General features: G+C 62.4%; 103 protein-coding genes, 8 tRNA genes and 1 other RNA gene (2 of these 112 cut by a window edge). 47 read left to right on the top strand and 65 right to left on the bottom strand.

Going from position 1 to position 115343, the window contains the following annotated elements:
• The 6 genes from E2583_RS08425 to E2583_RS08400 form a co-directional block, all read right to left on the bottom strand.
• On the bottom strand, positions 1-274 hold the 5' portion of the coding sequence (locus tag E2583_RS08425; RefSeq protein ID WP_291594823.1) for a hypothetical protein. Its footprint begins 209 nt before the window's first position; the window shows 274 of its 483 coding nt (coding positions 1-274); the start codon lies at positions 272-274; its stop codon lies beyond the left edge, outside the window.
• An 11-nt stretch (positions 275-285) separates the two neighbouring features.
• Entirely contained in the window at positions 286-552 is a 267-nt protein-coding gene (locus E2583_RS08420) for a helix-turn-helix domain-containing protein (protein ID WP_279872952.1), read from the bottom strand.
• A gap of 95 nt (positions 553-647) precedes the next feature.
• A complete protein-coding gene (locus tag E2583_RS08415) occupies positions 648-1565 on the bottom strand; it encodes a hypothetical protein (protein ID WP_291594819.1) in 918 nt (305 codons plus the stop codon).
• 7 nt (positions 1566-1572) lie between these two features.
• Positions 1573-2967 carry a hypothetical protein gene (locus tag E2583_RS08410; RefSeq protein ID WP_279872956.1) on the bottom strand — a complete coding sequence of 465 codons (1395 nt, stop codon included), beginning with the start codon at positions 2965-2967 and terminating at the stop codon, positions 1573-1575.
• Positions 2968-3070: 103 nt separating this feature from the next.
• Complete coding sequence (locus tag E2583_RS08405; protein ID WP_291594817.1) at positions 3071-3883, bottom strand: hypothetical protein; 813 nt, start codon at positions 3881-3883, stop codon at positions 3071-3073.
• Positions 3884-4162: a helix-turn-helix transcriptional regulator gene (locus E2583_RS08400; RefSeq protein ID WP_279872959.1), complete on the bottom strand. Its 279-nt coding sequence runs from the start codon at positions 4160-4162 to the stop codon at positions 3884-3886.
• Positions 4163-4333: 171 nt separating this feature from the next.
• On the opposite strand from E2583_RS08400, the gene E2583_RS08395 reads away from it, so the two are divergent.
• Genes E2583_RS08395 through E2583_RS08375 form a run of 5 tightly spaced genes read left to right on the top strand, consistent with a single transcriptional unit; the run spans position 4334 to position 7197 of the window.
• The gene (locus E2583_RS08395; protein WP_146463126.1) at positions 4334-4525 is read left to right on the top strand and encodes a hypothetical protein; all 192 of its coding nucleotides are present in this window, start codon (positions 4334-4336) and stop codon (positions 4523-4525) included.
• Positions 4525-4974: a DUF2924 domain-containing protein gene (locus E2583_RS08390; RefSeq protein WP_291594811.1), complete on the top strand. Its 450-nt coding sequence runs from the start codon at positions 4525-4527 to the stop codon at positions 4972-4974. The genes E2583_RS08395 and E2583_RS08390 overlap by 1 nt, the downstream gene beginning before the upstream one ends.
• A complete protein-coding gene (locus E2583_RS08385; RefSeq protein WP_291594809.1) occupies positions 4971-6350 on the top strand; it encodes a recombinase family protein in 1380 nt (459 codons plus the stop codon). The genes E2583_RS08390 and E2583_RS08385 overlap by 4 nt, the downstream gene beginning before the upstream one ends.
• Positions 6350-6721: a hypothetical protein gene (locus E2583_RS08380; protein ID WP_045785217.1), complete on the top strand. Its 372-nt coding sequence runs from the start codon at positions 6350-6352 to the stop codon at positions 6719-6721. Before E2583_RS08385 ends, E2583_RS08380 begins: the two co-directional genes overlap by 1 nt.
• A complete protein-coding gene (locus tag E2583_RS08375; protein ID WP_291594803.1) occupies positions 6718-7197 on the top strand; it encodes a hypothetical protein in 480 nt (159 codons plus the stop codon). The genes E2583_RS08380 and E2583_RS08375 overlap by 4 nt, the downstream gene beginning before the upstream one ends.
• A 60-nt stretch (positions 7198-7257) precedes the next feature.
• Here the strand turns inward: E2583_RS08375 and E2583_RS08370 are convergent, their stop codons facing one another.
• From E2583_RS08370 to ompA, 5 genes are all read right to left on the bottom strand, one after another.
• Positions 7258-8337 carry a calcium/sodium antiporter gene (locus tag E2583_RS08370; RefSeq protein ID WP_003074489.1) on the bottom strand — a complete coding sequence of 360 codons (1080 nt, stop codon included), beginning with the start codon at positions 8335-8337 and terminating at the stop codon, positions 7258-7260.
• A gap of 404 nt (positions 8338-8741) precedes the next feature.
• Positions 8742-9118: a transfer-messenger RNA gene (gene ssrA, locus E2583_RS08365) on the bottom strand.
• A 19-nt stretch (positions 9119-9137) separates the two neighbouring features.
• A complete protein-coding gene (gene gph / locus E2583_RS08360) occupies positions 9138-9797 on the bottom strand; it encodes a phosphoglycolate phosphatase (RefSeq protein ID WP_291595038.1) in 660 nt (219 codons plus the stop codon).
• 5 nt (positions 9798-9802) lie between these two features.
• The gene (gene ubiG, locus E2583_RS08355; RefSeq protein ID WP_291594798.1) at positions 9803-10516 is read right to left on the bottom strand and encodes a bifunctional 2-polyprenyl-6-hydroxyphenol methylase/3-demethylubiquinol 3-O-methyltransferase UbiG; all 714 of its coding nucleotides are present in this window, start codon (positions 10514-10516) and stop codon (positions 9803-9805) included.
• A gap of 84 nt (positions 10517-10600) precedes the next feature.
• A complete protein-coding gene (gene ompA, locus E2583_RS08350) occupies positions 10601-11248 on the bottom strand; it encodes an outer membrane protein OmpA (RefSeq protein ID WP_197577631.1) in 648 nt (215 codons plus the stop codon).
• A gap of 229 nt (positions 11249-11477) precedes the next feature.
• On the opposite strand from ompA, the gene gyrA reads away from it, so the two are divergent.
• The 9 genes from gyrA to lapB all read left to right on the top strand — a co-directional run bounded on the left by gyrA (position 11478) and on the right by lapB (position 23605).
• Positions 11478-14174, top strand: coding sequence for a DNA gyrase subunit A (gene gyrA, locus E2583_RS08345; protein ID WP_291594794.1), 2697 nt, complete (start codon positions 11478-11480; stop codon positions 14172-14174).
• 131 nt (positions 14175-14305) lie between these two features.
• Complete coding sequence (gene serC, locus E2583_RS08340) at positions 14306-15415, top strand: 3-phosphoserine/phosphohydroxythreonine transaminase (RefSeq protein ID WP_291594792.1); 1110 nt, start codon at positions 14306-14308, stop codon at positions 15413-15415.
• A gap of 122 nt (positions 15416-15537) precedes the next feature.
• Entirely contained in the window at positions 15538-16638 is a 1101-nt protein-coding gene (pheA, locus tag E2583_RS08335; RefSeq protein WP_291594790.1) for a prephenate dehydratase, read from the top strand.
• Positions 16638-17534 (top strand): prephenate dehydrogenase/arogenate dehydrogenase family protein, encoded by an 897-nt coding sequence (locus E2583_RS08330; RefSeq protein ID WP_291594788.1) that lies wholly within the window; start codon positions 16638-16640, stop codon positions 17532-17534. The genes pheA and E2583_RS08330 overlap by 1 nt, the downstream gene beginning before the upstream one ends.
• Positions 17535-17640: 106 nt before the next feature.
• Positions 17641-19701, top strand: a complete 2061-nt coding sequence (locus tag E2583_RS08325) for a bifunctional 3-phosphoshikimate 1-carboxyvinyltransferase/cytidylate kinase (RefSeq protein WP_291594786.1) — start codon at positions 17641-17643, stop codon at positions 19699-19701.
• Between the two features lie 198 nt (positions 19702-19899).
• On the top strand, positions 19900-21582 hold the full coding sequence (gene rpsA, locus E2583_RS08320) for a 30S ribosomal protein S1 (protein WP_003057144.1): 1683 nt from the start codon (positions 19900-19902) through the stop codon (positions 21580-21582).
• A gap of 109 nt (positions 21583-21691) precedes the next feature.
• The gene (locus E2583_RS08315; RefSeq protein WP_291594783.1) at positions 21692-22012 is read left to right on the top strand and encodes an integration host factor subunit beta; all 321 of its coding nucleotides are present in this window, start codon (positions 21692-21694) and stop codon (positions 22010-22012) included.
• A 110-nt stretch (positions 22013-22122) separates the two neighbouring features.
• Complete coding sequence (locus tag E2583_RS08310) at positions 22123-22458, top strand: lipopolysaccharide assembly LapA domain-containing protein (protein ID WP_003057146.1); 336 nt, start codon at positions 22123-22125, stop codon at positions 22456-22458.
• Positions 22448-23605 carry a lipopolysaccharide assembly protein LapB gene (gene lapB, locus E2583_RS08305; protein ID WP_291594780.1) on the top strand — a complete coding sequence of 386 codons (1158 nt, stop codon included), beginning with the start codon at positions 22448-22450 and terminating at the stop codon, positions 23603-23605. The genes E2583_RS08310 and lapB overlap by 11 nt, the downstream gene beginning before the upstream one ends.
• 63 nt (positions 23606-23668) lie before the next feature.
• Here lapB and E2583_RS08300 read toward each other — a convergent pair whose 3' ends face one another.
• From E2583_RS08300 to E2583_RS08270, 7 genes are all read right to left on the bottom strand, one after another.
• A complete protein-coding gene (locus tag E2583_RS08300; RefSeq protein ID WP_291594779.1) occupies positions 23669-24862 on the bottom strand; it encodes an MFS transporter in 1194 nt (397 codons plus the stop codon).
• The gene (gene rmuC / locus E2583_RS08295; RefSeq protein WP_291595036.1) at positions 24859-26469 is read right to left on the bottom strand and encodes a DNA recombination protein RmuC; all 1611 of its coding nucleotides are present in this window, start codon (positions 26467-26469) and stop codon (positions 24859-24861) included. Before rmuC ends, E2583_RS08300 begins: the two co-directional genes overlap by 4 nt.
• Positions 26470-26745: 276 nt before the next feature.
• The gene (locus E2583_RS08290) at positions 26746-27153 is read right to left on the bottom strand and encodes a tautomerase family protein (RefSeq protein WP_291594777.1); all 408 of its coding nucleotides are present in this window, start codon (positions 27151-27153) and stop codon (positions 26746-26748) included.
• 137 nt (positions 27154-27290) lie between these two features.
• Positions 27291-28268 (bottom strand): D-glycerate dehydrogenase, encoded by a 978-nt coding sequence (locus tag E2583_RS08285; protein WP_291594775.1) that lies wholly within the window; start codon positions 28266-28268, stop codon positions 27291-27293.
• A 44-nt stretch (positions 28269-28312) separates the two neighbouring features.
• On the bottom strand, positions 28313-29731 hold the full coding sequence (locus tag E2583_RS08280) for a sodium:proton antiporter (RefSeq protein ID WP_291595034.1): 1419 nt from the start codon (positions 29729-29731) through the stop codon (positions 28313-28315).
• A gap of 81 nt (positions 29732-29812) precedes the next feature.
• Positions 29813-31048 (bottom strand): nicotinate phosphoribosyltransferase, encoded by a 1236-nt coding sequence (gene pncB / locus E2583_RS08275; RefSeq protein WP_291594774.1) that lies wholly within the window; start codon positions 31046-31048, stop codon positions 29813-29815.
• Positions 31049-31276: 228 nt separating this feature from the next.
• Entirely contained in the window at positions 31277-31756 is a 480-nt protein-coding gene (locus E2583_RS08270; protein WP_291594772.1) for a thioesterase family protein, read from the bottom strand.
• Positions 31757-32109: 353 nt separating this feature from the next.
• On the opposite strand from E2583_RS08270, the gene E2583_RS08265 reads away from it, so the two are divergent.
• Positions 32110-32652 (top strand): phasin family protein, encoded by a 543-nt coding sequence (locus E2583_RS08265; RefSeq protein ID WP_291594771.1) that lies wholly within the window; start codon positions 32110-32112, stop codon positions 32650-32652.
• A gap of 273 nt (positions 32653-32925) precedes the next feature.
• The gene (locus tag E2583_RS08260) at positions 32926-33684 is read left to right on the top strand and encodes a 3-hydroxyacyl-CoA dehydrogenase (protein ID WP_291594770.1); all 759 of its coding nucleotides are present in this window, start codon (positions 32926-32928) and stop codon (positions 33682-33684) included.
• Positions 33685-33779: 95 nt separating this feature from the next.
• Here E2583_RS08260 and E2583_RS08255 read toward each other — a convergent pair.
• The 17 genes from E2583_RS08255 to folC all read right to left on the bottom strand — a co-directional run bounded on the left by E2583_RS08255 (position 33780) and on the right by folC (position 49266).
• A tRNA-Asp gene (locus E2583_RS08255) sits at positions 33780-33856 on the bottom strand.
• 48 nt (positions 33857-33904) lie between these two features.
• Positions 33905-33980, bottom strand: a tRNA-Glu gene (locus E2583_RS08250).
• 44 nt (positions 33981-34024) lie between these two features.
• Positions 34025-34100 (bottom strand) — tRNA-Ala (locus tag E2583_RS08245).
• Between the two features lie 147 nt (positions 34101-34247).
• The gene (locus tag E2583_RS08240; RefSeq protein WP_291594769.1) at positions 34248-34583 is read right to left on the bottom strand and encodes a P-II family nitrogen regulator; all 336 of its coding nucleotides are present in this window, start codon (positions 34581-34583) and stop codon (positions 34248-34250) included.
• Between the two features lie 20 nt (positions 34584-34603).
• Complete coding sequence (locus E2583_RS08235) at positions 34604-37693, bottom strand: CusA/CzcA family heavy metal efflux RND transporter (RefSeq protein WP_291594768.1); 3090 nt, start codon at positions 37691-37693, stop codon at positions 34604-34606.
• A 4-nt stretch (positions 37694-37697) separates the two neighbouring features.
• Positions 37698-38906, bottom strand: a complete 1209-nt coding sequence (locus E2583_RS08230; RefSeq protein WP_291594767.1) for an efflux RND transporter periplasmic adaptor subunit — start codon at positions 38904-38906, stop codon at positions 37698-37700.
• Between the two features lie 46 nt (positions 38907-38952).
• Positions 38953-40188, bottom strand: coding sequence for a TolC family protein (locus E2583_RS08225; protein WP_291595032.1), 1236 nt, complete (start codon positions 40186-40188; stop codon positions 38953-38955).
• A 368-nt stretch (positions 40189-40556) separates the two neighbouring features.
• Positions 40557-40934 (bottom strand): hypothetical protein, encoded by a 378-nt coding sequence (locus E2583_RS08220; RefSeq protein ID WP_291594766.1) that lies wholly within the window; start codon positions 40932-40934, stop codon positions 40557-40559.
• Between the two features lie 311 nt (positions 40935-41245).
• A tRNA-Asp gene (locus tag E2583_RS08215) sits at positions 41246-41322 on the bottom strand.
• A gap of 48 nt (positions 41323-41370) precedes the next feature.
• Positions 41371-41446, bottom strand: a tRNA-Glu gene (locus tag E2583_RS08210).
• A 46-nt stretch (positions 41447-41492) separates the two neighbouring features.
• Positions 41493-41568: transfer RNA gene (locus E2583_RS08205), tRNA-Ala, on the bottom strand.
• A gap of 66 nt (positions 41569-41634) precedes the next feature.
• Entirely contained in the window at positions 41635-43041 is a 1407-nt protein-coding gene (gltX, locus tag E2583_RS08200; protein ID WP_291594764.1) for a glutamate--tRNA ligase, read from the bottom strand.
• A gap of 146 nt (positions 43042-43187) precedes the next feature.
• Complete coding sequence (locus tag E2583_RS08195; RefSeq protein ID WP_291595031.1) at positions 43188-44399, bottom strand: O-succinylhomoserine sulfhydrylase; 1212 nt, start codon at positions 44397-44399, stop codon at positions 43188-43190.
• 304 nt (positions 44400-44703) lie between these two features.
• Positions 44704-46212 carry an amidophosphoribosyltransferase gene (gene purF / locus E2583_RS08190; RefSeq protein ID WP_291594763.1) on the bottom strand — a complete coding sequence of 503 codons (1509 nt, stop codon included), beginning with the start codon at positions 46210-46212 and terminating at the stop codon, positions 44704-44706.
• Between the two features lie 197 nt (positions 46213-46409).
• On the bottom strand, positions 46410-46907 hold the full coding sequence (locus E2583_RS08185; RefSeq protein ID WP_291594762.1) for a CvpA family protein: 498 nt from the start codon (positions 46905-46907) through the stop codon (positions 46410-46412).
• Between the two features lie 28 nt (positions 46908-46935).
• Positions 46936-47883 (bottom strand): SPOR domain-containing protein, encoded by a 948-nt coding sequence (locus E2583_RS08180; RefSeq protein WP_291594761.1) that lies wholly within the window; start codon positions 47881-47883, stop codon positions 46936-46938.
• A 57-nt stretch (positions 47884-47940) separates the two neighbouring features.
• Positions 47941-49266 carry a bifunctional tetrahydrofolate synthase/dihydrofolate synthase gene (gene folC, locus E2583_RS08175; protein ID WP_291594759.1) on the bottom strand — a complete coding sequence of 442 codons (1326 nt, stop codon included), beginning with the start codon at positions 49264-49266 and terminating at the stop codon, positions 47941-47943.
• A 100-nt stretch (positions 49267-49366) separates the two neighbouring features.
• Between folC and E2583_RS08170 the strand changes: the two genes are divergently transcribed.
• From E2583_RS08170 to argG, 4 genes are all read left to right on the top strand, one after another.
• Positions 49367-49729 carry an ArsC family reductase gene (locus E2583_RS08170; RefSeq protein WP_291594757.1) on the top strand — a complete coding sequence of 121 codons (363 nt, stop codon included), beginning with the start codon at positions 49367-49369 and terminating at the stop codon, positions 49727-49729.
• A gap of 125 nt (positions 49730-49854) precedes the next feature.
• Positions 49855-50607 carry a glycine zipper 2TM domain-containing protein gene (locus tag E2583_RS08165; protein ID WP_291594756.1) on the top strand — a complete coding sequence of 251 codons (753 nt, stop codon included), beginning with the start codon at positions 49855-49857 and terminating at the stop codon, positions 50605-50607.
• 148 nt (positions 50608-50755) lie between these two features.
• The gene (locus tag E2583_RS08160; RefSeq protein WP_291594755.1) at positions 50756-51073 is read left to right on the top strand and encodes a pyrimidine/purine nucleoside phosphorylase; all 318 of its coding nucleotides are present in this window, start codon (positions 50756-50758) and stop codon (positions 51071-51073) included.
• A 106-nt stretch (positions 51074-51179) separates the two neighbouring features.
• Positions 51180-52517, top strand: a complete 1338-nt coding sequence (gene argG / locus E2583_RS08155; RefSeq protein ID WP_003057205.1) for an argininosuccinate synthase — start codon at positions 51180-51182, stop codon at positions 52515-52517.
• Between the two features lie 108 nt (positions 52518-52625).
• On the opposite strand, the gene E2583_RS08150 is transcribed toward argG, so the two are convergent.
• Positions 52626-53081, bottom strand: coding sequence for a LapA family protein (locus E2583_RS08150; protein ID WP_291594754.1), 456 nt, complete (start codon positions 53079-53081; stop codon positions 52626-52628).
• A gap of 207 nt (positions 53082-53288) precedes the next feature.
• Complete coding sequence (gene acs / locus E2583_RS08145; RefSeq protein WP_291594752.1) at positions 53289-55283, bottom strand: acetate--CoA ligase; 1995 nt, start codon at positions 55281-55283, stop codon at positions 53289-53291.
• Between the two features lie 359 nt (positions 55284-55642).
• Between acs and E2583_RS08140 the strand changes: the two genes are divergently transcribed.
• The 6 genes from E2583_RS08140 to proX (E2583_RS08115) all read left to right on the top strand — a co-directional run bounded on the left by E2583_RS08140 (position 55643) and on the right by proX (E2583_RS08115) (position 63032).
• The gene (locus tag E2583_RS08140) at positions 55643-56281 is read left to right on the top strand and encodes a YqhA family protein (RefSeq protein ID WP_291594750.1); all 639 of its coding nucleotides are present in this window, start codon (positions 55643-55645) and stop codon (positions 56279-56281) included.
• A 717-nt stretch (positions 56282-56998) separates the two neighbouring features.
• Positions 56999-58294 carry a glycine betaine/L-proline ABC transporter ATP-binding protein ProV gene (gene proV, locus E2583_RS08135; protein WP_291594748.1) on the top strand — a complete coding sequence of 432 codons (1296 nt, stop codon included), beginning with the start codon at positions 56999-57001 and terminating at the stop codon, positions 58292-58294.
• A 15-nt stretch (positions 58295-58309) separates the two neighbouring features.
• Entirely contained in the window at positions 58310-59554 is a 1245-nt protein-coding gene (proW, locus tag E2583_RS08130) for a glycine betaine/L-proline ABC transporter permease ProW (protein WP_291594747.1), read from the top strand.
• Positions 59555-59574: 20 nt separating this feature from the next.
• Positions 59575-60630, top strand: a complete 1056-nt coding sequence (gene proX, locus E2583_RS08125; protein WP_291594745.1) for a glycine betaine/L-proline ABC transporter substrate-binding protein ProX — start codon at positions 59575-59577, stop codon at positions 60628-60630.
• 178 nt (positions 60631-60808) lie between these two features.
• A complete protein-coding gene (gene proX, locus E2583_RS08120) occupies positions 60809-61879 on the top strand; it encodes a glycine betaine/L-proline ABC transporter substrate-binding protein ProX (protein ID WP_291594743.1) in 1071 nt (356 codons plus the stop codon).
• 106 nt (positions 61880-61985) lie between these two features.
• A complete protein-coding gene (gene proX / locus E2583_RS08115) occupies positions 61986-63032 on the top strand; it encodes a glycine betaine/L-proline ABC transporter substrate-binding protein ProX (RefSeq protein WP_291594742.1) in 1047 nt (348 codons plus the stop codon).
• A gap of 75 nt (positions 63033-63107) precedes the next feature.
• On the opposite strand, the gene E2583_RS08110 is transcribed toward proX (E2583_RS08115), so the two are convergent.
• Positions 63108-63620 carry a hypothetical protein gene (locus tag E2583_RS08110; RefSeq protein WP_291594741.1) on the bottom strand — a complete coding sequence of 171 codons (513 nt, stop codon included), beginning with the start codon at positions 63618-63620 and terminating at the stop codon, positions 63108-63110.
• A 124-nt stretch (positions 63621-63744) separates the two neighbouring features.
• Here E2583_RS08110 and E2583_RS08105 point away from each other — a divergent pair, with 124 nt between their 5' ends.
• From E2583_RS08105 to E2583_RS08095, 3 genes are all read left to right on the top strand, one after another.
• Positions 63745-64443, top strand: coding sequence for a DUF3334 family protein (locus E2583_RS08105; protein WP_291594740.1), 699 nt, complete (start codon positions 63745-63747; stop codon positions 64441-64443).
• Positions 64444-65042: 599 nt separating this feature from the next.
• On the top strand, positions 65043-65525 hold the full coding sequence (locus E2583_RS08100; RefSeq protein ID WP_291594739.1) for a MarR family transcriptional regulator: 483 nt from the start codon (positions 65043-65045) through the stop codon (positions 65523-65525).
• A 52-nt stretch (positions 65526-65577) separates the two neighbouring features.
• On the top strand, positions 65578-66774 hold the full coding sequence (locus tag E2583_RS08095) for a multidrug effflux MFS transporter (RefSeq protein WP_291594737.1): 1197 nt from the start codon (positions 65578-65580) through the stop codon (positions 66772-66774).
• A gap of 35 nt (positions 66775-66809) precedes the next feature.
• On the opposite strand, the gene E2583_RS08090 is transcribed toward E2583_RS08095, so the two are convergent.
• From E2583_RS08090 to fumC, 3 genes are all read right to left on the bottom strand, one after another.
• The gene (locus tag E2583_RS08090) at positions 66810-68480 is read right to left on the bottom strand and encodes a SulP family inorganic anion transporter (protein WP_291594735.1); all 1671 of its coding nucleotides are present in this window, start codon (positions 68478-68480) and stop codon (positions 66810-66812) included.
• A gap of 1 nt (position 68481) precedes the next feature.
• Entirely contained in the window at positions 68482-69120 is a 639-nt protein-coding gene (locus tag E2583_RS08085; protein ID WP_291594734.1) for a ParB-like protein, read from the bottom strand.
• 99 nt (positions 69121-69219) lie between these two features.
• On the bottom strand, positions 69220-70611 hold the full coding sequence (gene fumC, locus E2583_RS08080) for a class II fumarate hydratase (RefSeq protein ID WP_291594733.1): 1392 nt from the start codon (positions 70609-70611) through the stop codon (positions 69220-69222).
• A 282-nt stretch (positions 70612-70893) separates the two neighbouring features.
• On the opposite strand from fumC, the gene E2583_RS08075 reads away from it, so the two are divergent.
• From E2583_RS08075 to E2583_RS08050, 6 genes are all read left to right on the top strand, one after another.
• The gene (locus tag E2583_RS08075) at positions 70894-73041 is read left to right on the top strand and encodes a bifunctional diguanylate cyclase/phosphodiesterase (protein WP_291595028.1); all 2148 of its coding nucleotides are present in this window, start codon (positions 70894-70896) and stop codon (positions 73039-73041) included.
• A 135-nt stretch (positions 73042-73176) separates the two neighbouring features.
• On the top strand, positions 73177-74730 hold the full coding sequence (locus tag E2583_RS08070) for a fumarate hydratase (RefSeq protein ID WP_291594731.1): 1554 nt from the start codon (positions 73177-73179) through the stop codon (positions 74728-74730).
• Positions 74731-74888: 158 nt separating this feature from the next.
• Positions 74889-75389, top strand: coding sequence for a GNAT family N-acetyltransferase (locus E2583_RS08065; protein ID WP_291595025.1), 501 nt, complete (start codon positions 74889-74891; stop codon positions 75387-75389).
• Between the two features lie 316 nt (positions 75390-75705).
• Entirely contained in the window at positions 75706-76425 is a 720-nt protein-coding gene (locus E2583_RS08060) for a hypothetical protein (RefSeq protein WP_291594729.1), read from the top strand.
• A gap of 208 nt (positions 76426-76633) precedes the next feature.
• Positions 76634-77218 carry a hypothetical protein gene (locus E2583_RS08055; protein ID WP_291594727.1) on the top strand — a complete coding sequence of 195 codons (585 nt, stop codon included), beginning with the start codon at positions 76634-76636 and terminating at the stop codon, positions 77216-77218.
• A gap of 78 nt (positions 77219-77296) precedes the next feature.
• On the top strand, positions 77297-77944 hold the full coding sequence (locus E2583_RS08050; RefSeq protein ID WP_291594726.1) for a DUF938 domain-containing protein: 648 nt from the start codon (positions 77297-77299) through the stop codon (positions 77942-77944).
• Between the two features lie 104 nt (positions 77945-78048).
• Here E2583_RS08050 and E2583_RS08045 read toward each other — a convergent pair whose 3' ends face one another.
• The 8 genes from E2583_RS08045 to E2583_RS08010 all read right to left on the bottom strand — a co-directional run bounded on the left by E2583_RS08045 (position 78049) and on the right by E2583_RS08010 (position 85936).
• Positions 78049-78921, bottom strand: a complete 873-nt coding sequence (locus E2583_RS08045; RefSeq protein ID WP_291594724.1) for a TIGR00730 family Rossman fold protein — start codon at positions 78919-78921, stop codon at positions 78049-78051.
• A 217-nt stretch (positions 78922-79138) separates the two neighbouring features.
• Positions 79139-79516: a fluoride efflux transporter CrcB gene (crcB, locus tag E2583_RS08040; RefSeq protein ID WP_291594722.1), complete on the bottom strand. Its 378-nt coding sequence runs from the start codon at positions 79514-79516 to the stop codon at positions 79139-79141.
• Positions 79517-79569: 53 nt separating this feature from the next.
• A complete protein-coding gene (gene mnhG / locus E2583_RS08035) occupies positions 79570-79998 on the bottom strand; it encodes a monovalent cation/H(+) antiporter subunit G (protein ID WP_291594720.1) in 429 nt (142 codons plus the stop codon).
• The gene (locus E2583_RS08030) at positions 79995-80273 is read right to left on the bottom strand and encodes a K+/H+ antiporter subunit F (protein ID WP_003057255.1); all 279 of its coding nucleotides are present in this window, start codon (positions 80271-80273) and stop codon (positions 79995-79997) included. Before E2583_RS08030 ends, mnhG begins: the two co-directional genes overlap by 4 nt.
• Positions 80270-80770 carry a Na+/H+ antiporter subunit E gene (locus E2583_RS08025; protein ID WP_291594713.1) on the bottom strand — a complete coding sequence of 167 codons (501 nt, stop codon included), beginning with the start codon at positions 80768-80770 and terminating at the stop codon, positions 80270-80272. The genes E2583_RS08030 and E2583_RS08025 overlap by 4 nt, the downstream gene beginning before the upstream one ends.
• On the bottom strand, positions 80767-82599 hold the full coding sequence (locus E2583_RS08020; protein ID WP_291594711.1) for a monovalent cation/H+ antiporter subunit D: 1833 nt from the start codon (positions 82597-82599) through the stop codon (positions 80767-80769). The genes E2583_RS08025 and E2583_RS08020 overlap by 4 nt, the downstream gene beginning before the upstream one ends.
• Positions 82596-82961, bottom strand: coding sequence for a Na+/H+ antiporter subunit C (locus E2583_RS08015; protein ID WP_003057261.1), 366 nt, complete (start codon positions 82959-82961; stop codon positions 82596-82598). Before E2583_RS08015 ends, E2583_RS08020 begins: the two co-directional genes overlap by 4 nt.
• Positions 82961-85936, bottom strand: a complete 2976-nt coding sequence (locus tag E2583_RS08010; protein WP_291594700.1) for a monovalent cation/H+ antiporter subunit A — start codon at positions 85934-85936, stop codon at positions 82961-82963. The genes E2583_RS08015 and E2583_RS08010 overlap by 1 nt, the downstream gene beginning before the upstream one ends.
• 227 nt (positions 85937-86163) lie before the next feature.
• Between E2583_RS08010 and E2583_RS08005 the strand changes: the two genes are divergently transcribed.
• From E2583_RS08005 to murI, 4 genes are all read left to right on the top strand, one after another.
• The gene (locus tag E2583_RS08005) at positions 86164-86628 is read left to right on the top strand and encodes a GNAT family N-acetyltransferase (RefSeq protein ID WP_291594698.1); all 465 of its coding nucleotides are present in this window, start codon (positions 86164-86166) and stop codon (positions 86626-86628) included.
• 26 nt (positions 86629-86654) lie between these two features.
• The gene (locus E2583_RS08000) at positions 86655-87245 is read left to right on the top strand and encodes a hypothetical protein (RefSeq protein ID WP_291594696.1); all 591 of its coding nucleotides are present in this window, start codon (positions 86655-86657) and stop codon (positions 87243-87245) included.
• Positions 87235-87876 (top strand): hypothetical protein, encoded by a 642-nt coding sequence (locus E2583_RS07995; protein WP_291594694.1) that lies wholly within the window; start codon positions 87235-87237, stop codon positions 87874-87876. The genes E2583_RS08000 and E2583_RS07995 overlap by 11 nt, the downstream gene beginning before the upstream one ends.
• 88 nt (positions 87877-87964) lie before the next feature.
• Positions 87965-88861: a glutamate racemase gene (gene murI / locus E2583_RS07990; RefSeq protein ID WP_291594693.1), complete on the top strand. Its 897-nt coding sequence runs from the start codon at positions 87965-87967 to the stop codon at positions 88859-88861.
• Positions 88862-88868: 7 nt separating this feature from the next.
• On the opposite strand, the gene E2583_RS07985 is transcribed toward murI, so the two are convergent.
• The 9 genes from E2583_RS07985 to E2583_RS07945 form a co-directional block, all read right to left on the bottom strand.
• Positions 88869-89474, bottom strand: a complete 606-nt coding sequence (locus E2583_RS07985; protein WP_291594691.1) for a YgjP-like metallopeptidase domain-containing protein — start codon at positions 89472-89474, stop codon at positions 88869-88871.
• A gap of 73 nt (positions 89475-89547) precedes the next feature.
• A complete protein-coding gene (locus E2583_RS07980; protein WP_003078226.1) occupies positions 89548-90177 on the bottom strand; it encodes a DUF6806 family protein in 630 nt (209 codons plus the stop codon).
• 225 nt (positions 90178-90402) lie between these two features.
• A tRNA-Leu gene (locus E2583_RS07975) sits at positions 90403-90491 on the bottom strand.
• 100 nt (positions 90492-90591) lie between these two features.
• Positions 90592-90667, bottom strand: a tRNA-Gly gene (locus E2583_RS07970).
• A 99-nt stretch (positions 90668-90766) separates the two neighbouring features.
• Positions 90767-92389, bottom strand: a complete 1623-nt coding sequence (locus tag E2583_RS07965; protein WP_291594686.1) for a FadD3 family acyl-CoA ligase — start codon at positions 92387-92389, stop codon at positions 90767-90769.
• Positions 92390-92392: 3 nt separating this feature from the next.
• Positions 92393-93460, bottom strand: a complete 1068-nt coding sequence (locus E2583_RS07960; RefSeq protein WP_291594684.1) for a ferredoxin--NADP reductase — start codon at positions 93458-93460, stop codon at positions 92393-92395.
• Between the two features lie 75 nt (positions 93461-93535).
• Positions 93536-95272 carry an FAD-binding protein gene (locus E2583_RS07955; RefSeq protein WP_291594682.1) on the bottom strand — a complete coding sequence of 579 codons (1737 nt, stop codon included), beginning with the start codon at positions 95270-95272 and terminating at the stop codon, positions 93536-93538.
• Positions 95273-95287: 15 nt separating this feature from the next.
• Positions 95288-97018 (bottom strand): FAD-dependent oxidoreductase, encoded by a 1731-nt coding sequence (locus tag E2583_RS07950; RefSeq protein WP_291594681.1) that lies wholly within the window; start codon positions 97016-97018, stop codon positions 95288-95290.
• Positions 97019-97123: 105 nt separating this feature from the next.
• The gene (locus tag E2583_RS07945) at positions 97124-98311 is read right to left on the bottom strand and encodes an acyl-CoA dehydrogenase family protein (protein ID WP_291595023.1); all 1188 of its coding nucleotides are present in this window, start codon (positions 98309-98311) and stop codon (positions 97124-97126) included.
• A 287-nt stretch (positions 98312-98598) separates the two neighbouring features.
• Here E2583_RS07945 and E2583_RS07940 point away from each other — a divergent pair, with 287 nt between their 5' ends.
• The 5 genes from E2583_RS07940 (at position 98599) to tesG (ending at position 103301) form a co-directional block, all read left to right on the top strand.
• Positions 98599-99576: a flavin reductase gene (locus E2583_RS07940; protein WP_291594679.1), complete on the top strand. Its 978-nt coding sequence runs from the start codon at positions 98599-98601 to the stop codon at positions 99574-99576.
• A 77-nt stretch (positions 99577-99653) separates the two neighbouring features.
• Positions 99654-100493: an alpha/beta hydrolase gene (locus tag E2583_RS07935; RefSeq protein WP_291594677.1), complete on the top strand. Its 840-nt coding sequence runs from the start codon at positions 99654-99656 to the stop codon at positions 100491-100493.
• Positions 100494-100499: 6 nt separating this feature from the next.
• The gene (locus E2583_RS07930) at positions 100500-101294 is read left to right on the top strand and encodes a fumarylacetoacetate hydrolase family protein (RefSeq protein WP_291594675.1); all 795 of its coding nucleotides are present in this window, start codon (positions 100500-100502) and stop codon (positions 101292-101294) included.
• A 6-nt stretch (positions 101295-101300) separates the two neighbouring features.
• Positions 101301-102224, top strand: coding sequence for an acetaldehyde dehydrogenase TesF (tesF, locus tag E2583_RS07925; protein ID WP_291594673.1), 924 nt, complete (start codon positions 101301-101303; stop codon positions 102222-102224).
• A 15-nt stretch (positions 102225-102239) separates the two neighbouring features.
• Complete coding sequence (tesG, locus tag E2583_RS07920; RefSeq protein WP_291594671.1) at positions 102240-103301, top strand: 4-hydroxy-2-oxovalerate aldolase TesG; 1062 nt, start codon at positions 102240-102242, stop codon at positions 103299-103301.
• A gap of 215 nt (positions 103302-103516) precedes the next feature.
• Here the strand turns inward: tesG and E2583_RS07915 are convergent, their stop codons facing one another.
• From E2583_RS07915 to E2583_RS07905, 3 genes are all read right to left on the bottom strand, one after another.
• Positions 103517-103720, bottom strand: a complete 204-nt coding sequence (locus E2583_RS07915; RefSeq protein ID WP_291594670.1) for a hypothetical protein — start codon at positions 103718-103720, stop codon at positions 103517-103519.
• Between the two features lie 337 nt (positions 103721-104057).
• Positions 104058-104996 (bottom strand): OB-fold domain-containing protein, encoded by a 939-nt coding sequence (locus tag E2583_RS07910; protein WP_291594668.1) that lies wholly within the window; start codon positions 104994-104996, stop codon positions 104058-104060.
• Between the two features lie 4 nt (positions 104997-105000).
• On the bottom strand, positions 105001-106215 hold the full coding sequence (locus E2583_RS07905; RefSeq protein ID WP_291594666.1) for a thiolase family protein: 1215 nt from the start codon (positions 106213-106215) through the stop codon (positions 105001-105003).
• Positions 106216-106425: 210 nt separating this feature from the next.
• On the opposite strand from E2583_RS07905, the gene E2583_RS07900 reads away from it, so the two are divergent.
• The 3 genes from E2583_RS07900 to E2583_RS07890 are packed head-to-tail and all read left to right on the top strand — an operon-like array spanning position 106426 to position 110368.
• Positions 106426-107433, top strand: a complete 1008-nt coding sequence (locus E2583_RS07900; RefSeq protein ID WP_291594665.1) for a YCF48-related protein — start codon at positions 106426-106428, stop codon at positions 107431-107433.
• A complete protein-coding gene (locus E2583_RS07895; RefSeq protein ID WP_291594664.1) occupies positions 107430-109910 on the top strand; it encodes an MMPL family transporter in 2481 nt (826 codons plus the stop codon). The genes E2583_RS07900 and E2583_RS07895 overlap by 4 nt, the downstream gene beginning before the upstream one ends.
• Positions 109910-110368 carry a nuclear transport factor 2 family protein gene (locus E2583_RS07890; protein WP_291594663.1) on the top strand — a complete coding sequence of 153 codons (459 nt, stop codon included), beginning with the start codon at positions 109910-109912 and terminating at the stop codon, positions 110366-110368. The genes E2583_RS07895 and E2583_RS07890 overlap by 1 nt, the downstream gene beginning before the upstream one ends.
• Positions 110369-110523: 155 nt before the next feature.
• Here the strand turns inward: E2583_RS07890 and E2583_RS07885 are convergent, their stop codons facing one another.
• The 4 genes from E2583_RS07885 to E2583_RS07870 all read right to left on the bottom strand — a co-directional run.
• Positions 110524-111627 (bottom strand): dienelactone hydrolase family protein, encoded by a 1104-nt coding sequence (locus tag E2583_RS07885; RefSeq protein ID WP_291594662.1) that lies wholly within the window; start codon positions 111625-111627, stop codon positions 110524-110526.
• Positions 111628-111698: 71 nt separating this feature from the next.
• Positions 111699-113210: a DUF1302 family protein gene (locus E2583_RS07880; RefSeq protein ID WP_291594660.1), complete on the bottom strand. Its 1512-nt coding sequence runs from the start codon at positions 113208-113210 to the stop codon at positions 111699-111701.
• A 35-nt stretch (positions 113211-113245) separates the two neighbouring features.
• Entirely contained in the window at positions 113246-114625 is a 1380-nt protein-coding gene (locus E2583_RS07875; RefSeq protein WP_291594658.1) for a DUF1329 domain-containing protein, read from the bottom strand.
• Between the two features lie 279 nt (positions 114626-114904).
• Positions 114905-115343, bottom strand: the 3' end of a protein-coding gene (locus tag E2583_RS07870) for a class I adenylate-forming enzyme family protein (protein WP_291594656.1). It continues 1268 nt past the right edge of the window; 439 of the gene's 1707 nt are visible here — the last part of the coding sequence; its start codon lies off the right edge, out of view — the gene reads right to left on this strand; it ends in the stop codon at positions 114905-114907.

Below are 115343 nucleotides of genomic sequence, written 5' to 3'. Positions count from 1 at the left end.
TCACCTTCTTGGGCAGCTCGTACTTGACGTGCAGCGCACCGTCGCTGACGTGGGCGGTTCCGAAGTCGCGGCCGGAGTCACGCAGTGCATTTCGGGCCTGCTCGCCATAGCGCTGGAGCTTGGCTGCATCCAGCTTGGCACGCAGTTGCTTGAGGTAAGCAGTGGCCTCGTCGACATTGCGCTCGGCAGCGACGAAATCGGTGATCGGCAGCGCCACCAACTGGGCGGTGCTCATGGCAGCGAGGTCGGCGGGAAAGATGGTCAGATCGCTCATGGCCGCTCTCCTCACTGGTATGCACGAGTGAAGGTCGAGTGCCGCGAAACGCGACGCTCGAAGGCTTCGACCTCGGAGATCAGGTAGGTGACGCGGGCACCGAGCTTGCAGAAGATCGGGCCGAGCTGTTCCTGTCGCCAGCGGCGCAGGGTTTTGACGGAAAGCCCCCAGCGCGTGGCCAGTTCGTTTTCAGTCAGTGCGATGCACGGGTGTGCGGTGGGAGTCGACGACACACGGGATGCGTGCCCATATCGACTTGCTGGGTGAGTATTTGCCATTTGCAGTGCTCCTTTGAACTAAACGGGCACTGCTCATTTTTCGAATATGAATCCGGATGGTGTCCGGATGTTTTTCCGGAAAAATCACCGGAAAACTACTGCCGCGTTCGCAGCCGGTAATGACCACGCTGGCCTTCGATACGCTCAAGCCATCTTGACCATTCACTGCCGAAAACGCTGTCTGGATCTTTTTGGCAACTGGTTCGAGTCACGACTTCAGCCCATTTGAGGCTGTGCTGCTGGCGCGCCTTCCAGAACATCGCAATAACGTCCTTCTGCTTGCCCTTGAAGGTCTTTGGCTCTGCAACGCAGGCCAGCTTCAGCTCCCCGATATCCGCATCGAAATACTCGTCAGGGTCATCTGCGTCGGCACCCGTGCCTTTCAGCAAGCGATGAAGGAGATCCGCGTCATAGGTGATGCCATCGCCGGAATCCACCAGCAGACGACCAATGCCACATGTCTGGTGACTGTTCGGGAGTTCGATATCAACATCGTGTGCGGTCAGAACGATGCCTTGGCTTGGCCGCTTGGCACTGAGTAGCGCGTGCTGCCAATCCGCTGCGGACGACGGCAGACGACGGGCAAGGTAAATGGGTGCAAAACGGTGCGTCTGCCCGACCCGAACGTCGCCTAAATGCCAGAGGCGCTCTGCGATGACTTCACGGCTGCGTGCGCGACGTGACAGTTCGATTTCGAGCAGGTCGCAGACGTCGTCCATCCACGCATCAAGGTTGATCGCATACAGCGTGATGTCCGACAGGGGACGGGTTACAACCCGCCCCCGACAGCTCGGGCTTCGGTAGAAGTAGGTTTGCCGGTCATCGTTGATCTCGACCTCGACCTCCTGATCACTGTCGAGTACCGGCACCAGGATGGATGTGAGGTGGCCATCGGCAACCATCCATCGCCGCGAGAGGAAAGCTGCCGCTTGTCCACGCAACTCGTCCGCCAGCAACCTTTTCTCCAGGCTGCGGGCACGCTCCAGCACCAGCAGGTATTCCGAATGCAGCATGGCAGCCTCAGTATTGGCGTGCGCAGTCGAGTTTCATGAGCTGTGCAAACACCAGTTCACTGTCGGCCTTGGTCAGCTTGGCATCATTGAAACCGTTGGGCGTAGTAATCTGCACCGTCACGTCGTGCGCTTTGCGATGGGCTGTCCTTGCGATCCGGAAGGTCAGCTTGACTTGCTTGATGACGTAATTCGTCAGATCGACGAGCGGATAAGCTTGGCCCGCCACTTCGTAAATGTTGCGATCCTCAAATCGGTCACGCTTGATCAGCAGCGGGTTTTCCACGCGACGGGCAATCAGCCGGTTTTTCAGGGTGGTCTGACGCACTTCGGGGTTGGCAATCAGAATCTGCTTGATGTCGATGGATTCAATGCCGTCAATGCGATCCTTCTTGAACCGCGCCAGGATGGCGGGCGTGCAAAACCCCATGAGATCGAACTCGCGCATCGGCATGGCGTGAATGTTGCCGTCTCCACCCAGCAACACGTCACGGAAGGCCTTGGCCAGCTCGGGGCGCACGGTTTCATCATCACTGAATACCGCCAACTCGCCTTTGCTGGAGTGCCAGGAATAGCGCACACAGACCGTCGACGAGTCATCCACGTCGGTGTCCTCGCCATCGATGATCTTCGGGTAGTGAATGTGCTTGCCGTTGAATTTGGCCGACAGCGTGAACAGCAGTACTGGCGCATCTTGGGCATCACTTTCCCTGTGGGCAAACGGCTCGACCAGGATGTCCTCTGGCTTGACCTGCGGAAACAGTTCTGCCAAGCGCTGCTTCAGGCTTTCCACTGCAGCATCGCCCAGTGAAGGCTGCGCGCCTTTGGGGCCAAGGTAATGGCTGGAGTATTTTTCGCTCTGAAAATGCCGCAGCATCTGCTGGCGGCGCTCGGCGTGATCGAAGCGGTCTTCCGTCGCCCCTGACGGAGAAAACTCTTGTTCCAGGTACAGGTACAGGGCCCGGCTATATTTGTCGGACGGGGCCGCCAGAACGGCAGCATCGTCAGGATTGCCCGCATCCATCAGTTCCGTTACCGCCATTGCACCGTACTCGTCGGCCAGCAGCGCGATGCGCTCGGCGGCGCGCTCAAGGCGTGCCTGAACTTCCATCTCCATCTCGGCCACCAGTGCAAACAGCACGTTGCGCGATGGAATGGGCAGCGAACCCTTGGCGGCATCAGTCAGCGCCTGTGCAGCAGGGAGCGCCTGGCCATGCGCCGATTCCAGAAGCACCCGGAGCAGCATCGGCCGCTGCACTTTGCGGGTGATGTGAACGAGATGCTCCAGATGCGGCAAGGTGGTGGGGCCGTTGTCCTTGCCGCGCGTCCGGGGCTTGCCATCTTCCTTCTCGGCAACCGCAGACACGTCGCCGGATTGGATGGTGTTCAGTTCGATGGTTGTCATACACGCCACTCCTTAAAAAACAATGTGCGCGATTGCGCGAAGGGTTAATAGAGGGGTTCAAAAAATGCCGACCGAGGTCGGCGCGGGATGGTTGGGGCAATGTTCAGCGCAAGGCAGCCCCCGGTCGAGTGATACCGTAGCGCTGCAAGCGCACCTGCACAAAGCGCGGATTGACGCCAAAGCGCATGGCCAGCGCCCGCTCCAGTAATCCCATGTCGACAGCGTCACTGGCAGCAAGGTGCAGGCTGGTGCCAGGGAACTCCGGATCAAGTGATGGGCCTCGATGGACGCGGACGTTGTATTCCGGGGCCAACTCCTCTGCGGCCGCACTCAACAGACGACGTGGCACCAGCAGCGAGCCCATGAACTCGTTGGCGCGAAGCTCGGCAAACTGCACGTCTGTAGCTGGTGCTGCCGTTGCAGCTGTGGGCGTTTTCGCCAAATGGTCGCTGTCCGGCGTGGTGGTACGGTAGGCGCGCTGCGCACTGGGCTCAAAGGCGTCAAACAGTCCCGGTCCCTTGCTGCCATCCATGATCCAGCCAGGGGCGTCGAACACCGCATGACCCAATTCGTGGGCCAGGGTGCTGAGTGCCAGCAGCTCGCTGAGTTTTTCGCCGACGGGAGAAACACACACCATCGCGGTGTCCGGGACACCAGGGTCATACTCGCAGATGCCGAAGACGTGGTTGCCGTCCTCGTCATGCACCTCGCACTCGGTACTGACCTCGAGCGCAAAGTCGATGCCGTTGATCTTCAGGCGCTCGATCTGGCGCAGCCTGTCGAAGGCAATTGCCTCCACACCGCTCTCCACCAGCTGCTGGCGGGCAGACGCTGCGATGGCTTCGATTTCAACATGCTTGATGAATTTGGGGCGCTTGCGGTCGCAATGCCGGTAGTCAAGGGTCAGAACCGGCATTCACTTTTTCTCCGAGACTTCACGGCGGTACATCCGCACAACGTTGCCCACATCCTTGCGCATGTCGGGCGGCAGACGACTGGCCTCCACGAAAGCGTCGTCCGGGTCGATGCCCAGAATCTCTGCTGCTTTGCGGATCAGCTCGTCCTTGGGGGGCTTTTCCATGTTGCGCTCGATGCGTGACCAGTAGGCAGGCGAAATCTCCAGCTGACGCGCGAAGTCGTTCATCTGGATCTGCTTCTCTTCGCGCATTTTGCGAATGAAGTCTCCGAAAGGCATGGCCGTTTCCTAATTGCGTGATTTGTTAATTTGTCGATCATAGAGCGATCAGGTGCTCTGTTCAACTGTTTCGTAAACGCGCAATCATTTTTCGCCGATTACCCTGCGTTGCCATCCTCTCCGAAGGATCAAGTTCACTATCCATGACGGTTGCAATTCCTCGGAGCCGTCATGAAGAACCTCGAACTCGCATCTCCCCCAGAGATGAGCGCCAGCGCCCGTGCTGGTGAAATCGCCGCCATCCTTGCGGCTGCCATCGTCCGCACCCTTGCTGCGGACGAGCCGAAACAGAGAGAAGTTGGCCTTGGCTTCCTGCCCGACCAGCGCGTTCATACAACCCCCTATCAACAGGAGAAGTTGTGATGAACGAGAAACAAGCATCCGTCGCCGCACGGATCACGGAGCTGGCCTGTCTGCCGATGTCCGAGCTCTGGACGGTCTGGGATCGGTATTTCCCGCGCCGCCCGGACTACCCCAACCGCACCCACGTCGAGTCCCGGATCGCCTACAAGCTACAGGAGGAGGCCTTCGGTGGCCTCGCGCCCGAGACCAAGCAGCGTCTGGAAGCCATCGGCGCGAAACACTCCAAGATCAAGTTGCGGGCCAAGCCGCGCGAGTTCGATTTCGCGCCGGGCACGATCCTGCTGCGCGAATGGGGCGAACGCGAGCACCGGGTGACAGTCACCGCCGAGGGGCTGTTCGAGTACCAGGGGCGCAATTTCAAGAGCTTGACGGCGGTGGCCCGCCACATCACGGGCGCGCACTGGTCTGGGCCGCTGTTCTTTGGCCTGAGCAAGGGAGGTGCGCGATGAGCGAGATTGCCGCTACCCGCGCCCGCAAGCGCTGCGCCGTCTACTGCCGGGTGTCATCGGATGAACGGCTTGACCAGGAGTTCAACTCCATCGACGCGCAGAAGGAGGCGGGCCACGCTTTTGTGGCCAGCCAGCGATCCGAGGGGTGGATTCCGGTGGCCGACGACTACGACGACCCCGGCTTCTCTGGCGGCAACACGGATCGGCCGGGGCTGAAACGCCTGATGGCGGATATCGAGCGCGGCCAGATCGACATCGTGGTGGTCTACAAGATCGACCGCCTGACGCGCAGCTTGGCCGATTTCTCCAAGATGGTCGAAGTGTTCGAACGCCACGGGGTGTCCTTTGTGTCGGTCACCCAGCAGTTCAACACCACCACTTCGATGGGTCGGTTGATGCTCAACGTCCTGCTGTCCTTCGCCCAGTTTGAGCGCGAGGTCACCGGCGAGCGCATCCGCGACAAGATCGCCGCCGCCAAGCGCAAGGGGATGTGGATGGGTGGCGTCCCGCCCCTGGGTTACGACGTCGACAACCGCCTGTTGGTCATCAACGAGGCCGAGGCGGCAGTGGTGCGTCGCATCTTCGAGGAGATGCTGACCATTGGTTCTCCAACCCAGATCGCCGTCAATCTGACTGCCGACGGCACCACGACCAAGGCCTGGACGACGCAGGAGGGCCAGACCCGCAGCGGTACGCGCATCGACAAGAAGTACCTGCACAAGCTGCTGCGCAACCGCATCTACCTGGGGGAGTTGTCGCACAAAGGGAACTGGTACCCCGGCGCTCACCCGCCGATCATCGACCAGGAGCTTTGGGACAAGGTCCACACGGTGCTGGCCAGGGATGGGCACACCCGGTCGGTGGAAACCAAGATCCGGTCGCGCACCGACGCTTTGCTGCGCGGCCTGCTGTACGCCCCCTCGGGCGAACGGATGTACCCGACCTACTCGCGCAAGAACGGGCGCAAGTACCACTACTACGTGTCCAAGTCGGAAAGCCGGTTCGGAGCACCGGGCAAGAGCTACGAGCGTCTTCCTGCGGCTGAGATCGAGGCAGCGGTGGTGGCCCAGATCCGCACGGTGCTGACTAGCCCGGAATCAATCGCATCAGTCGTGCGCCACATCCAGCGCAACGGCAGACAGGTTGACGAGGCCACCACGGTGATGGCGATGGGACGGCTCAACGACGTGTGGGATCAGTTGTTCCCGGTCGAGCGCCACCGCATCGCCAACCTGATGATCGAGCGCATCGACCTCGTCCACGTCGGCGAGGTGCAGGGCATCAAGGTGAAGTGGCGGGAACTGGGCTGGGACGCCCTGATCGGTGAGTTCGCCCCAAGGGGCATCGGCGCGGAACTGGTGGAGGTCGAAGCCTGATGGACGACACACTGGAAACCTTCGTGCCCCTGACGTTTCGCCGCCGGGGCGCGCGGCGCGTGGCCGCCGACGACCGCCATGTTCACGATGTGACGCTGCTGGAGGGGGTGGCACGCGGTTTCTACTGGCAGCACCTCGTGGACACCGGTGTGATGAAGAGTGGATCAGACATTGCCCGGGCCGAAGGACTGCACCCCTCGGTGCCCAACGAGCTGATGCGCCTGACCCTGCTCGCACCTGACATCCTCGAACTGCTGATGGCCGGGCGGCAGCCTCGGCGGATGAACTTGATCTGGTTCCAGCGCAACCCGCTGCCGGTGGATTGGGAGGCGCAACGCCAGATCGTGAAGCGCTTTGAGGAGGACGCATGAGCAAGAAGCACCGGGGCCGGTTCAAGGGTGATCCGGTCACCTATCAACTGCCGAACCCGGCAGGCGGCGTGCAACTGGAAACCTTCGTGCCCTGGACGCTGGTGAAGCGGGGGCTGAAGAAGCAGGTCATCACGCCCTTGGACGCGCCACAGGAATTTCTGTCCGAGGCCACCCTGGAGCGAGAAGCCCGGTCGGCCGCGCAGGACACTGCGTTGATGCGGGCACTCGGGCTGGCGCACCACTGGCAACGCCTGCTGGATGAGCAGCGGGCGGCATCGGTGGCCGAGATCGCCAAGGCCGAAGGCATGGACGTGACGCAGGTGCGCCGGGTCATGCGGCTGACGCTCCTGGCCCCGGAGGTCGTGGAACGGCTGGTGGGCTCGCCCGATGCCGTGCTGGAGAAGGTGATGCGCCGCCCCTTGCCCAACGGCTGGGCTGCCCAGAAACTAGTACTGCACGATACTGTCCAAAGTTGAACTAACGCTTTCGACCCATAGCAGTCATTAGCTAGTGATAGAGGGCAAAGTTTTAGTGCTCTATCCTTTCTTTACTGGGCGGCGGATCAACACAACAACCAGCGTCACGACCGTCAGCGGTACGACGAAGCTGAGCATGACGCCCGAGAATGCTGGCAGCGCATCGTGCTGCTGCGCGGCCATGATCAAGTAAGCCACGTATGCGACGTAGTAGCCCAGAAAGACCCCGCCTTCCCAGCGAGCGATCTCGCGACCAGTCATGAACACGGGGAGGCAGGCAAACGACACTGCCACCATGACCCAGATGTCAAAGGCCAGCAGCGATGGAGCCATGTCCAACCCCAGGTCACCCGACACTAGGCCCGAGACACCCAGGCAGCCCAGAATGTTGAAGGTATTGCTTCCCACCACATTGCCTACTGCGATGTCCCGTTCGCCCTTGATGACTGCGGCGATGCTGGTGGCAACCTCGGGCATGCTGGTACCAGCGGCAACGATGGTCAGCCCAATGATCAGGTCGCTCACACCCATGGCCTTTGCGAAACTCACCGATGCTTGCACTAGGTACTCGGAGCCGAACACTAACGCAGCTAGGCCAGCGGCAATCAGCAGCAACTGAACCAGCAACCGATCGTCCCAGGCGCCGGGGGCAGAGGGTTTGATCTCACCCGCGTATTCGTCCTTGGCGAGCTGGGTTTCGCGCCGTGACTGCACGATCAGGAACACTGTGTAAGACACCAGCAGCACGAAGAGAAAACCGCCATCGAAAAACGAAAGTTGACCGTCCAACCCCAAGGCGAGCAAGAGAAAACATGCACCGATCATGATCGGTACCTCCTGGCGTATCAGCTGAATGTTGACCACCAGCGGTGCAATCAACGCGCTGATGCCAAGGATGAACAGAACGTTGAATATGTTGCTGCCCACCACGTTGCCAATGGCAATGTCGGTTTTCCCATCGAGCACGGCCCCCACGCTGACTGCAACCTCGGGTGCGCTTGTGCCGAGCGCAACGATCGTCAGTCCCACGACCAGCGGACTGATGCCAAACGACAGGGCCAGCTTGGAAGAGCCTCGCACCAACAAGCTGGCACCCATGACCAGCAAGAAAAGCCCGCCGAGAAATAGAAGGATGTTCATGACTGAGCACTGTAGCTAAGAATCAAGTGGCACAGCTTACCAGGCGCGTACCTTTATCGAGCCTCCATGCATGCCATAGCTCGCCATAAGTCCTCCTTATAGAGCGTCGGCTTCTGGCCGGGAGTAGCCTACCGCGTAGCGGTGCATATCGTCACCCTCAGTCGCCACCCCTACAGGAGTTGCCGACTACAACCGACCGCATCTAAACCCGCGCCAGCAAAGGAAATGACCTCGAGAACGCTCGCGTGGCCACCAGAGAAAACGGAGAACAGAGATGCGTCGGCGGGGGCGGAAAGGCCGCCTTTGCAGAGATGGCGCTCGTGAGACCAGGCCTGGAAACCACGCCAACACTGGGGGGAACAGACGAAAAAAAACCAACCGAGAACGGTTGGTTTTTCAAATAGTGGTGGAGCTGGCGGGAATTGAACCCGCGTCCGTAAGCCTTCGCCGGACAGATCTACATGTTTAGTGCTCTGTTTTGAATCTCGCCACCCAGACCCCGCAGGCACACGCTATCTGGGTAGCCAGCTTCCTTGAATCTCGCCTGATACCAAGAAGCCCGGTATCCAGCCAGCTAATGTAAATTCCCTTGCAGCCGGGAGGTATTGCTACCCCCTTGCCCAGCCCACTAGCGTGCTGTTGCAAGGCTCACCGGATTAAGCGGCGAGTGCGAAACGTTCGTCGTTTGCAGTTAGTTTTTTGAATGGAGATTTACGAGCATCACTCAAGCTCGACATGCACCGCACCGGTCCCGAACCCACGTCGAAACCAGGACAGCCCCTCAAGGATCTATTGTAGCCTCATCCCAACAACTTCAACAGCTCAAGCGGTGAATTGATATGGGCATCGGCCCCCCAATGGGCCGTATCTGCCGTTGCGCCCAGGTAGCCATAGCGAGCAGCTACCGTTTTCATACCCGCCGCCGCCCCTGCCTGGATATCGCGCTCATCGTCACCGACATAGATGCAATGCTCGGGAGCAATCTGCATGCGCCGCGCGGCTTCCAACAGAGGCTCGGGGTGCGGCTTGGAATGCGGTGTCGTATCCCCGCTAACCACCGCTGCAGCCTGCGCAAACAAGGACATTTGACGTGTCAACGGCTCGGTGAAGCGCATGGACTTGTTGGTCACCACTCCCCAGCGCAACGGACCTGCTTCCAAGGCCCGGATCAGCTCCGGCACCCCGTCAAAAGCATAGGTGCGCTCGGTCATGCACTGCTCGTAATTGCGAAAGAACTCCTCCCGCATTTCTGCAAAGCCTGCAGACTCTGGCGTCATGCCGAATGCAATTCCCAGCATTCCGCGGGCACCAGCTCCGGCCATATGGCGGTACGCATGAAGAGGCAGCGAGGGCATGCCGCGATCGACGCGCATTTTGTCCGCGGCAGCACCCAGATCGGGGGCACTGTCGATCAATGTGCCGTCCAGATCAAAAAGAACGGCTTTCACATGTCTCCACATGACTGTCACTCCTGCGGGCGGCGGGTTGCCAGCATGTAATTGACAGAGGTGTCATTGCTGAGCCAGTAGCGCCCCGACACCGGATTGTGCTCCAGTCCCTTGGTGCCCTGGGCATCCAGACCTGCGTCGCGCGCAAAGCGGGCCAGCTCGCTAGGGCGTAGCAGCTTGGCATATTCGTGCGTGCCTTGGGGAATCATCTTGAGCAGGTATTCGGCAGCCACAATCGCCAGGGCAAATGCCTTGGCATTGCGGTTGATGGTGGAAAAGAACACCCAGCCACCAGGCTTGACCAGCTGGGCACAGGCCCGGACGATGGATGCGGGATCGGGCACATGCTCCAGCATTTCCATGCAGGTCACCACATCGAAGCTGGCAGGCTGCTCCTGCGCCAGCTGCTCGACACTGACCTCATGGTATTGGATATTGGGCGTCCCCGTTTCCAGAGCATGCAGCTGTGCGACGCGCAAAGCCTTGGTTGCCAGGTCGATGCCCACAACATTGGCCCCTTTACGTGCCATGGAGTCCGCCAAAATGCCTCCGCCACACCCCACATCCAGAACACGCTGGTTCGCCAGCGGCACCTGGGCGTTGATCCAGTCCAGTCTCAAGGGATTGATCTGATGCAGTGGCTTGAATTCACTCTCGGGATCCCACCAGCGATGGGCCAGGCTGGAGAATTTTTCCAGTTCTGCCGGGTCGGCATTGATAGTGTTGCTCATGCAGCCATTGTCCGCGATTACTGCCGTGAATCAGGCATAAAAAAAGCCCCGTCACCGGGGCTTTCTTGTGTAGCAATCGAAAGATTACTGGGCAGCCTTGGTGCCCACGACTTCGATTTCCACGCGACGGTTCTGAGCGCGACCAGCAGCAGTCTTGTTGTCTGCCACGGGTTGCTTCTTGCCCTTGCCTTCGGTGTACACGCGGCTCTTTTCGATGCCCTTGGACACCAGATAAGCCTTCACTGCTTCAGCACGACGCACCGACAGCTTCTGGTTGTAGGCATCGGAACCGATGGAGTCGGTGTGACCCACGGCGATGATGACTTCCAGATTGATGTCCTTGATCTTGCCGGTCAGGTCATCCAGCTTGGCCTTGCCTGCGGGCTTCAGCACGGACTTGTCGAAGTCGAAGAAAGCGTCAGCAGAGTAGGTAACCTTGGATGCCACTGCAGGCTGGGGAGCCACAGGAGCGGGAGGCACAACGGCAGGAGCAGGAGCTGCGGTAACCTGGGCCTTCAGAGCACCGTCGCAATCAACAGCGGCAGTGGCAGGAGTCCAGTTGGCATCGCGCCAGCACAGTTCGTTCGTGCCGTTCTTCCACACCAGTTCGCTGGTGCCGTTTTGCCAGTTGTCGATAGTCTTGCCACCGTCAGCAGCCTTCACTTGTGCGCCAGCGGCTGTCACGAGGGCAGCAGAGGCAAACAACATCGCCACTTTGTTCAGTTTCTTCATGGTTCTCCTCTTGGGGAAAAAGCCGCAGCAGGGCTGCGAATCTGTGGACGTCATCAGTGACCATCACCAAAAACGTTGAAATGATTGTGCCATACGTAACATGCAAGAGTGTTGTCAACTAGGCACCAACAAGTAGGACAGCTATGTAATTCCTCAGTTATGTTGCTCTGCTGCCACACGCCATTCGACCTAAAATGGCTGTTTTCCAGCCGTCAAAGTATCACTAGACATGACCCAGTTTGCTAAAGAAACTCTGCCCATCAGCCTTGAAGAGGAGATGCGTCGCAGTTATCTCGATTACGCCATGAGCGTGATCGTGGGCCGGGCGCTTCCTGATGCGCGTGATGGCCTCAAGCCCGTGCATCGCCGCGTTCTATACGCCATGCACGAACTCAATAACGACTGGAATCGCCCCTACAAGAAGTCGGCGCGTATCGTCGGCGACGTCATCGGTAAGTACCACCCCCACGGTGACAGCGCGGTCTACGACACCATCGTGCGCATGGCGCAGGACTTTTCGCTGCGCCACATGCTGGTCGATGGCCAGGGCAACTTCGGCTCGGTGGACGGCGACAGTGCTGCGGCCATGCGTTACACGGAAATCCGCCTGTCCAAGATCGCCCATGAAACACTGGCCGACATCGACAAGGAGACCGTGGATTTCGGCCCCAACTACGATGGCTCCGAGCAGGAGCCGCTGGTACTGCCCACGCGCCTGCCGAATCTGCTGGTCAACGGCTCCTCCGGCATTGCCGTGGGCATGGCCACGAACATTCCTCCGCACAACCTCAATGAGGTTGTGGACGGCTGCCTGCATTTGCTGCAGAACCCGGAAGCCTCGATCGACGAGCTGATGGAGATCATTCCCGCGCCAGATTTTCCCACGGCCGGCATCATCTACGGCATCAACGGCGTCAAGGAAGGCTACCGCACGGGCCGCGGCCGCGTGGTGATGCGCGCCAAGTGCCATTTCGAGGACATCGACCGCGGCCAGCGCCAGTCCATCATCGTCGATGAGCTGCCCTATCAGGTCAACAAGAAGACGCTGCAGGAGCGCATGGCCGAGCTGGTGCATGAAAAGAAGATCGAGGGCATCAGCCACATCCAGGACGAATCGGACAAGTCCGGCATGCGCCTGGTGATCGAGCTCAAGCGGGGCGAGGTGCCCGAGGTGGTGCTCAACAACCTCTACAAGCTCACCCAGCTGCAGGACACCTTCGGCATGAACATGGTGGCACTGGTCAACGGCCAGCCCAAGCTGTGCAATCTGAAGGAGCTGATCCAGGTGTTCCTGGAGCACCGCCGCGAGGTGGTGACCCGCCGCACCGTGTTCGAGCTGCGCAAGGCACGCGACCGCGGCCATGTGCTGGAAGGTCTGGCCGTTGCATTGGCCAATATCGACGATTTCATCGCCATCATCCGCAACGCCCCCACGCCCCCCGTCGCCAAGGCCGCGCTGATGGAGAAGTCCTGGGACAGCAAGCTGGTGCGCGAGATGCTGACCCGCACCCGTGCCGACGGCGGCGTGGTCAATGCAGACGACTACCGCCCCGAAGGCCTGGAGGTCGAGTTCGGCATGCAGGCCAACGGCCTGTACCGGTTGTCCGAAACCCAGGCCCAGGAAATCCTGCAGATGCGTCTGCAGCGCCTGACCGGCCTGGAGCAGGACAAGATCGTGGCCGAGTACAAGGACATCATGGCGGTCATCGAGGACCTGCTGGACATTCTGGCCAAGCCCGCCCGCGTGTCGGTCATCATCGGCGAAGAGCTGAACGCGCTGAAGGCCGAGTTCGGCCAGAGCAAGAAGGGCGAACGCCGCTCCACCGTGGAGTACAGCGCGCAGGACCTGTCCACCGAAGACCTGATCACACCCACCGACATGGTGGTGACGCTCTCGCACACCGGCTACATCAAGAGCCAGCCCCTTTCCGAATACCGCTCGCAAAAGCGCGGCGGCCGCGGCAAGCTGGCCACGGCCACCAAGGAAGACGACTGGATCGACCAGCTCTTCATTGCCAACACGCACGACTATCTGCTGTGCTTCTCCAACCGCGGCCGCATGTACTGGCTCAAGGTCTGGGAAGTGCCATCGGGCTCGCGCGGCTCGCGCGGTCGCCCCATCGTCAACATGTTCCCGCTGCAGGACGGCGAGAAGATCAATGTGGTGCTGCCGCTGACCGGCGACAACCGCAGCTTCCCCGAAGATCACTTCGTCTTCATGGCCACCAGCATGGGCACCGTCAAGAAGACGGCTCTGACCGAGTTCAGCAACCCGCGCAAGGCCGGCATCATTGCCGTGGGCCTGGACGATGGCGACTACCTGATCGGCGCCGCCCTGACCGACGGCAAGCATGACGTGATGCTGTTCAGCGACGGCGGCAAGGCGGTGCGCTTCGACGAGAACGATGTGCGCCCCATGGGCCGCAATGCGCGCGGCGTGCGCGGCATGAACATCGAGGAGCACCAGAATGTGATCGCCATGCTGGTCGCAGAGGCCGACGACGGCACAGGTAACGTGGTGGCCGGCTCCCAGAGCGTGCTGACCGCCACCGAAAACGGCTACGGCAAGCGCACGGCCATCAGCGAATACACCCGCCACGGCCGCGGCACCAAGGGCATGATTGCCATCCAGCAGTCCGAGCGCAACGGCAAGGTCGTGGCCGCCACCCTGGTGGCGCCCGAGGACGAGATCATGCTGATCACCGACACCGGCGTGCTGGTGCGCACCCGGGTGGCGGAGATTCGTGAGCTGGGCCGCGCCACGCAGGGCGTGACGCTGATCAACCTGGACGAAGGAGCCAAGCTCATCGGCCTGCAACGCATCGTCGAAAATGATGCCAACGACAGTGCTGGCGACAGCGGCGAAGCCGATGGCGCCGCCAGCGCCAGCGATGAAGGCGCGGCCGAGTCCGGCGACGCCGCCTGATCAACCAGCCCCGGGCTGGGCCGATCCGGGCCCGATGCCACGCGACCTGCACGCATGTCCGTGGCTCAATGTTTTGATAGCTGAGAGCGCAAGCTGGACAAGCGCTTTCACATGTTATGAGCGTAAATCTGATGAACCGCCCTTTTAACTTTTCCGCAGGCCCCGCCGCCATCCCTGAAGAAGTGCTGCAGACTGCAGCCGCCGAAATGCTGGACTGGCGCGGCTCCGGCATGGGGGTGATGGAAATGAGCCACCGCGGCAAGGAATTCATCAGCATTTACGAAGCCGCGGAAGCCGATCTGCGCGAGCTGCTAGCCGTGCCAGCGCATTTCAAGATCCTGTTCATGCAGGGCGGCGGCATTGCCGAAAATGCCATCGTGCCCATGAATCTCTCGCGCGCCGGCGTGGTGGACTTCGTGGTGACCGGCAGCTGGAGCCAGAAGTCGGCCAAGGAAGCGGCCAAATACGCCAGCGAGGCCCATGTGGCCGCCAGCGCCAAGGACAGCGACTACACCACGATTCCCGCCGCCAGCAGCTGGAATTTGAGCCGCGGCGCCAGCTATGTCCATATCTGCAGCAACGAGACCATTCACGGCGTGGAGTTCCACGAGCTGCCCGACCTCCGCGCACTGGGTTCGGATGCGCCTCTGGTCATCGACTTTTCCTCGCACGTAGCCTCGCGCTCCATCGACTGGAGCCGCGTGGGCCTGGCCTTTGGCGGCGCTCAAAAGAACATCGGCCCCGCAGGGCTGACCATTGTCATCGTGCGCGAAGACCTGCTGGGCCATGCCCTGCCCGTCTGCCCCAGCGCCTTTGACTACCGCATCGTGGCCGACAACGGCAGCATGTACAACACGCCTCCCACCTGGGGCATCTACATGGCCGGCCTGACCTTCCAGTGGCTCAAACGCCAGACCGAAGGCGGCCTCAGCGGCGTGGCCGCCCTGGAGGCGCGCAACATTGCCAAGGCCAAGCTGTTCTATGACTATGTGGACCAGTCCTCGTTCTATGTGAACAAGGTGGCCGCGAACTGCCGCTCGCGCATGAACATCCCGTTCTTCCTGAACGACGAATCGCGCAACGACGCTTTCCTGGCCGGTGCCAAGCAGGCCGGTCTGCTGCAACTCAAGGGCCACAAGTCCGTGGGCGGCATGCGTGCCAGCATCTACAACGCCATGCCCATCGAAGGCGTGCAGGCGCTGGTCGACTACATGCGGGACTTCGAGCAACGCCAGGCCTGAGCCCCGCCCTTAGCCACATAAGAAGATGAGCTGCCAACGCTTTATCTGCAAGTACTTCACCAAGGTATTGGTCTGAAGTCATTGTCCGACTTGCGGAAGCAGCTACGAAATTTGAGAAATTCATGAGCCAAGAACCTCAAGCCAGCCCCGAGCTGTTGTCGCTGCGCAACCAGATCGACTCCCTGGACCGCCAGTTGCTGGAGCTGGTCAACCAGCGCGCCCATGTGGCCGAGCAGGTGGGCGAGCTCAAGAAGAAGGAAGGCTCGGCCTTCTTCCGCCCCGACCGCGTGGCCCAGGTGATCGAGAAGATCAAGTCCAACAACCCCGGCCCGCTCAAGGGCGCGCATGTGGCCGCCATCTGGCGCGAGATCATGTCGGCCTGCCTGGCGCTGGAATCCCCCCAGCGCGTGGCCGTGCTCGGCCCGGCCGGCACTTTCTGTGAAGAAGCGGCAATCCAGTACTTTGGCGGTGCGGCCGACCTGATGTACTGCAACAGCTTCGAGGAAGTCTTCCATGCCACGGCCGCCGGCAGCGCCCAGTACGGCGTAGTGGGTGTGGAGAACTCCAACGAAGGCGTGGTCACGCGCTCGCTGGACATGTTCCTGCACACGCCCTGCCACGTGGTGGGCGAGGTCAGCATGCTGATCCGCCACAATCTGATGCGCACCAGCAATACGCTGGACGGCATCGACGTTGTGGCAGCGCACCCCCAGGCTCTGGCCCAGTGCCAGGGCTGGCTGTCCAAGCATCTGCCCCACGCCGAGCGCCGCCCCGTGGAGAGCAATGCCGAAGGCGCGCGCCTGGCCGCCCTGCACCCCAACTGGGCCGGCATTGCCGGTGAGCGCGCCGCGCAGCAGTTCGGCCTGCACATCGTCAGCCATGCAATCCAGGACGATGCCTACAACCGCACCCGTTTTGCCGTCATCTGTCTGCCGCACACGCTGGCCACGGCCGCACCCAGCGGCAGCGACTGCACCAGCCTGGTGGTCTCGGTGCCCAATATCGCAGGTGCCGTGCATGACCTGCTGGTGCCGCTGAAGAAGCATGGCGTCTCGATGACGCGCTTCGAGTCGCGCCCGGCACGCACCGGTCAATGGGAGTACTACTTCTACATCGACGTCGAAGGCCACCCGGCCCAGGCCAATGTGGCCGCCGCCCTGCAGGAGTTGCAGGGCCTGTGCGCGTTCTACAAGGTGCTGGGCACCTACCCGGTGAGCAAGTGATGGCAGCTCAGGAATTGCAGCCGTTCGAGCAGCTCGGCCTGATCGGCTGCGGATTGATGGGCGGCTCCTTCGCCCTGGCGCTCAAGAAAGCCGGCCTGGTCAAGCGCGTGGTGGGCTATAGCAAATCACCCTCGACCACCGAGCGTGCCCGGCAGATGGGCGTGATCGACGTGGAAGCGCCTTCCGCCCTGCTGGCTGCGGCCGGCGCCGACCTGGTGCTGCTGGCCGTGCCCGTGGCGGCCACCGAAGCCACGCTCAAGTCCATCAAGCATCTGGTCACGCCTCAGATGATGATCATGGACGTGGGCTCCACCAAGGTCGATGTGGTGCAGGCCGCGCGCTCGGCGCTGCGCGACCAGATCGGCAGCTTTGTGCCCGCCCACCCCATCACCGGCAAGGAAGTGGCTGGGGTGGAACACGCCGATGTCAAGCTCTACCAGGGCGCCCAGGTCGTGCTGACCCCGACGGAGCGCACGCTGACCGCGCATCTGGCCAAGGCCCAGGCGCTGTGGCAGGCCCTGGGCTGCAAGGTCACAGCCATGTCGCCCGAGGCCCATGACAGCGCACTCGCCACCGTCAGCCACCTGCCCCATCTGCTGGCGTTTGCCATGATGCAAAGCGTGCTGAACCAGCCCGGTGCCGACGATATGCTGGCGCTGGCCGGACCCGGCTTTCGCGATTTCACCCGCATCGGTGCAGGCGACCCCAAGCTCTGGCGCGATGTGCTGCTGGCCAACCGCGATCAGGTCCTGGCCCAGTCGCGCCAGTTCCGCCAGGCACTGGAGCAGCTCGAAGGGCTGATGCAGGCCAACGACGGCCAGGGCCTGCAGGACCGTCTGACCCTGGCCAGCGCCGCGCGCGCCGAATGGACCCTGGGCGGCAAGCGGGGCTCTTAAACTAGCAGCGTCGATCTATTCACCCAACCGCCACAGACACTGGGCAACGCCCGCCGCGCAGCCCGGTGTCGAAGCAGCCAGGCTGCGCAGGGGTTACGAGAGTTTTATGTTCACCACCGAATTTCTGGATCTGCCTGCACTGGATTCCGCCAACGGCAGCGTCAGCCTGCCCGGCTCCAAAAGCATCTCCAATCGCGTGCTGCTGCTGGCAGCACTGAGCCAGGGCACCACCACCATTCACGACCTGCTGGATTCGGACGACACCCGCGTCATGCTGGGCGGACTCAAGCAGCTGGGATGCAGCATCAGCCCGGACGTCGTCACGCCCGGCCAGGCCATTGCGGTCACCGGCATCGGTGGTCAGCTGCCGGCCGGCACCGCGGCCACGCTGTTCCTGGGCAATGCCGGCACGGCCATGCGCCCGCTGACTGCGGCGCTGTCGGTGCTGGGCGGCGACTTCGAGATGACCGGCGTGCCCCGGATGTACGAACGCCCGATCGGCGACCTGGTCGATGCGCTGCGCCAGCTGGGCTGCAGGATCGACTATCTGAAGGATGAAGGTTTTCCGCCCCTGAAGATCGGACAGCCCGACTTCAGCCAGCTGGGCTGTGAATCCATCAAGGTGCGCGGCGATGTCTCCAGCCAGTTCCTGACCTCGCTGCTGATGGCCCTGCCCCTGCTGGCCAGGGAACGCGACATCAGCATCGAGGTGGTGGGCGAGCTGATCTCCAGGCCCTATATCCACATCACGCTGGAGCTGCTGGCGCGCTTCGGCATCGCCGTGAAGAACGACCGCTGGCAGCGCTTTGTGATCCCCGCAGGCAGCCACTACCAGTCGCCCGGCGCCATCCATGTGGAGGCCGACGCCTCTTCGGCCAGCTATTTCATCGCGCTGGGCGCGATTGCCACCGGCACCACCGATGACGCCGATGCCGACAACGCGCCGCAACCCAAGAGCATCCGCATTCTGGGTGTGGGCCGGGACTCGATCCAGGGCGATATCCGCTTCATCGAGGCCGCCCAGGCCATGGGCGCAAAGATCGAAAGCGGCCCCAACTGGCTGCAGGTCAGCCGCGGCAGCTGGCCTCTGAAGGCCATCGACCTCGATTGCAACCACATTCCCGACGCAGCCATGACGCTGGGCACCATGGCGCTGTATGCCGACGGCGTGACCACGCTGCGCAATATTGCCAGCTGGCGCGTCAAGGAAACCGACCGCATTGCCGCCATGGCGATCGAACTGCGCAAACTGGGCGCCTCGGTGGAAGAAGGTGCGGACTACATCCGCATCACACCGCCCGCTGAAAAGGCCGCCTGGAACGCGGCCAGCATCCACACCTACGACGACCATCGCGTCGCCATGTGCTTTTCTCTGGCGGCCTTCAATCCGGCAAAGCTGCCCGTGCGCATCGAAGACCCCAAATGCGTGGCCAAGACCTTCCCCGACTATTTCGAGGCGCTGTTCTCCGTCAGCGAAGCCGAGCGCGCGCATGTTCCCGTGATCTGCATCGACGGGCCCACGGCCTCGGGCAAGGGCACGATTGCCGCTGAGGTCGCCAAGGCGCTGGGCTACCAGCTACTGGACTCCGGCGCGCTGTATCGCATCACCGGCCTGGCCGCATCGCGTGCCGGCCTGACGCTGGACGAGTCCAACGAGGAAACCATTGCCGAGATGGCGCTGGACATGCCCGTGCGCTTCGATGCTCAGCAGCGTGTCTGGCTCGGCGATGAGGACATCAGCCTGGCGATTCGCAGCGAGGAAGCCGGCATGAACGCCTCGCGCGTCTCGGCACTGCCTGCCGTGCGCACCGCGCTGGTGGATTTGCAGCTATCCTTCCAGGCCCTGCCAGGACTGGTTGCCGATGGCCGCGACATGGGTACGGTCATCTTCCCCCACGCCCCGCTCAAGGTCTATTTGTGGGCGTCTGCCCGGTGCCGCGCCGAGCGCCGATATAAACAGTTGATTTCCAAAGGAATTTCAGCTAATATGTCCACCCTTTTGGCAGACCTTGAGGCGCGCGACGCGCGCGACATGAATCGCACCACCGCCCCGCTCAAGCCCGCCGAGGATTCTTTGCAGCTCGACAGCTCCGAAATGACCATTGAAGAAGTGGTTGCCCAGGTGCTGTCGTGGTGGCAGGAACGCCAGCCGTTCGGCCGCTCTTGAGACTTCGGCTTGAAGTTTTCGAGGCAGCCCCGCATCTGGCTTGTTGGCCCTTGATGCCAGGCTTTCGCAGACCGCGAACCGGCAGCAAGGTTGTTAACCTTTAACCCCGTGGGCCCAAAAACCCACAACCTCCGCAATCAGTCTTAAAAACGCTTGGCAATGGTGCCGGCGGAAACCTGGTTGCGGGCAAGGAACTACATGTCTGAATCTTTTGCCGCCCTTTTTGAAGAGTCGTTGACACGCACCGAAATGCGTCCTGGCGAAGTTATCACCGCTGAAGTCGTGCGCGTTGAGCACAACTTCGTGGTGGTGAACGCCGGCCTGAAGTCGGAAGCCTACGTGCCCCTCGACGAGTTCAAGAACGACCAGGGCGAAGTCGAAGTCCAAGTGGGTGACTTCGTGTCCGTGGCCATCGGCTCCATCGAAAACGGCTACGGCGACACCATCCTGTCCCGTGACACCGCCAAGCGTCTGGCTTCCTGGCTGTCGCTGGAAAAGGCTCTGGAATCCGGCGAATTCGTGACCGGCACCACTTCCGGCAAGGTCAAGGGCGGCCTGACCGTTCTGGTCAACGGCATCCGCGCTTTCCTGCCCGGTTCGCTGATCGACACACGTCCGATCAAGGACCTGACTCCCTACGAAAACAAGACCCTGGAATTCAAGGTCATCAAGCTGGATCGCAAGCGCAACAACGTGGTGCTGTCGCGCCGCGCTGTGGTGGAAGCTTCCATGGGCGAAGAGCGCGCCAAGCTGATGGAAACCCTGAAGGAAGGCGCTATCGTTCAGGGCGTGGTCAAGAACATCACCGAATACGGTGCGTTCGTGGACCTGGGCGGTATCGACGGCCTGCTGCACATCACCGACATGGCATGGCGCCGTGTGCGTCACCCCTCCGAAGTGGTGACTGCTGGTCAGGAAATCACTGCCAAGATCCTGAAGTTCGACACCGAAAAGAACCGCGTGTCCCTGGGTCTGAAGCAAATGGGCGACGATCCCTGGATGGGCGTGGCTCGCCGCTACCCCTCCGCTACCCGTCTGTTCGGCAAGGTCACCAACATTGCTGACTACGGCGCATTCGTGGAACTGGAACCCGGCATCGAAGGCCTGGTGCACGTTTCCGAAATGGACTGGACCAACAAGAACATTGCTCCCACCAAGCTCGTGTCCCTGGGCGACGAAGTGGAAGTCATGGTTCTGGAAATCGACGAAGACAAGCGTCGCATCTCCCTGGGCATGAAGCAGTGCAAGGCTAACCCCTGGCAAGAATTCGCCCAGAACACCAAGCGCGGCGACCGCGTGAAGGGCCCCATCAAGTCCATCACCGACTTCGGCGTGTTCGTGGGTCTGGCTGCCGGTATCGACGGCCTGGTGCACCTGTCTGACCTGTCGTGGAACGAAGCCGGCGAAGCCGCTGTTCGTAACTACAAGAAGGGTCAAGAAGTCGAAGCCATCGTGCTGGCCGTGGACGTTGAGCGCGAGCGCATCTCCCTGGGCATCAAGCAGCTGGACAGCGATCCCTTCACGACCTTCGTGACCGTGAACGACAAGGGCCAAGTTGTGACCGGCAAGGTCAAGACTGTGGACGCCAAGGGCGCTGAAATCGACCTGGGCGAAGACATCATCGGCTACCTGCGCGCTTCCGAAATCTCGCAAGACCGCGTGGAAGATGCTCGTTCCGTCCTGAAGGAAGGCGACGAAGTGACGGCCGTGGTGGTGAACGTGGATCGCAAGAGCCGCAACATCCAGCTGTCCATCAAGCAAAAGGATCACGCTGAACAGCAAGTCGCCATGGCTTCCCTGTCGGCTCAGTCCTCCAAGGAAAACGCTGGTACCACCAGCCTGGGCGCCCTGCTGCGCGCCAAGCTGGACGCTGACAAGTAAATCTTGGATCAGCCGGTCGGCCAGTTCGTCTGACTGACCGTCAAGCGTCGAAGACAACGGGCGCCCTGTGCGCCCGTTGTTGTTTTCAACCTAGAGCCTCCGCCACCCGATGACCCGATCCGATCTCGTCGAAGAACTTGCCGCCCAATTTGGTCAACTCAACCAACGTGATGCCGAGCAGGCCGTCAAAACCATTCTGGATGCCGTCAGCGATGCCCTGGTACGCGGTCACCGCATTGAAATTCGGGGCTTTGGCAGCTTTGCCATCAATCACCGCCAGCCCCGCATCGGCCGCAACCCCCGCTCCGGCGAGTCCGTCCAGGTTCCGTCCAAGCGCGTTCCTCATTTCAAGCCCGGCAAGGCCTTGCGCGAAGCCGTGGACAATCTCAAGGCCGACGACTCTGCCGCCCACCAGCCGCAGACTGCCTGAAGTCCGCAGGCACCATCAGCCCCCTCAGGGCTGACCATGCCGCCCGTTTGCCAGTCCACGCATGGGCTGGCCTAAAATCTTCCCGTCACACAAGGCGCATAAAGGGAAGCATGAAATACCTGCTGTGGCTGCTCAAGGCAGCCATTTTTTTCACTCTGTTCGCATTCGCACTCAACAACCAGCAAGACGCCACCGTGCATTTCTTCTTTGGCACGGCCTGGACTGCACCTCTGGTGCTGGTGGTGCTGGCGGCTTTTGCGCTGGGCCTTTTTGTCGGGGTGCTGGGCATGGTGCCGCGCTGGCTCAAGCATCGCAGCGCAGCGCGCGAAGCACAGGCCACTCAACAGGCACCGAACACCGCAGCCAACGCCACCAGTGCAGCACCTGCGGTGAAGGAACAGAACTCTTCTTCGATCATTGCGCCGGGCGACGTGCATGGAATTTAATCTGACTTGGATATTGCTGGGACTGCCGGCCGCCTTTGTGCTGGGCTGGCTGGCCTCCCGCTGGGATTTGCGCCAGGTGCGCGCCGACAGCCGTCAGGCGCCCAAGGCGTACTTCAAGGGCCTGAACTTTCTGCTCAACGAGCAGCAGGACAAGGCCATCGATGCCTTTATCGAGGCCGTGCAGAACGACCCCGACACCACCGAGCTGCACTTTGCCCTGGGCAATCTGTTTCGCCGCCGCGGCGAATACAACCGCGCCGTAAGGGTTCACGAGCATCTGCTCAGCCGTGCCGACCTCACTCGCCCCGACCGGGACCGTGCACAGCATGCATTGGCACAGGACTTCCTCAAGGCGGGACTGCTGGACCGCGCCGAGGAAGCGCTGAATCGCCTGGAAGGCACGCAGTACGAGGGCGAGGCACGCCTGGCGTTGCTGGCCATTTACGAGCGCTCGCGCGACTGGGCCCAGGCCGCAGCCATCGTGCGCAAAATGCAGGCCGCCGGCCAGGGAGACTTCAGCACCCGACTGGCCCACTATCTTTGCGAAGACGCCCAGTCCCAGGTGGCCCATGGCCAACTCGACAAGGCATTTGCACAGCTGCAGCAGGCCCTGGAGACGGCTCCGCAAGCTCCGCGCCCCCGACTGGAGCTGGCCCAGCTCCAGCATCGGCAGGGCCGGTCCGCGCAGGCTTTGTCCAGCCTACAGGCGCTGGCGCAGAACAGCCCCGCAGCCCTGCCCCTGGCGGCCAGCCTGCTGGTGGAGGTGGCCGAGGCGACGGGTGCGCTGACCGAGGCGCGCGATCTGCTGCTCAGGCACTATGCGCAGGCCCCCTCACTGGATCTGCTGCAGGCACTGGTCGCCCTCGACCAGAAAAGCGGCGATGCGGCAGCGCCCGGCCGCCAGCGCCTGGTGCAGCATCTGGAACACGAGTCGTCCCTGGTGGCGGCCGCCCAGTGGCTGGAAGGCGAGACCCTGACCGAGGAGCAATACCATGCCACCGTACAGAAGGCACTGAACCACGCCACCAAGCCCCTGACCCGCTACCGCTGCGCTGCCTGCGGCTTCGAGGCCCGCACCCATTTCTGGCATTGCCCCGGCTGCCAGAGCTGGGACAGCTATCCGGCACGCAGGGTCGAAGAGTTGTAAACGCACTTCCAGAAGACAAAAGAGCGCCCAGGGCGCTCTTTTTAATGCAAGCAGCCGGCCTGTTTAATGGCCACTCCACTCATCGGACGGCATATCCTGCTTGCCGATCAGCCAGGGCAGGCGCGAGGACACGCCAACCAGCACCCCCACGGCCCAGAACAGGGCCGAGACACCGACCACGGTGCCCAGCGATCCGAACAGCACCGGCATCAGCACGCTGGAGCCGTTGATGGCCATCATGCGCAATCCCAGCGCCTCGCCATGGCGCTCGGGTGGCGTGATCTGATGAATCATGCTCATCACCATGGGCTGCACCGATCCCAGTACCACGCCCAGCAAGACCGAACAGGCACCCATGCTCCAGGCACCGGGCATGAAGGGGTAGGCGATGAACAGGGCGCAGGCAGCAACCATGGCTCCCAGCACCACTTGCGATTCGGCCAGATGGCGCGTGATGATGGGCATCAGCATGCGGATCACGGCCGCAGCAATCGCAAAAGCCCCCAGGATGCTGCCGATGACCGAGGCAGGCAGTCCACGCTCGTGCCCCAGAATGGGCACGACAAAAGTATGCACATCCCAGCAAGAGGAAAGCGCCCAGTTCAGCAGCAACAAGCGCCTGAAGCCCCGGTTCTGCACCAGGTCCCAGGCCGTTGCCTTCGGGTTCACGCTCTCGGTCTGCAGCGCCGGCAGCTCCTGCACCGTTCTCGCCCAGAACCATGCCGCCAGGGGCATCAGGGTCAGCAGCAGGAAGGCGGCCCTGAAGCCCGTGGTGCTGGCCGCTTCCCCGCCTGCATAGTCGATCAGCAGCCCGGCCGCAAACGGCCCCAGAAAGTTGGAAATGGCCGGGCCAATCGCCAGCCAGCTGAAGACCTTGCGCAGCTCGTCCTTGTTGTGCGCCATGCGTCCCACATGGCGCTGCAGGGTGATCAGCGCCATGCCTGCGGCGCCGCCCGTCAGCAAAGCACTCAGGCACAGCACCGGATAGAGCGGGAACAGCACGGCCACCCCAGCCCCGGAACACGCAGCCGTCACACTGATGATGAGCGGGCGCCTGAGCCCGTGACGGTCTGCATAACGTCCCGCAGGCAGGGACAGAAACACCTGGGTCAGCGCAAACAGCGCCAGCAGCATGCCGACCGCAGCTGGGCTGTATCCTTCCCTGAGTGCCAGCAGCGGCGTGGCCATGCGCATGCCGGTCATGGTGCCGTGGATACAGACTTGCGCAAGGATGAGGCGCAGCAGGGCTGCATTCATTCGTCGTCCTCGCTGACAGTCTGGTCACCGCCGGACGATGGGGCCGGAAACAACGGCGGCTCCTGCCCTGTTCCATTCGGCAGCTCCTGAACATTGCGCAAATGGCGCTGGATGGCGCGCGTGCGCACGCCCACCTGATCAAATTTTCGCGCGGCAGCATCGATGGACTTGCGGGTGGCCTCCACCACCTCACCGAACTTGCCAAACTCGGTCTTGACCTGGCCTAGCACGCCCCAGACTTCGGAGGAGCGCTTCTCGATGGCCAGCGTCTTGAAGCCCATCTGCAGGCTGCTGAGCATGGCGGCCAGATTCGCTGGACCGGTAATCACGATGCGGTGCTCGTTCTGCAGCGCCTCGACCAGCCCCGGACGACGCAACACCTCGGCAAAAAGGCCTTCCGTGGGCAGGTACATGACGGCGAAGTCCGTGGTGTACGGCGGCGCAATGTATTTGCTGGCAATTTTCCTGGCTTCGCCGCGAATCGATGTCTCGAAGGCATTGCCCGCCGCGACAAGGGCCACACGATCCGCACTGTCCTGTGCATCCTGCAGGCGCTGGTAATGCTCGACCGGATATTTGGCATCGATGGGCAGCCAGACGGGCTGGTCGTCGTTGCGCCCCGGCAGCCGGATGGCGAACTCGACCAGCTCGTCGCTATCGGGCGCGGTCTTGACGTTTCTGGCGTATTGCTCCGGCGTGAGCACGTTGTCGATGATGTTGCCCAGCTGCAGCTCGCCCCAGGTGCCCCGGGACTTCACGTTGGTCATCACCCGCTTGAGATCTCCCACGCTGCCCGCCAGGGTCTGCATCTCGCCCAATCCCTTGTGCACCTGCTCCAGACGGTCGCTGACCAGCTTGAAGGACTCGCCCAGACGCTGCTCCAGCGTGGCATGCAACTTCTCATCGACGGTGCGACGCATCTCGTCGAGCTTCAGGGCGTTGTCGCTCTGGATCGTGGCCAGTCGCTCGTTGAGCGTTGCGCGCAATTGCTCCGCCGTGGTCTGCTGTCCCTGGGTCAGCGCTGCAAGCTGCTGGCTCACCGCATCCTGCAGCACGGCAAACTGATGACGCAGCTGCTCGCCATTGCTGCCCAGCTGGTCCTTGAGCGCAGCCCCCATATGGGTGCTCATATGCGTGAGCTGCTGCAGGATATCGCCCTTGAGCGAATCCAGCGTGCCGCGCGTCGTCTCGGCCAGGGCCTCGAAGCGCTGCTGGACATGGACGCTCTGCTCCGCGCTGCTTTGCGCGAGTGCGGCCCGGGCTTGCTGACTGTCGCCTGTCAGCCGCTGTGCAAGCTGTGCGACTTCCTCGCGAAAGGATGCCAGCGCTGCCCCCTGCTCACGCCGAGCGGCCAGTGCATCTTGCTGCACCTGGGCCAACTGGGTCTGTACATGCTGGGTGACGCGATCCAGGGCACCGTCACTCTTGGCCACGGCCATCTGGGTACTCTGACTGCTGCGCTCCAGCTGCTGCAGCCTGACATCCAGCGCCTGCACTCCCTGCAGAAGCTGGGCTTGCAGTCTCATGGCGTCGGGCCCCAGAGCAAGCTCCGCCTGGCGGTGCAGCCCCTGAAGCCGCCAAAGAAGCACCAGGAGCAGGACCACCATCAATGCGGCCAGCGCCGCCAACCCAAGCCACCACGTAGACACTGTCTTGCCACGCCTTTCGCACTCTGTTTTTAATAGCTTCAAGCGCTTGACAAATAAGCGTTGCAGAGCTATTCATTGAATATCCGCCATGGACATTGCAGACCGAAGTTTGCAAGCGCTAGCGCGCTGGCAAATTATCAGCCCTCAACGCCACGAAAAATTCAATGCAGTCCGAAGTGCGGCACCTGGTTGCTGCCTCGGTGACAGCGCGGCAGCAACCGGCTGACGCAAGAATCAGGCGTCGGGGCCGACCTGCTGGGCAATGGCCATGGCAAACCTGCCGCCCCCCACAGACCAGTCCGAGTAGTCGTTTTCATGCGTGAAAATGAATACATCGCTGGGTGCCACACCTGCGTCCTTTTCCAGATTGGCTGCAATATGGGCGTAGAGGGCGCGCTTCATGGCATCGCTGCGGCCGCGGCGCATGGTGATCTCCACCACCACCACGCGGTCCGAGCGCTGGTAGCCATTGAAGGTGCGGCTGAAGAAGAACTTCTGCTCGTCATAATCGCCAACCATGTTGAACAACTCATCGGCGGGCATGCCGATGCCGTCGATCAGGGCCTGGTGAATCCCGTTGACGATCGCCTGGCGCTGGGCGGGCATGGTGTCCTTGTGGACGCTGGTGCGGATAAATGGCATTGCGGTCTCGCTTGAATCAAAAAGCCCGCCCGGCGCTCAGACGCCAGGCGGGCAGAAATTATCAAAGCCGATAAAGCGCTCAGACCACGCATCCGCCCTCAAACTGCTGTGACGAGAGCCGACCTAATGGCGACGTTTCAGACCGGATGGTTGACGGGTGTCAGCGGCCCCTTGCCGCCCAGGAAGGAGATCAGATTGTCCGCAGCCAGACCGGCCATGGCCGTGCGAGTCCCCTTGGTGGCGCTCGCGATATGGGGTGTCAGCACCACATTCGGCACGGTCAGCAGATCGGGGTGCACGGCGGGTTCGCCCTCGAACACATCCAGCCCCGCTGCGGCAATGCGCCCCTCTCTCAACGCCTGGGCAAGGGCCGCATCATCCACAATGCCGCCACGCGCAATATTGATCAGCGTGGCGGTGGGCTTCATACGGGCAATCTCTGCCGCACCGATGATGTGGCGATTTTCGGGGGTGAATGGCAGCACCAGCATCAGATGGTCGGCACGTTCGAGCAGCTCCTGCTTGCCGACATAGCCGGCCTTGCACTCGGCCTCCAGGGCTGCATCCAGACGCGAGCGATTGTGATAGATCACCTGCATGCCAAAGCCGTACGCCGCACGGCGTGCGATCGCCTGGCCGATGCGCCCCATGCCCAGAATCCCCAGCGTGCTGCCATGCACTTCGGCACCGGCAAACAGGTCGTAATGCCAGTCCTTCCAGCGCCCCGCACGCAGATAGTGCTCACTCTCGGTAATGCGGCGCGCCGTGGCCATCAGCAGGGCAAAACCGAAATCAGCCGTGGTCTCGGTCAGCACGTCGGGGGCGTTCGTGCCCTGCACGCCAGCGGCCGTCATCGCGGGCACGTCGAAATTGTTGTAGCCCACCGCCATATTGGCCACGATCTTGAGCTGCGGACAGGCGGCCAGCAACTCGGCATCGATGCGCTGCGAACCCGTGGTCAGCAAACCATCCTTGCCCTGCAACTGCCGGGCCAGCTCCGCAGGAGACCAGACCACATCGTCCTGATTGGCCTGTACCTCAAAGTGCTGCTGCAGCCGCTGCACCACCTCGGGCGAAATGGCACGGGCGATCAGGATGCGAGGCTTGTTGCTCATCATTGTTTCCTCTTCAAGTGATGGGGGGGATGGGACGGTGCGGCCTATCGAAACCAGATCCAGGTGATCAGCAAGAGCAGCGGCACCAGCACACAGACCGACCAGAGCATGTAGCCGAAAAAGCCCGGCATCTTCACGCCACGATCTTCGGCAATCGCCTTGACCATGAGATTGGGTGCGTTGCCGATATAGGTGTTCGCGCCCATGAACACGGCACCGGCAGAGATGGCGGTCAGCGTCAGCGCCATCTCTGTCATGAGATGCGCAGGGTCGCCACCGGCGGTATTGAAGAAGACCAGATAGGTCGGGGCGTTGTCGAGGAAGGAAGACAGCAGGCCCGTGGCCCAGAAATACATGGCCGGATCGGGGGTGCCATCGGCATGCGTCACGGCGCGCACCACGGCGCCGAAGGGCCCCTCCCCCCCCGCCTTGAGCATGGCAATGACGGGAATGATGGTCAGAAAAATACCCGCAAACAACTTGGCCACTTCCTGCATGGGCCCCCAGCCGAACTCATTGGCCCGATGCACGCTGGCCGGCGTGAGCTTCAGCGACAGCAGCGTCACGGCCAGCAGGCCCAGATCGCGCACCAGGCCAGGCAGGCCGACATGGGTTCCTGCAATCTCGAAGCCTGCGGGAGTGCGCCAGATGCCGCTGACCAGCACCAGAGCCACCACCGCGATCAGCAGAACGAAGTTCACGCGGCCTTCGAAGCCCAGGCGGCTTTGAGCCCCGGTCGCATCCATGCTGGGTGTGGGATCCGGCAGGTCGGTCTCTCCCTTTTGCCCCATCAGCCTGCGATCTATCCCGTAGAAGATGATCAGCAGCGCCAGCGTGAGGAACAGCATCGGACCCCAGATATGGCTCACCGTCCAGAAGAAGTCCACCCCCTTCAGAAAACCCAGGAACAGCGGCGGATCCCCGAGCGGCGTCAGTGCGCCCCCGGCATTGGAGACGATGAAGATGAAGAACACCACCACATGGGCCTGATGACGGCGGTTGTCGTTGGCGCGCAGCAAGGGGCGGATCAGCAGCATGGACGCCCCTGTGGTGCCCATGAAGCTGGCCAGCACCGCACCCACGGCCAGGATGGAGGTATTCAGTCCCGGAGAAGCACGCAGATTGCCGCGCACGTAGATGCCGCCGGCCACCGTATACAACGCGGTCAGCAAGATCACGAACGGCAGATACTCGGCCAGCAAGGCATGCACCAGATTCGTGCCCGCCGCGGCCAGGCCATGGATCAGCGCAAAAGGCAGCATGAAGGCCAGCGCCCAGCCGGCGGTCACCTTGCCGAAATGGTGATGCCAGAACTGCGGCAGCAGCAGCGGCATCAGCGCAATCGACAGCAGCATGCCCACAAACGGTATGCCCCAGGCCACGGACATGGCCGCGCCATTGATCTCTGCGGCTCGCGCAGCGCCCACCGCCAGTGTCAGCAGCGCGGCGGCTGCGGCCTTCATCCAAGATTTGCTGATCAAACGCACATCCTCCCTGCTTCTGGCCCTGCAGCCGGCGCGGCTGCCGTCCCTGATTCTTGATTTTTAAGCCGGCGCGACCGGCTCCGGCGGCGCAATGCTGAACACCTGACGCAGATAGGCCAGGTATTTTTCATCGTCGCACATGCTCTTGCCCGGCGTGTCCGAGAGCTTGGCCACTGGCTGGCCGTTGCAGCGCGTCATCTTGATCACGATCTGCAAGGGCACATGCTCGGGAGGATTACCCAGATCGTTGGTCAGATTGGTGCCGATACCGAACGCCAGCTGGCAGCGACCGTTGAAGCGCTCGAACAGTCCGATGGTTTTGGGGATTGTCAGTCCATCGCTGAAGATCAGGACCTTGCTCAGCGGATCGATCTTGTTGGCCTTGTAGTGCGCGATAAGGCGCTCCCCCCAGTCGAACGGGTCGCCGCTGTCGTGGCGCGCACCGTCAAACAGCTTGCAGAAGTACAGATCGAAATCGCGCAGAAAGGCCGTCATGCCATAGACGTCGGACAGCGCAATGCCCAGGTCGCCCCGGTACTCGCGCGCCCAGGACTCGAAACCGAAGATCTGGCTGTCGCGCAGGCGTGGGCCCAGCGATTGGCAGGCCTGCAGGTATTCGTGGGCCAACGTGCCCAGCGGAATCAGACCCAGCTTCATCGCATACAGCACATTGCTGGTGCCCGCCAGTTGCCCCTTGCGCTGGCCGTTGACGCGCGCCGCCCCCGGATGGCCCAGCCTGGCGCAAAGCACACGCAGCACCTCTTCATGCCAGGCCCTCGAAAAGCGCCTGCGCGTGCCGTAATCGGCAATCTTGAGCGACTCCAGGCCGGGCGCCTGCAGCAGCTCGATCTTCTCGTCCAGGCGCCTGCGTCCTTCGAGGAAGTTGGGCACGGGCTGGGTATTGCGGAAATACACCTCGTTGACTATGGCCAGCACCGGGATCTCGAACAAGATGGTGTGCAGCCAGGGGCCCTGGATGGTGATGTCGATCTCGCCGCTGGCCAGCGGCGTGACCGTGATGTATTTGTCGTTGAGCTGGAACAGGCTCAGGAAATCGACAAAATCGCTCTTGATGAAACGCAGCGAACTCAGATAGGCCAGCTCGGCATCCTGAAAGCGCAACTTGCAAAGAGAACGGATCTCTTCGCGAATTTCATTGACGTACGGAGCCAGTTGCACCCCGGGGTTGCGGCATTTGAAGCGGTACTCCACCTGCGCGCCCGGAAACTGATGCAGCACCACCTGCATCATCGTGAATTTGTACAGGTCGGTGTCTAGCAGACTGGTGATGATCATGGACGACGGTGGGCCTGACGGTCCGTTCAGTCATGGAACAAGGCTGGCTCAAAACAGGATGAGCCGGCCTCAACAGAGACTGACGAGTGTAGGCGATTCCACACCCCGCCCCGTACTCGCTGCCCCTGAGTGCTTCCTGCCGATGACGGCTTTTCAAGCGCCGCCGGATACCTCATTCAAATCACTCTTGAACACTTGACAGACATACGCAAGAAGCTATCTTTTTTGCTATTCGCCAACCGACTCTGCGCGCAGCAGCGGCTGCAGGGCCGCACGCAACGGCTGGGGCAAGGGCACCGGTCGGCGCGTCTGCCTGTCGACATAGACATGCACAAAATGCCCGGCGGCAGCGGACTGGCCCGCGCCCTTGGCAAACAGACCCACTTCGTAGCGCACGCTGGAGGTCCCCAGATGCGCCACGCGAATGCCGGCCTCCACGGATTGCGGAAAAGCCAGAGAGGCAAAGTAATTGCACTGGGTCTCTATCACGAGGCCAATCGTCTGCCCGATATGGATATCCAGCGCCCCCTGCTCTATCAGATACGCATTGACCGCAGTGTCAAACCAGCTGTAGTAGATGACGTTGTTGACATGACCGTAAACATCGTTGTCCGACCAGCGGGTGCTGATGTCACGAAACACAGGATAGGAGTCACGCGCCTGTGGCTGGGCACGCGAAGGCTTGCCATGAGAGATCGATGCAGTCATGCAGCCATTGTGCAGCGCGGCCCATACGTCGCCAGCACCACCGCGACAGGGCGTCGGCGTCAGCGCTCGCCAACGCATGACGCAGCGCACAAGAAAATACATGCATGCCGTTTATTGTCAATTAACGGACATAACAAAGCTTTTAAAAATCATGCACTTATCAAAAAGCATGAGCCGCCCCTCTTTTTTGCTGCAACGCAACAAATTAAAGCTTGCATTGCCACAAATTCTCTTCCACAATGCACCCATGCTGCACTGCAACATACGACTGACTCAGAGATAGCGGTCATGTCAGGGCAGACGTTTCCTCCGGTCCGATCCCTTTGTTAGATCCGTAATTTTGGAGAATTGCCATGAGCCTGACCCCCGACCAAATCCTGAGCGCACAAAAAGCCCATTTCGAGACGCTGTTCAGCCTGACCAGCAAGGCTTTCGAAGGCGTGGAAAAACTGGTTGAACTGAACGTCACCGCATCGCGTGCCGCACTGACCGAAGCCGCCCAGCACACCCAAGCCGTGCTCAGCGTCAAGGACGCCCAGGAACTGCTGACTCTGCAGGCAGGCCTGTTCCAGCCCCTGGCCGAGAAGACCGCATCCTACAGCCGCCATCTGTATGACATCGCCAGCAACACGGCCGGCGAGTTCAACAAGGCCCTGGAAGTCCAGTCCACCGAAGCTCGCAAGAACTTCAACGCTCTGCTGGACAACTCCACCAAGAATGCGCCTGCCGGCTCCGAATCCGCTGTGGCCATGGTCAAGAGCGCCGTCTCGGCTGCCAACAACGCATTCGAATCCGTGCAGAAGGCCGTCAAGCAAGCCTCCGACATGGCTGAAGCCAATTTCAACGCCGCCACCAAGACCGCCACGGAAGCGGTCAAGGCCACGGCCAAGCGTTAAGAACATCGTTATCGACATGCTTGGCAAGATCTAGGGTTTACCCTTATAATCACCAGCATGTCAGGTCGGCATGCATCGACAGAGATGCCGACCTTGCGCAAGTTGTCTCCTTGGATCCTCCTGAAACCCCCGTTTCATGGATCCCTTCAAAGCCCAATCCCTGTGATTGGGCTTTTTTTTATGCGCGCTTTCCTCAGGTCGTACCGGGCCTCACTCTGTGCATAATTGACGTTTACGTCAACGTCAACAAGACATCGAGCAAGGAGACAGCACATGCAGATTCAGGACCGCGTATTCATCGTGACCGGCGGCGCCTCGGGTTTGGGCGAGGGAACGGCACGCATGCTGGCCGCCAATGGCGGCAAGGTGGTGATTGCCGACATGAATGCAGAACGGGGCGAGGCCGTCGCCCGGGAGATCGGCGGCGCCTATCTGCGCTGCGACGTCAGCAATGAGGCCGATGGCCAGGCCGTGGTCGCCAAGGCCACAAGCCTGGGCAAGCTGGCGGGCCTGATCAACTGCGCCGGCATCGCACCGGCCGAAAAAACCGTAGGCAAGAGCGGCCCACACAGCTTGGCCGTCTATACCAAGACCATCATGGTCAACCTGGTCGGCACCTTCAACATGATTCGGCTGGCGGCGGACGCCATGAGCAAGAATGAGCCAGAGCCTACCGGCGAGCGCGGGGTTCTGATTTCCACCGCCAGCGTCGCGGCCTATGACGGTCAGATCGGCCAGGCGGCCTACGCGGCATCAAAGGGCGGCGTGGTCGGCATGACGCTGCCCATTGCTCGCGACCTGGCGCGCAGCGGTATTCGCAATATGACGATTGCTCCTGGCATCTTCGGCACCCCCATGCTTTTCACCATGCCACAGGAAGTTCAAGATGCACTGGCCGCCAGCGTGCCCTTCCCCAGCCGGCTGGGCAAGCCCGAGGACTACGCCAAGCTGGTCAAGCAGATACTGGAAAACGACATGCTCAATGGTGAAGTCATCCGCCTGGACGGTGCCATTCGCATGGCCCCGAAATAACGGGTAAATCAAAGGCCTTGCCGCAAGGCCTTTTTCTCCGGATCCCGGGCAAAGAAAAAGCCGCAACCAATTGCTTGATTGCGGCTTTTTGAATCTGGCGGAGTGGACGGGACTCGAACCCGCGACCCCCGGCGTGACAGGCCGGTATTCTAACCAACTGAACTACCACTCCTGGCAGGAAGCTTTGCTACATATTATATAGCTGCAAGCGCTTCAAACTTGGCGACCCTACGGGGATTCGAACCCCGGTACTCACCGTGAAAGGGTGATGTCCTAGGCCTCTAGACGATAGGGTCAATTCCTAGAACGATTCGAGTCTTGCGACTCGCCGTCAAAATTTTGGTGGAGGTAAACGGGATCGAACCGATGACCTCTTGCATGCCATGCAAGCGCTCTCCCAGCTGAGCTATACCCCCTTGAAGCAATGAAACAGTGTTTCTCTGCTGCAATGCAAAAATTGTAGCACAGGGTTTTCGCCGCTTTTTCCAAACTGCCGATATTTTCTCGAATGCATGAAAAAAGGGATGCAGAAAGCATCCCTTTTATTCGCTGGGCAGGCCGTCTCAGCTCACCGCACCGCCGTCGCGGATGCGATGCATTTCGCCGATATCCACGGTCCAGACCAGGCCGTCGCCGATCTGGCCGGTGCGGCAGGCCGCGACGATGGCCTCGCGGATGGCCGCCACCATGGACTCCTCCACGATCACGCAGACCATGAGCTTGTCCGAAAAATCGGTCAGCTCATCCTTGACCGTGCGCTTGTCCACGGCTGCAGGAGCCGTGAAACCTTCGGCCTTGAAGATCGTCACGCCGGGAAAGTTCGGAATTGCGCGCAGCTCGGTACGCAGGCGCTCCAGCCGGCTGGGACGCACGATGGCGCGGATTTCCTTCATCGTCATCGGATCACTCCTTTCTCAAATCAAGCCTCGGTCGGCTTCTCGTCAAACCAGCGGTACAGCGTGGGCAGCACCACCAGGGTCAGCAGGGTCGACGTAATCAGGCCGCCGATCACCACAATGGCCAGAGGACGCTGAACTTCGGAGCCCGGACCTGTCGCAAACAGGAACGGCACCAGACCCAGCAAGGCCACGGTGGCAGTCATCATCACCGGACGGAAACGCTGGGTACAGCCTTCCCGCACAGCCTCCGCCACCGCCATTCCCTCCTGGCGCAGGTGGCGGATGCTGGAGACCAGCACCACACCATTGAGCACGGCGATCCCCCACAGGGCAATAAAGCCCACGGAGGCCGGCACGCTGACATATTCCCCCGTGACGAACAGGCCGATCAGGCCGCCAATCGAAGCGAAAGGCAGCACCAGAATGATCAGGCTTGCCAGCTTGACGGAGTTGAACAGCAGGAACAGCAGGAAGAAGATGGCGACGATGGTCAGCGGCACGATCACCTGCAGCGTGCCCATGGCGCGCTCCATGTTCTCGAACTGACCGCCGAACTTGAAGTAATAGCCATCGGGCAGCTTGACCTCCTTCGCCAGGCGCTGCTCGACCTCAGCCACAAAGCCCGCCAGGTCACGCCCTTCGACATTGGCCCCCACAACGACTCGACGCTTGCCGCCTTCGCGGCTGATCTGTGCCGGCCCGTCCACCAGCTCGATGCGGGCCAGACTACTCAGCGGCACCTGCGCACCGGTGGCCGTGGTCAGCAACGCCGCACCGATAGCCTCCGGGGAGCCCCGATAGGACTCGGGGAAGCGCACCACCACCGAGTAGCGGCGCTCGCCTTCGTACAAGGTCGTGACATCCTTGCCACCGATGGCGGATTCCAGCAGGCTTTGCACGTCGGCCACGTTCAGGCCGTGGCGGGCAATCGCCTTGCGATCGATGTCCACCGTCAGGGCCTGCTGTCCCGAGAGTCGCTCGACACGAATGTCGGTGCTGCCGGAGACGCTCTTCAGAATGCGCGCCACTTGCTCGGAGACCTCCTTGAGGTCTTCCAGTTCATCACCAAACACCTTGACGGCCAGCTGAGAACGCACGCCCGTCACCATTTCGTCCACCCGCTCGGAGATAGGCTGAGACAGCACGATTTGCACCCCTGGGATCTTGGACAGACGCTGACGGATGTCTTCGTCGATCTCGTCCTGGCTGCGCTCGGACTCCGGATCCAGCAGCACGATGGGGTCGGACTCGTTGGGGCCAGCGGGGTCGGCCGGCGATTCGCCACGACCAAGCTTGGACACCACGGACTTCACTCCAGGCACCTGCGCCACTTCCTTCATGGCCGCCATTTCCATGCGAATGGACTCATCCAGGGAAATGCTGGGAACGCGGTTGATCTGCGGTGTCAGCGCCCCTTCCTTCATGGTCGGCATGAAGGACTTGCCCAGCAGCGGGAACAGCCCCAGCGAGCCGACCAGCAGCGCCACCGCCACGGCCAGCGTGAGACGGTTGCGGGCCGTCGCGCCGTCGAGCAGGCGCAGATAGTGGCGCTTGAGGAAGGCGATCAGCCTGGTGTCATGGTCAGCGCCACCCTTGAGGAAGTAGGAGCATAGCACCGGCGACAGGAACAGCGAAACGGCCAGCGAGATGGCCAGAGCCATGGCGATGGTCAGCGCCAGCGGCCCGAACATCTTGCCTTCAATGCCTTGCAGCGTCATCAGCGGCAGGAAAACCAGAATGATGATGGCAATGCCGAAGATGGTGGGCGTCGCGACTTCCACGGTGGCAGACAGCACGGTGCGGATGCGTTCACCACGCGAATCGCCCGCCTGACCCAGCTTGTGGAACACGTTTTCCACCACCACCACGGTCGCATCCACCATCAGGCCGATGGCAATGGCCAGCCCTCCCAAGGACATCAGATTGGCCGAAATGCCATATTTGTTCATCAGCATGAAGGTGGTCAGAGGCGTGATGACCAGCGTCGCAACCACAATCAGGCTGGAGCGCACATCGCCAAGGAAGATGAACAGCACCACCACCACCAGGAAGATGCCCTCGATCAGCACCTTGCCCACGGTCCAGAGGGCGGAATCAACCAGATCGGTCCGGTCATAGTAGGGAACGATCTGCAGACCGCCAGGCAGCATGCCCTTGGCATTGATCTCCGCCACGCGTTCTTTCACCCGGGTCACGACCTCCTTGGCATTGCCGCCACGCATCATCAGCACGATGCCGGAAACGCTCTCGGTATAGCCGCCCTTGATGATGGCGCCCTGACGGACCTCGGCGTCGATCTGCACCTTGGCCACGTCGCGCACATAGACCGGCACGCCCCCCTGCTCTTTGAGCACGATGTTGCCGATATCGTCCAGGGAGCGGATCATGCCCACGCCGCGGATCAGATACTGCTCGGTCACCTGGGGCAGGATGCCCCCGCTGGCATTGGCGTTGTTGTCCGCCACGGCCTGCACCACCTGGCGCACGGTCAGGTTGTAGTGGCGCAGACGGGCGGGGTCGACCAGCACCTGGTACTGCTTGACATAGCCGCCCTGGGAGTTGATTTCCGCCACGCCGGGAATGGAGCGCAGCAAGGGACGCGCCACCCAGTCCTGGATGGTGCGACGCTCCGTCAGCTCGGCCTGGGTCAGCTCGCGCTCGCCATCATCGGGATGATCAAGCGTGTACTGGTAGACCTCGCCCAGGCCCGTGGACACGGGCCCCAGCACCGGCACAATGCCTTCAGGCATGCGCGGCGTGACTTCGATCAGACGCTCCGTCACCAGCTGGCGGGCAAAGTACACATCGGTCGCATCGGTGAACACCAGCGTGATGATGGACAGTCCACTCTTGTTGAGCGAGCGCATCTCGGCCAGTCCGGGCAAGCCCGTCATGGCAATTTCCAGAGGCACGGTCACAAAACGCTCGATCTCTTCGGGTGAACGGCCGGGAGCTTCGGTGGCAACCTGGACCTGCACATTGGTCACATCGGGGAAGGCATCCACCGACAGATTCATGGCAGCACGCAGGCCGAATCCGCACATCACCAGCGCCAGCACGACCACCACCAGCCGCTGCGATAGCGCGGCACGAATCATGGAGGCAATCATGGGCTTACTCCAGTTCTGCGCGCTTGCGCTCGTTGTTCAGGTGGAATGCACCTTCGACCACGATCTGCGTGCCTTCGCTCAGCCCCTTGATCACGGGCCGCAGACCACCGCTGGTCGCACCCAGCTCCACCGGAGTCAGGCGGTAGTGGTTTTCGGCCTTCTTGACATAGACATGGTCCTTGTCGTTCTCGCGGACCACGGCCAGCGCCGGGATCGCCAGCGTCTTCTCCATGGCCCCCTGAATCTTCATGGTGGCCAGCATCTGCGGCTTGAGCGCCAGATCCTTGTTGTCCACCTGGGTACGAATGGTCACGGTGCGGGTGTCGGGTGACACGGTGTCACCCACGTAGATGATCTTGCCGGAGATCGGCGTCTCCTCGACAGTCAGCCCCAGCGCCGGCACATCGACCTGCACGTTCTGGCCGGTCTGCACGCTGCGCGCAATCTGCTCGGGCAAGGCACCCACCACCCAGACGTTGGAAAGGTCTGCCACAGTGAACAGTGGATCTCCCGGCTGCGCCACCTGTCCCTGGCTGACCTGGCGCTCGATCACGATACCGGCAGCAGAGGCCGTGATGGCGGCATTCGGCGCCACATTGCCCTTGGCCCGCAGACTGCTCAGTGCCTCGGCAGACAAGCCCATCAGCTTGAGCTGATCGCCTGCCGCCCTCAGCTCTGCGCGGGCAATCTGCACTTCGGATTCGCGCCGCAGCAGTTCTGCAGAGCCAATCACGTCGGCAGCGATCAGCTGACGTGCGCGCTCCACCGAGCGCTCGGCCAGGGTCGCCGTGGCGCTGGCACGCATATAGGCCAGCTGGGCAGTGGTCAGCTCGGGGCTGGCGACACGCGCCAGCGTCTGACCTGCTTTGACGCGATCACCGGTTTCGGCAAGCACCTCGGTCACACGGCCTGTCACGGCCGCGCCGATGCGGGTGACCTTGCGCTCGTTGGCTTCGATGCGACCGGCAATTTCCTGCACCGATGCCACCTCGGCCTGCGCGACCGCAGCAGTCTTGAAGTTGCCGGCCATTTCAGCCGAGACGACCACCTCCAAGGGGTCCAGCTCGGCCTTGGTATCTGCAGCCGCAACCGCAGCAGTCGCCTGCTCGTCCTTGCCACAGCCAGTCAGGGTCAGTGTGGTCAGCCCGGCCAGTGCCAGTGCCAGAACCAGAGAGGCAGGACGCGCAGTCCTGGAATATTGATGAGAAGACATAAAGCGAATTCAAAAAATACGAAAACGTGGTCTTGACTTTGAAAGCTCAAAGCGAGGAAGGCTGGGCATAGCGGCCGGCCAGGAAGTCCAGCTCGATCCGGGCCGACTGAAGCTGATAGCGGGCCTCCAGCAAATCGGCTCGCACCGTGCGCAGCACGCGCTGGGCATCCAGCACATCGAGAATGCCCCGCTCTCCGTAGCGGTAGGCCGCCTCGGCTACGCGCAATGCCGACTCGGCCTCGCGCACCGCCCCTTCGCTCAGGGCCTTGATGCGTACCTGCGCCATTTCCATGACCTTCCAGGCCTGCAGCGTCTGTTGCTCCAGCTCGGCCTTGCGGCCTTCCATGCGCAGACGTGCGCGCTCGGCTTCCGAGGCGGCCTCGTCAATCGGGCCGCGGCGCTGGTCGAACAGCGGAATCTGCATGCTCACGCCGATGGTGTTGTTGCGGATATCGGGCTCCCGCGTCTGCGCATAGCGCAGCTCGAGCCCCGGCCAGCGGCTGGCCTTGGCACCGTTTTTCTGCGCTTCGGCCTTGTCCACCTCGGACTGCAGCTGCAGCAGTTCCGGATGGGACTGCCAGTTGACGTTCTTCAACTGAGCCTGGGCCACCGGGTCCTGCAAGGACAGGGCCAGGTCGAAGCGGCTGGGCAACTGGCCTGCGGCCAGGCGATTGAGCGTGAGCTGGGATTGCTCGGCCAGCAAGCGGGCAGATTGCTCCTGCTGGCGCGCGTTGATCAGCTCGGCATCGGCCTTGATGATTTCATAGCGCGCTGCCTCGCCACTGGAAACACGCACGCGTACCCGCTCATGGGCCTGCTCGAGCAGCTTGACGGCGTCATACGCGGCCTGCGCCTGCGCCTGTCGCAGCACCACCTCATAGGCCTTGAGCTTGACCTGGGCCACGAGGGCGTTGCGCGATGCGGCAATCTGGTGCACCGATGCCCGCTGGCCAGCTTCAGCGGCTTCTATGCGCGCAGCGCGTACGGAGGGCATTTCGATGGGGACGGAAATCCCCATGGTCTGAACATTGCCAGGGGTGGCCGATGCCAGGCGCGCCTTGTTGTCGCCGCGACTCCACTCCAGCTTGGGGTTCGGAAGGGCACCGGCGCTGACCACGGCAGCCTGGGCAGTGACGCTCGACTGCTGAACGGAGCGAAGTTCGGGGTTGTTCTCCAGCACGGTCTGCACCAGTTGCGTCAGGGTCAGCCTGGGCTGTGCCTGATCGGAAATCGTGCTGCTGATTTGTGGTGCGCTGCCGGCATTTTGCGCATGCGCAGCCATGGCAGCAGCGAGACACAGGCCGAAGATGGCCGAACGCTGGAGGCTGCGCAACGGTGCATGGCCAGAAGAATTCTTGCGGGCCTTGGCCGGAAAAGAAGCCGGCACTCTCGATCTATTGAGCATAGAACACAGCTGCCTTCTTGAGGGCAGATAAAGTGAGGAAAGGGTCGAAACCCTGTCACGCACATGCGGCAGGCCGCCACATGCAATGCAGGATCAGTTGCACCTGAGAAGGTGAAGCCGCCTCAGACCTGACTCGGAAACATGCTCGGCAGACAAGCACATTCCAGGCCCTCAGGCCATGGAATCAGGGGACGGCAGGTATCGGGGGCATCAAGCCCGGCGCGAGCACAGCGACGCGAAGGTCGTCAGGTGCGCTGGAGCTGGCCTGCCAGCGGCAGGCTCATATTGGGCGGACGCAGCATGCTTTCCGGCCAGGGGGAGGTCTGGTGCACCACATGCTCTTGCGGAGGCACCCGGACATCGGCCACACCCACGGCTACCGCTTCGGGAGGACCAAACAGTTCATTGCGATCATCCTGTGCCGGATTGAGTTCGGCAGTGCGATGCGGGCGGTGGATGGAGAACTCCACCGTATCTTCTTCCACATCGTCCTCGAACTCCTGCAGCACATCGACACCGTACTCGTGCGGCTCTGCGTCGAGCACATAGGCCATGGCCACCACATCCTGCGAACCCGCGGGCCACATGGCGACGAGTTGCACTCCGATGATGGAAGCAAACATCAGCAGCGACAGCAGAAAGGAAGACGCCGGGCGCATGGATCGAGAAAGCGGTGGTTAAACGAACAGCAATATAGGGAAGGGACAACCACCAGGAAACCGACCTGGTGGTGACAGGATGGTGTACTGAACGGCAACAAAAGTTCCCACATGCAAAACTTTTGTCAACATCTGTAAGGGTGAACGATAGCGTATCGCCATAGCACTTGCATGGCAAGGGTATCTTGCTAGAAAGTCAGGAGCACGCTTGGCTGCCGGAGATGTGAGAAGCCAAAAAAGCCGCAACCAATTTCTTGATTGCGGCTTTTTGAATCTGGCGGAGTGGACGGGACTCGAACCCGCGACCCCCGGCGTGACAGGCCGGTATTCTAACCAACTGAACTACCACTCCTGGCAGGAAGCTTTGCTACATATCATGTAGCTGCAAGCGCTTCAAACTTGGCGACCCTACGGGGATTCGAACCCCGGTACTCACCGTGAAAGGGTGATGTCCTAGGCCTCTAGACGATAGGGTCAATTCCTAGAACGATTCGAGCCTTGCGACTCGCCGTCATTAAATTTTGGTGGAGGTAAACGGGATCGAACCGATGACCTCTTGCATGCCATGCAAGCGCTCTCCCAGCTGAGCTATACCCCCAAACTCTCTGCAGGACAACCTTTTTATCAGTCGCGTTTTGCAGAGACTCGAATTATAGACAGGTTTTTAGCGATTTTTCAAACGAGCGATAACTTTTTCACGTCCGAGCAATTCCAGCACTGCATCCACCGAGGGCGTATGGGCCGTGCCCACGGTCAGAACACGTACGGGCATGGCCAGCACGGGCATTTTCACGCCCTGCGCCTTGAGCAACTCCTTGATCGCCGCGGCAATGGATTCCTTGGTCCAGTCCACGCTCTCGACCACGGATACAAATGCATCCAGCACGGGGACGGCCGCCTCGGTCACATGCTTGGCGTAGTCTTCCGCATTGCGGTCCACGCCATCCACATAGAAGACCTTGGCCCAGTTGGCCAGGTCCACCAGGGTCTCGCAGCGATCCTTGAACAGGGCCGCAATGCGCACCAGCCGGTCATCGGCGTCGATCAGGTTCTCGGCCACGCCGGCCTTGATGACAAAGGGCTTGACCAACTGGGCCAGCTCGGCGTCGTCCATGGCCTTCAGATGCTGGGCATTGACCCAGCGCAGTTTGGCTTCGTCAAACTGACCGGCGCTGCGGCCCAGGTGGTCCAGATTGAACCATTCCAGGAACTGGGCGCGGCTGAAGATCTCGTCGTCGCCGTGGCTCCAGCCCAGACGCGCCAGATAGTTCACCATGGCATCGGGCAGATAGCCCTCGTCACGGTACTGCGTCACGGCCTTGGCACCATTGCGCTTGCTCATCTTCTCGCCCTGCTCGTTGAGCACGGTGGGCAGATGGGCAAAGGTCGGCACGGTGGCACCCAGCGCTTCGAAGATGTGGATCTGGCGCGGCGTGTTGTTCACATGGTCGTCGCCACGGATGACATGGGTAATGTTCATGTCCATGTCGTCCACGCAGACGCAGAAGTTGTAGGTGGGCGTGCCGTCGGGACGTGCAATCACCAGGTCGTCCAGCTCGGAATTCTGGAATTCGATACGGCCCTTGCACTTGTCGTCCCAGCCCACCACGCCGGTTTGCGGAGTCTTGAACCGCAGCACGGGCTTCACGCCTTCGGGGATGGGAGGCAGCACCTTGCCTTCCTCGGGGCGCCATGTGCCGTCATAGCGAGGCTTTTCCTTGGCCGCCATCTGCTTTTCACGCAGCGCGTCCAGTTCCTCCATGCTCATGTAGCAGGGGTAGACAAAGCCTTTTTCCTGCAGCGTGGCCAGCACCTGCTTGTAGCGATCCATGCGCTGCATCTGGTAGAACGGACCTTCGTCGTGGTCCAGTTGCAACCATTCCATACCTTCGAGGATCACGTCCACGGATGCCTGGGTGGAGCGCTCCAGATCGGTGTCCTCGATGCGCAGCACGAAGTCGCCGCCGTTGGCACGCGCAAAAGCCCAGGGGTAGAGGGCGGAACGAATATTGCCCAGGTGGATAAAGCCGGTAGGCGAGGGGGCAAAGCGGGTGCGAATCTTGTTAGTCATATCAGAAATCCTTGTGAGACATTCCCTGTGGCAAGGCTGCGGCGCTTGATGCGCACGCAGTCTCGATCAGAGATGCCGAGCAAGCGCCGCGTCGGAGCACAGCCTCCCCTTGAGGGGCGAAGGCACGAAGCGACCCTGGGGGTGTTTCACAGCGTATCCAGTCCGCGAGCCAGGTCGACCTTGAGATCTTCCAGATGCTCCAGACCCACGGAGATACGAATCAGCCCCTGACCCACGCCAGCAGCCTGGCGCTGGGCCTCGGTCAGACGGCCGTGCGAGGTACTGGCCGGATGGGTGATGGTGGTCTTCACATCCCCGAGGTTGGCCGTGATCGAGCACAGACGCGTGCTGTCCACCACATGGAAGGCATTGGCACGCAGCTGCTCTGCGCCCTCCCCCACCACGTCAAAGGCCAGCACGGCGCCGCCCATGCCGTTTTGCTGGCGCATCGCCAGCTCGTGCTGAGGGTGACTCTTGAGACCCGGATAGTACACACGCGCCACCTTCGGATGGGCCTCCAGCCAGGCGGCAAATGCCAGCGCTGCGGCGCTTTGCGCCTTGACGCGCAGAGCCAGGGTTTCCAGGCCCTTCATCACCGTCCAGGCATTGTAGGGAGCGATGTTCAGACCGCCACTGCGCAGGAAAGTGCCCATGACCTTGTCCACCAGGGCCACAGTGCCGCACACCGCACCGGCCATGACGCGGCCCTGGCCGTCGAGGAACTTGGTGCCCGAATGCACGACAAGGTCGGCACCGAACTTCACGGGCTGCTGCAGCACGGGAGTGGCAAAGCTGTTGTCCACGGCCAGCAGCGCGTTGTGGCCGTGCGCCAGCTCGGCCAGTGCGGCGATGTCGCAAAGATCGGTCAGCGGGTTGGTCGGCGTCTCGGCAAACAACATGCGTGTGTTGGGCTTGATGGCCGCCTTCCAGGCATCGATATCGGTCTGCGAGACAAACGTGGTTTCCACGCCGAAGCGTGCCATCTCGGTGCCCAGCAGCTTGATGGTGGAGCCGAACATGGACTGCGAGCAGACCACATGATCGCCCGTCTTGAGTGCCGTCAACGCCACCAGCAGGATGGCCGACATGCCGGTGGAGGTCGCGACCGCACATTCCGTACCTTCCATGGCCGCCAGACGCTTTTCAAAGCTGGTGACCGTGGGGTTGCCGGTGCGGCTGTAGGTGAAGCCCGGCTCTTCATTGGCAAAGCGACGCGCTGCGGTCGCCGCATCGGGCTGCACGAAGCTGCTGGTCATGTACAGGGCTTCGCAATGCTCGCCCCACTGGCTGCGCTCGACCGCCTCGCGCACGGCCAGGGTTTCGGGATGCAAACCTTCGGGTAATGTCTTGTTGGTCACAATCGTCAAATCCAGATGGTTGGTACTGGTCATGAGTCCGCTGCAGACCGCCAATGAGGCCCGCACGCATGCTGCTCTACCAGCTTGACCGGCGGCACTCGCCGTGCCGGTCTTTGAATACGCTTTGCTCGCACATCGAGTAGTTTGAGCCATACCAGCCTCAAATGCTTGATGCACATACGTCATTAACTCACTTTAAAGGAGCACTCCGACCGCACAGCCATGCCATTGTCCTCCTGAATGAAAAGGGTTGCCTCAGCAACCCTTTCACACTCAGTCATTCGCTGCGCGAAAACGCCGGCACTCAGCTTTCCTGGGCGTTGGGCAGGGACAGGCGCGATGTGTCTTCGCTCTCCTCTTCGCTGCCACGGTTGCGGCCTTCGTTGAGCGCCGTCACCTCGTCATCGGAAATATCGCCGGTGATGTAGATGCCGTCAAAGCAGGAGGCTTCGAAGCCGCTCACCTGGGGATTGATCTTGCCCACGGCCTGCTTCATGGCTTCCACATCCTGGTAGATCAGCGCGTCGCAGCCGATGACCTGGCGAATTTCCTCGACCGTGCGGCCATGCGCCACCAGCTCGGAGCGCGTGGGCATGTCGATGCCATACACATTGGGGTGGCGCACGGGAGGCGCAGCCGAGGCCAGATACACCTTGTTGGCACCGGCATCGCGCGCCATCTGCACGATTTCCTTGGAGGTGGTGCCGCGCACGATGGAGTCATCGACCAGCAGCACATTGCGGCCCTTGAACTCGCTGCTGATGGCATTGAGTTTCTGGCGCACCGACTTCTTGCGCGCCCCCTGGCCGGGCATGATGAAGGTGCGGCCCACGTAGCGGTTTTTCACAAAACCTTCGCGATAGGGCTTGCCCAGCAGCTGGGCCAGCTGCATGGCGCTGGGGCGGCTCGATTCGGGGATGGGAATGACCGCATCGATTTCATTGGGGGGCACCATGGAGATCACGCGCTTGGCCAGCGTCTCGCCCATGTTCAGGCGGGCCTGATAGACGGAGATCCCGTCCATGGTGGAGTCGGGGCGTGCCAGATACACATACTCGAACACGCAGGGGTTGAGCTGGGTCTTTTCAGCGCACTGCAGGCTCTCGATGCGGCCATCGTTGTGCACGAAGATCGCTTCGCCGGGAGCGATGTCGCGCTCGAACTGATGGGTCGTACCCTCCAGCGCCACGGACTCGCTGGCCAGCATGATGGTGCCGTCATTGCCGCGGCCCATGCACAGCGGACGAATGCCGAAGGGATCGCGGAAGGCCAGCAGGCCGTAGCCGGCGATCAGCGCAATCACGGCATAGGAGCCCTTGATGCGCTTGTGCACCGCACGCACGGCCTTGAAGATTTCCTCGCTCTGGAGCGGCGCACCGCTGGAGGCGCGGCCAATCTCGTGCGCCAGCACGTTGAGCAGAACCTCGGAGTCGCTTTCGGTGTTGGTGTGGCGGTGATCGGTGTCCGCCAGTTCGCGGCGCAGCTGCTTGGCATTGGTGAGGTTGCCGTTGTGCACCATGACGATACCGAAGGGCGCATTCACGTAGAAGGGCTGGGCTTCCTCCTCGCTGGAAGCATTGCCCGCCGTGGGATAGCGCACCTGACCCAGACCCACATCACCGGGCAGAGCACGCATGTTGCGGGTGCGAAACACATCCTTCACCATGCCCTTGGCCTTGTGCATGAAGAACTTGCGTTCCTGCTGGGTCACGATGCCGGCTGCATCCTGCCCACGGTGCTGCAGCAGCAGCAAAGCGTCATAAATCAGCTGATTCACGGGTGTGGTACTCACCACACCAACGATTCCACACATAGTTGCGTTCCATCTGTTCGCGAAAGTTGCCCTTCGCCACACTCGCCTGCTTCGCCACCCATTGGCTAGCCTGCGCTTTGATATCCGGCATGGCGGATCACGCCAACACCAAACTCTCGTCGGCACCCGCTGCGTTTTACAGCAAGCGCCTTAGCCACTCTCGACCCTGAGGTCAATTGCGGCAAAAAAACTTCGCTTCAAGAGGAAGCCCGGGGCAGATACTGCCCCCACTCCTGCGGCAATGCCGGCAGCGCCCAGCCCAGCACCTCGGTCAGCCAGGGCGCGAGCGCCGAATCCTGCCACCACAGCGCCTGGTGCAGCGGCGTGTACTGGATCACCAGCGCCAGCACCAGCAGCAGCAGGCCGCCACGCAAGACGCCGAACAAGGCGCCCAACGTGCGGTCCACCGGCCTCAGCCCCACGGCTTCAATCAACTGCTTGGACAACCAGGAGATCACTCCCCAGGCGAACATGGCCCCCACCAGCAGCAACACAAAGCCTGCCGCGTAACGCAGCTGCATATCCCAGCCGTCCAGCGGCAGCCACACCGCCACCTCTTGCGCCCAGCTGCGAGCAACCACAAAACCCACCACCCAGCCCAGCAGAGACAGGACTTCATAGACCAGACCGCGCCAGGCTCCCAGCAACAAGGAGGCCAGCACCACGGCCACGAACATCCAGTCCAGCGTGCTCATCAATCCAACCGTTGCCGGCAAGCGGCGCTCAAGCCTTGAACACCGATGCGGGCAAGCCCAGGGCCTTGGCTCGGGCTGCAGCCTTCTCGGCTTCTTCACGGCTCTTGAACGGCCCCATGCGAACACGTGTACGCTTGCCGTCCTTGGTATCCACGGTCTGGGTAAAGGCTCCGGCACCGAGCTTGCCCTTGATTTCGTTAGCCTTGCCGACTTCGGCAAAGGCGCCGATCTGCACGATGAAGCGTTCGTTCGTCGCTGCAGCCTCCCTGGCCGGAGCAGCTTCCGAGGTACTGCGCCCCTCCAGAAGTGCACGGGCACGGGCGGCCTCGTCCACCTTGGGTGCTTCAGGCTTGTGCCTGGGCTCGGGTTTGGCTTCCGGCTTCTTGATCTCCGATTTAACCTCTGGCTTGACCTCGGCCTTGGGCTTTTCGGGCTTGGGCTCCGGCTTGCGTTCGGGCTTGGGCTGAGGTTTGACGTCTGGTTTGGGCTCGGGCCTGACCTGGGATGTCACTGCTGCGGCAGTGCCTGCGGCGGCAGCAGCCACTGCGGCCCCTACTGCAGGTGCCGCAGGCGCACTGGCCGAAGCCGCAGGCGCTGCAGGAGCTGCCGGCCTGGCAGAGGGCGCCAGCACCTCTTCACCGTCATCCAGAGACGCATTGGCTGCAACACGTCCCGACGGCGCGGCCGCCTGGCTCGCCACGCGGGCGCCAGGGACGACTTCAGGGGCCGAATTGGCCTGATCGGGAATTTCAATCGGAATATTGACCGGAATGGGACGTGGCTGCGTATCGAACAACAGCGGGAAGCCCACCACACCGATCAGCACCAGCACGGCCGCCCCGATGAGGCGATGACGTGCGCGGCGGCGCATGGCTTCCACGCTTTCGCCCTGGGCCAGGCGGCTGGGACGCTTGGCTCCAGCCACGGACTCGGCTTCGTCTTTTTTGCCAGGCCAACGGAAATTGAAAAATGCCATGAGTGAGGACTTGTTGAGGCCTGCCGCCCGGCAAGGCCGGTGGGGCAGGCCGCTGACTCAGTGAGTCAGGTGTTTGGCGTTCAGACGAGGCGTGCCGTTTTGCAACACTCCGCCCACGGTGAAGAACGATCCAAAGACCACGATTCTATCAGCCGCCTCCGAGGCCGCGACTGCGGCATCCAGGGCCTGCTGGGGATTGGCAAAGGTCTGCATGCTCACCTCCTTGCGGATCACGCCTTGGGCCTGCAGCTGCTGCAGCCTGGCCCTGAGGTTTTCTGCCGAGTCGGCACGCGGCGTGGGCAGATCGGAGAAATACCAGCGATCGACCAGCGGCCCCACCTTGGTGAGCATGGGCTCCCAGTCCTTGTCGGCCATGGCACCGAACACGGCATGCGTGGTCGGGAAATAGCCCATGGCATCGAGATTCGCGGTGAGCGCTGCCACCGAGTGCGGGTTGTGCGCCACATCCAGCACCAGCGTGGGCTGACCAGGGACGATCTGGAAGCGACCGGGCAACTCCACCATGGACAGGCCCGTGCGCACGGCCTGCGCCGTCACCGGCAGCTTGGCGCGAATGGCTTCATAGGCGGCCAGCACGCCGGAGGCATTCATCAGCTGATTGGCGCCGCGCAGCGCCGGGTAGGCCAGCCCCGCATAGCGACGGCCACGACCGGCCCAACCCCATTGCTGCTTGTCGCCGTCGTAGTTGAAGTCCTTGCCGAAGCGCCAGAGGTCGGCACCGATTTCGGCCGCGTGATCGATCACGCTTTGCGGCGGCACCGGGTCGCTGACAATGACAGGGCGACCGGCGCGCATGATGCCGGCCTTCTCGCGGCCTATGCTTTCGCGGTCCGGCCCCAGCAGCTCCATGTGATCGAGATCGATGCTGGTGATGATGGCGCAGTCGGCATCGATGATGTTGGTGGCATCGAGCCTGCCCCCCAGACCCACCTCCAGAATCGCCACATCCAGCCTGGACAGGCTCATCAGACGCAGGATCGCCAGCGTGGTGAACTCGAAGTAAGTGAGCGCAACCTCTTTGCCGTCCTTGACCCTGGCCTGCTCCACCGCTTCAAAATGCGGAATCAGTTCCTCGGCCTTCACGATCTCGCCGCCCACACGGCAGCGCTCTTCAAAGTGAACCAGATGCGGCGAGGTATAGACACCAGGGCGATAGCCGGACTGCAGAGCCACGGCCTCCAGCATGGCGCAGGTCGACCCCTTGCCATTGGTGCCTGCCACCGTGATGACAGGGCAGTCGAATTGCAGGCCCATGCGCTGTGCGACTTCACGCACGCGATCCAGACCCAGGGCGATGTTCTGGGGATGCAGGCGCTCGCAATAAGCCAGCCAGGCATCCAAGGTGGGAAATATGGTGTGCATACTGGGCGCTATTGTCGCCCACTGTCAGAGGCCCTATGGTGGCCGGCACTTGGCAAATGCGTTACATCTGACTCCAACCGTTTCACCGACACCGAACACCATGAGCAAGATCACCACCGTCTATGGCATCCCCAACTGCGACACCGTCAAGAAAGCACGCAGCTGGCTGAGTGAGCAAGGTATCACTTACGAGTTCCATGACTTCAAAAAGCAAGGTGTTCCTGCCGACCGCCTGCCCCAATGGATGCAGGCCGTGGGCTGGGAAAAGCTGCTCAACCGCCAGGGCACGACCTGGCGCAAGCTCGATGACGCCACCAAGAGCCGCGCCGTGGACGCCGCCAGTGCCGCCATCGTGATGCAGGAGCACGCCAGCACCATCAAGCGCCCTGTCGTGGAGTGGGCCGATGGGACCATCACCGTCGGCTTCAAGGCCGATGACTGGAATGCGACGCGCAGCACCTGAGCAAACGCTCACATTTACACATTGCTTTACCTAGTTTTACGGGGCCGATAGCTTGTAGTGACGCGGATCCCCTAAACTTTCTGGTGATCTGAGGGCTCAAAGCCTCAGAGACAGGAGAGATGCTGATGAAAACCCTGGCAGTTTTGACTTTGACCGCCGTAGCCGCCTCCGGGGCCTATGCCCAGGAGCGCGGGCGCGTGCTGTCCTCGACCCCCATTACCCAGCAAGTCGCCGTACCGCAGCAAATCTGCAGTGACCAGCCGGTAGCGGTCGCACCCCGCCCGACCGGTGCAGGTGCCGTGGTCGGAGCCATTGCCGGTGGCCTGATCGGCAATGCCATCGGCGGCGGCGGGGGCCGTGCAGCCGCCACGGCAGCCGGTGTGGTCGGCGGTGCCATGCTGGGCAACCAGGCCGAAGCCTCCGGTCCGGTGCAGTACCAGAACATGCGCCAGTGCAGCACGCAAACCTACTATCAGAACCGTACCGTGGGCTACAACGTGACCTACGAGTACAACGGTCGCAACTACACCACACAGACCGCCAACCCGCCCGGCCCATGGATTGCGCTGAATGTGCAGCCCGTGGTCAACGACCCGGTCTACAGCAGCGGCGGCTACTACAGCACCCAGACGCCTCCTCAGGGTGCCTACAGCACCAGCTATCCGCAAAGCTACGACAGCGGCTACTACGCCCCCCAGCCCGTAGCGCCGGCCTATTCTGCGGGTACGACCTACTCGGCGACGGACTATGTGGCGCCGCTGCTGATCGGTGCCGCCATTGGTGCGGGCGCCTACTACGCCACCCGTCCCGGCCATTACTACCGACCGGGCTGGCACGGCGGCCATGGCGGCCATGGCGGCCATGGCTGGCGCCGCTGACCCGAAACAACATGGCCTCCAGGCTGCCCAGAAGCCCCTTAGAGGGGCTTTTGTTTTTCCAGCCTTTGCCAGGCATTCGCGCAGTTGCAAATCCCGTGGCCTAAAATCAATGCTTTTGATCTTCGACCACGCACAGCGTACTTCTTCCATGACCACCGAAACCTTCGCAGGCGTCAGCCTCACCACCAAGGCCAATGTTTACTTTGACGGCAAGTGCGTCAGCCACAGCTTCACGCTGGCCGACGGCACCAAGAAGTCGGTGGGCGTGGTGCTGCCTGCAACGCTGACCTTTGGCACCGCAGCTGCAGAAATCATGGAATGCGTGGGCGGCTCCTGCGAATACAAGCTCGACGGCAGCGACGAGTGGAAGAAGTCCTCGGCCGGCGAGAGCTTCCAGATTCCCGCGAACTCCAAGTTCGACATCCGCGTGACCGAGGCTTACCACTACATCTGCCACTACGCCTGATCCGCGCCTGGCCCGGCTTTGGGCCAGACCCGAGAATTTCAAGCCTTTTCAGCCCCAATCGCTTACCCATCAAGCGCTTGCAGCTATCACTTTGAAGAGAAATCTCATGGAAACCATTCTGCAACATGTTCCCGTCGGCCAGAAGGTCGGCATCGCCTTCTCCGGCGGCCTGGACACCTCTGCCGCCCTGCGCTGGATGAAGAACAAGGGTGCCCTGCCCTACGCCTACACGGCCAACCTGGGCCAGCCCGACGAAGCCGATTACGACGAAATTCCCCGCAAGGCGATGGAATATGGCGCAGAAAAGGCCCGTCTGATCGACTGCCGCCCCCAGTTGGCCAACGAAGGCATTGCCGCCATCCAGTCCGGCGCCTTCCACATTTCCACCGGCGGCATCACCTACTTCAACACCACGCCCCTGGGCCGTGCCGTGACCGGCACCATGCTGGTGGCCGCCATGAAGGAAGACGACGTCAACATCTGGGGTGACGGTTCTACCTTCAAGGGCAACGACATCGAGCGCTTCTACCGCTACGGCCTGCTCACCAACCCCGCGCTGAAGATCTACAAGCCCTGGCTGGACAGCAACTTCATCGACGAGCTGGGCGGCCGTGCCGAAATGTCGGCCTTCATGACCAAGGAAGGTTTCGGCTACAAGATGTCGGCCGAGAAGGCCTATTCCACCGATTCCAATATGCTGGGCGCCACCCACGAAGCCAAGGATCTGGAGTTCCTGAACTCCGGCATCCGCATCGTGAACCCCATCATGGGCGTGGCTTTCTGGAAGCCCGAAGTCGAAGTCAAGGCAGAAGAAGTCTCGATCACCTTCGAAGAAGGCCGCCCCGTGGCCATCAACGGCAAGGAATACACCGATGCCGTGGAAGTGTTCCTGGAGCTGAACCGCATCGGCGGCCGCCACGGCCTGGGCATGAGCGATCAGATCGAAAACCGCATCATCGAAGCCAAGAGCCGCGGCATCTACGAAGCCCCCGGCATGGCCCTGCTGCACATTGCCTATGAGCGCCTGGTGACGGGCATCCACAACGAAGACACCATCGAGCAGTACCGCATCAACGGCCTGCGCCTGGGCCGTCTGCTGTACCAGGGCCGCTGGTTCGACCCCCAGGCCATCATGCTGCGCGAATCCTCGCAGCGCTGGGTGGCCCGCGCCGTGACCGGCACCGTGACGCTGGAACTGCGCCGCGGCAACGACTACTCCATTCTGAACACCGAATCGCCCAACCTGACTTACGCTCCCGAGCGTCTGTCCATGGAAAAGGTCGAAGATGCGCCTTTCAGCCCCATCGACCGCATCGGCCAGCTGACCATGCGCAACCTGGACCTGATCGACACCCGCGCCAAGCTGGCCATCTACTCGCAAGCCGGCCTGCTGAGCGTGAGCAGCGCCAACGCACTGCCACAGCTGGGCAACGACAAGAAGTAATCCGGCCCGCGCCCACGAAAAAGCCGCTGCAGTGCAGCGGCTTTTTTCATGCGGGACGAGCTTCGATCGCCTGTCGATCCATTGATGACAGCGATCGATCTTGCTTCGTCAGCGATTGATCTGCTGCATCTGCTGCTCCAGCTGCCCCACATAGGCGGCCGTGCTGTTGTCCGACTCCTGGGCGCGCTGCACCAGATGGGCCTCCAGCACATCCAGCCGGGCCATCAGCTCCTCCTTGTCCCTGGCATGCAGCGCTTCCAGCACGCTGCGCAGTTCGGTAAACCGCGAAGCCTCGGCCTTGTCGGCCAGATCGCGCTGGGCCTGCATCTCCTTGGCGTGGCGACGCGCCTCCAGCAGCACCGAGCCCTGCATCCATAGCACGTAGGCAATAAAGAACACACTCAGCAAAATCGTCAGCGCCAGCATGAGCACGCCCAGCGGTGCCTGGATTTCGGTCAGGCCCAGCGATACTGCGGCGGGCGTGGACAGTGCCGTCCAGTTGAAGGCGGCCAGCACGGCAATGAGGGCCACGATGAGGGCAATGCAGATGGTGCGAAAGTTCATGCTCTTCTCCTTGTACTCCGGGATGCCGTGTTTTAACCCAAGATCGCATCGGCTTGCGTCAGCCAGCGCCAGAAATGACAAGGCCGCTGTCTCGAGCGGCCTTGTCGTCATTGCGCAGTCAGATCAGGGGCTTTGACGGGACATCCCGGTATTCCAGCCACCTCGCACGGGCCGCAGCGCGGCGCGCTGCGGACGGAAAGTGCCGTATCAGTGGGTCTCCGACAACTGCTCCAGAATCGCCGGATTCTCCAGAGTGCTGGTGTCCTGGGTAATCGCCTCGCCCTTGGCCAGCGAACGCAGCAGACGGCGCATGATCTTGCCGCTGCGGGTCTTGGGCAGGTTGTCGCCGAAGCGGATGTCCTTGGGCTTGGCAATCGGACCGATCTCCTTGGCTACCCAGTTGCGCAGCTCGGCCGCGATCTGCCTGGCTTCTTCGCCCGTGGGCTTGCCACGCTTGAGCACCACAAAGGCGCAGATGGCTTCGCCGGTCAGGTCGTCGGGACGACCAACCACGGCGGCCTCGGCCACCAGATCGGTCTTGGCCACGAGGGCCGACTCGATTTCCATGGTTCCCATGCGGTGGCCCGAGACGTTGAGCACATCGTCGATACGGCCCGTGATGCGGAAATAACCGCGGTCCTCGCTGCGCACGGCACCGTCACCGGCGAGGTAGTAGCCCTTGAGCTCTTCGGGGAAGTAGCTCTTCTTGAAGCGCTCGGGGTCGCCCCAGATGGTGCGAATCATCGAGGGCCAGGGCTTTTTCACCACCAGGATGCCGCCGGCACCGTTGGGAATCTCGTTGCCGGACTCATCGACGATGGCCGCCGTGATACCGGGCAGAGGCAGGGTGCAGGAGCCGGGCACCAGCGGCGTGGCACCGGGCAGGGGCGTGATCATGTGGCCGCCGTTCTCGGTCTGCCAGAAGGTGTCCACGATGGGGCAGCGCTCGCCGCCCACATGCTTGTGATACCACATCCAGGCCTCGGGGTTGATAGGCTCGCCCACCGAGCCGAGCAGGCGCAGGCTGGACAGGTTCCAGTTCCTGGGGTGGACGCTGGAGTCGGAGTCCGCTGCCTTGATCAGCGAGCGGATGGCCGTGGGCGCCGTGTAGAAGATGCTGCACTGGTGCCGTTCGATCATTTGCCAGAAGCGGCCGGCATTGGGGAAAGTCGGCACGCCCTCGAAGACGATCTGCGTGGCACCGGCCGCCAGCGGACCGTAGGCCACATAGCTGTGTCCGGTGATCCAGCCGATGTCGGCCGTGCACCAGAAGACATCGCTGTCCCTGGCATCAAAGGTCCACTCGAAGGTCTGCTTGGCCCACAGCACATACCCCCCGGTGGCATGCTGCACGCCCTTGGGCTTGCCGGTGGATCCGCTGGTGTAGAGGATGAACAGCGGGTGCTCGGCGTTGACGGGGACGGCCTCGCACTCGGTGGACTGCCCGGCCAATGCCTCGGCGAAGGTGATGTCGCGGCCTGCGACCATATGGCAGGCAGTAGCGGTGCGCTCGTAGACCAGCACGCTCTTGACCGCTTCGCAGCCGCCCAGCGCAATCGCGTCATCGACAATCGCCTTGAGCGGCAGCTCCTTGCCGCCGCGCATCTGGTAGTTGGAGGTGACCACCAGGCTGGCACCCACGTCCACAATGCGCTCCTGAACGGCCTTGGCCGAGAAGCCGCCGAACACCACGGAATGCGTGGCACCGATGCGTGCGCAGGCCTGCATGGCCACCACGCCCTCGATGGTCATGGGCATGTAGATCAGCACGCGGTCGCCCTTTTGCACGCCGCGCGCCTTCAGCGCATTGGCGAACTGGCTCACACGGGCCAGCAGCTCCTTGTAAGTGACTTTGGTGACCTCGCCCCCATCGGCTTCAAAGATGATGGCCGTCTTGTTCTCCACGGGCGTGCCCATGTGCTTGTCCAGACAGTTGGCACTGGCGTTGAGCTCGCCATCGGCAAACCATTTGTAGAACGGCGGGTTGCTCTGGTCCAGCACCTGGGTGAAGGGCTTGGTCCACTTCACGTTCTCACGGGCCAGGCGTGCCCAATAGCCTTCATAGTCGCGTTCGGCTTCATCGCACAAAGCCTGGTACTGCGCCATTCCCGAGACACGGGCCTTGGCGGCGAAATCCGCAGGGGGTGGAAACACACGGTTTTCCACCAGCACGGATTCGATGGTTGATGTCGCAGCGCTCATCGTTTTGTCTCCTGATGCATCAGCAATGAAATAATTGTGGGTGTACTGTCAAGGCTCGGTCTTACACCCCACTGACTGAAATTGAGAAGCGGCTTCTGCGCGCCGTCAAGCCCGTCATTCACTCCCATTTTTGCAGCTGACAGCGCCTGTTTGGTGTTGATTTGCTTGCACTTTTCTCCCATTGCCCCGGAACAAACCCTTAGAATCGCGCACCTGCTGCTGCAGAGGCCGGTGCCCGCCTTGCGGTCTGCTCTCGAAAGCGCAGGCAGTCCGGGACGCGGCCCCCGCAAAACCAGTCTTACAAGGTGGCGGCGTCCCGTCGCCCACCCATTGCATCCAGTCCGCCCCGCATACACATCATGAGCCGCATCCCTTCCGACGAAGCAGGCAACTCCACACACCACGCGCCGCATGGCGGCTACCAGCCTTCCGGGGCATTGCGCCCCCTGCCCTCGCTGATCTTTGCCAGCCGCTGGCTGCAACTGCCGCTGTACCTGGGCCTGATTGCCGCCCAGGGCGTCTATGTCTGGCACTTTCTGCTGGAGCTATGGCATCTGGTGGAGGCGGTCTTCGGCAACCAGGAAGCCTTGCATGCGCTGATCACCAATATCGGCTACAAGAGCGATGTGCAGATCACCCATCTGAACGAGACCATCATCATGCTGGTGGTGCTGGCCCTGATCGACGTGGTCATGATTTCCAATCTGCTGATCATGGTCATCGTCGGAGGCTACGAAACCTTTGTCAGCCGCATGGGCCTGGAGTCCCATCCCGACCAGCCCGAATGGCTGAGCCATGTGAATGCCTCGGTGCTGAAGGTCAAGCTGGCGCTGTCCATCATCGGCATCAGCTCCATCCACCTGCTCAAGAGCTTCATCAATGCCGGCAGCTATGAAGTCCAGGTGCTGATGTGGCAGACCATCATCCATGTGGTCTTCCTGCTCAGCGCGCTGGCCATTGCGCTGACCGACAAGCTCACCCAAAGCGCTCACCACTGAAGCCGCACTGCTCCCCAAAAAAGCCCCGCATGGTTGTCCATGAAGGGGCTTTTTTCATGTCTTCAGCGAGCGCAAAGCTCGCCCAAAGCTGACAACCGTCAAAAATAATCCATCAATCCAGCGCAAGTCCTTATCTATCAATGACTTGCGCCAGCTATTTTTACGTATGCGAATGTTTCAGCGGCGCCATTTCCGGCGGATGCTGAGGGCAAAGCTTACAGCTGTATTTGACGCATAAAACTCAATTCGATATATTAAAAAGTCATTTACAACCTGCCGTGCAGGTCGTCAACGCATTGTTGAGATGCGGTTGACTCACTTCCCGGCGGATCGTTGTGTCAATTCAAGAGCGCTTGCCGCTCTTTGGCGCAGCCCCGTCAACCGGGCCGAAACACGGCCCTGATGTAGGGGGCTCTCCCCGGCCGATGTGCCGGGGTTGGCCTGACAAGAAGCCGTGCAGATGCGTGCCAGTCGGTACCAGCTCTGCCAGCCAGCTGCTTCTTCCCATTTGCCAGCTCTTGCGCACACCTGGCTGTGCCATCCGGGCTGAAACTCGGCGCCATCGCTGCGCCATCTGCATTGCGCAGTCCTGTCCACCAGACCGGGCTGCGCTGCGGCATCAGGGCTTTTATTTTGGCTTGTGCGCCAGCGCCCGCCGGCATTGCCGGTCGTGGGCGCTGGACTGTGTTCCATCCCATCAAAAAGGAGAACGCCACAGTGGCCAAGCAAATCGCTATCGATCATGTCTTCAAGGTCTTCGGCAACGATCCGAAAACCGCACTCAGCCTGGTGAAGCAGGGCCTGAGCAAGCAGGAGATCCTCGCCCAGACCGGGCAATCCATCGGCGTGTTCGACGCCGACTTCACCATCGAAGCCGGTGAAATCTTCGTGGTCATGGGCCTGTCGGGCTCGGGCAAGTCCACTCTGGTGCGCATGCTCAACCGCCTGATCGAGCCCACGAGCGGCCGCATCCTGGTCGATGGCCAGGACATCAATGCACTCAGTGACAAGGAGCTGCGTGCGCTGCGCCGCAAGGACATCTCCATGGTGTTCCAGTCCTTTGCCCTCATGCCCCACCTCACCGTGCTGGACAACACGGCCTTTGGCCTGGAGCTGGCCGGCGTGGACCGCGCGACACGCCAGCGGCAGGCACAGGATGCACTGGAGCAGGTGGGCCTGGGGGCCTGGGGCGCCAGCTATCCCGACGAGCTCTCGGGCGGCATGCAGCAGCGCGTGGGTCTGGCCCGTGCGCTGGCCTCCGACCCCTCCATCCTGCTGATGGACGAGGCCTTCTCGGCGCTGGACCCCATCATCCGCACCGAAATGCAGTCCGAGCTGTTGCGCCTGCAGGAAATCAAGCGCCGCACCATCGTCTTCATCTCTCACGACCTGGACGAAGCCATGCGCATCGGGGACCGCATCGCCATCATGAAGGACGGCATGGTGCAGCAGGTCGGCACGCCCGACGAGATCCTGCGCAACCCGGCCAACGACTATGTGCGCACGTTCATCCAGGGAGTGGATGCGGCGGCCGTTTTCAAGGCCTCCGACATCGCCCGTCAGGCGCTGACCGTGATTTCCGAGCACAGCGACCGCGGCTGCCGGGCCGCCCTGCGCCTGCTGGAGGATTCCGACCGCGACTACGCCTATGTGCTCAATGCCCGTAAACGTTTTCTGGGGGTGGTCTCGTCGCAGTCGCTGCGCGATGCGCTGCAGGGCCACGATGGAATGCTCGGCCTCAAGCACGCCTTTATCCCCGATGTGGATCCGATTGCCAGCAGCACCCCGGTGGCCGAGCTGTTCGGTGCCGTTGCCGCCCCAGCCTACCCGCTGCCGGTGGTCGACGAGGACGGCAAGTACCTGGGCGTGATCAGCCGCACCACCATGCTCAAGTTCCTGGATCGGGCCACCCCGCCGGTGCCACCGCCCCAGAAGGAAATTCCACCCATCAAGCTGGACCCACACTTCCAGCCCAAGCCCAACACGCAAGCCGCTCAGCATGCAGCGCCATAAAAGGAGGGAGCCGATTTGAACGACAACGCACTGAACACCAACCACACAGAAACCAATAGCGCGGCCTTCGAGGACCCGTGGGCAGCAGCCTCGGCACCCGCCACCGAGCCCACCAGCGCCGATGCCACCGCTTCGGCCGCAGACGCCGACCCCTGGGCAGCCTCCTATGCCGATGCGGATGCCAGCTCGAGCCCCGATGCCTGGAGCAGCGGCGATGCCGCCGGCCAGGCCGGCACCACCGACTGGCTCAGCGCCCCCTCTCCCACCGATGTGCCCGGACATGACGGCGGCATTGGCCAGCTCTGGCACCAGATCACCACCGAAGGCCTGCCCGTGCAGGACTCGATCAATCACGGCCTCACCTGGGTGGTCGATCATTTCCGCCCCTTCTTCCAGGCCGTTCGCACGCCGATCGACGCCACGCTCAACGGCGTGACCGAGGTGTTGCAGACCATTCCCATGCCCGCACTGGTGCTGCTGATCGCCCTGCTGGCCTGGCAGTTTGCGGGCCGCAAGCTGGCCATCGGCTCGGCCGTCGCCCTGCTGGGCGTGGCCCTGCTGGGCATCTGGTCCGAAGCCATGGTCACCCTGGCCCTGGTGCTGACCTCGCTGTTCTTCTGCATTGCCATCGGCCTGCCCGTGGGCATTCTGCTGGCCAGCAGCGATCGCGCCCAGCGCTGGACGCGTCCCTTCCTGGACGCCATGCAGACCACACCGGCCTTCGTCTATCTGGTGCCGGTGGTCATGCTGTTCGGTATCGGCAATGTGCCCGGCGTGATCGTGACCATCGTGTTTGCGCTGCCGCCGCTGATCCGCCTGACCAACCTGGGCATTCGCCAGGTACGCCCTGACCTGATCGAGGCCAGCCGCGCCTACGGTGCATCGCCGGCCCAACTGCTGTGGAAGGTGCAACTGCCGCTGGCCATGCCCTCCATCATGGCCGGTATCAACCAGGCGCTGATGCTGTCCCTGTCCATGGTGGTGATCGCTTCCATGATTGCCGTGGGCGGCCTGGGCCAGATGGTGCTGCGCGGCATCGGCCGTCTGGACATGGGTCTGGCCACCGTCGGCGGCCTGGGCATCGTGCTGCTGGCCATCGTGCTGGACCGCATCACCCAGGCCATGGGCGAGCCCAAGCGCGGCAGTGCACGCTGGTGGGCGTCCGGCCCGGCCGGTCTGGTCATGCGCCTGCTCGACAGCAAGCGCTCTGCGCAGGCCCCCAAGCCCGGCAGCGAGGCCGCCAAGCCCGCGGCGATCTGAATCGAGAACAAGGAGAACACATGAATACCGCCAACCACACTGCCAGCATCCGCCACGGTCTGGGCCACTGGCTGCTTGCCAGCACAGCCGCAGCCTCCCTGGCCTTGTCCATGGTCAGCACCGGCGCCTTCGCTGCCGACGGGCTTCCAGGCAAGGGCATCAAGGTCCAGCCGCTCAAGAGCTCGATTGCAGAAGAGACCTTCCAGACCCAGCTCGTCATGAAGGCCCTGGAAAAGCTGGGCTACGAGGTCCAGCCCATGAAGGAAGTGGAATACCCCACGGCCCATATTGCCCTGGCCAACGGCGATGCTACCTTCATGGCCAATCACTGGAACCCGCTGCACGCCGACTACTACAAGAATGCGGGCGGCGACGCCAAGCTCTACCGCAAGGGTGTGTTCTCGGCCAATGCCGCTCAGGGTTATCTGATCGACAAGAAGACGGCCGATGCGCACAAGATCACGAATCTGGGCCAGCTCAAGGACCCCGAAATTGCCAAGCTGTTCGACACCGACGGTGACGGCAAGGCCGACCTGACAGGTTGCACGCCCGGTTGGGGCTGCGAAGCCATGATCGAACACCAGCTCGGCGCCTACAAGCTGCGCGAGACGGTCACGCACAAGCAGGGCACCTATTCGGCGCTGATGGCCGACACCATCACACGCTACAAGGCCGGCAAGCCCATCCTCTACTACACCTGGACGCCCTACTGGGTGAGCAATGTGCTCAAGCCCGGCAAGGACGTGGTGTGGCTGGAGGTGCCGTTCTCCGCGCTGCCCGGCGAGCAGTCCGGCACCGACACCAAGCTGGCCAACGGCAAGAACTACGGCTTCATTGCCAACAACCAGCAAATCGTGGCCAACAAGGCCTGGGCCGAGCAGAACCCTGCGGCAGCCAAGCTGTTTGAAATCATCAAGCTGCCCGTGGGCGACATCAATGCCCAGAACTACATGATGAGCCAGGGCCAGAACAAGGCCTCCGACATCGAGCGTCACACCGACGGCTGGATCAAGGCCCATCAGAAGACGTTCGACGGCTGGATCAGCCAGGCGCTGGCGGCTGCCAAGAAGTCCTGATCCCTCCCCCAATCACGGCGACCGCTTGCGCGGCCGCCGTTTTTTTATCGCCGGGCCGCCCCAAGATAAAAACGCCCCTCCTGAAGGGGCAGCGAACCACACGCAGTGGGGAGCGTGGCGTGTCAATTTCAATCGGGCGGCAAGCCCAACCCAACCCAACCAAGGAGAGACAAGAACAATGAGCCAGTCTGTGCAGACCCCGACCCCAGGCCGACACACCAGGCGCCAGCTGCTGCTGGGCACGGCCGGCGCTGCGGCGCTGGGTCTGGGACCGTCACCGAGCCGGGCGGCCGGCCGGAAGGTGACAGGCGATGCGCTTCCGGGCACAGGCATCACCGTGCTGCCCGTCAAGAGCGCTCTGGCCGAGGAAAACTTCCAGACGCTGCTGGTGATGAAGGCGCTACGGCAGCTGGGCTACACCGTCAAGCCCTGGGAAGAGCTGGACTACCCGCTGATCCATCTGTCCGTTGCCAATGGCGACGCCACCTTCATGGCCAACCACTGGAACCCGCACCATGCCGACTTCTACCAGCAGGCCGGCGGCGACGCCAAGCTCTCGCGCAAGGGCGTGTATGCAGCCGCAGCGGCCCAGGGCTACATGATCGACAGGAAGACCGCCGAGCAATACCAGATCACCCACATCGACCAGCTCAAAGATCCTGCACTCGCGGCCCTGTTCGATATCGACGGCGACGGCAAGGCCAATCTGATCGGCCCCAATGCCGGCTGGGGTGGCGAGGCCGTGGTGGCCCACCATATCAAGGCTTTCGGCCTGGAAAACACCGTCGGCTACACCCAGGGCAACTACCCGGCCCTGATTGCCGACACGCTGGCGCGCTTCAAGGCCGGCAAGCCCGTGCTGTACTACGCCTGGACGCCCTACTGGCTCAGCAATGTGCTGCGTCCCGGCCAGGAAGTGGTGTGGCTGCAGGTGACACGCTCCTCCATGCCCGGCGTACAGGCCGGCACCGACACCCGGCTGCCCAACGGGCGCAATTACGGCTTTCCGCTCAACAACGAGCACATCGTGGCCAACAAGCTCTGGGCCGAAGAGAACCCGGCGGCCGGCAGGCTGTTCGAGATCATGCAGATTCCCATCACCGACATCAGCCGTCAGAACCGGCTGCTGCGCGATGGGGAAAGCAAGCCAGCCGATACCCAGCGCCATGTGGACGCCTGGATCAAGGCCCACCAGAAAACTTTTGATGCCTGGATTGCCCAGGCCAGGGCCGCAGCCCTGAAATCCTGATTCGCCCACGGCGCACCGGACCGGATCCGAGCGCCGTTTCCTTCATCCACCCTCTCGCTTTTTCATGCCGATTTCGGGGTAGGCACCCAGCACCCAAGGAGTATTCATGCACAGCAACAAGCCCGCACATTCGCCTTTCCCAAACCTGCAGTACCAATACCGCTGTCTGACTGCCATCGCCCTGCTGACCTTTGGCGCCGCTGCCGCACACGCGCAAACGAACGCTGGCGACCTGCCCGGCAAAGGCGTCTCGGTGCAACCGCTCAAGGGCACGGTGGATGAGGAAATGTTCCAGACCCTGCTGGTTTCGCGCGCTCTGGAGAAGCTGGGCTACCGGGTACAGCCCGTCAAGAGTCTGGAAAACGGCACCCAGCATGTGGCCGTGGCCCAGGGCGACGCCACGTTTACCGCCACGCACTGGATGCCACTGCACCGAGCCTTCTATGAGAACAATGGCGGTGAAAAAGCCTTCTATCGCGCCGGTACCTATTCGCGCAATGCGGTGCAAGGCTATCTGATCGACAAGGCTACGGCCGAGAAATACGGGATCACCAGCATCACGCAACTCAAGGACCCAAAGCTGGCAGCGCTGTTCGACACAGATGGCGACGGCAAGGCCGATCTGACGGGCTGCAACCCTGGCTGGGGCTGCGAGCTGGCCATCAACAAACATCTCAAGGGGCTGGATCTGGAGTCCCGCATCACCCACAGGCAGGGGAACTACCAGGCCCTGATTGCCGACACCATCACCCGCTACAAAAGCGGCAAGCCCATTCTCTACTATGTCTGGACCCCGTTCTGGGTGAACACCGTGCTGCGCCCCGGCAAGGAGGTCAGCTGGCTGGAGGTACCCAACATCCCGGGTGCCCAGGGAGAGGACCAGACCCAGCTGCCCAATGGCAAGAACTACGGCTTCAAGCTCAATCAGCAATACATCCTGGCCAACAAGGCCTGGGCGGAGAAAAATCCGGCCGCTGCCAAGCTGTTTGCCGTGATGCAGTTGCCCATAGAGGACATCAACGCCCAGAACATGCGCATGCGCCAGGGCGAGAGCAGCGAGGCCGATGTCAGCCGCCATGTAGACGGCTGGATCAAGGCCCATCGGCAGACTTTTGACGGCTGGCTGGCGCAAGCGCGCGCCGCTGCCAAATAAGGATCAAAAACGGCTGCAGCGCTTGACAGGAAAGCGCTGACAGATATCAAAATGATTTGCGAAGCGGGCTGCAGCCTACCAGTTGGCCTTGGCATTGCGGCAGGCTGCCTGGCTCGACAGTGCGACAAAGCGCTCCACGCGCAGCACCAGCATCTTGCGCCCCTGCCGGGCCAGCACCGGATCGGCCACGGCTTGCTCTACCACCCGGCCCTGCACCTCGGCCAGCATGGCAATGGTGGCGCTGCTGCGCGTGTTCAGATAGGCCTGCTCCAGCAGCACGCTATCGCCCTCGGGCAGCACGCCGATGATCTGGCCGCTTTCGCACTCCTGAAACCGAGGCGTCTCGCCGTCCAGGCTGTACAGGCCCTGCCAGCGACCACTTTCCCGGACAGGCTTGAGCCCCCCGGATACCGGCCCGGCCTCCTGGCCCGCTGCCTGTGTCTGTGCCGGTTTCTTGCCTGTGAGACCGCTCCAGGTGTTGTCCCAGGTCCGGGAAACCTTGTCCGTCATGCCGGACAAGCTCGAACAGGCGGTCAAACCCATCACCACAATGACACTGGCACCCAGGCGCCACAGCTTGCTCTGCATGAATACCTCTGATTTTCCAAAAGCAGGCACGTTAACAGACAGCCGCGTCCTGCAATTGCTGCAGATATCTCGATGCAACAAAGTGTTGCATACATAATCAGCCATCCCTTGAACCAATGCAGCCATGAGCCAACCTACCGCCCCCATCGTCCACGGCACCGAAGATGTGCTGATTGCCCTGTGCAACTCCGTCTCGCGGGTGCTGCAGGTGGCCACCCAGTGCCCGATCCAGTATTCGGGCATGGTGCAGCGCATCACCAAGACCAGCCTCAAGCCCGATATCGGCTGCTTCGTGCTGATCGACGGTGGATTTTCGGCCCTCATCATCATCAACTTCTCGGCCGATGCGGCCATGGAGCTTTATCGCAGCTACCTGCTGTCCATGGGCATGGCCGAGAGCGATCTGGCCAACTCCTACACGTCCGACGACGTGAGCAACGTCATGGGCGAGCTGATGAACCAGGTCGTCGGCGACTTTACCAGCAAGGTGCAGCGTGAGCTGCAGACCCACATCGCGCAAAGCCAGCCCAAGATGATCCGCCTGAACAAGCAGGTCAATCTGAGCGTGGATGCCAATCTGGATGCTCCGGAAGCGCGCCGCGTGACCTTCTACACCGGCAACAACAACATCTTCTATCTGGAGATGGCGGTGGATCACATGGAATTCATCAAGATCAAGGACTTCGAGGCCCAGGAGAAGCCGGACCCCGATCTGGTCATGGCCCAGGCCCGTGAAGCCCAGTCTGGCCAGGTACCTGCCGCGACCCCTTCGGCGGTGTCCTCCAGCGACACCGACGACCTGCTCAAGTCGCTCGGCCTGTAGCACGAGAGACACGCCGTTCCGAGGCGATCCCGGAGGTCGCCTTTCGCAGACGGTGGACGGACTGCGAGCGCGCAGGACCGGATCCTCATGCGGGACGTCCGGCGCATCAGCCTCTCCCGAAGACATTCTCCAACCGCCGCACCTTTGGACGGCCGCACTGTGGCTGAGGCCATCGCGGCAGCCTTTGCAGTCCGATCTGCACGGCAACCGCAGGGCAAGGGATCACCACACCCGGCCCGCGTGCAACCACCACGTGCATCACCTCCAGGGCGGGGGGCATGCGCCACGCCCTTTCACACGCTGGGGCAGCATGACGGCTGCAGGGACAAGGCGGAAATCCCTCGCCCCACCATGCCGGCCTGACCTGAAGCGATATGAGGCGGATCCGCGTCCCTCCCGCCAGCTGCGGTTTTTCCGGGTGCACAGAAGCGACTCGCATCACGGGCTTGTCCCTGCGCCCTCGGGGCAATGGATCAGCCTTTCGCCATCGCACCAGGCCCGGTGCCGGAGGGCCGCAGCGGCTTCGCCCAAAACCCTGTTCACAGGATAAATATTGCTTCTGCAATAATTGGAATGCCAACTATTTGAATACACAGAACATGCCCCGCACCGAGCCCCTCTCCAGCCGTCAGCGGCAGCTCATGTTCGTCATGGCACAGGTCAACAAGCAATGGCGCCGCACACTGGACAAGGTGCTGGCCCCGCTGGGCCTGACGCAGGCGCTATGGCTGCCCCTGGTCCACCTGGAGCGCAGCGAAGGCACCATGCGGCAAAAGGATCTGGCCCAGGCGCTGGCGCTGGACAGCTCCTCTCTCGTGCGCCTGATTGACGGTCTTCAGGCCCAGGGCTGGGTGGAACGCCTTGACGATGCCGACCGCCGCGTCAAACGCCTTCAGCTCACGACAGCCGGACTGGCGCAGGTCGAGCAGGTCCAGAGCATCGTGTCGGATGTCCGACGCGAGGTCATGCAGGAGCTGGCTCCCGAGCTGCTGGACGCGATGCTGGAGGCCCTGGCCACCATGCAGGAAAAGATGGCGGACCTGGAGACGGGCGCCAGCCCCTGCTTCACCCCCGGCCGCTGACGTGGCGCAACACACCACTGCATCCCCTCGACACGCCTCGAATTCCTTTTGTATGCTCAGTCCTGCAACCCCTGCACGCAAAGCGCCGCTCTGGCTGCTGGTCATGGTCACCATCGCCGGCACCATGGCCATGCATATGTTCATTCCCGCGCTGCCCGACGCAGCCCGCCACTTCGGTGCCAGCAGCGGACAGATGCAGCAGACCATCACCGTCTACATCCTGGGCCTGGCGCTGGGCCAGCTGATCTACGGCCCCATGTCGGATGCACTGGGCCGCCGCCCCCTGCTGCTGGCCGGTCTGGGCCTCTACACGGTTGCCAGCCTTGCGGCCTTTCTGGCTCCCAGTGCGAATATGCTGATTGGCGCGCGCCTGATCCAGGCTCTGGGCGGCTGCGCCGGCCTGGCACTGGGTCGCGCCATCGCCCGCGACACCGCGACACCCGAAACGGCAGTGGGGAGCCTGGCACTGCTCAACCTCATGATGATGATCGGCCCGGGCATCGCTCCTTCCATCGGCTCCGGCCTGGACGCCATGTTCGGCTGGCGCGTCATTTTTGCGGTGCTGGCGCTGATGGGCGCGCTCACGGCCTTCGGGGTCTGGCGCCTGTTGCCGGAAACAGGTCACCCCACCGGCGAGCTGAAATGGCGCACGGTGCGCAACGACTATCGCACCTTGTTGAGCTCGCCCCCATTTCTGGGCTTCGCCATCGGCGGCGGTAGCGCGACCACATCCGTGTACGCCTTTATCGCCGCGGCGCCCTTCATCTTCATCGAGCAGCTCCACTCCAGCAAGGCCCAGCTTGGCATTTACCTGGGAATGTTGATGGCCGGCATGGCCGCGGGCAATGCACTGGCGCGCCAGCTCATCAAGCGCTGGCCACTGGAGCGACTGATACTGGGCGGCAATCTGTTGAGCCTGGGCTGCGCTGCGGCATTGGTTGCCCTCACGCTGCTGCAGCTGATCAACGTGCCGGTGGTCGTGACCCTGATGCTCCTGTTCACCCTGGGCTCCGGCATGACCAGCCCCGCAGCACTCGCCAAGGCTCTGGGCGTTCACAGCGACCTGACGGGCTCGGCCGCCGGAGTCTATGGCTTCGCCCAGATGGCCGTGGGCGGCCTGTGCACGCTGGGAGCCAGCCTGGGCAGCAGCCCCGCACTGTCGGCGTTTTCGGTGCTGCTGATTGCCTGCGTTGTGGGGCAGCTGGGCTTCCGGCAGGCGTTGCGCCTGAGCCGATCCGTCGGTGCCTGACACCGCCCGAGGTCGAGCCCCCGAGAGCTCGGGACCTAGGACTTTGCGGGCACGGCTTTCGAAGACCGGACCGAATCTTCGATCCCCTGCACCGCATCATCCACACTCCAGGCGGCGTAGGCATGCGGCCCCAGGCCCGGGATCTGCGCACGTTGCAGCAGCTCCCGCACTCCATCCTTGACGCGCGCGAGTCGCAGCTGAACGCCCTTCTGTGCCAGCTGCCTGGCAAGCTCGCTCAGGGCCTCGATACTGGTGCTATCCAGATCCGGAGACTCCTCAAGACTGAGTATCAGCGCCCTCAGACCAGGAACGCGCCCCGCGCGGGCGCCGATGTCGGCCATGACGGCATCGGCATTGCCAAAGAACAAGCGCTCCTCGGGACGCACGATCAGCACATCGGGTACCGCCGAGGCCTCGGGATGCCGTTGTCTGTCCACAAAATCATGGCCATGCGCCAGCTGCCCCAGCTCGCTGACTTTTGCCTGTGCCATGCGCTTGAGCAGCAGGGCAATGCTGAGCACCATGGACAGGAGCAATCCATCCAGCACCCCCAGCAGGATGACGGCGGCAAAGGCAGTGACCACCAGGGCCCGGTCACGGCGCCAGACAAAATACGGTCTCAATCCGCTCCCGTTGAGCGAATGACCTACCGCGTGCATGACGATGGCGGCCAGCATGGGTTCGGGAATGCGCTCCATCCAGGGAAGCAACTGCCACACCAGCAGCGCAACGACGGCACAGGCAATGAGCCCTGCAGCCCGGCTCCTGGCTCCCGCCGCCTCATTGGCCGAACTGGCTGAAAAGCCGGCTCCGACGGGCAGGCCCTGAAACAGGGCCGAAGCCATGTTCGCCCCCCCCAGGGCCAGCAGGTCGCGATTGGCGGAAACCGCATCTCCGTGGCGCAATGCCAGGGAGCGGATGGAACTGTAGGACTCGGCATACAGAATCAGGGCCAGCGCCACGGCCAGCTGTCCGGCGCGCAGCCAGTCGGGCCAGGCCAGGTCGGGCAGGGTCAGATGCACGCCCCCGAGCTCCAGCGCCCCGACCGAAGGTATCCCCCAGCGCCGGCCATATCCCCAGACATCAAGCGCAATACCGGCCACGATTACCAGCAGCGCCGCCGGCATGGCCCGCCATCGGCCCAGCAGATGCAGCGTCAGCAAGGCCAGCACCAGCATGGCCAGCCCACGGAAGTTCCAGTCCGGCAGCATGGCCAGCAGCTCCCAGGCGAAATGGAAAAAGTCGCTGCGCTGCGGATGCACTCCGATCGCCAGCGGCAGCTGCTTGAGCACGATGGTCAATGCCAGACCCATGGCAAAGCCGCGCAGGACGGGCTTGGCGATGAACTGGGAGATGGCACCCAGCCGCATCAGCCCGGCCAGTACAAAGATGATGCCCGCCACCAACACCATACCTATGCCCATGGCGGTGCGATGCTCGGCCGGAACATGCAGCACCGAACTGCTGGCGGCCAACAGCACTGCCGCCGAAGAGGAGGTCGCAGATACGACCGCAAAGCGGCTGCTTCCGGCCAGTCCGTAGACGAGCAGCCCGGCGAACAAGGCCACCACCCCGGCCTGCGGCGGTGCGCCGGCCAGACCGGCGTAAGCCACTGCTTCCGGAAGCAGCAGTCCCGCAATGGACAGGCCAGCCACCCAGTCGGCGCGAACCGGAGCAGCAAGCAAGCCTCTGAGCGTTTGAGCCATGTTATCTGTGCAGCGAACTGGAGACTCCGGACCAGCCGGGCAGGAACTGCGCCTTGACGCTACGGGCGAGAGCGACAGCCTCCACGACCGCGGACTCGGGCAGACCCCGGCCTCCGTTGCTGCGCAGATCAGCCTTGCGAAACAGAGGCCGGTAGAAATCAGCCCAGAGGAACTCGGCATAGGGCGAGGCATCCTTGGCATAGCCACCCGCCTTGCGCACCTCCCCCGCCAGGCTGCGATAAGGGTCGTCCCTGAGCTGGCTCAGTTGCGGGGGGATCTGCGAATATTCGCATCGCCGCCCCTTCTCGTCATAAGGGTGCGCCCAGTGATGGAACTCCATGACGCGCCAGAACATCTCCACGCCCTGTTCGCTCAGATCGGCCAGCTGCATGACCCAGACGTTCTTGACCGATTCATGCAGCAAGGCCTGCCCCAGGTGATGGTGATCCACGATAAAAAACCGTCCCTGCGGCCCTTTCACTGCAGGAAACCAGTGACTGAGCAACAGTTGGTCTCGTGCCTTGGATTTGAGCTGGGCCCACTGTGAGCGTTTGAGCGCCACTTCGGCAGCGCCGACCGTCATCTGCGTGGGCCTGAGATCCGCCACCGAAACCTTCTCCAGGTGCTGCTGTGCGGGCATGCTGACTCCAGTCATCAACGATGCCGCATTGTGTGCAAACCCTGGGCAAAAAGAAAAGAGCCCGACATGCGGGCTCCCCCTGCTCCGGCCTGAACCCTCTTACAGATTGCCGACCATCTGCTCCGGCACGACCCACATATCAAACTGCTCGGCCGTCACGTGGCCGCTGGCGATCGCCGCATCACGCAGGCTGCTGCCTTCCCTGTGCGCCTTCTTGGCGATATAGGCCGCCTTGTCGTAACCGATATGCGTGTTGAGCGCCGTCACCAGCATCAGCGAACGCCCCACCAGCTCCTCGATACGTGCGCGATTGGGCTCGATGCCCACGGCGCAGTGATCGTTGAAACTGACCATGCCATCGGCCAGCAGGCGGACGCTTTGCAGGAAGTTGTGCGCCACCATGGGGCGGAACACATTGAGCTCGAAGTTGCCCGAGGCTCCGCCGAAGTTGATGGCCACATCGTTGCCGAACACCTGGGCGCACAGCATGGTCACGGCTTCGGACTGCGTGGGATTGACCTTGCCCGGCATGATGGACGAACCCGGCTCGTTCTCGGGGATCGAGATCTCGCCCAGGCCGCTGCGCGGACCGGATGCCAGCCAGCGCACATCGTTGGCAATTTTCATCAGGCTGGCAGCCACTGTCTTGAGAGCGCCATGGGCATGAACCAGGGCATCGCAGCTCGCCAGCGACTCGAATTTGTTGGGTGAGGTGACAAACGGGAAGCCCGTCAGCCTGGCCAGCTCCGCCGCCACGCCTTCGGCATACCCCTTGGGGGCATTCAACCCCGTACCCACGGCCGTCCCCCCAAGGGCCAGCTCGTGCAGATGCGGCAATGCGGCACGCACATGGGCTTCACCATGGGCCAGCTGGGCCACCCAGCCGGATATCTCCTGGCCCAGCGTCAGCGGCGTGGCATCCTGCAGATGCGTACGACCGATCTTGACGATATCGGCAAAGGCTTCGCTCTTGGCCAGCAGGGTGACACGCAGCCTGGCGATGGCGGGCAGCAGCTTGTGCTGGATGGCGGTCACGGCCGCCACATGCATGGCCGTGGGATAGACATCGTTGCTGGACTGGCTCTTGTTGACATCGTCGTTCGGGTGCACCAGCCGGGCTTCTCCGCGCTCGCCGCCCATCAGCTCGCTGGCCCGGTTGGCCAGCACTTCGTTGACGTTCATATTGGTCTGCGTGCCCGAACCGGTCTGCCAGACCACCAGAGGGAACTCATCAGGGTGCTTGCCCGCGAGCACCTCATCGGCGGCCGCATTGATGGCTCTGGTTTTCTTCTCGTCCAGCAGACCCAGCGCATGGTTGACGCTGGCGGAGGCCTTTTTGACCTGCGCCAGCGCCGCAATGATCTCGCGCGGCTGCTGCTCGCCGCTGATGTCAAAATTCTGCAGCGAACGCTGCGTCTGCGCGCCCCACAGCCTGTGGGCGGGTACATCGATCAGGCCAAACGTGTCTTTTTCCTGGCGGGTGACTGTCATGGAATCGCTCCTTGCATACAACTCGGCGCAGCTGGCTGAAGATGTGGCTGCCGTCGGCCGCAAACGGAAGTCCGCCCACCGTCAGGCAGGCGACCTCCACAACCGGCCCATGCTAGCGCACCCCGTCAGGCGGCAAGCACAACGGGGGGCAACACCCCTGCGCCGGCAAGGCCAGAAATACAAAGTTACATTAAATCAATATCGGACAAAGAATCCGAACGGCCTTGCTGGACCGCCACATCAATGTTCACTGATCTTTCCACCCCTGTCGCCAACACCTTCATGTCATCAAGCTACAGCGCGACGATGGTGTGTGTCTCCATCGTCATCGCGGTGTGTGCCTCCTTCGTGACGCTGGGTCTGGCTCGTCGCATGCGCATGGCTTCGGGCAGGATCGGACGTATCTGGTGGGCCATTGGCGCCATGGTGATGGGCACGGGGGTCTGGGCCATGCACTTCATCGGGATGCAGGCGTTTGAGCTGCCCATCACCCTCGGCTATAGCGGCGCGCTGACGCTGGCCTCCTGGGTTGCGGCCGTCGCGGCCTCGGCGCTGGCCTTCGGCGTGGCGACCAGGCCCGAATGCCGCTGGCCTCATTTGCTGGGCGCTTCGCTGCTCATGGGAGGCGGCATCTGCGCCATGCACTACCTGGGCATGCTCGCCATCGAGATGTCCATTCCGATCGTCTGGGACTGGCCTCTGGTGACGGCATCCGCTCTGATCGCGGTACTGGCCTCTGCCACGGCGCTGAATCTGTTTCGCGCACTGTTCTCGCTCTCCGGCAAGCGGCTGTGGCTGTTCCAGACGCTGGCGGCACTGGTCATGGGCTTTGCCATCTGTGGCATGCACTACACCGGAATGTCGGCCGCCAGCTTTGCCAGCGGTTCCGTCTGCCTCAGTGCGGAAGCGCTGAGCGGTCCGGAGCTGACCACCATCATCATCATCACCACGGTCATGCTGTTGATTGCCGCGCTGTTCAGCACCCTGCTCGATGCGCGCCTGCAAAGCACGGCCTTCAAGCTCAACCAGTCACTGCAGGAAACCAACGCCAAACTGCAACAGGCCAACACGGAGCTGCGCCAACGCGCCTTTGCCGATCCGCTGACCAATCTGCCCAACCGGCTGCTGTTTGAAGACCGGCTCATCCACGCCCTTCTGCGCCTGGAGCGCGCCAACCGTTCGCGAATCAAGGAGCGGCTGGGCATTCTGTTCGTGGATCTGGACGGATTCAAACCCATCAACGACTCCTTTGGCCATGCCGCAGGCGATCAGATCCTCATCAGCGCGGCAGAGCGGCTGATGGCGGAGGCCCGCAGCAGCGATACCGTGGCCCGGGTGGGCGGCGACGAGTTCCTGGTGTTGCTGGAGGACACCCAGGACGTGGCCGCCTGCATGGCAGTGGCCAACCGCATTCTCAACGCCCTTGCCCAGCCTTTCAGACTTGGCAACAAGGAACTGCAGATCACCTGTTCCATCGGCATCGTGGCCTATCCCGACCATGGAGACCGCGACCACCTGATTGCCAATGCCGATGCCGCCATGTATGCCGCCAAGCGAAATGGCGGCAACGGCTTTGCCGTGTTCGAGCCGCATATGGGCAGCGATGCCTCCGAGCAGCTGGAACTGCAAAACGACCTGCGCCACGCCATTCAGCGCGGCCAGATGGAACTGCATTACCAGCCCAAGATCGACAGCGAGCGCGGCAACATCATCGGGGTCGAGGCCCTGCTGCGCTGGGTCCACCCCGAACGCGGCATGATTGCGCCCGATATCTTCATCCCGCTGGCCGAGCGCTTCGGCATCATCAACAGCCTGGGCAACTGGGTGATCGAGGAAGCCTGCCGCCAACTGGCCCTGTGGCGCAACATGGGGCTGCAGATGCGGGTGGCGATCAATCTTTCCGTGCACCAGCTGCGCGAAAGCGGTCTGGCGGAGCGCATCACCCAGACGCTGCAACGACACGATGTACAGGCCAGCCAGCTGCTGTGCGAGATCACCGAGTCCGTGGCCATGGAGGACACCCAGGCCACTCAGCGCGCGATCGAGGAACTGCGCGACATCGGCATCTTTCTGTCGATCGACGACTTCGGCACGGGCTACTCCAGCCTCAACTATCTGCGCCAGCTGCCGGCCCAGCAGCTGAAGATCGACCGCAGCTTCATTCGAGACCTCGAAACCGAGGAGGATGCCCGCGCCGTGGTCCATGCCGTCGTGCGCCTGGCGCATGCGCTGGGACTGCGCGTGGTGGCAGAAGGTGTGGAGACCGCAGGTCAGCGGGACATTCTGATCGACATGCAATGCGATGAGCTTCAGGGCTACTTCTACGCGCGCCCCATGCCCGCAGACAGCCTGCTGGCCTGGGCCAGAGGCGATCAGCACGCAGGCCAGGCCGACTTCTCGGCATCCATCCTCGGAGTGCTGACCGGCTGAGCAACGCGTCGCCCCCGCAAGTCATATATAAGACTGGTGGGTTATGGCTGCAAGATTTGTCGTCTGGGCCGATAATCGACGGGTTTACCGTGCGCGCCCCACGCGTACAGATTGCAACCCCCGAGAAGCTTCACGATGACCACCTCCATCCGCCAGCAGGACCTGATCGATTCGATCGCAGGTGCCCTCCAGTACATCAGCTACTACCACACGCCGGATTTCATCCAGCATCTGGCCCGCGCCTATGAGCGTGAGCAAAGCCCTGCGGCCAAGGATGCGATGGCTCAGATCCTGACCAACTCCAAGATGAGCGCCACCGGCCAGCGCCCCATCTGCCAGGACACCGGCATCGTCAACGTGTTCCTGAAGGTGGGCATGGACGTCAAGTGGGAAGGCTTCACCATGGGCCTGGAAGACGCCATCAACGAAGGCGTGCGCCGCGGCTACAACCACCCCGACAACACGCTGCGTGCCTCGGTGGTGGCCGACCCTCATTTCAAGCGCAAGAACACAAAAGACAACACCCCCGCCGTGATCAATGTGCAGATCGTGCCTGGCGACAAGGTGGACGTGACCGTTGCCGCCAAGGGCGGCGGCTCCGAGAACAAGTCCAAGATGATCATGATGAACCCCAGCGACGACCTGGTCGACTGGGTGCTCAAGACCGTTCCCACCATGGGCGCGGGCTGGTGCCCCCCCGGCATGCTGGGCATCGGCATCGGCGGCACGGCCGAGAAGGCTGTGCTGCTGGCCAAGGAAAGCCTGATGGAAGACCTGAACATGTACGAGCTGCAGCAGAAGGCTGCCAGCGGTGCAGAGCTCGACGACGTGGAAAAGCTGCGCCTGGAGCTGTTCGAGAAGATCAACGCACTGGGCATCGGCGCCCAGGGCCTGGGCGGCCTGACCACGGTCCTGGACGTCAAGATCAATATGTATCCCACACACGCCGCATCCAAACCCGTGGCGATGATCCCCAACTGCGCCGCCACCCGCCACGCCCACTTCGTGATGGACGGTTCCGGCCCCGTGTACCTGGACCCCCCATCGCTGGACACCTGGCCCAAGATCGACTGGGCGCCGGACTACAACAAGTCCAAGCGCGTGGACCTGAATACGCTGACCAAGGAAGAAGTGGCGAGCTGGAAGCCCGGCGACACCCTCTTGCTCAACGGCAAGATGCTGACCGGCCGCGACGCGGCCCACAAGCGCATCCAGGACATGCTGGCCAAAGGCGAAAAGCTGCCCGTGGACTTCACCAACCGCGTGATCTACTACGTCGGCCCCGTGGACCCCGTGCGCGACGAAGTGGTTGGCCCTGCCGGCCCCACCACCGCTACCCGCATGGACAAGTTCACCGAGATGATGCTGTCGCAGACCGGCCTGATCTCGATGATCGGCAAGTCCGAGCGCGGCCCGGTCGCCATCGATGCCATCAAGAAGCACAAGAGTGCTTACCTGATGGCCGTGGGCGGCGCCGCCTACCTGGTTTCCAAGGCCATCAAGCAGGCCAAGGTGGTGGGCTTTGAAGACCTGGGCATGGAAGCCATCTATGAATTCGACGTGGTCGACATGCCTGTGACCGTGGCCGTGGATGCCGGCGGCACCAGCGCCCACATCACCGGCCCTGCCATCTGGAAGGAAAAGATCGCGACCGGGGAATTCAAGGGCATTGAAGTGGCCGGCGTGTAATCCCCCGTCAGGCCCTGCCTTGAAGAACCGCCTTCGGGCGGTTTTTTCATGCCCGATCGCCTGGACAGCGGCTGCAGCAGGGCCATGGGCCATTTCCCCGGCTCTTTCTCTGTGTGCGGCATAGTCGAGGCAAAATTTTTGTGAACCCATTCCAAGCCATGCAAATCCGAGCAGAACTCCCCGCCGATGCCCAGGCCATCGAGCAGGTGACGATCCAGGCCTTCAAGGACGCACCGCATTCCGACCACACCGAGCAGTTCATCGTGCGTGCACTGCGTGCGGCCGGGGCTCTTGCCTTGTCTCTGGTCGCGGAGATCGATGGACAGATCGTCGGGCATGTCGCCGTCTCCACCGTCACCATCAGCGATGGCAGCAAAGACTGGTTTGGCCTGGGCCCGCTCTCCGTCCTCCCTGAGAAGCAGCAACAAGGCATAGGCAGCGCCTTGATGCAGGCGGCCATCGGCACCCTGCGGACGCAGTACGCGCAAGGATGCGTGCTGCTCGGCGAGCCGTATTACTATCGGCGCTTCGGCTTCCGGGCGGTGCCAAGCCTGGTGCTCCCGGGAGTGCCTGCCGGCTACTTTCAGGCACTGTCTTTCGCAGGCTCGACACCACAAGGAGAAGTGAGCTATCACCGCGCTTTCGATGCCCGAGGCTGAGACGCGCACTCCAGTCAGCCGGCCGGCTCGGCGTCGTTGCCGGCCGACAGCGTGCATCCACGATGCATCCTGGATGAAACAGACCCCACGCACCGTGGTGTCTGCACGCATCGTGGAAGCAGGTATCGGGGCCTCGCCAGCCCCTACGGACTGCAGGCTTCCTGACGACAGGCACGAACTGCTTTTCTTGGGAATCAACGCATCTTGGTAAATACGAGACACCGGTCACACGCATGCTATTTAAGATATGCGACAGAGTGGGTATTTGTCTGACACCGTCCGGAATGATTTGCAACGCAAGCACAAGGAGTTCAGCATGGGCCATGTCGCAGCAAAGAGGGTGAGCGGTGCGCTGGTGGCGCTCTCGGGCTTTGCTTTCGCACAGACTCAGCAGCCACCGGCTGCGCCCAAGCCTGCGCCCTCTGCGGCGACCCCGGTACTGGCCCCACAGGGGGTGTATGCGCAGATCGACACCAGACTGGGGCAGGAGGCTCTTCGCCTGCTGTCGCAGGGTACGCCTCAGCAGCAGCAAGCCGTGCTGGAGCGCGTACGCGCCGCGCCCGAGCGCTTCCAGCCCCCGGTTTTCTATGTGCTGTCGCAAACGTTGTTCAAGGCCGGCCAGCGCGATGAAGCCGCATTCTGGTTCTACGCCGGCCAGCTGCGTGCCCGCTTCGACGCCAATCGCTGCACGGACGTCACCGCCCGGCAGGCGGTCGATGTGATGAATCAGAGCTATGGAGCCCCCATCAACCGCCACCTCTTTCAGGATCTGGACAAGGCGCTGGATCTGATCACCAAGGTGGTGGACTGGGATCGCCGCACGCCCCACGCCTACGACCCGCACTGGATCAATCTGCACGGCATGCAGGCGGTACAGGCCTCACGGGACCCGCAACTCGCCGCCAGGCTGACACTGGAATCGCTGAGCCTGCCGGCCTCCCAGTGGCCGGCCCTCGCCGAGCAGACGCGCACCAAATATCTGCAGGGTTACCAGGAAGCCATCAGCCAGCTCAAAGCCGATCCCAGATCCAGGTGAAGCACCCTCGATCAAGCCCGGAACAACCGCAAAAAATGCATGGAGCCTCACGCACGAACAGAGCGAGGCTACATTTTTTTGAATAATCTTGCGGCAAGACTTCCATGCCGTCTGATGGCATTCCCTGGCGGCGCGAGCCCTGTTTGTTCTACGATGACCCAGACCTCTGCACCCCGGGATGCGGCGATGCCGCTCGAAAGGAGTCCTGATGCACAAGCTCTTTGCGCTGTCCACCGCCACCACCCTCGTCGCCTTGCTGACCGCCTGTCTGGTGCCCGAACGATTCGCCGCCAGCGTGGACGTGCAGGCCGATGGCAGCTACAGCTACCGCTTTGACGGTACGGTGGTGAATGCCATGGCCGTGATGAAGCTCAGAAAGCAGGGCGTGCTGAGCGAGAAAGACCACCAGGGGCTGGCGGCGCAGGCGCAGCAACTGAGCCGCGACCCGGAGGTCAGGAAAGCCGTGTACACCGGCAATGCCCGCTATGCGCTGGAGATTGCCGGCCAGCGCAAACCCGGCGAAGGTCTGCGATTGCTGGACCTGTTCACCGTGCAGACCGACAGGAACGGCGTGATGACGATTGCCGCCAAGCCGCTCAAGGACAAGGAAAAGAGAGACTTCGCGCAACTGGGCATCACCATGAACGGAATCCTGAAGGTCAGCCTGCCCCGCAATGCCGAGGTGCTCTCGCAAAACGCCAGCTCCACGCCCACGCTGGGCCTCGGGGCGTACAGCTGGAAAGTCGGCGGCCTGGACGTGCGCCCCGAGATCCGGCTGCGCTTCAAGCCGTGAAGGCCGTGGCTCTGCGGGGACTTGCCATTCCAGGAGAAGATGCCTGAGCGATTTCCCGTATCTGCCCGCCAAGTCCTCATGATCCCGAACTCTGCATCGACATCCCGGCAACTGCCTTTTTCCCAGGCCTGCGAGAACAACCAGGCCGCCATTTTCGAGGTGCTGCAATCCGCCTTCCTGCACTGCCGGCATGTGCTGGAGATAGGCTCCGGTACCGGACAGCACAGCGTGTACTTCGCGCCACGCCTGCCGCAGCTGGTCTGGCAGACCAGCGACCTGGCCGACAGCCACCCGGGCATCCTGGCATGGCATGCCGCACATGGCGCGCCCAATCTGCGTGCACCGCTAAAGTTCGACCTGGCGACCGATGCCTGGCCCGCAAACGCGGATTCCTCCGGCTTCGATGCCGTCTTCACCAGCAACACCTGCCATATCATGGCCTGGCCGCTGGTACAGCGCATGTTCGGTCTGGTGGGCTCAGCGCTTCCCGAAAGCGGGGTGTTTGCCCTCTACGGGCCATTCAACGATGGAGGCCGTTTCACCAGCGACAGCAACCGCACCTTCGACGCCTGGCTGCGCCAGCGTGATGCGCGCAGCGGCCTGCGCGACTTTGAAGCCATCGTGGCGCTGGCCAGGCTGCACGGCCTGCAACTGGTGCTTGATCAGGCCATGCCGGCCAACAACCGCACACTGGTGTTTCGCAAGACCCTGCGGGAATCGGCCTGAAAACAGGCTTGGAGGCCCGCGCACGGATGGTGCAGGCTATTTTCCTGGGATGCCCATGAGACAAGCTGCCCGCGGGCAGCTTGTCTGTACGGCTGCGGCCGGCATCAGTTCCAGCCGCTCTGATAGAACTGCTGGATGAAGGACCAGGCCTCGGCCGGATCGTCGGTGTAGCGGAACAGGTTCAGATCCTTGGCGGAAATGGTGCCCTCCTCCACCAGCACATCGAAGTTCAGCACGCGCTTCCAGAATTCCGTGCCGAACAGGATCACGGGCACGGGCTTGCTCTTGTGGGTCTGCACCAGCGTCAGCACTTCAAACAGCTCGTCCATGGTGCCGAAGCCACCCGGGAAGGCCACCAGCGCCTTGGCGCGCATCATGAAATGCATTTTGCGCAGCGCAAAGTAGTGGAACTTGAAGCTCAGCCCGGGCGTGATGTAGGGGTTGCCATGCTGCTCATGCGGCAGATAGATGTTCAGCCCCACATTGGGTGCACCCGCATCATGCGCGCCGCGGTTGGCCGCTTCCATGATGCCGGGGCCACCGCCCGTGCAGATGTAGAAGCGCTCGCTGGGCGGTTGCTTCATGCCTTCGGTCGCCACGATGCGTGCAAAAGCGCGGGCCGCCTCATAGCGCTCGGCGTTGCGCATGCCGCGCTCGGCCAGCGCCATGCGCTGGGTATCGCCGCTGGCCTTGGCTTGCGCAAGCTGCTCGCGCGCCAGCTCCATGTCGACAAAGCGTGCACTGCCGTAGACCACCACCGTGTGCTCGATGCCACGCTCGATCTGGGTCAGATCGGGCTTGAGCATTTCCAGCTGCATGCGGATGCCACGCGTTTCGCGGCGGAACATGAATTCCGGATCGGCGAATGCGAGACGGTTGGATTGAGGCTCCAGCTCTTTGCCGTTGTGGGCCTGGTTGTGCAGCTCGGCCCAGGCATTGGCCAGATCGGTATCGGACAGGGGAGAAGAAATTTGCATGGACCCTCGGTTCTTAGAATGCTGAGCAGTGCGGGCTACTGCTATCCCTAAAGATTTCGTAGCACTGACCACCCATCCGTCAAATACTTCAAGATCAAATGCATCTGTAATGCATATGATGCTTGCACTATACGCTCACAAAGCTATAGCCCATGAGAGTATTTCGCCTCTAAACGCTGAAGCAGTTTGCCGCAATAGTGCCAAATGGTCTGCCAGCTTAACGATTGAACCCGATGCTCCAGCTGAGCATGCCCATGTAGGTCATGAACAGGGAGCCGACCAGGTGCACGCCGGCCCAGCCCAGGGCTGCAGCCAGACGCTGCTGCTGCAAAAGGCCGATGACCTCGGCCGAATAGCTGGAAAACGTGGTCAGGGCGCCCAGGAAACCCGTGATGATGGCCAGTTTCCAGGCCGGATCCAGCTGGGGCATGGCCTGGAACAGCGCGATGAAGATACCGATCAGATAGCCGCCGATCAGATTGGCCGCCAGGGTGCCCCAGGGAAGGCTGGCACCTGCGCTGAGCCACAGTCCCAGCCCCCAGCGCGACAGGGCGCCAAGGCAGGCACCGGTGCAGATGGCGAAAATATTGAGCATGGCTGCCAATCTAGCGCATGTGGGCGATCCCAAAAGGCTCGGGAAGCAGAATGTCAGCCTTTGTTCGCCACGGGCTTTTCAACGGCATCAGCGGCCTCTTCTTCGTCCAGGGGCTCGTTGCGTACCAGGTTGCTGAGCGTGGGCGGCACGCTCTCTCCTGCGCGGCGGGAGCGGAACAGCGCCGCGCGCATCAGGAAGATGGTGGTGATGGGCACGGTCACGGCAATGAAGATGGCGATCAGCACCGAGTGCATGACAAAACCCTGGCCGCTGACGGAAAAGTAGATCCAGGTGGCATGCATGATGAGCCAGCAGCCCATGGTGGCGATGATGGACGGCGCATGCACGCGTTCGAAATAGCTCTTGAGCCTCAGCAGGCCCACGGAGCCCATGAGCGCAATCAGGGAGCCGCCGAACACCAGCGCCGCCACCAGAATCTGGGCCCACAGCGGCAGATCCACGCCAATGACCTCGGTACTCATTCGATCACCTCGCCGCGCAGCAGGAACTTGGCCATGGCCGTCGAGCCCACACAGCCGAACAGGGCCACCAGCAGGGCCGCCTCGAAGTAGTTGGTGCTGTCATACAGAATGCCCATGACCAGCATGGCCAGCATGCCGTTCAGATACATGCAGTCCAGCGCCAGCACGCGGTCCTGCGCATGCGGCCCCTTGAGCAGGCGCAGCACCGAGCAGCCCATGGCCGCCAGCAGCATGACCAGGGATGCCATCAGCACCCAGTAAAACCAGGGGTTCATTCGAAAATCTCCATCAGCAGGCTTTCGTAGCGGGACTTCACGAAGTCGGCCAGCTTCCTGGCATCTTCCACCTCCAGTGCATGCAGCAGCAGCATGGAGCGGTCACGCGAAATCTCGGCCCAGGACGTGCCGGGCGTGAGGCAGACGATCATGGCCAGCACCGCCAGCCCGTTGGGGTCGCGCAGCTCCAGCGGGATCGGCACAAAGGCCGCAGGGTGCTTGCGCATGCGCGGAAACAGGAGAAAACGCACCACGTTGAAGTTGGAAATCGACGTGTCGCACACCACCCGAAATGCCAGCTTGAGAATGCTCAGCGGATGGCTGACCCTCACCGGCAAGGGGCGCAGGCCGCGCAGGAGCACGGGGATCAACAGACCCAGGATCAGGCCCAGCAGGATCTGGCCGGCGCCGACCGAGCGGTTGAGCAGCAGCCACAGCACCAGCAGCGCGATCGACAGCAGCGGTGCCGGGAAGATGGATTTCATGACGGTCTTCATGGGCGGCTGTCCTCCTTCTGGGCCGAAGCCGTGGTCCGGGTCGCGGTGCCGCCCTCGGCTACACGCTCGTCACCGATGCCGGGCAGTAGCTCGGCCTGCATTTCCAGCGCGGCCGCGCGCGCTGCTGCCTCGGGGCCAGCCGCCTCCTGAGCCTTCTTTTCCCGGGGCGCCGGAACCGGGGCCAGGCCCATGACAGTACGCACATAGACATCGGGCGAATGCAGTGCATTGGCCGCACGCTGGGTATAACGCATCACATCATCGGCCTTGACCGTCAGCGCCATGCAGCACAGCAGCAGTGCAGCGATGGGCAGGCCTTCTGCCACCTTGAGCGACGGAGCGCTCTGCTCCGGGTTGGCCCAGAAATGCCGGATGCCGGCGCGCGTGAGCGCAATCAGCGCCATCAGACCCGTGATGATGAGCAGCGCCACCATGCTCCAGCCCAGCGGGCCCGCCTTCAGGCCACTGGAGGTTCCCATGCCCAGCGGGTTGAGCAGACTGGTCAGCATGGCGAATTTGCCGACAAAGCCCGAGAGCGGCGGCAAGCCCGAGATCAGCAGCGTACAGGCCAGAAAGCTCAGACCCAGAAAGGCGGCGGCTGCCGGGAAGGCCCGGCCGATCATGAGCTCTTCCTCATCGTCGAGGTTGAAACCCTCGGTCGGCAGCAGTTCGGCATTCAGGAACGGCGCTTCATCATCCTCGTAGGGCTCGCCCGCATCGTCATCCACACGCCAGCGATCCACGACATCGGCGATCAGGAACAGGGAGGCCACGGCCAGCGTGGAGCCCGGCAGGTAGTACAGCAGACCGGCCGTCAGCAGGTTCTGCCCGAAGCCCGTCGCGGCCAGCAGGGTGCCGGACGAAAGAATGGCCGCAAAGCCCGCCAGATGGGTCAGCCGCTGAGAGCCCAGCAGACCGATGGCACCGAAAGCCATGGTCAGCATGCCGCCCACGATCAGCCAGGTGCTGCCAAACAGCGCAGAGGCCCCGGCTTCCGAGCTGAACAGCAAGGTCCACAGACGCAAGATGACATAGACCCCCACCTTGGTCATCAGCGCGAACAGGGCCCCCACGGGCGCAGTCGCCGCACTGTAGCCTGGCACCAGCCAGAAGTTCAGCGGCCACAGTGCCGCCTTGATCAGAAAGGCCGTGCCCAGCACGCCTGCCGCCGCATGCAGCAGGCCGCGATCGGCATCCTGCACCAGCGGAATGGCTCGGGCCAGATCGGCCATATTGAGCGTGCCGGTAATGCCATAGAGCATGGACACGCCGATCAGGAACAGCGACGACGCTGCCAGATTGATGGCGATATAGTGAAGACCGGCCTGAATGCGCGTGCTGCCCGAGCCATGCAGCAACAACCCGTAAGAGGCTGCGAGCATGATCTCGAAGAACACGAACAGATTGAACAGGTCTGCCGTGATGAAGGCGCCGCTGAGCCCCATCAGCTGCAGCTGGAACAGCGGGTGGAAGTGCACGCCGGCCTTGTGCCAGCGCGCGGCGGAAAACACCAGCGCGGCCAGTGCCACGACATAGGTGACCAGCAGCATCAGGGCGGTGAGCCGGTCCAGTGCCAGCGCAATGCCAAATGGCGCAGGCCAGTTGCCGGGCATGTAGACCGACATGGTGACGGCCGATCCAGCCTGATTGGTCCAGCTCAGCAGCATGACCACGATCGCCAGGCTGATCGTGGTGGAGAGGATGTTCATGCCCAGCTTCAGCCGCTGGCGCTCCTCCCGCAAAAAAAGCATCAGCGCTGCCGTCAGCATGGGCAGCATGATCGGCGCCAGCATCAGGTGCGGCATCAGTCGCTCGATCCAGCCGCTCATAGCATTTCCTGTTCGGTGCGCGAATGGGCACCATCCACATGGTCATTGCCGGAAGCGCCACGCGATGCCAGCAGCACGACCAGGAACAGTGCCGTCATGGCAAAGCCGATGACGATGGCGGTCAACACCAGCGCCTGCGGCATGGGGTCGGCATAGTGCGACAAATCGGTAGGGACACCGTTTTGCAGCACCGGCACCTTGTTGATCGAGAGACCCTGACGCCCCATAGAGAAGATGAACAGGTTGACGGCATACGACAGCAGCGCCAGCCCCATGATGACCTGGTAGCTGCGCGGACGCAGCAGCAGCCAGACCCCCGAGCCAGTGAGCACACCGATGGCAATGGCCAGAACGATTTCCATTACATACCTCCCCTTGCCAGGGCTGCGGCCGTGGCCGCCTGCACCTCGGCCTCGGCCTTTTTGGCCTCTTGTTCCTGCTCTTCCAGCAAACGCGCATGGAAACGGTGTCCGCGCACCGACTGGTGGGCAATCGCCGTCAAGATCAGCATGGTGGAGCCCACCACCAGCGCAAACACGCCGATATCGAAGAAGGTGGCACTTGCGAAATGCACATGACCCACCAGGGGCAGCGAAAAGTCGAAGCTGTGGCTGGTCAGGAAGGGGTAGCCCACGGCCACCGAGCCCAGGCCCGTGCCCAGCGCAAACAACAGCCCTGCAGCAATCCAGCGGCGCGGATACAGCGGCAAATGCGCTTCCACCCAATGCGTGCCCGAGATGATGTACTGCATCAGCAAGGCGACCGAGAACACCAGCCCGGCCACGAAACCGCCACCCGGCTGGTTGTGGCCGCGCACGAAGATGTAGGCCGCCACCAGTGTCGCAAACGGCAGCAGCAGCCGCACCAGCACGGCAGGCACCATGAGATAGCCCACCGCCGTATCGCTGGCATTGCGGGGGTTGAGCAAGTCGGTCTGCAGGTCGCCGGGCACATAGCGCTGCTGTTCCGGAATATCCATGGCCTCGCGCGCAGGACGGAAGCGGCGCAGCAGCGCATAGATGACGACGGCCACGATGCCCAGCACCACGATCTCGCCGAAGGTGTCGAAACCACGGAAGTCCACCAGCGTCACATTGACCACATTGGTGCCTCCGCCGCCGCCCAGCGCGTTTTCGAGGAAAAAGGTGGAGGTGCTCTCGTAGAAAGGCCGGCTCATCATGGCAAAGGCCAGCCAGGCCATGCCGCCTCCGGCAATCAGCGACAGCACCAGATCGCGAAGGCGGCGAGCCTTGGCCCTCGCATCGGCGTTGTCGGCGGTGCGCATGTTCTTGTCCCGCTTGGGCAGCCAGCGCAGCCCCAGCAGTATCAGCACCGTGGTGGCAACTTCCACCACCAGCTGTGTCAGCGCCAGGTCGGGCGCCGAGAACCAGAGGAAGGTCAGCACCGTGCAAAGCCCCGTGCCGCCCAGCATGATCAGTGCGGTCATCCGGTGGTACTTGGCTTTCCAGGCCGTTCCCAGCGCGCACAGGCAGCCGATCGCCCACAGCAGCACAAAGGCCGAAGACACCGGCAAGGTGCCGCGGTCACCGAGCTTCATGCCCCATAGCCACAGCGGCAGGGCCGCCGCGACCAGGGCGACGCAGACCAGCCACAGCATCTGCCACTGCAGGCGGCGCGTGGACAGATTGCGGCGCCCCGCCCGGCCCAGCCAGGTGATGCGGGCCAGCAGGTTCTCGAAGATCCGGCGACCGCTGACACGGCCCAGCACAGGCGTGGTGTCGAAGTGCCCGACCGTGCGCTGCCAGCGCAGCATGGTGTAGAGCACGATACCGCCGGCCAGCGCCACCAGACTCATGATGAGCGGCATGTTCCAGCCATGCCAGATGGCCAGGCTGTACTCCGGCAGGTCGCCACCCACGACAGGCGTCGCGGCGACCGCGAGAAATCCCCCCACCGCCCAGGCCGGGAAGATGCCGACGATCAGGCAGGCCAGCACCAGCAGCTCCACCGGCACACGCATCCAGTGCGGCGGCTCGTGGGGCTCGTGAGGGAGGTCGTCGGCCTTGGGACCGAAGAATACATCGAAGGTGAAGCGCAGCGAATAGGCCACGCTGAACATGCCGGCCACCGTCGCCGCCACCGGCAGCACGGTCTTGACCCAGGGCGCTGCATCCAGATAGACGGTCTCGGCAAAGAACATTTCCTTGGAGATGAATCCGTTGAGCAGCGGCACGCCGGCCATGGCGGCACTGGCCACGCAGGCCAGCGTGGCCGTGATCGGCATCATGAAGCGCAGACCCGACAGTCGCCGGATGTCACGCGTTCCACTTTCGTGATCCACGATACCTGCCGCCATGAACAGCGACGCCTTGAAGGTCGCATGGTTCATGATGTGAAAAACTGCGGCCACGGCGGCCAGCTTGCTGTTCAGACCCAGCAGCAAGGTGATCAGCCCCAGGTGCGAGATCGTCGAGTACGCCAGCAAACCCTTGAGATCATGCTGGAACATCGCGCAATAGCCGCCGATCAGCAGCGTCATGGCGCCGGCCCCGCCAACCAGCCAGAACCATGCATCGGTGTCCGCCAGCACCGGCCACAGCCGCGCCAGCAGAAACACGCCGGCCTTGACCATGGTGGCCGAGTGCAGATAGGCCGACACGGGCGTCGGCGCCGCCATGGCATTGGGAAGCCAGAACTGGAATGGAAATTGAGCGCTTTTGGTGAGCGCACCGAGCAAAATCAGCACCAATGCCAGAAGATAGAGGTGACTATCGCGAATCTGCTGGCCTGCAGCCAGCACATTGTCGAGGTCATAGCTGCCCACGATATGACCCAGTACCAGCATGCCTACCAGCATGGCCAGCCCGCCCGTGCCCGTGACCGTCAAGGCCATGCGCGCACCGCGGCGCGCATCCTTGCGGTGATACCAGTAGCCGATCAGCAGGAATGAAAAAAGACTGGTCAGCTCCCAGAAGAACACCAGCTGAATGATGTTTCCCGAGAGCACCACCCCCGCCATGGCCCCCATGAAGGCCAGAAAAAACGAGAAAAAGCGGGGAACCGGATCGGCAGGTGACATGTAGTAGCGCGCATAGAGCACCACCAGGGCCCCGATGCCGAAGACCAGCATGGAGAACAGCCAGGCAAATCCGTCCATGCGAATCACCAGGTTCAGGCCCAGCGCCGGCAGCCAGGACACCTCTTGCCTGAGCACCGCGCCATCGGCCATTTCCGGGAACAGCATCCCTACCTGAATCGCGCATATCAGCGCGATGACACCTGCAAGTGTGGATTCCGTATTGCGCGCATTTGCAGGCAATAAGGCAGCGAGAAGGCTGCCTGCAAAAGGTAGGAGGATGAGGTAGATCAAGGGCATGGGCGGATCATTCTAGAGGTTGACTTTATTTTTTCCGCTATAAAAACCTGAGCATTTCACAGACTTTAGACCACTGTTCTGCTTCATTTGATGACAGAAAATCCATCAAAACAGCGGGTTGCATGCAGATAAGGAAGTACATCCGCCCCACCCATGCACCGCAAACCAATGACATGCCCCCTGGTGCTGAAAATCATTTTTGCCAAACTCAATCCATCTGCCAACCCATGCATGTACGAAGCTATCGCCCCGGAGATGAAACCGCGCTGAGGCAGGTGTTCCACGACGCGGTGCATCAACTGGCCGCAAATCACTACAGCCCCGAGCAGCTCGATGCCTGGGCACCGCCGCAGACCGACCAGGCGGAATGGCGCAGGCGCATTCAGGCACTGAGCCCTTTTGTCGCCGTCTGCGCCAATGATCGCCCCATGGCCTACGCGGATCTGCAAGCCAATGGCTATATCGATCACTTTTTTGTGGCTCCGCGACATGCGCGCCAAGGCGTGGGTCGACGACTGCTCGCGCACATCGAGCAGACAGCGCGGCAACAAGGCCTGCAGGAGCTGAGCGCGGACGTCAGTCTCCATGCACAGGCTTTCTTCGCGCGGTTCGGCTTTGCGCTGCAGTATCGGCAGATGCCTGTGGTGCGGGGCGTAGCCCTTGGCAACGCGCATATGCGCAAAAAGCTCTGAGCTCAGCGCCGGCAGACGAGGCAAGCATGCACTGGCTCTGGACACCTGGGACCTCCACTGCGCAGAAATGGCTGATCACCATCTTCATGACGGTGATGACGGGCGCGCTCGCCCCGATCTTCTGGCGCAGCTTCATACCGACGGTGCACTGGCAGCAGACCGCGCTGTATCTGGCTCTGGCGCTCACCGCTGGCGCCGGCATCTGGCTCCGGCAGTTGCATGAAATGGGGCACTGGCAGCCGGCAGGCCCGTGGCCCGGCTACGGTCGTGCCAGGCGCTGGCTGATGGCCCTGTTCTGCAGCGCCTTCGTCACGCTGATGCTCTGGTTCAATCTGGCGGCCACCCTGCCCATGGCCTACACGGCAGCAACGGGGAGCCATGCCAGCATGCAGACACTTGCCGAGAAAAAGCGGGGCTCGGGCCGTCACGCCTGCCGCTATCAGCTCAAGCTACGCGAAGTCGATTACCTGTTCTTCGAGTTCTGCATGGACCAAGAGGGCTACGAGCACCTGCCATCGACACCCTTGCCCGCCCGGCTATCCCTGCGCCAGGGCTACTTCGGCAGCTGGGTGGAGAGCGTTCGCCTGACCACACCACAGCAAAAAGATGAGCACTGATCGCCGTGCCACAATAAAAAGATGCCTGCTTTTAGGGCGAAACCCACATCAAACAGGCGCTACCAGCTCCGTTTTCTATTTTTCTTTCACCATGCAATATCTTCTGCTGCCACTGATGCTGATCTCAGGCATGGGTTTTGTACTCAGCGCAATCACGCACCTGGCGGCACTTGCAGGGCAGATCGATGCAATAGAAATGCATTTACCTCAAGATGCTTTAGGACTGTTCACCAGCGTGATGAGTCTCGGGATTTTTGCCGTCTGGATGCCTGCGGCGCTGATCGCCCAGCGCATCAACAATGGCAACCGCCTTCATTTTTCGTGGAGGAAGGTGCTCGCAGGCTGTCCCGCCTGGATGCGCAACAGCGCTTATGGACTCTTTGCATACGCCATTGTCAACTTCTTCCTGGGCATCGGCAGCGGCATGGCGGAGTCGCAGCACGGCATGCGCCTCTTCTCCGGCCACTGGATGCTCTTCTACGGCATGGCGTTCTGCATCTTCTTCTCGCGCTCGAACCCGTCCACCATGACGTCTGTCCGCCATTGTCCTGGCGGTCACGAGATCGGCCATGACGACGCCTTCTGCCCGGTCTGCGGCCTGCCCGCAGCCCGCGACGACCGCGACGGGTGATCTCCCCAATCCCCTGAACGCGCCACACAAGTGCAAATCGGCGCATACTTGCGGGCGCATCATTGCCTGCACTCACCCTCTTTGCAACATGCCCACTCCTCACTCCCCCATCGGTATTTTTGATAGCGGTGTGGGTGGCCTCAGCGTGCTACAGGCATTGCGCCATGAGCTGCCTCACGAGCGGTTCGTCTATCTGGCCGACAGCGGCAATGCTCCCTACGGAGACGCCAGGGGGGACGCGTTTGTACAGGAGCGCAGCCTGGCCATTGCGCATTATCTGTTGCAGCAGCACGACATCAAGATTCTGGTGATTGCCTGCAACACTGCCACGGCGGCGGCCGTGGAGCTGATGCGCGAGCGCATGCCGCAGTTGCCTGTCATCGGCGTGGAACCCGCCATCAAGCCGGCCTCTTTTTCCAGCCAGACGCGCCATGTGGGCGTGATGGCCACCCGGGGTACCGTCTCCAGTCAGCGCGTGGCCCGTCTGGTTTCGGAGCATGGCCTGCACACCGAGTTTCATCTGCAGGCCTGCGATGGTCTGGCCAGGGCCATCGAGCAAAGCACCGAACAAGCGTTGCCTGCGCAGGCAAGCGCTACGGAGATCCGGGCACTGTGCAGAAAATACACAAGCGCCCTGGGCAGTTTCGGCCATAAAACCGGACAGATGGATACGCTGGTGCTGGGTTGCACGCATTACGTGTTCGTCAAGGATGACCTGCGCGCTCTGCTGGGACCCGATATCCAGTTCCTGGACACCGGCGCTCCCGTCGCGCGCCAGACCCGACGCATGCTGGAGCAGCGCAAGCTGCTGACCCCCGAATCCGGGGACGCGCCACAGCTGGCACGGGCCGAGCAGATCCAGCTCATGACAACCGGCCGCCTGAGTGCGTTGCAAGCCGCCGCCCAACGCTGGCTGCAACTGCCCGCCCATTGCAGTCAGGCCGTGAACGTGCGCTCGGAAAGTTCTGCGGCAACCCCCGCCTGACCCCCTGTCAGGCCCACAGCGCTTGCCCGCCCTGATCCAGATAGCTGAGGTAAAAGCGCACATCGAACTCCAGCTGGTGGTAATCAGCCTCCATATGCACGCATAACTGATAAAAGGCCTTGTCGTGGTCCATGATGCGGAGGTGGGCCAGTTCATGCACACAGATCATGCGCAGAAAGGCATCGGGCGCCTGTTTGAACATGGCCGCCACATGAATTTCGTGCCGCGCATTGAGCCGGCTGCCATGCGCAATCGCACGCCTGGTGTGCAACCCCAGGGCATTGCGCACCACATGAATCCTGCTGTCGTAGGCCACTTTGTGCAACTGGCCGGCGTTGCGCAGATACCGGGCCTTGAGTGCATCGACATAGTCATAGAGCGCCCTGTCCGTGCGCACCGCGTGGGCCTGCGGATATTTGCGCAGCAGCCAGTCGCCGGCCTTGCCGGCCAGCAGCCAGTCGCGCACCTGGTTCTGCAGCGATGGCGCGTAGCCCGAGAGATAGGGCAAGGCCGGGGGCGCCCCTGCTTCGCCCATGCCGACACGCGCAGCCCTGTCCTTGCGAAGCTGCTGTGTGACGGCGCCCGAATACTTGGGTGTGGGAATGGGCTTCATGGCAAAAGACAAACCCTCTGTCACAGTCCCGGGACTGCAGCACAGAGGGCTTTGACGGCGAAGGATCGAAGAATCAATGCAGATGGCGAGGACGGCGATTGCCGCCATGACCGGAGGCCGAGCCGCCCGATCCGCCACGCGGCGGCTTGCCCAGCTCCAGCGAGCTGACCAGGGCCTCGAAACGCTGCGAGAACAGCTTGTCGATCTCCTGTACCACACCACCAAGCTCGGCACCGTCGAAGTGGCGCTCCATCATGTTGATGACGTCCTGCACCAGCAGATCGCGCTGCACCTGCATGATGGCGGCAGGATTGGGGCCCACAAACAGCATCAGGAAGTCATCGCGGCTCTGGGCCTCGGCAGGAGCCTCTTCCTCGTCGAACTCGGTGTCGTAGAAGGTCACTTCGATCGGCGAGCCCTGCTCGGCCAGCTCGTTCAGGCCCATGCACATATCGTCCAGAGCCTGACGGAAGTCATCATCGCCGCGCACGGTCCAGCACATCTGCAACAGATGTTCTTTGGCGTCGAACTGGATGCCGGGCTCTTCTTCGTAAAGACTTCCCTCGCCATCCGTCAATGAGCGCGCGCCGGCATAGGCCCACAAGGGACGCAATGCATCTTGCAGCTGCTCATACGTGACGTCGGCACGGAGCAGAACCTGACCGTGGACATGAATTTCAAAAGCAGCGTTGTAACTAGACATCTTTTCTCTCTGGGAGTGCAGGCTCCGCCAGCATGACAGAACTGCAAGCCATATTGCATCGAAGCCGGGGCTTTTCCAAGTGCCTTGACCAAAGCCCGACATCGCAGTGCCCTACAGCATCACTACCCTTGATTTTCCCACCTTCGGCAAGACTGCGGGCGGCCGCGGCCATCCATCCACAAATAAAAAAGCCCGCTACACAAAAAATAGCAGGCTTTTCAATTCTGGTGCCTCGAGCCGGAATCGAACCGGCACGCTTCGTTAGAAGCGGCAGATTTTAAGTCTGCAGTGTCTACCAATTTCACCATCGAGGCCCGCTTCACCACCTGGCGCAGGGCACCAGGGAGAAGTATTGCATCAGCCAGGCGACCAACGCAATAAAAAAGGGAAGCTTTTGCTTCCCTTTTCAAAATCTGGAGCGGGAAAACGGGTTCGAACCGTCGACCTATACCTTGGCAAGGTATCGCTCTACCAACTGAGCTATTCCCGCATTTCTGAAAAGCCGTTCGCCTTACAGAGCAGCCTTGAATTATAGCCACGATTTTCAGTCGCTTTGCGAAAAGCACGCGGCTTTTGGGGATGCACTGGCTCAGACCGGCTGTGAAGCAGCTGCGAGCCTGCTCTTGACGATCTGCAGCAGATCGCGCTTTTGCACCTTGTTGGAGGCATTGACGGGCAGACCGTCCATCTGCAACACAAAGCGCGGCACCTTGTAGTTCGCCATATTCGCGCGGCACCAGGCGGTGAAGGCCTCCTTGTCCAGCGTGATGCCATGGCGTGTCACCACGCAGGCACAGCCGACCTCGCCCATGCGCTCGTCGGCCACGCCGACCACGGCGACCTGCGCCACCTCGGGGTGGTTGGAGAGCATGCGTTCGATCTCGGCCGGGTAGCAATTGAATCCGCCCACGATGAACATGTCTTTGAGGCGATCGGTGATGCGCAGATAACCGCGCTCGTCAAGCACGCCTACATCGCCGGTATGCAGCCAGCCATCGGCATCGATGGTCTCGGCCGTCGCCTGCTCGTCCTCGAAGTAGCCCTGCATGATGTGATAGCCGCGCAGCAACACCTCGCCCGCCTCGCCGGGGGCCACGGGCTGCCCCTGTTCGTTGACGCAGCGCACCTCGGTCCCGGGCAGGGCCTTGCCGCAGGTATGGGCCACGGTTTCCACATTGTCGGTGGGCTCGCACAGCGTGGCGCAACCGCCGCACTCTGTCAGGCCGTAGGCGGTCGTGACATTCTGGATGCCCAGTTCCTCGCGCATGCGCCTGATGAGAATGGGCGGTACGGTGGACGCGCCGGTCACCGAGGACTTCAGCGAGCTCAGGTCGAAATCCCTGAGACCGGGATGCGCCAGCATGGACAGGAACAATGTCGGCGGTCCGGGCAGGAAGCTGATGCGGTCGCTCTGGATGCGCTGCAGGATGGCCTGGGCATCGAACACCTGCTCGGGATAGACGGTAGAGCCCTGCAGCAAGGCCGCCACCCAGCCGGCCTTGTAGCCAAAGGTATGAAAGAACGGATTGACGATCAGGTAGCGGCTGCCTTCGCTCAGACCGACCACCTGCGACCAGGCCTTGAACGCCAGAATCGTCGGGCGGTGAGCGCACATCACCCCCTTGGGACGCCCCGTGGTGCCGGAGGTGAACATCAGATCGGCCGTGTCGTCCGGCCTGATCCGGGCTTCGCGCTCCTGCTGGGCCCGGACGGTCGTGCCCTCGGCCCTGGCCATGAACTGCGCCCAGCTCATGTCTGCGCTGGGCAGCACCTTGTCGCCAAGCACCACCACCTGCTCCAGGGTGGAAGGACGCAGGCCCTGCAGCAGCTCGGGGTAGTAGTTGCCCAGGAAGTCCCCCACGCATACCAGCACCCTGGCGCGGCTGCGCTCCAGGATATCCGCGGCCTCGGCACCTTTCATGCGGGTGTTCAGGGGCACCAGCACGCCACCTGCGGCATGCACGCCGCAGGCGGCAACGATCCACTCGCCGAGATTCGGCGCCCACAGCGCCACACGGTCGCCGGCCTGCACGCCAAGGCTCATCAGGGCCCGTGCGGCCTGACGGCTCAGCTGCTGAAGCTCGGCGTAGCTGATGGACTTGCCGTGCTCGACAATCGCCGCGCGATCGGCAAAGCGGCTGACCACATCGGCCAGCATGCCCGGCAAGGTCAGCGAGGACTCTGGCATCGCATTCTGGTTGGGTTTCGACATAAATTACTCCGGAAATCTGACGCTCAGCGTTTCACTGGTGGGCACCGACTGACAGGCCAGCGTCCATTTCTTGGACAGGTCCTTGGCATCCAGCACTTCGTTGTGCCGCAGCTGTACGCTGCCTTCCTGCACCTGGCACATGCAGGACGCGCACATGCCGGCCTGGCAGGAGTACGGTACGTTGATGCCGGCGCGCAATCCGGCCTCGAGAATGGTCTCCGTCCCCCTGCAGCGGAATTCGTACTCCTCTCCATCCAGGCGCAGCTTCACCACGGCTTCCCCGACTGCGGCCTCCACAGGAGTTGCCGCCGCCTGAAGCTGCTGCAGGGTCTCTTCGTCGGGCAGCGAGACAAAGCGCTCCACATGCACCTGATCGGCAGGCATCCCGGCGTCGATCAATGCGGCCTGCGCGGCATCCATGAAGGGGCCCGGGCCGCAGATGAACGCCTGGCCCGCATCGGCCACCCAGGGTGTGGCCCAGGCCGCTAGCTGCTTCCGGGAGGGCGCACCTTGCACCGAGTCCAGCCAGTGAATGACCTGCAGGCGATCCGGGTACTCGGCCGCAAGCTGCTGAAGATCCTTCCTGAAGATGACCGAGCGCTCGTCGCGGTTGGCATAGAACAGCACCACGCTGCCCTGATGCTGCTTGAGCACGCTGCGCAGAATGGAGAACACCGGCGTGATACCGCTGCCACCGGCCAGCAGCAGGAAGTTCTGCGACAGGTTGCGCGGCGAGAAAAGGCCCGAGGGAGGCATCAGCTCGATGGAGTCTCCGACCCGAACCCGGTCACACACCCAGTTGGAGCCCCGCCCCTTTTCCACACGCTTGACGGTCACGCGCAAGGCATCGTCAATCGCCGGCGCGCTGGACATGGAATAGCAGCGAGGCACGTATCGCCCCTCGATGGGCAGACGCAATGTCAGAAACTGGCCAGGCCGATAGCTGAACTGCTCGGCCAGCTCCCCCGGAACTTCAAAGACGATGGACTTGGTATCGTGTGTCTCGTCAATCACTGCGCGCACGCGCAGCGGGTGATAGCGCGGTGCGGTTGTCATGGCTTCACTGCTCATTTCTTCTTACCCCTTACTCACTCTCTCTGTGCCATCTTGCGGCGGAGTCCCGATGCAAGAGCCCCATCCAAGGGGTCAGGAACTGACGCTTTCCACGGCGGGTGCCGGCTCTTGCACCGCCTGCCCGGCCAGGGGCTCGTCCGCGTCAAGCGCCGCCGCCTTGCCGGCACGGCGGCCCGAGAACACGCAGTCGGCCAGGGACAGGCCGCTCACATAGCGCGAGGAGGCCACGCCAATGGCGGTGCGCCCTGCGGCATACAGTCCGGGAATGTCGCGCCCAGCGCCATCGATCACCGCACCGCTGGCCTCATTGACCTTGAGACCTCCCAGGCTCAGCACGGCCAGCGGAAACATCTTCTGGTGGATGGAGATATCGATGGCAAACAGCGAACCGGCCTTGAACTCGTGGCGCATGTCAGGGGACTTGCCCATCGGGTCGTCGATCTCGCCGCGTGCAGCGGCATTGGCGCTGTCGAACTGGCGCTGCAGGACTGCTGCATCCATATGGAGCTTGCCGGCCAGATCGGCGACCGATCGGCCCTTGATCGCGACCTTGTACATCAGCGCCAAAGCGGGCATGGACTGAAAGGCCCACAGGCCTCCGAACAGGCACTGCCAGGCTGCCTGCCTGCGAAGCTTGCCATCAATGATGAGCCAGGCCTTGCCACCCTGCTTTTCCATCATCTCGTAGCCGAGCTTGGCACCGTAGACCTGCTCGTTGCAAAACCGCTCGCCTCGGGTGTTGACCACCAGCCCCTTGGGCCAGACCGATGGCGGCGTGATGAAACGCCAGGCCGAGATATTGTTCAGATCCTGAGCCACCCCTCCCACGGAGAGCCCGAGGCGCAGACCCGAGCCGTCACAGCCCGCCGCACCGGTCAGCCAGCCAGGCTTGTACGCCGGTGCGTGCCGATCCAGCAGCTCCGAATTGAAGATATAGCCACCGGTGGACAGCACCACCGCCTTGCGAGCGCGGATATAGCGCCTCTCGCCGATCTCGCTTTCGATCTGCGCCGCTTCGCGGCGCCCAGCCTGGGCCCGTGGAGCCTGGTACAGGCGCCACTTGGCCACCAGCACGTCCAGCTTCTTGTGGCGCTCGGTACGCGGATCGCCCTGGGGCAAGACCATCACCTCCACGCCCAGCACACGGCCGCTGTCCCTCTCGCGCACCAGGCGCTGGACGCGGGCCTGCGTCAAGGTGCGGGCTCCGTGCGCCAGCGTGGACTTTTGCAGCGCGGCGAAAAACGTCGCACCCGACTGTCCCTTGGCGACCACGCGATGACCGCGCGGCGCGGGCTTGCCGGCCAGCTGCGGGTTGACATAGGCCGGCACCACTTCGTTGCCCGAGTAGTACAGGTACATGCCATCGGCCGGATAGGACGTCTTGTACGCCGGCATGGTGGAGGCAAATGTGGCACCCTGCTTCTCGAGCCAGTTGAGGTTGTCCACGCTATCGCGGCTGAAGCGGGCCAGTGTTTCGTCGCTGACCACGCCATTGACCTCGTGCCGGAGGTAGGCCGCCATGGCCTCTGGCGAATCCTCGAAACCAGCTTCCTTCTGGTATCGGGTGCCGCCGCCAGCGTACACCACACCGCCGGAAAGCACACTGGCACCGCCACCGCTGAAACGGTCAATCACCAGCACTTCGGCTCCGTGCTCACGGGCTTCGATGGCGGCACTGGCCCCTGCGCCGCCCCAGCCGACGACCACCACGTCACTGGCATCGGACCAGTGTATTTCATCGGCCGAGCGCACATCGAGCGCAGCCCCCACGGGATTGATGGTGCTGACGAGCTTGTTGGAATTGGACATCTCCATGCCTCCTGCCTAAACGGTCCTGCCCAGCAGATGCGGGTTCTCGAGCGGCAGCGGCGTGCCCAGCATGTGAGCAACGGCGCGGAAGGCAAAAGTCATGGCCGGTCCCAGGGTGGAGCCCGCGCCGGCGTAGGCCGGCCCCATGACGGAAGCGGAGTTGTTGCCCACGCAGTAAAGACCTTCGATGATCTCGCCTTGCGTATCGAGCACACGGCCATCCCTGTCGGTCAGCAGCCCGCCCTTGGTGCCGATCTCGCCCGGCCAGAGGCGCATGGCATAGAACGGCCCCTTCTCGATGGGGCCGAGATTGGGGTTGACCAGGCGCGGGTCGCCGTAGTAGCGGTCAAACACATTGCTGCCACGGCCGAAGTCCGGATCCTTGCCGACCCTGGCGTATTCGCTCATGCGGCGCGCACTCTCCTTCAGGCCTGCCGCATCCACGCCGATCTGGCGCGCCAGATCCTCCAGCGTCTCGCCCTTCCAGTAGACGTTGTTCAACCAGCTCTTGCGCAGCTTGCTGTCCGGTACGGCGGAGCCGGGCATCAGCGGGCCCATGGGGTTTTGCGCGCGGAAGCTGGCGTCGAACACGATCCATGCGGGCACGCCGCCATTGCCCTTGGCATGCTCGGCCAGCATGGCCTGCTGGAATTCGGGATACGGCCCGGACTCGTTGAGGAAGCGCTGCCCCCGGTTGTTGACCACCATGCATCCCGGCAGCGAGCGTTCCACGAAGATGCCACGGAAGGCAGGTTCCTTGGGAACATCCATGGTGGGCACGCCCCAGGACCAGTCCATCAGCGCCAACTGCGCGCCCACTGCCTGTCCGGCCCGGTGCGCATCTCCGGTATTGCAGCCTGCCGGGGTCGCCGTCCACTCGGCCTTGGTGGGCTTGTTCAGGTACTGGTCGCGCATTTCCTGGTTGCGCTCAAAGCCACCGGCACCCAGCAGGACGCCACGTCCGGCTTTGATCTGCAGGCGCTGACCGTCCTTTTCAACGATGACCGCCGTCACACGGCCCCCTGGCGCCCGCACCAGCTCCTTGAGCGGTGCATTGCGCCACATCTCGACACCGGCCTTGTTGGCCGCAGCCAGCAGGCCGGCCACCAGCGCCTGCCCGCCTGTCATTCGGCGATCGCGCCTGGTCTTGCTGCGCCAGGGATAGTCCAGGAAATACCTGAGCATGATGCCGAGGATGGTGAAGCGCGATTTCAGTTCGCGCGACAGCATGGAATGTGCCTCGAAAGCACTGATGCTCATGCGGCCGAACAGCTGATTGCCGGGAGGGCCGGGGCGCATGGTTTCCAATGCCGCCAGGCCCAGCTTGGCGGCATTGAAATCCACCGGATCCATGGTCCGGCCGCCGGGTCTGGAGCCTTCGATGTGGGGGTAGTAATCCGCATACTTGGCCATGGCACGGTAGGGAATCCCGATCTTGCGCAGGTACTCGGCCATCTTGCTGGCGGTTTCCACATAGGCCAGCACGCGGTCATCCGTCGCCATGCCGCGCACACAGCGCTTCAAATAGCCGAATGCAGTCTCCAGGTCATCCTTGATGCCGACATTCTTCTGGTCGTAATTGACAGGAATCCAGATGCCGCCGCCCGACAGGGCCGAAGTACCGCCAAACAGTTCCGTCTTCTCCACCAACAGCGTCCTGAGACCCTGCTCCTGGGCCCGAATGGCACCCAACAGGGCTCCCGCCCCCGAACCCACGACGATCAGGTCGTATTCCTGCTCTGCCATACCTTGTCTCCGTCAATTATCTGTTTTATGCATGGACTGGCGCTGATGCACACTGGCCGCAGCCACCGCGATGCGCGGTCGCGGCAGCCTGCTGCATGAACGGCGTCAGACGAAAGGTTCCTGGTTGGCAATGCCCAGCACGTGCGAACCGTAAGCGCGGACATAGGCGTCCGTATTGTTGGCGATATGCGTGCGTCCCTGATGGATGTCGCGGAAGATGCGCTCGATGGGGTTGCTCTTGAAAGTTCCGCTGGCGGCGCAGGCGCGCATCAGCTCGTTGGCGTGAAAGCCCGTCAGCTTGGGCACGTACGATGCCTGGGCCCGTTGCAGCAGGCGCTCTTCCAGCGTCAGCTGAATGCCGGTCTTGGCGGCATCCACGATGCGGGCATAGTTGCGGAACAGCACCACCTTGAGCTGATCCAGCGCAATCGTGGCTTCGGTCACGGCCGTCTGGGCGTTCACGTCCTCGGCCATCTTGTTGCCATGCTTGCCCACATGCGACGTCGCGCGCTCGGTGAACGAAGCGATGGCGCTTTCCAGCGCACCCAGACAGGCGGTGGACACCGCGCGCTGGAACACATGGGTGAAAGGGATGCGGAACAGCCAGTTGGTGTTCTGTGCGCGGCCGGGGCAACCCGCATCGCTGTGGTCGTTGGTGTACTGGATGCGATGTGCGGGTACAAACGCGTCTTCCACCACGATGTCATGACTGCCCGTGCCACGCAGGCCGAGCACATCCCAGTTGTCCTCGATGCGATAGTCTGCCTTGGGCAGCAAGAAGGTCACGTGCTCCAGACCCGGAGTTCCATCACGCTTGGGCAGCAGACCGCCGAGAAACAGCCAGTCGCAATGCTTGGAGCCGGTGGAGAAGCTCCAGCGGCCGTTGAACCTGAAGCCGCCCTCCACGGGCTCGGCCTTGCCGGTGGGCATATAGGTCGATGCGATCCGCACGCCGGTGTCATGGCCCCATACGTCCTGCTGGGCCTGATCGGGAAACAGCGCCAGCTGCCAGGGGTGAACGCCGACCACGCCATAGATCCAGGCCGTGGACATGCAGCCCTTGGCCAGCTCCATCTGCACGCTGTAGAAAACGCGGGGGTCCATTTCATAGCCACCCCAGCGCCTGGGTTGCAGCACGCGGAACAGACCCGCCTCGGCCATCTCCTGAACGGTCTCGTCGCTGATCTTGCCTTCGCGATCCGCCTGCTGGGCGCGGGCCGCCAGCCTGGGCGCCAGAGCCTTGGCACGCTCGATCACGGCCAGCGCATCGGGGGTGAGGTAGTTGTCTGTCATGGTGTTCATTCAGGTCTCCGGTTGCCGCTCCACCGGACGGCTTGTGGTGTGGTGGGCAAGGCTTCTCGCCTATGACAGAAATGCTCGCACCGCGCTATTTTCCGTTCATCGTCCGATCAGACTAACGACGCAGCAGGCGTTTCCGGCGCTTCTCAGAGCCGGATCCGGCGCCCCGGAATCACCAGGCCTGGGACAAGTACCGAGCCCGGTTTTCCCCTGCTAGTCCAAGTGAAGGATTCGTCGAAACGCCGTTCGCAGCACTCTCGCAGCAAGGAGACATTCACCTCATGCAAAGTACTGCAGCAACCTTCGACCCGAGAGACTTTCGCCGCGCCCTGGGCATGTTCGGCACCGGGGTCACCATCGTCACCACCCGTGCCGGGAATGGCGAGCCTGTAGGAATCACCGCCAACAGCTTCAACTCCGTTTCGCTGGACCCGCCCATGGTGCTGTGGAGCCTGGCCAAGAACGCGCGCAGCCTGCCCGTGTTCCAGAGCGCCAGCACCTGGAACGTGCACATCCTCTCCAACGAGCAAGAAGCGCTGTCCAACCGCTTTGCCCGTGTCGGCGAGGACAAGTTCTCGGGCCTGCCCCTGGACTCCGAGTCCGACCATGCCCCGCTGCTGCAGGACTGCAGCGCACGCTTCAGGTGCAAGACCGCATTTCAGTACGACGGTGGCGACCACATCATCTTCGTGGGCGAGGTGACCGACTACGACGCCAGCCCGCACCCTCCTCTGCTCTATGTGACCGGCGGCTACGCCATGGCCTCGCGCAAGGCTGGCCCCGTGGCCAGCGACCCCTCTGCCGACTGTGATACGGCCTATTCCGAAAACCTGATCGGCTACCTGATGGGGCGCGCGCACTTCCAGTTCCTGAGCGGACTGCGCAGACCCATGGCGGCCTACGGCATGACCGACGCCGATTTCTACGTGCTCTCGCTGCTGAGCATCCAGCAGCCCCAGTCCCCTGCCGAGATTGCCTCTCACATGGCCTACACCGGCACCGACATCGGCGCAGTCGCTCTGCAGTCACTGATTGCCAAGGGCTGGGTGGAGGAGAGCCGCGAGCGGCAGCAGTCCCTGCAGCTCACACCACAGGGCAACGAAGCCATCCTGCACGTACTGGCCGCAGCCAAGGCCGTCGAGACCGGCCTCGTCGAAAGCCTGGGCGAGATGGAAGCCGCCACCTTGCGCAACCTGCTCAAGAAAGCCATTGCCGCCACCGACCCTGGCCTGCCCAAGCTCTGGCGAGCCAAGGCTTGAGGCGCTGCGCTCCCCGATTTCTCACCCGAAGGCAGGAGACAGCCTTCGCCTATCCACTCCAAGCATCCAGAACATAGATGAGCACTTTTTCCATCCCAGAAGGCAAGTATGTGGACATCGGCAACGTGGCCGGCCATGCCCAGCGCGTGCACTACCACGAGCAAGGCTCGGGTGATCCCGTCATCTTCCTGCACGGCGCCGGCGCTGGTGCCAGCGGCTACAGCAACTTCAAGGGCAACTATCCCGAATTTGCGGCGGCCGGCTTTCGCGCCATCGTTCCGGATCTGCTCGGATACGGCCTCTCGTCCAAGACCGAAGAGCCCAGGCAGTACGACATGGATTTTTTCATCGCCGGCATCAAAGGCCTGGTGGACCAACTGGACCTGAGGAACATCACCCTGCTGGGCAACTCGCTGGGCGGCGCCGTGGCGCTGGGCTATGCACTCAAGTACCCCGAGGACGTCAGGAGCCTGATCCTCATGGCACCCGGCGGCGTGGAAGAGTTCGAAACCTATATGGCCATGCCCGGCATTGCCAATATGTTCAATATCTACAAGTCCGGCAAGACCGGCCCTGAAGCCATGCGCGCCGTCATGAGCATGCAGGTGGTGGACCAGTCGCTGCTGACCGACGAGATCATCAACGAACGCGCCCCGATCGCGCTGACCCAGACCGAGGCCTCGCGCCAGCGGCTCTACATCCCCGATATGACCGGGCGGCTGCCCGATCTCAGGTGCAACGTGCTGGCCTTCTGGGGCATGCAGGATGCCTTCAACCCCGTGGGCGGTGCCGACAAGCTGGCCAAGGGCATCCCGCACTGCCGCGTCGTGCTGGTCAACCAGTGCGGCCACTGGGTACAGGTCGAGCATCGCGAGATGTTCAACCGCACCTGCATCGATTTCATGAAGAACGGCTGACGACTCATGCATGACAAGCATTTCATCGAAGCGCAAGGCCGGCGCCTGTATGAGGCACTGCGCAGCGCCAGGACGCTCGCACCGCTGACCGACAGCCACCCCGCGATGACGGTCGAAGACGCCTATCACATCTCCCTGCACATGCTGCGCCTGCGCGAAGCGGCGGGCGAGCGCGTGATCGGCAAGAAGATCGGCGTGACCTCCAAGCCCGTGCAGGACATGCTGAACGTGCACCAGCCCGACTTCGGCTTTCTGACCGACCGCATGGAATACGAGGACGGCGCAACCGTCTCGATCAAGGCGGCCGGCCTGATCCAGCCTCGTGCCGAAGGCGAAATCGCCTTCATGCTCAAGAAGGATCTGCAAGGCCCGGGGGTGAGCAAGGAAGACGTGCTGGACGCCACCGCGTGGGTGGCTCCCTGCTTCGAGATCGTCGATTCACGCATCCAGGACTGGAAGATCAAGATCCAGGACACCGTGGCCGACAACGCATCCTGCGGTGTCTTCGTGATCGGCAGGCTGCACACCGATCCCGCTTCGCTGGATCTGGCCGAGGCGGCCATGCAGATGCACAGGAACGGCCAGCCTGCGGGAGCTGGTCTCGGCAGCGCCGTACAGGGCCACCCGGCCGAGGCCGTGGCCTGGCTGGCCAACACCCTGGGCGCATTCGGCATTCCCTTCAAGGCCGGCGAGCTCATTCTCTCGGGATCGCTGGCCCCGCTGGTGCCTGCCGCTGCCGGCGACCACTTCGAGATGGTCATTGCCGGCATGGGCAGCTGTTCCATTCAATTCACGGAGTAAGACCCCATGACGCAAAAGAAAATCAAGTGTGCGCTGATCGGCCCCGGCAATATCGGTACCGACCTGCTCATGAAACTGCAGCGATCGCCCCTGCTGGAGCCAGTGTGGATGGTCGGCATCGACCCTGAGTCCGACGGTCTCAAGCGTGCCCGCGAGATGGGCATCAAGACCACGGCCGAAGGGGTGGACGGCCTGCTGCCCTTCGTCAAGCAAGACGGCATACAGATCGCCTTCGACGCCACCAGCGCCTATGTCCACGCCGAAAACAGCCGCAAACTCAACGCGCTGGGCGTGCTGATGATCGACCTCACGCCCGCAGCGATCGGCCCCTACTGCGTGCCCAGCGTGAACCTGGCCGAGAAGGTCGCAGAAAAAGCCATGAATGTGAACATGGTCACCTGCGGCGGCCAGGCCACCATTCCCATGGTGGCAGCGGTTTCGCGCGTGCAGGCCGTGCGCTATGGCGAGATCGTGGCCACGGTGTCAAGCCGCTCTGTCGGCCCCGGCACACGCAAGAACATCGACGAATTCACCCGTACCACCTCGGGTGCCGTGGAGCAGATCGGCGGCGCGCAAAAGGGCAAGGCCATCATCGTCATCAACCCCGCCGAGCCGCCGCTGATCATGCGCGACACCATCCACTGCCTCACGGTGGACGCCCCCAAGCCGGCCGAGATCGAAGCCTCGGTTCGGGACATGATCCAGGAAGTCCAGAAATACGTGCCCGGCTACAAGCTGGTCAACGGTCCCGTGATCGACGGCAACCGCGTCTCCATCTATATGGAGGTCGAAGGCCTGGGCGACTACCTGCCCAGGTACGCGGGCAACCTGGACATCATGACCGCCGCCGCGGCCCGCACGGCCGAGATGTTTGCCGAAGAAATCCTTGCCGGCCGCTTCGAGCTGGCCGAAGCTGCCGTTGCCGCCTGAACTTAGGAGAAGAACATGTCCCTCAAAGGCAAGAAGATCACCGTCCACGACATGACGCTGCGTGACGGCATGCACCCCAAGCGCCACCAGATGACGCTGGAGCAGATGAAGTCCGTGGCCTGCGGCCTGGACGCCGCCGGCGTGCCCCTGATTGAAGTGACCCATGGCGACGGCCTGGGCGGCAGCTCGGTCAACTACGGCTTTCCTGCGCACACGGACGAGGAATACCTGTCCACCGTCATTCCACTGATGAAGCAGGCCAGGGTCTCGGCGCTGCTGCTGCCCGGCATCGGTACTGTCGATCACCTGAAGATGGCCCACGAACTGGGCGTCTCCACCCTCCGCGTGGCCACGCATTGCACCGAGGCCGACGTCTCCGAGCAACACATCGCCATGGCCCGCAAGATGGGGATGGACACCGTGGGCTTTCTCATGATGGCGCACATGAACTCGGCCTCGGGCCTGGTCAAGCAGGCCAAACTCATGGAAGACTATGGTGCCAACTGCATCTACATCACCGACTCTGCCGGCTACATGCTGCCGGACGACGTGAAAGAGCGCCTGTCCGCCGTGCGCCAGGCCCTCAGGCCCGAGACCGAACTGGGTTTCCATGGCCACCACAACCTGGCCATGGGCATCGCCAACTCGCTGGCTGCAGTGGAGGTCGGTGCCAACCGCATCGATGCGGCAGCGGCCGGTCTGGGAGCGGGGGCGGGCAACACGCCGATGGAAGTGCTGGTGGCCGTGTGCGCACGCATGGGCATCGAAACGGGCGTGGACGTATTCAGCATCCAGGATGTGGCCGAAGACCTGGTCGTGCCATTGATGGATTTCCCCATCCGTATCGACCGCGACGCGCTGACCCTCGGCTATGCGGGCGTCTACGGCAGCTTCCTGCTGTTCGCCAAGCGTGCCGAGGCCAAGTACGGCATTCCCGCACGCGAGCTGCTGCTGGAGCTGGGTCGCCGCGGCATGGTGGGCGGCCAGGAAGACATGATCGAGGACACGGCACTGACCATGGTGCGCGAGCGCCAGAAGCCCGCGCATCAGGCGGCTGCGGCAGCCGAACACGTCTGACTTCAGATTCTCTTTGTCGCTGTGTCGTGGGTTCGGCGGCTGCCTGGGGCGGTCGTGGACCCTTTTTTTACGCCATCGGCCCATCAGGGGTCTCATCGCGACAGCCGCAGAAGTCCGGCACGCCAGCCCGGTCCGCCATGAGCCATCCATTGCCGCGCCGACGGCGCGCCCGTGCGGTGCCCGCGCCAGATCGGCCAGCCTGGCCGGACCAGAGCTCAATAGCCCGAGGCGAACACGGTGTTCCAGGAGGTTTTGGCACTGGCCAGCACGATGCCGGCCGGCAGCCTGGGGGCAGTGTCTGCCTGTGCTGCCACGGCGGCCGCCTGAGGCAGATTCATCGCGGGCAGGTATAGCGCCAGCGCCAGAGCCGCCAGTGACGCTGCGCGAAGTGCATTCATCCAGCGAAAAGAGGTTTTCATGCTTGTCTCCTTTGCAGGCTCTATGGCCTTTCTGGCTCGCAGTATGGCCGGCACGGAGAACGCCACATCGTCCATTTTGATGAGCAGGTATTTACTTAGGTAGCAACCCCAGAGCGACACTTCGGTGCCTCCGCCGCATGGCTTCGGATCCTGGCACGCAGAATTCCAGCCATTCGAGGGCCATCCGCGCTTTTCAGGCAGGCACGGCCCGCTGGACAGATTCACTCACACTGCAGCGTGGGAACCCACTGCGGATGGCCGAAAAAAAGGGCTTTGCCTGCGCAAAGCCCCAACCCTTGAAGACAGTGCCCCACCCTCACCGGGCGGGGATCGGCGATCACATGTAGAGAATCACCAGGTCGTTGATGACAGCGGGACGATCCTGGCCGACCACGTGGATATGGAGCTCCATCGTGGCCTGCACTCCGCTCCTGACCTGCTCCACCGCCTTGATGCGGGCACGCGCACGGATCTTGCAGCCGGAGGGCACGGGGGTGGGAAAACGCAGGCGATCCGATCCATAGTTGACCATGTTGTTGAAATCCACCACTTCATAGTCCAGCGGAATCCGGAGCTGGCTTGCCAGCACCTGCACCAGCGCGCCATGGGCAATGGTGGTGCCGAACGGGCTTTTCTCACGCGCCTGCACGGGATCGGTGTGAATCCAGTAGTCATCGCCCGAGAGCCTGGCAAACTCGTTGATGACTTCCTGGCTCACGATGAACTCGTTGGACCAGGCGCTGTACTCCTCGGACACCAGTGACTTCATGGCCTCGATGTCCTTGACGGAAACCTTGCGCTTGGCTGCGGCAGCCTGCTCCACCACGGCAACCTGGGCCTCGGCGTCGACCTTGATGACGGCCGGCTGGCTGCCCGCATGGGCGGTAAAGCGCAGCAAGGTGACCTCGCCGGGGCGCTCGTCAAACACGGGGCGCACCTCCATGCCCACTTTCAGCGCCTCGGGATCCACACCGACCATGGTGGTGTTGATGCGCACGCCTTCACGGAGTTCGACCACGGCCAGGGCCTGGGGCATCTCGTCCGTGAATTCGGGCATGGTGGGAATGCGCGCGATGGTGAAGCTGTAGAGCGTGCCCTCGCCAGACACTTTGCGCCACTTCAGGGAACGCGATCCGCAAGTGGGGCAATGGGTCCGTGGAAAAAACAGCGAATGTCCACGATCGCATTGCTGAATGCGCACTTCGTGGGCCTTGAGACCTTCCCAGTACGGCGCAGAAATTTCCGTGGGATGAGGCAGAGGTTTGTTCCAAGCCATGTTCTTATGCTCCCCGCAGGATCAACGCGCCCTGCTCGCTCATCACGCCACCGGTGCCGGACACATAGGCCAGATCGTGGCGAGGCAGTTGCCTGTCGCCTGCTCGCCCCTGGATCTGGTGCACTGCTTCGATCACCTGGGACATGCCGCCCGCCGTGCCGGACTGGCCGAAGCTCAACTGGCCTCCATGGGTGTTCATGGGGAAGTTGCCCTTGAAGGTGAAGTCGTTGTCGCGCAGAAAGTCCATGCCCTTGCCCTTTGCACAAAATCCCGCGTCTTCCAGCGTCAGCATCACGGTAATCGTGTAGCAGTCATAGATTTGCGCCATATGCATGTCGCCAGGGCGCATGCCCGCCATTTCGAACGCCTTGGCTGAGGCCGGTCCGATGGGGGTCTGGAGCATGTCGGCCATATAGGTGGGGGACTTGCTGCTCACATGTTCGCCGCAGCCGACGATGCTGACGGGACGGTGTCTGGTGGTCCTGGCGCGGTCGGCGCGGGTGACGATCATGGCACCGCCGCCCGCAGCCGGCAGGACGATTTCCAGCACGTGCAGAGGGTCCGCCACCATGCGCGAGTTCAGCACGTCGTCCACGGTGATGGGCTGACCATAGAACATGGCATCGGGGTTGTGGCACGCATTGAAGCGCTGGTCCACGCAGATGCGCGCCAAAGCGGCCGCATCATAGCCATGGATCGCGCCGTAGCGCTGGGCAATCATGGCATAGCCGGTGTTCTGCGCCATATGACCATAGGGCAGATCCATCTCGGCCTCCGGTGCGCCAAAACGGGTGCTGTGGCCACCGAAGCGGCTGGCCTTCATGACTTCCTTGATGTGGTCATCATGCTCGGAGATCGGCGCCATGCGCGCCGGCAGCACACAGACCACGGTATTGCACAGCCCCAGCTCGATCGCAGCGGCCGCGCGCCAGACCATGGCCACGGAGCTGGCCCCTCCCAGATCGACCACTTCGGCAAAGTTCAGGCGCACGCCCAGGTACTCGCCGGCCATGGCCGGCACAAAGCAGCTGGCTTCATGAAAGTGCGGGGCGCTGGTGATGAGGCCGTCCACCTCGGACAGCTCCATGCCGGCGTCCTCCAGAGCCTGCAGCGCCAGGTCGGCCACCTGCTCCAGATGGAACATGCGCGGTGCCGTTGCGTACTTCTGCGGCCTGTACTGCGCGACGCCAACCAGCGCCGCTTTTCCTTGCAAACCCATATGTCTCCCTTACCAAGAAAGTGTGCATTCATTGTGTAAATGAAGCAGACCGAATCCATCGTCTGTAGAGACTAAAAAGCCGGCCCCGTACATACCCCTAATTCTCCGGGCAAACGTCCATTCGGACGATGTTGCTGAAGCTCCAAATCAAGAACCTGCACCCGTGTTTGCAATACATGCACAGCGTGTACGAATCAACAAGGAGACAACGTGAAAACAGCCGTCGGTATAGGCGCAGCAGCATTGGTGGCCTTTGCCTCAGCGCTCGCCTTTGCGCCCCGCACACCGCCCCCGCTGGCGCCCACCACCATTGGCGTCGAGCGCAGCCATTTCAACACCGTCACACAGGTGGGTGAACGTCTGCTGGCCGCTGGCGCACTGGGCGAGATCCTGTACTCGGACGACAAGGGCGCACACTGGCTGCAGGCACGGATCAAGGAGCAGCGCCAGGCACTCCTCATCAGCATGGCTTTTGCGCCCGACAGAAAGACCGGCTTTGCCGTGGGTCATGAGGGCTGGATTCTGCGCAGCAAAGACAGCGGCAGCACCTGGGAGGAGGTCGCCTTCTCCAAGGAAAACGGTGAGCCTCTGATGTCGATCGCACGCCTTCCCTCGGGCGACTGGATCAGCGTCGGCGCCTTCGGCCGTGCCATCACCTCCAGGGACAACGGCCAGACCTGGGAGCCTCTGGCCCTGCCCGCAGAGGTCGAGGACAAGCACATGAACCGCATTGCCAGCACCGAGGACGGCAAGCACTGGCTGATCGTGGGCGAGCGCGGTCTGGTCATTCGATCCGAAGACTCCGGCGCCAACTGGCAGATCGAGCCAGAGTTCTACAAGGGCTCCTTCTACAACGCCATGGCAACGCGCGAAGGCGGATGGCTGATCTACGGCATGCGCGGCAACGCCTTCGTACAGGCCGCACCGGGCATGCCCTGGCTCAAGTCGGCAATTCAGGCCCCGGTCTCCTTTTTCGGCCATGCGCAGGAAAAGGATGGAACCATCATCCTGGTGGGACAAGGCAGCATGCTCGGCCTGAGCAAGGACGGCGGCAAGAGCTTCAGTCTGCAACGCGCCAAAGGCCGCGCCACCCTGACCGACATCGTTCTGACCGGCCCCGACAGCGGCTGGATGTCCAGCGATGCGGGTCTGCAGCCCTTCCCCCCTTCACCACAAGCCAAGGCAGCCACTCAGGCTGACCCAGGAGCGACCCCATGACTCTGAGCGAACCTACCAGCCGGCTGGACCGGTTCATTGCATCCACGGCACGCTGGCTGATCTCGTGGAGCAAGTCCATCGTCGTACTGACGCTGGTCGCCACGGCGCTGCTGGCTGTCTCCGCCATGCGCACGCACCTCGACCCCGGCTTCAACAAGCTGATTCCCATGCGCCATGAGTACATGTCGGCATTTCTCAAGCATGCCTCCACCTTCTCCGGTGCCAACCGCATTCTGGTGAGCGTGGAGTGGAAGGGCCGGCAAGGCGACATCTACAACAAGGAATTCCTGGATACGCTGCGCGGCGTGACGGACGAAGTCTTCTTCACCCCCGGCGTCAATCGCGGCCAGGTGTACTCGCTGTTCACACCGAACGTGAAATACATCGAGATCACCGAAGACGGCTATGTGGGCGAGGTACTGATCCCGTCCCGCTTCGAGGCCAACGAGCAGGGACTGGCACAGGTGCGCTCCAACGTGGCCAAGTCCGGCCAGATCGGCTCCCTGGTCAGCAACGATCTGAAGTCCGCCATGGTGCGGGCCGACCTGCTCGAGGTCGACCCCAAGAGCGGCGAGAAGCTCGACTATCACCAGGTTGCGCAGCGCCTGGAGGAGATCCGCAGCAAGTTCGAAAGCAAGGACATCTCGATTCACATCATCGGGTTCTCCAAGGTGCTGGGCGACGTGATGGAAGGGCTGACCACGGTCATGACCTTCTTCGCCATCGCCTTTGTCATCACGGCCATCATGCTGCGCCTCTATACCCGGTCCACCAACATCACGGTGGTCGGCCTGGCCGTGGCATTGCTGCCTGTGATCTGGCTGCTGGGCATCCTGCCGCTGATCGGCTACGGCATCGATCCCATGTCCATCCTCGTGCCCTTTCTGATCTTCTCCATCGGCGTATCCCACGCCGTGCAGATGACAGGCGCCTGGAAACATGACGTGCGCGCCGGCCTCAGCTCCAGCCTGGCCGCCGAGAACGCGATTCGCAAGCTGGCCATTCCCGGTGCCCTGGCGCTGCTGACCAATGCCCTGGGCTTCATGGTCATCATGCTGATCGACATCCCCATCGTTCACGAGCTGGGTGTGACTGCCTGCATGGGCGTGCTGCTGATGATCATCACCAACAAGGTCTTCCTGCCTGCGGTGCTGGCCAATCTGCGGCTGGAGAAGAAAGCCTTGCAGGCTCCCACCCCGACCGCCAACGGCCGCAACCCGCTCTGGTGGAAGCTGTCGGCACTGGCCGAGTCCCGCCCCGCCGCACTGACGCTTGCGGTGTCGCTGGTGCTGCTGGCGGCCGGCACCTACGAGTCGCGCAGGCTGCTGACCGGTGACGTAGGCACGGGTGCGCCCGAGCTGCGTGCCGAATCGCGCTACAACCGGGACAACGACAACATCATCGGCAGCTACTCGATCGGCATGGATGTGCTCTCCGTCTTCGTGGAAACCTCCAATCTCGACGAAGGCTGCCTGAACTGGCAGGTGATGAATGCCGTGGAGCGCTTCGAATCGCGCATGCGACGGGTCGACGGCGTGCAATCGGTCTCCACCGTCTCCGGTCTGGCCAAGATTGCGGCATCCAGCAACAACGAGGGCAATCCCCGCTGGGCGGCGCTGCAGCGCACCGAAGCCGCGTTGCGCTCGGGGGCCAAGGCACTGTCTCCCGATCTGGGCCTGAACACCGAGGGCTGCAAGGTCATCAATCTGCAGGTCTTCCTCAAGGACCACGAAGGCGCCACGCTGACCCACGTGGTGGACGAGGTACGCCGCTTCATCGCGGCGGACAAGACGCCCAACGTCAAGTTCCTGCTGGCAGGGGGCAATGCCGGCGTCGCGGCCGCCACCAACGAAGCCGTGGAACATGCCGAAGTGCAGATGCTGGGCTCCATCTTTGGCGCCATCACGCTGCTGTGCTGGCTGACCTTCCGCAGCTGGCGCGCCGTGCTGTGCATCGTCGTGCCCCTGGCTATCGTTTCCATACTCTGCAACGCCTTGATGGCCATGCTGGGCATTGGCCTCAAGGTCCCCACGCTGCCCGTGGTGGCCCTGGGGGTGGGCGTGGGTGTGGACTACGGCATCTATCTGTTCGAGAGCATGCAGCACGAGCTGCGCGAGCGCGACATCACGCTGCGCGAGGCTTTCTATGAAGCCATGCGTCAGCGGGGCAACGCCGCCATCTTCACCGCGCTGACCATGTCCATCGGCGTGGGCACCTGGGCTTTCTCGGCGCTGAAGTTCCAGGCCGACATGGGCATCCTGCTGGCCTTCATGTTCCTGGTGAACATGCTGGGCGCCATCTTTCTGCTGCCCGCCATGGCCTACTGGTTGAATGTGGGCGTGGCCGAAGCCAGGGCACGTGTCAGGCGACTGCAACGGCAGCCCCGACATGCCCCCGCAGGCAGCGCAGGCGGCATCGGCCACGCAGGTGGCATGCTCAAACCAGAACCCCAGTCCTCCGTGAACGGCAAGGTGTGATGCAGACCGCAGCAAGCACGCTGGAGCAGCTTCTCCTGGAGCATGCCCTGACCCAGCCCCTGATCCGCTATGCCACGGCCTGCGACACCCGCGACTGGGACATGCTGCAGCAGGTGTTCGCGCCCGACTGCACCACGGTCTATGGTGGCAGTTACCGCTGCGAGGGGATCGCCAAGGTGCGCCGCATGATCAGCTCACACCTTGACGGCTGCGGCCCCACGCAGCATCTGCTGGGCAATCTGGAGGTCGATGCCCACGACCCGGATCGACCGCGCAGCAGGATTCAGGTGCGTGCCGTGCACCAAGGACTGGGGGCACGCAGCCATCTGCGCTACGACGCCATCGGCTTTTACGAAGACGAATGGGTGCGGATGCCGGCAGGCTGGCGCATTCACAAGCGCAGCATGACGATGCTGCTGGAGCTCGGGGATCGCAGCGTGCTGCAACCCGCCACCTGAGCCGCAGGACTTCACCAGGCCGCGCAGCCCCGGACGCGCGGCTTTTCCATTGATCAGCGACTCCATGGATCGGTTCATGCCTATGCTGTCCAATCAGACGCAGGACATGAAAAAGGCCAGCGATCGCTGGCCTGGCTGCGCCCCGAGAGCCTTGCCTACTGTTCAAACTTCACCTTGAGAAACTGCAGCAGCTGCTTGGCAGCCAGGCTGCGTGCGGTCTCGTCGCGTCCGGCGATATAGCCTACCTTGACGCAGTCTCCCAGTGCTTTGCCGCTTTGCACCCGTATCCTGTAACGCGTCTGCCGATCGGTCTGGGCGCCGGCGGGAATCAGAGGCTGGCCATTGAGGACGGGAAAGTCCCTGTCGTTGAACTCGATCGTGCAGCCGGCCAGATAGGGGCGATCCGTCATCTCGCGCGGCCTCTCGCTTTCCCAGTCATGGCCGGCCCTGGCATAGACCACGGTGCTGACTTCAGAGCCCGCCTCACGCAGGATCTTTTCCTGCTGCGCACACGCGACCAGGTCGTTGGATGCATCCTCCCCCGCGCGGAAGCTGAGAAGGGGCGAACCGGTGGTCTTGCGCGACTGCAGCAGCGCGTAGCAGGGCCCGTAGAAGTCCACATGCAGGGCAAAGGGCTGGATGAAAGGCGCCAGCTTGTCACGAATGCGTGCATCCAGGCTCAGGCGTGCCGCGACACCGCCTTTCGAAAAACCCATCACCCCGATGCGCCAGCCATCGATGGCCGGGTGCTTGTTCAAGGCCTTGAGTGCGGCATAGGCATCAGCCACGGCATCGAACTCGGAGGTTCCCATGATCTTGAACGCATAGGACATGTCTTCGCTGATGCCGCGCGGCTTGAAGCTATCGACCAGCAATGCAGCGATGCCATTGTCGGCCAGCATCTGGGCCATGTCGTTCTCGCGTCCGGGAATAGCCCCCGCACCGCCTGGCAGCACCACCATGGCAGGCACCTGCTTCCTGTCGCTGGCACCCTTGGGCAGGAACAGCTTGCCCATGCCCATGGTGGGCTCAGCCCTGGCGGGCTGGCCGAGCAGCACATCCAGGTCGTACGGGCTGCTGGACTTGAAACGGATGTCGCCTTGCGTATCTCCGCGCAGCTCGGTGGGGGCCATCAAGGGAGCCACCTTGGGCAAGGGCGGCAACGCATCGAACAGATGCTGTGCCCCAGCCGCGGTGCTCACCAGGCCCAGAGCCACGGCCCGCAAAGGAGCGGCCCATCTTCCGGTCGGTCTTAGCATTGGTATGCCTCCTTATCAAACACAAAAGCCCGGAGAGCCGGGCTTCTGTGGTGCTGGCCCGTCGGGATGCGTCAGAACGAGTACTTGGCGGTCACAGACAGCTGGTCGCGGTCGGCCAGAGGGCGTGCACGCAAGGCATCTGCAGAAGGATTGCCCAGGTAGTTGATATAGGCCACGTTGATCGAGAAATTGCTCTTGCGCACAAAGGTGGCGCCAAGGCTCAACCGGCTGTCGCTCTGGCCGCCGCCGAAGGTGCCGACCAGGGAGCGGCCCCGCAGTTGCGACTGATAGCTGATGGGAATGCTCAGGTCCCACCCTTCGAAGATGCCGGGATAGCCCAGCGTCAGGGTCGCGCCGGCCACCAGGGAGTTGCGGGTCTTGAAGTTCAGGTTGTCGGTGGAGCTGCCATCGGCCACGCTGATCACGCGGGAGCCGGAGATTTCGGCGGCCAGGGACATGTCGTCCGCGATACCGGTACGGCCGATATTGAAGATACCGCCGACGTTGCCCTGAACCACATCGCCGCGCACCGCCACACCGTTGCCGTTGAGCACGGGCGTGCCTTTGCGGTAGCTGGCTTCACCAAAGGCGGAAAACTTGCCGAACGTCGTGCTGACGGTCGTTCCCAGCATCTTGATGTCGTCGAAATAGCGCACCTGGTAGCCCGTCGGTATTGCGCCATTCATGTTCACGACCAGCGAGGGAGTGCGGTCGTTGTAGTTCAGGTAGTACAGGCCGACTTCCGTTTCGTCGGTCACGCGGTAGCGCCCGCCGATACCCCACTGGCCCGCACTGCTGGGGCGGATGTCATTGCCGCGTCGCAGGCCGCGACAGGTTGCACCGTTGTAGACGCCCAGGCAGGAGGCACCCGGTCCCAAGGCATTGCTGGTGCTGGTGTACATGCCGGGAGCAGGCAGCAGCGTCTCATGGAAGCCGAACTGGTAGTGGCCCAGCAGCGAGAGCTTGGGGCTGACTTCCAGCGACGCCGAGATCTGGTCTTCAGGCAGCAGGATTTCCTTGACTTCGGCGCCGGGCGAGGCCGCTTTTGCCGCATCGCTGGGACCCTGGGCTGCAGCGATATTGGCGAAATACATGGACTCGCCCCAGTTCACCACCTGCTTGCCCAGACGTACCGTGGCGCGGGTCTCCCCCATGTTGAAGCTGGTGTAGGCGTAGGTATCCAGCAGGCGCGAATAGCCGCCGCCATAGCGCTTGGCACCGGAGTTGAACTGGTCCACGGGACCGGGCGTGCTGATCGGGCCCTTGTTGTCATTGCGCTGGTGATAGACGTCGTCATAGAAGGTGCTGGCATTCAGCACGAAGCCGCTATCGCCTTTGGACAGCTTGCTCTCCCAGACGGCACCCAGGCGGTTGGCCGTCAGCGCACCCTTCTTGAAGTTGTTGTTGCCGTCCGTGTTCAGCACCGGCGACGGGTTGTCCAGACGGACACCCAGGCCATAGCTCACGTTCAGACGCCAGTCGAACTTGAGACCATCGCCCAGCTCGACAGTCTCCCCCGCCTGAACCGCTCCCGCGCCCAGAGACAGCAGCGCCGCCACTGCGATGGGAGTGAGTTTCTTCATGTTGTTTTTCATAGTGAGTCGCTCGTTGATAAAACTTAGTTGCCCGCGTTGCGTGCGGCTTCGGGTGTGAACATGGCGGGCACGAGATCACCCTTGTTCAGGATCGGACCCTTGGGGCGCTCCTGAAAAAGGTTGTAGCCCATGTAACCGCCGGAGTTCAGGTCGTGATAGAAGGACGTGCCTGCATGCCAGGCCTTGATGTCGGGCGAGTAGTAATAGTTGATGAACGCGTGCTGCCACAACTGGCCCCGTGTGTCATACATATCGGACGCCACGGCCTGACCGGTGTCTTCATCGACAAACAGAACACGCTTGCCGTAGACATGGCGGAAGCCCTCCTTGAGCGTGCCCTCCACCACCCAGACACGGCGCAGCTCGTAGCGCATGAAATCAGGATTGGCATGCCCGGGCTTGAGCAGATCGGCGTACTTCACCGTAGGCTGGTGAATCTTGAAGTTGTTGGCGGGGATGTACATTTCCTTCTTGCCAACCAGCTTCCAGTTGTAGCGCTCGGGGGAGCCATTGGCCAGGCGATCAGAGTCAATCGTCAGCTTGCCGCCAGTGCCAGGCATGGGCTGGTCAAAGCCGTATTCGGGAACCTGCCGCACGCGACGTGTGCCGGGGTCGTAAGACCATGCCAGACGCTTGTCCTTGGCAAAGTTCACCGGTTCGACCGTGTGGGTCACACCACCTTTTTCGCGCTCCGGAGCCAGCACGCGAGTGCGGCTATAGGCCATCACACCTTCCACAGGCTTGCCAAGACTGGAGGGCAGGCTGTCCACGCTCAGATTGATGTTCTCCTGGCGACCCCAGGCAATGGATCCATCGGACATCACGTTCGCCATGTCGCGAACAATGTGCTCGTTGTACGCACGCGTGGGCAGCAGGTTGTTCCAGACCACTTCCAGGCCGGTCTTGGGAATCGGGAAGTTGATGGCCCCCAGGCTGCCCTTGATGCTGTTGCCGTCGGGATTTACCTCGGATTCCAGTGCGTTCTTCTTGGCGACCGCGCAGACTTCGTCCGTATAGCGGAAATCGCGATGCCCCTTGTAGACCGGAATCTGCATGGTCTTGGGGTACTTCTGGAACATCGCTTTCTGGCCGGGGCTGAGCTTGTCGCCATACTTTTCGATGTTCTCTGCGGTGATCACGAAGAGAGGCTTCTCATCGGCATAGATATCCACGGGATGCTTGCCGCTGGCTTGGACATGGGCCACGCCGGTAGGTGCGCCCGCCCACTTGCCGGTGAATTCGGGAATCGAGCCTTCCTTGTTGCCGGCCTTGATAGCCCCCACGCATGTCAATTCCTTGCCCAACTGCTCTGCCTCGCTCGCCGGCACCTTGGCCCATACCGACGACGCAACCATCAGGCCGACTGCCACTGCGAGCGGAGTCCTGGCTGTCACAAACTTCATCTCTGTCTCCTAGGTTCTAGAACTTATTTCCCGGGGGTGCTACAAACGAGGTACATCGCCTCGTGCAATCCCAATGGTTTTGCCGTTTGCAGGCAGTTGCATACTGCGTCAGCAGCTCTGTTCAACCATCGTCTGAGTTGACTACTGACAGACCCTAGAGACCTAGTCCACATGGGTCATTCCAAGCGTCCTGCCCCATGAAAAAGCCTGCTGGTGCGAGAAGCAGCAGCAGGCTCAGTACGGGAAATCGGAATCGATCCAGACCGCCCCATCGGGGCGTCAGATCAGCAGGTGTGAACACTCCTGGCGAATCGATGCCTTGAGCATCTTGCCGGCGGGATTGCGCGGTAAAGGCTCGGCACGCACCACGATCCGGCTCGGTACCTTGTAGCTTGCCAGCCGCTGTGCCACGAAATCGCGCAGAAGCTCCGGCGTGACCTCGCTGGAGGGCTTGCCGACCACCACCGCCACGACCTGCTCGCCTGTGACCTCGTGCGGCATGGAGAACACGGCCGCCTCCTCCAGCGACTCATGCTGCAACAGGCAGGCCTCGACCTCGGCCGCAGCAATCTTTTCACCGCTTCGGTTGATCACATCCTTGATGCGGTCGACGATGGTCAGGAAGCCCTCTTCGTTCAGGAAGCCTATATCTCCGGTACGGAACCAGCCGCCCTGCATGGCCTTGGCCGTGGCCTCCTCGTCACCGCAGTAACGCTCC

This window comes from Comamonas sp. (assembly GCF_009360615.1).
Lineage (GTDB): Bacteria > Pseudomonadota > Gammaproteobacteria > Burkholderiales > Burkholderiaceae_C > Comamonas.
Note: the sequence above shows the minus strand (reverse complement) of the source record. Positions and strands in the feature narration are given on the sequence as shown.

Excerpts from the sequence above, each read along its gene's own strand:
- E2583_RS08030 (WP_003057255.1), bottom strand. The coding sequence starts at position 80,273 with ATGAACCCCTGGTTTTACTGGGTGCTGATGGCATCCCTGGTCATGCTG.
- E2583_RS08165 (WP_291594756.1), top strand. The coding sequence starts at position 49,855 with ATGAAAACCCTGGCAGTTTTGACTTTGACCGCCGTAGCCGCCTCCGGG.
- argG (WP_003057205.1), top strand. The coding sequence starts at position 51,180 with ATGGAAACCATTCTGCAACATGTTCCCGTCGGCCAGAAGGTCGGCATC.
- E2583_RS08185 (WP_291594762.1), bottom strand. The coding sequence starts at position 46,907 with ATGAGCACGCTGGACTGGATGTTCGTGGCCGTGGTGCTGGCCTCCTTG.
- E2583_RS08090 (WP_291594735.1), bottom strand. The coding sequence starts at position 68,480 with ATGGCTCAAACGCTCAGAGGCTTGCTTGCTGCTCCGGTTCGCGCCGAC.
- lapB (WP_291594780.1), top strand. The coding sequence starts at position 22,448 with ATGGAATTTAATCTGACTTGGATATTGCTGGGACTGCCGGCCGCCTTT.
- E2583_RS08315 (WP_291594783.1), top strand. The coding sequence starts at position 21,692 with ATGACCCGATCCGATCTCGTCGAAGAACTTGCCGCCCAATTTGGTCAA.
- fumC (WP_291594733.1), bottom strand. The coding sequence starts at position 70,611 with ATGACAGTCACCCGCCAGGAAAAAGACACGTTTGGCCTGATCGATGTA.
- E2583_RS08140 (WP_291594750.1), top strand. The coding sequence starts at position 55,643 with ATGAGCCGCATCCCTTCCGACGAAGCAGGCAACTCCACACACCACGCG.
- E2583_RS08225 (WP_291595032.1), bottom strand. The coding sequence starts at position 40,188 with ATGGCTGCGCATGCGCAAAATGCCGGCAGCGCACCACAAATCAGCAGC.
- E2583_RS08240 (WP_291594769.1), bottom strand. The coding sequence starts at position 34,583 with ATGACGATGAAGGAAATCCGCGCCATCGTGCGTCCCAGCCGGCTGGAG.
- tesG (WP_291594671.1), top strand. The coding sequence starts at position 102,240 with ATGTCCCTCAAAGGCAAGAAGATCACCGTCCACGACATGACGCTGCGT.
- proX (WP_291594742.1), top strand. The coding sequence starts at position 61,986 with ATGCACAGCAACAAGCCCGCACATTCGCCTTTCCCAAACCTGCAGTAC.
- E2583_RS07930 (WP_291594675.1), top strand. The coding sequence starts at position 100,500 with ATGCATGACAAGCATTTCATCGAAGCGCAAGGCCGGCGCCTGTATGAG.
- E2583_RS07980 (WP_003078226.1), bottom strand. The coding sequence starts at position 90,177 with ATGTCTAGTTACAACGCTGCTTTTGAAATTCATGTCCACGGTCAGGTT.
- E2583_RS08010 (WP_291594700.1), bottom strand. The coding sequence starts at position 85,936 with ATGCCCTTGATCTACCTCATCCTCCTACCTTTTGCAGGCAGCCTTCTC.
- E2583_RS08290 (WP_291594777.1), bottom strand. The coding sequence starts at position 27,153 with ATGCCATTTATCCGCACCAGCGTCCACAAGGACACCATGCCCGCCCAG.
- mnhG (WP_291594720.1), bottom strand. The coding sequence starts at position 79,998 with ATGAGTACCGAGGTCATTGGCGTGGATCTGCCGCTGTGGGCCCAGATT.
- E2583_RS07935 (WP_291594677.1), top strand. The coding sequence starts at position 99,654 with ATGAGCACTTTTTCCATCCCAGAAGGCAAGTATGTGGACATCGGCAAC.
- E2583_RS07885 (WP_291594662.1), bottom strand. The coding sequence starts at position 111,627 with ATGCTAAGACCGACCGGAAGATGGGCCGCTCCTTTGCGGGCCGTGGCT.
- pncB (WP_291594774.1), bottom strand. The coding sequence starts at position 31,048 with ATGATCATCACCAGTCTGCTAGACACCGACCTGTACAAATTCACGATG.
- E2583_RS08105 (WP_291594740.1), top strand. The coding sequence starts at position 63,745 with ATGAGCCAACCTACCGCCCCCATCGTCCACGGCACCGAAGATGTGCTG.
- E2583_RS08420 (WP_279872952.1), bottom strand. The coding sequence starts at position 552 with ATGGCAAATACTCACCCAGCAAGTCGATATGGGCACGCATCCCGTGTG.
- E2583_RS07995 (WP_291594694.1), top strand. The coding sequence starts at position 87,235 with ATGAGCACTGATCGCCGTGCCACAATAAAAAGATGCCTGCTTTTAGGG.
- proX (WP_291594743.1), top strand. The coding sequence starts at position 60,809 with ATGAGCCAGTCTGTGCAGACCCCGACCCCAGGCCGACACACCAGGCGC.
- gyrA (WP_291594794.1), top strand. The coding sequence starts at position 11,478 with ATGACCCAGTTTGCTAAAGAAACTCTGCCCATCAGCCTTGAAGAGGAG.
- E2583_RS08085 (WP_291594734.1), bottom strand. The coding sequence starts at position 69,120 with ATGCCCGCACAGCAGCACCTGGAGAAGGTTTCGGTGGCGGATCTCAGG.
- E2583_RS08060 (WP_291594729.1), top strand. The coding sequence starts at position 75,706 with ATGGGCCATGTCGCAGCAAAGAGGGTGAGCGGTGCGCTGGTGGCGCTC.
- E2583_RS08410 (WP_279872956.1), bottom strand. The coding sequence starts at position 2,967 with ATGACAACCATCGAACTGAACACCATCCAATCCGGCGACGTGTCTGCG.
- E2583_RS07890 (WP_291594663.1), top strand. The coding sequence starts at position 109,910 with ATGCAGACCGCAGCAAGCACGCTGGAGCAGCTTCTCCTGGAGCATGCC.
- E2583_RS08180 (WP_291594761.1), bottom strand. The coding sequence starts at position 47,883 with ATGGCATTTTTCAATTTCCGTTGGCCTGGCAAAAAAGACGAAGCCGAG.
- E2583_RS08005 (WP_291594698.1), top strand. The coding sequence starts at position 86,164 with ATGCATGTACGAAGCTATCGCCCCGGAGATGAAACCGCGCTGAGGCAG.
- pheA (WP_291594790.1), top strand. The coding sequence starts at position 15,538 with ATGAGCCAAGAACCTCAAGCCAGCCCCGAGCTGTTGTCGCTGCGCAAC.
- ubiG (WP_291594798.1), bottom strand. The coding sequence starts at position 10,516 with ATGAGCAACACTATCAATGCCGACCCGGCAGAACTGGAAAAATTCTCC.
- crcB (WP_291594722.1), bottom strand. The coding sequence starts at position 79,516 with ATGCTCAATATTTTCGCCATCTGCACCGGTGCCTGCCTTGGCGCCCTG.
- E2583_RS07910 (WP_291594668.1), bottom strand. The coding sequence starts at position 104,996 with ATGGCTTGGAACAAACCTCTGCCTCATCCCACGGAAATTTCTGCGCCG.
- E2583_RS07915 (WP_291594670.1), bottom strand. The coding sequence starts at position 103,720 with ATGAAAACCTCTTTTCGCTGGATGAATGCACTTCGCGCAGCGTCACTG.
- E2583_RS07985 (WP_291594691.1), bottom strand. The coding sequence starts at position 89,474 with ATGAAGCCCATTCCCACACCCAAGTATTCGGGCGCCGTCACACAGCAG.
- E2583_RS08025 (WP_291594713.1), bottom strand. The coding sequence starts at position 80,770 with ATGAAGACCGTCATGAAATCCATCTTCCCGGCACCGCTGCTGTCGATC.
- E2583_RS08270 (WP_291594772.1), bottom strand. The coding sequence starts at position 31,756 with ATGACTGCATCGATCTCTCATGGCAAGCCTTCGCGTGCCCAGCCACAG.
- E2583_RS08375 (WP_291594803.1), top strand. The coding sequence starts at position 6,718 with ATGAGCAAGAAGCACCGGGGCCGGTTCAAGGGTGATCCGGTCACCTAT.
- E2583_RS08385 (WP_291594809.1), top strand. The coding sequence starts at position 4,971 with ATGAGCGAGATTGCCGCTACCCGCGCCCGCAAGCGCTGCGCCGTCTAC.
- serC (WP_291594792.1), top strand. The coding sequence starts at position 14,306 with ATGAACCGCCCTTTTAACTTTTCCGCAGGCCCCGCCGCCATCCCTGAA.
- E2583_RS08000 (WP_291594696.1), top strand. The coding sequence starts at position 86,655 with ATGCACTGGCTCTGGACACCTGGGACCTCCACTGCGCAGAAATGGCTG.
- E2583_RS07875 (WP_291594658.1), bottom strand. The coding sequence starts at position 114,625 with ATGAAGTTTGTGACAGCCAGGACTCCGCTCGCAGTGGCAGTCGGCCTG.
- E2583_RS08170 (WP_291594757.1), top strand. The coding sequence starts at position 49,367 with ATGAGCAAGATCACCACCGTCTATGGCATCCCCAACTGCGACACCGTC.
- E2583_RS07905 (WP_291594666.1), bottom strand. The coding sequence starts at position 106,215 with ATGGGTTTGCAAGGAAAAGCGGCGCTGGTTGGCGTCGCGCAGTACAGG.
- E2583_RS08150 (WP_291594754.1), bottom strand. The coding sequence starts at position 53,081 with ATGAACTTTCGCACCATCTGCATTGCCCTCATCGTGGCCCTCATTGCC.
- E2583_RS08300 (WP_291594779.1), bottom strand. The coding sequence starts at position 24,862 with ATGAATGCAGCCCTGCTGCGCCTCATCCTTGCGCAAGTCTGTATCCAC.
- E2583_RS08235 (WP_291594768.1), bottom strand. The coding sequence starts at position 37,693 with ATGATTGCCTCCATGATTCGTGCCGCGCTATCGCAGCGGCTGGTGGTG.
- E2583_RS08230 (WP_291594767.1), bottom strand. The coding sequence starts at position 38,906 with ATGTCTTCTCATCAATATTCCAGGACTGCGCGTCCTGCCTCTCTGGTT.
- E2583_RS08160 (WP_291594755.1), top strand. The coding sequence starts at position 50,756 with ATGACCACCGAAACCTTCGCAGGCGTCAGCCTCACCACCAAGGCCAAT.
- E2583_RS08095 (WP_291594737.1), top strand. The coding sequence starts at position 65,578 with ATGCTCAGTCCTGCAACCCCTGCACGCAAAGCGCCGCTCTGGCTGCTG.
- E2583_RS07965 (WP_291594686.1), bottom strand. The coding sequence starts at position 92,389 with ATGTCGAAACCCAACCAGAATGCGATGCCAGAGTCCTCGCTGACCTTG.
- tesF (WP_291594673.1), top strand. The coding sequence starts at position 101,301 with ATGACGCAAAAGAAAATCAAGTGTGCGCTGATCGGCCCCGGCAATATC.
- E2583_RS07895 (WP_291594664.1), top strand. The coding sequence starts at position 107,430 with ATGACTCTGAGCGAACCTACCAGCCGGCTGGACCGGTTCATTGCATCC.
- E2583_RS07940 (WP_291594679.1), top strand. The coding sequence starts at position 98,599 with ATGCAAAGTACTGCAGCAACCTTCGACCCGAGAGACTTTCGCCGCGCC.
- murI (WP_291594693.1), top strand. The coding sequence starts at position 87,965 with ATGCCCACTCCTCACTCCCCCATCGGTATTTTTGATAGCGGTGTGGGT.
- E2583_RS08070 (WP_291594731.1), top strand. The coding sequence starts at position 73,177 with ATGACCACCTCCATCCGCCAGCAGGACCTGATCGATTCGATCGCAGGT.
- E2583_RS07880 (WP_291594660.1), bottom strand. The coding sequence starts at position 113,210 with ATGAAGAAACTCACTCCCATCGCAGTGGCGGCGCTGCTGTCTCTGGGC.
- rpsA (WP_003057144.1), top strand. The coding sequence starts at position 19,900 with ATGTCTGAATCTTTTGCCGCCCTTTTTGAAGAGTCGTTGACACGCACC.
- E2583_RS08075 (WP_291595028.1), top strand. The coding sequence starts at position 70,894 with ATGTCATCAAGCTACAGCGCGACGATGGTGTGTGTCTCCATCGTCATC.
- E2583_RS08045 (WP_291594724.1), bottom strand. The coding sequence starts at position 78,921 with ATGCAAATTTCTTCTCCCCTGTCCGATACCGATCTGGCCAATGCCTGG.
- E2583_RS07960 (WP_291594684.1), bottom strand. The coding sequence starts at position 93,460 with ATGAGCAGTGAAGCCATGACAACCGCACCGCGCTATCACCCGCTGCGC.
- gph (WP_291595038.1), bottom strand. The coding sequence starts at position 9,797 with ATGTGGAGACATGTGAAAGCCGTTCTTTTTGATCTGGACGGCACATTG.
- E2583_RS08395 (WP_146463126.1), top strand. The coding sequence starts at position 4,334 with ATGAAGAACCTCGAACTCGCATCTCCCCCAGAGATGAGCGCCAGCGCC.
- E2583_RS08265 (WP_291594771.1), top strand. The coding sequence starts at position 32,110 with ATGAGCCTGACCCCCGACCAAATCCTGAGCGCACAAAAAGCCCATTTC.
- E2583_RS08415 (WP_291594819.1), bottom strand. The coding sequence starts at position 1,565 with ATGCTGCATTCGGAATACCTGCTGGTGCTGGAGCGTGCCCGCAGCCTG.
- E2583_RS08050 (WP_291594726.1), top strand. The coding sequence starts at position 77,297 with ATGATCCCGAACTCTGCATCGACATCCCGGCAACTGCCTTTTTCCCAG.
- E2583_RS08370 (WP_003074489.1), bottom strand. The coding sequence starts at position 8,337 with ATGAACATCCTTCTATTTCTCGGCGGGCTTTTCTTGCTGGTCATGGGT.
- E2583_RS08405 (WP_291594817.1), bottom strand. The coding sequence starts at position 3,883 with ATGCCGGTTCTGACCCTTGACTACCGGCATTGCGACCGCAAGCGCCCC.
- E2583_RS08330 (WP_291594788.1), top strand. The coding sequence starts at position 16,638 with ATGGCAGCTCAGGAATTGCAGCCGTTCGAGCAGCTCGGCCTGATCGGC.
- E2583_RS08100 (WP_291594739.1), top strand. The coding sequence starts at position 65,043 with ATGCCCCGCACCGAGCCCCTCTCCAGCCGTCAGCGGCAGCTCATGTTC.
- gltX (WP_291594764.1), bottom strand. The coding sequence starts at position 43,041 with ATGACTAACAAGATTCGCACCCGCTTTGCCCCCTCGCCTACCGGCTTT.
- E2583_RS08380 (WP_045785217.1), top strand. The coding sequence starts at position 6,350 with ATGGACGACACACTGGAAACCTTCGTGCCCCTGACGTTTCGCCGCCGG.
- E2583_RS08325 (WP_291594786.1), top strand. The coding sequence starts at position 17,641 with ATGTTCACCACCGAATTTCTGGATCTGCCTGCACTGGATTCCGCCAAC.
- folC (WP_291594759.1), bottom strand. The coding sequence starts at position 49,266 with ATGCACACCATATTTCCCACCTTGGATGCCTGGCTGGCTTATTGCGAG.
- ompA (WP_197577631.1), bottom strand. The coding sequence starts at position 11,248 with ATGAAGAAACTGAACAAAGTGGCGATGTTGTTTGCCTCTGCTGCCCTC.
- E2583_RS08390 (WP_291594811.1), top strand. The coding sequence starts at position 4,525 with ATGAACGAGAAACAAGCATCCGTCGCCGCACGGATCACGGAGCTGGCC.
- E2583_RS08310 (WP_003057146.1), top strand. The coding sequence starts at position 22,123 with ATGAAATACCTGCTGTGGCTGCTCAAGGCAGCCATTTTTTTCACTCTG.
- E2583_RS08260 (WP_291594770.1), top strand. The coding sequence starts at position 32,926 with ATGCAGATTCAGGACCGCGTATTCATCGTGACCGGCGGCGCCTCGGGT.
- purF (WP_291594763.1), bottom strand. The coding sequence starts at position 46,212 with ATGTGTGGAATCGTTGGTGTGGTGAGTACCACACCCGTGAATCAGCTG.
- E2583_RS08110 (WP_291594741.1), bottom strand. The coding sequence starts at position 63,620 with ATGCAGAGCAAGCTGTGGCGCCTGGGTGCCAGTGTCATTGTGGTGATG.
- E2583_RS08220 (WP_291594766.1), bottom strand. The coding sequence starts at position 40,934 with ATGTTTGCTTCCATCATCGGAGTGCAACTCGTCGCCATGTGGCCCGCG.
- acs (WP_291594752.1), bottom strand. The coding sequence starts at position 55,283 with ATGAGCGCTGCGACATCAACCATCGAATCCGTGCTGGTGGAAAACCGT.
- E2583_RS08015 (WP_003057261.1), bottom strand. The coding sequence starts at position 82,961 with ATGGAAATCGTTCTGGCCATTGCCATCGGTGTGCTCACTGGCTCGGGG.
- E2583_RS08285 (WP_291594775.1), bottom strand. The coding sequence starts at position 28,268 with ATGAGCAACAAGCCTCGCATCCTGATCGCCCGTGCCATTTCGCCCGAG.
- rmuC (WP_291595036.1), bottom strand. The coding sequence starts at position 26,469 with ATGGTGGTCCTGCTCCTGGTGCTTCTTTGGCGGCTTCAGGGGCTGCAC.
- E2583_RS08280 (WP_291595034.1), bottom strand. The coding sequence starts at position 29,731 with ATGAAGGCCGCAGCCGCCGCGCTGCTGACACTGGCGGTGGGCGCTGCG.
- E2583_RS08020 (WP_291594711.1), bottom strand. The coding sequence starts at position 82,599 with ATGAGCGGCTGGATCGAGCGACTGATGCCGCACCTGATGCTGGCGCCG.
- E2583_RS08065 (WP_291595025.1), top strand. The coding sequence starts at position 74,889 with ATGCAAATCCGAGCAGAACTCCCCGCCGATGCCCAGGCCATCGAGCAG.
- E2583_RS08400 (WP_279872959.1), bottom strand. The coding sequence starts at position 4,162 with ATGCCTTTCGGAGACTTCATTCGCAAAATGCGCGAAGAGAAGCAGATC.
- E2583_RS07950 (WP_291594681.1), bottom strand. The coding sequence starts at position 97,018 with ATGGCAGAGCAGGAATACGACCTGATCGTCGTGGGTTCGGGGGCGGGA.
- E2583_RS07945 (WP_291595023.1), bottom strand. The coding sequence starts at position 98,311 with ATGACAGACAACTACCTCACCCCCGATGCGCTGGCCGTGATCGAGCGT.
- E2583_RS07955 (WP_291594682.1), bottom strand. The coding sequence starts at position 95,272 with ATGTCCAATTCCAACAAGCTCGTCAGCACCATCAATCCCGTGGGGGCT.
- E2583_RS08055 (WP_291594727.1), top strand. The coding sequence starts at position 76,634 with ATGCACAAGCTCTTTGCGCTGTCCACCGCCACCACCCTCGTCGCCTTG.
- proX (WP_291594745.1), top strand. The coding sequence starts at position 59,575 with ATGAATACCGCCAACCACACTGCCAGCATCCGCCACGGTCTGGGCCAC.